Genomic DNA, 113,108 nt, shown 5'->3' with positions numbered 1-113,108 from the left:
AGTCGCAAGTTAATTCTGCCGTCGTTGGAGGGGAGGGGGGGGGGTGTTGCCAATCCCCCGCCAGACGCGGAGCAAGCCGCGCCCACCCGGAATCGGAAGGGCGGTGCTGCGCACCGTCGGCGGGTCGGGAGACCCGCCCTCCAGATTTATTCCAAGTGGAGGCGGAGGCCGTCGTGGGCGAGGGCGATGCCGGGGGGAAGGGTGGCGCTGACGGTGGGGTGGTCCACGGTGTGAGCCATGTGGGTGAGGTAGGTTTGCGGGGCGGCGATGGCGCGCGCGGCTTCGAGGGCTTCGGTGATGTTCATGTGCGTGGGGTGTTCTTGCGGGCGGAGGCCGTCGAGCACCACGGCATCGGAACCGGCAGCCAGGGCGACAGCGGCGGCGGGCACGCGCTTGCAGTCGGTGTAGTAGGTGAATTTGCATCCGGTGCTGCGCTCTTCAAAGACGAGGCCGAGGGTGTTGACGCCGCCGTGGGGGAGCAGGGTGGACGAGATCGTGCCTTGGGGGAACGTCAGGACGGGGGGCATGACGGTGAGTTGAAAGGCGGCGTAGCCCTGCGTGACGGGGCGTTCGATGATGGCGTAGGGGTAGATCGCCAGTACGCGGCTGAGGCCTTCGTCGGTCGAATAGACGGGGAGGGCGGTGCCTTCGCGGCGGTCGCAAAAGCGTCGGAGGTCATCCATGCCGACGATGTGATCGGCGTGGCCGTGGGTGAGGATGAAGAGGTCGATGTCGGTGATTTTTTCGCGCACGCATTGAAGGCGAAATTCGGGGGCGGCATCGATCTGGATGCGCAGGCCGTCCATAATGACATGAACGGAGGAGCGGGTGCGGTGATTGCGCGGGTCGGTCGAGGTGCACACCGGGCACTCGCAGGCAATCATGGGGATGCCATGAGAGGTGCCGGTGCCTAAAAAAATGATGTCCACGGGGAGTTCCGTCCTCCCTGCGGGTTACTTTTTGATCGAGGTAAAGGCTTTGATGATGGCCTTGTTTTTGGTGGCGTCGGGATCGGCGCGAACTTTGACCTCGGAGGAGCTCAGGGCGCCGTAGATGCCGTTGACGGTCTGTTTTTGGGCGAGCTCAACGAGTTTTTCGACGATCTCCTTCTGGTCGATGTCCTTGCCGGCGTCGCCGAGCGCGGAGACGATTTGCGAGAGGCGTTTGTCGAGCTTGGCAGCAGGAACGATTTGCTCGGCGAAGGGTTTTAGTTGGGCGTTGAGGCGTTCGGTGGTCGCTTCGCGGAAGGCGTCCGTGAGCGAGGTGTTTTTGCCGGCGAGGAGGGTGACGATGTCTTCGCCTTTGATCTCGTTGAGCATGCCTTTGAGGATGGCGACGGCGCGGGGAACAGAGGCGTCGGCGATTTGGGTGACGCTGTCGTTGAGTTGTTTGAGGGCGTCTTTCTGTCCGGCTTTTTCGAGGGCTTTCTGAAACTTGGTGAGATCGCCGGGGAGCTTGGTTTTGGGAGCAAAATCACGGCCTGCGGCATCGAGGCCGGTCGTGAAAAATTGGGTGACGCCTTCCATTAGTTCGACCTGGCCGAGTCCGCTGGAGGCGGTGCCGGCGGCTTTTTTGGCGGCTTGGAGCGCCTTGGCATAGACGCCTTGCGCGTGCGTGGTGGCGGCGAGGCTGAGCAGGGCGGCGAGATAGAGGGGGATGAGTCGTTTCATGATGGCGGGAGGGTGTCGGGGGGCGGGGAATTTAGGAAGTAGAAATTAGGGGTGGTTCTAAAAATCAGAAATTACACAGAGATCACAGAGAAGGCACAGAGTTTAGGGAGGACAAAACGACTTTACTCCTTTTTCCGTAAAAAATATTATTTTATTTATAATAAATGAATTACAGAGACATTCATTCGCGAGGAAAATGTCCTTCCACCGGACAGGCTTCCCCAAACTCTGTGCCTCCTCTGTGTAATTTTTAGGAGTTCCCTTAGGAATTAGAAAAACAAACCCGCGCCACGGATCGTTTCGCGTCCCATCAGTTTTTTTTAGTAGCCTTTTTGGCGGAGGGCTTCGTCGAGTTTTTGCATGAAGGCTTGCGCGTCTTCCTTGGTGGGGCGGTAGCCTTCGCGGCTGACTTGCGTGAAGCCGGGCCGGCCTTGCTGGTCCACGATCCATTTGCCGGTGACGCCGTCGCTAAAGGTGACGGAACCGCTGACGATGGCACCGGGAATGAGCGTCACGTTGTCCACGTCGATCCGGACGTTGCCAGCGGTGCCGTCGGGCGGAGTGGCGGGCAACGTTTCGTCGATGTCGTCGTCCTCGTCCGGCGAATTGGTGGCACCGGGGGGGGGGGGGGGGGACTTGGATACGTCGGAGGCGTCGGCCTTGGCCACGGGGTCCTTGAGCGTGAGGTCGAGGTCATCGACGAGGAAGCGCACGTCCATGTAGGTCATGGAAACTTGGAACTCCTCGTTGAGGCGTTTCTGGATGGCGGAGAGGTTGTCGCCAGCGGCCACCCAAGTGGCGACAGCGGCTTTTTGTTCGGGTGTGAGGGTCGTCATGATGATGCGTTTTCGGAAAATGAGTTAACGACAGAGACACAAAGGCACGGAGAATCACAGATTTTTCTGCCTACTAAAGAGTTCAGTCCGGGTCTTTTTTTAGACAGAATTAACAGAATTTTCAGAATAGATGGAATTGAGGACGAGTTACCTCAGAGCATTTGGGTAATTTTGAGAATTCTGTTAATTCTGTCTAAAAACATCTGGGCCATTTTTTTAGATATGGATGGCCTCGCCCATGGAGGAGGCGGCGGCTTCCATGATGGCTTCGCTGAGCGTCGGGTGGGCGTGGATGGTCTGGTGAATTTCTTCGACAGAGGCTTCCAGTTCGATGGCCAGGCCGTACTCGGCGATGAGTTCGGTGGCTTCGTTGCCGATGATGTGCGCGCCGTAAATCTCGCCGGTCTTGGCGTCGGTGACGACTTTCACAAATCCTTCGCTCTCGGCCGATGCGACGGCTTTGCCAGAGGCGGTGAAGGGGAATTTGCCGATCTTGATGTCGAGTTTTTTATCTCTGGCGGCTTTTTCGGTGAGGCCGATGGAGGCGACCTGGGGCTGGCAGTAGGTGCAGCCGGGGAAGTTTTTATCCCCGATCCGCTTGGGCGTGCCGTGGCCAAACAGGCCGTTGACGGCGTTGACGGCTTCGAAGGTGGCGATGTGCGCGAGCCAGGGCGGGCCGATGATGTCGCCGGCGGCATAGATGCCGGGCGTGGTGGTCTGGTAGTCGGGGCCGACTTTGAGGTAGTTGCGGTCGAGTTCGGCTTTGATCGATTTGCCGAGGACGCCGTCGATGTTGGCCACGACGCCGATGGCGGAGAGGAGCAACTCGGCTTCGACTTCCTGCTTTTTGTCGCCGGTAACGAGGTCGACTTTGACGGTGTTTTTGCCGACGCGGAAGTTTTCGCACTTGGTGTCCACGAGCGTGGTGATGCCTTGTTTGTCGAAGGCGCGGTGGAGGGTTTTGGCGATTTCCTGATCCTCCACGGGAAGAATTTGCGGGAGCATCTCGACGAGGGTGACTTTGGTGCCGAGGGCGTTGAAGAAGTAGGCAAACTCCACGCCAATGGCACCGGCGCCGACGATGATGATGGATTCGGGGAGCTTGGTGTTGGCGAGGGCTTCGCGCGAGGTCATGACGCGCACGCCGTCGTAATCGAGGCCGGGGATGCGGCGCATTTTGCAGCCGGTGGCGATGAGGATGTTTTTGGTTTTGAAGAACTTTCCTTTGTGTTCGCCTTCGGTGATTTCGACCATGCCGGCGGCGGGGACGTGGCCTTTGCCAACGAAGTAATCGACTTTGTTTTTCTTGAAGAGGAATTCGATGCCTTTGGCCATCTGCGCGGACACGTCGCGCGAGCGGCTCATGACTTTGGCGAAGTCGAAGGTGACGTCTTTGGCGGTGATGCCGTAAACGTCGCTCTTTTTCATTTTTTGGTAGAGTTCGGCGCTTTTGAGGAGGGCTTTTGTTGGGATGCAGCCCCAGTTGAGGCAGGTGCCGCCGGCGCGTTCGAGTTCGATGCAGGCGACTTTTTTGCCGAGTTGTCCGGCGCGGATCGCGCCTGCGTAGCCTGCGGGCCCGCCGCCAATGACAATAAGATCGTATTCCGTGGATGCAGCCATGTGTGGTGGTGTGTGGGAGAGAGTGTGAAGGTTGCCGGTCTGGTCAAAAGGGCAAACGCATGATCACAAAATCTATCGGAAGTTATGAGGCGGCGGAGCGGGGGGGGGGGGAGGGGTGGGTTTGCGGGCGAATTTCTTTTTCAGCCAGCGTTTGAATTTGCTGAGTGGATAGCCGCGCAGAATCCAGAGTTTTCTTATGCGATTGGCGCGCCGCAGGAAGGCTTCGCGTTCGGGGTCGAGGGGGTCGGTGCCGCGTCGCGCCCAGCTTTTGTAGATGCCGGAGCGGTCGGCGTTGCAAAGGACGCGGCGCAACCATTTGGGCGTCCAGCGGGGAAGGCGAAAGGCGGACTGAAAATCGATGAGGTGGGGATGTCCGTCGTCGCTGCACAGGATGTTGCCCAGGTTGCGCAGGTCGAGGTGCACCATGCCGCGCGCGTGCATGGCTTCCACAATGGTTTCCATTTCCAGAAAAAATGTCTTGGGCACGCTGTTCTTGGGCAGGCTGGCCAGAGAGGTGCCTTGGACGTAGGGGTAGATGACGGTGAGGGGGGAGAGGCGGTGGACTTCCGACGCGATGCCGGGGAGGCCCTGAAGGTGGGAGAGGGCGCGGTATTCTTGTTTGATGAAAAAACGGGCGAAGGTGAGGCGCATCCACCACGGGGAGTGGTGAAAGTCCTTGATGATCCAGTCAACGGCAGCGGCGGAGTCGCGGTAGCGGTAAACGACGGCGTTGCCAAAGCGCCCGCGTTTGAGGGCGACGAGGGCGGCGGGGGCGAAGGTGCGTCCGTCAAAGTAGGCGGCCAGCAGGTCTAGAATGTGAGTGCTGTGGGCCATGGGCGAAGATGGATAGTGGCAGGATCCGCGGGCATGCAGGTGGTCTGGTCTGATTAAATGGCGTGCTGGAAAATGGTGTGCGAGAAATTCAGGTTTGGCAGGGGGCGTCGATGGCAAAGCACTGGCGGTGTGACAAGGGGGGGGAATGGCAGGGCGGACGGATGATGTCTTCTCATCTGCACAAAACATGAGGCAGGATCAGTTTTGTGCTAAGGGAGGGGATTTTGGTTTTTGATTCACCCCGGGTTTCCTGTCCTTGATTCGGGAGCCTCAGGGCATGGGTTGGCGGCCGGGTCAGGTTGCCTCACCTTTGACGTTTCTTTCCGCAACACCCGACACCCTTTTTTCCCAAGACTATCACAACTCGTCCACTCCCCGTCATTCCATGAGCAACCCGTCCAATCCCCCCCCCCCCCCCCCCGCCGCCAACTCCACGCCCGCCTCTGCCGCCGCGCCTAGGCCGGGCAGTGAGGCGTCCTACATTCACGTGGATCCGGCCACGGGGAAAAAAAGTTGGACGGTGGGCACGCTGACTTACACGACCAGCGGCATCATCGTGCTTTTTCTATGGCTGCTGTGGGGGGATTTTTCGTGGTCGATGCGCGACCGCTCGGTGGGGACGATGGCGCAGTGGTATCTCACGCAGATGAATGTGTCGCAGTGGACGTTCGCGTTGCTGACGGCTTCGTTTCCGGCCGCGCTCCACTTCATTCTTGGTCCTATCATCAGCATGAAGTCCGACCGGCATCGTGGCAAATATGGGCGACGTATTCCTTTTTTGCTGGTCACAACGCCCTTCGCGGCTGTCGGCATGTTGGGGCTGGCGGCGACGCCGATTATTGCGCGCTGGCTCCACGCCGTGCTTGCCAAGGAGCATGTTTTCGGCGGCTGGCTCCACGGCTTGCTCGATGGCTCGGTGCCTGGCGCGTGGCTCATCGGACACCTCCAGGACCCGATTTCGGTTTCGATTGCCTGCTTCGGCGTTTTTTGGGCGGCTTTTGAGTTTGCAACCATCATCGGTGGCTCGGTCTTCGGCGGCCTTATCAACGATGTAGTTCCAAAACCACTACTCGGACGTTTTTACGGGCTGTTCCGTGCGATCAGCCTGATTGATGGCATCATTTTCAATTTCTGGCTCGTGGGCATGTTGGACAAGGACAAGGGGACGGGGACGTTTTTTTACTTTTCGCTGCTCCTGTCCGTGATCGGCGTCTTTTACGGCGTGGCCTTCATGTGGGTCTGTTACAAGGTGAAGGAGGGCAACTATCCCCCCCCCCCCCCCGTGCCGCCGCGCAAGATCAGGAATCCGATTGGAAATTGGTGCGTCAATTTTGCGCGCAATGTCTGGACGTATTGCCGTGAGTGTTACTTTAGCCGCTACTATTTTACCTTTTTCCTGTTCACGATGATGGCGGGTCTGTGTTTCAACCCGATCAATGTGTTCGCGATCCGTTATCGGGAATCGCTTGGGATTGATATGACGCGATACGGTCACGCATTGGCGCTCACGTATACGTGTTCGTTGTGTTTGTCGTGGTTTCTGGGTTGGATGGCGGATCGGTTTCACCCGCTGCGCATGGGCATGTGTTTCCTTTTTCTTTACGCTGTCGCCATGGCGTGGGGCGCTTGTTACGCGGACACTCCGAGCACATTCCTGACGGCGTGGGTATTTCACGGCATCATCAGCGGCTGTTACTTCACGAGCGCAGCGTCGCTCGGGATGAAGCTTTTGCCGCATCAGCGTTATGCGCAGTTTGCCTCGGCGGGCGGGCTGCTTGGCTCGATCGGCGGCATGGCGTTCGCGCCGGCAATGGGAATGATTATTGACGGCAACAATCGCGTGGGGGCGTTCGTCGCCGACATTTTTGAGCGCATCCCGTTCACGCGCGACTGGGGCATCACGGCCGGCGTGCAAAACTACCGGCTCACTTTTGTCACCGCCTGCATCCTTGCGCTAATCGCGCTCGCGTCGTCGTGGCTTCTATACCGCCAGTTCATGCGGCTGGGTGGCCCGCGCGACTACGTGGCACCGGAGAAGTGAGCGCACGGCGCGGCGGGGGGCGTGGTGCGGGGATGTGCGGGGGGCAAATGGTTGCGCGGTGTTAACGGCGGATGTTGCGCAGGAGGATCTCGAATGACGGCGGTGTGCCGTCGGCCAGCGTGGTTTTGGCGAGCGTGCGCATACTGCCGTCGGAGCGGCGGACCGTGCCGACAGTGGGGACGATAATGGCGGCAAGTATCCCAATTATCGCTACAACCGCATTATTGACGGGGTTCGAGATGAATCGTGACGAGTTTTACCGGTGGTTCGACCAGACCGGGCCGGACGCGATCATCGGCATGAGTCGTGATGTGTTACTCGACTGGCTTGGCTGTCGCGGCATCGCGGTGCCGACGCAGGTGAGCTACGCGTGCCTGGATGTGCTTAATGGCGGGGCGCGCCCAATGGCGGGCATCCGGCAGTCGTGGGGGGAGATTTTTTCGACGGCAGTGGAATTGCTGGCAGGCCAGCTTTCGCGCAACGAGACCGGATTGCCCGCCGTGCCCAAGGTGACGTTGATCGACGGTGTGTGGTGCGATGGTCCAACCGTGGCCGGAAAATGAATACGGAGTGAAGGCGCGCCGCGCCGGTTCGTGGTGGACGTTGCGTGGGCGCCGGTCAGAGGAATTTTACGGCATAATGATCGTGACGCTTTGCGGCGGGAAACTCATGGGGAAGCCGTCATCCAGATTTATTGTCGTTGTGGCAACGGGCACGGGGAAGCCGTCTGCATCCACCCTGGCGGCTTGTCTGGCGTAGGTGTAAACGGCGGTCTGTTGCGCGGTGACGCCGGGAACTCGCACGCGGATGCGCGAGTGTTTTTCGCCATTGTTCACAATCAGGATGGACCACGCGTTGTTGTCGGCGTTTGGCGCTTTGGTGGCGTCAGGTAGTTTGGCTGCAAGTATCCGTAGGTTGGCATAAACGGGAGGTGAATATACTTTCTGAAATTTACTGCCCGCTGGAAACGCACCGGTTAAGAGTGACCAAGTGTAAAACCACGGGCGCAGCTTCATGCCGTCCGCCTTCGAAGTCCACATGCCCCAGTTGAAACCATGGTGTGAATTGTCGTCGAGCATCCAGGCTAGCACGCTCCATGTGCCGACCTCGATCGACTGGATGGCGTATTCGGCCATGAATACACCATAGGCCCATGGATTCTCGCGGTCCCAGGCATTGTTGGCCGCGCCGGTCTTGGTTTCCTTCGTCGGTCCCCACTTCCACATGCCGGCTTCGCTGATGATAAGCGGTTTTGTCGGGATCACCCTGTCGGACCTGACGCCATGCTTCCTTGTAAAGATCTTTTAGTCCGCCTTGGCGCATGTCCTCCAAAACGATGTAGGTGTGAAATTGATACGCGCCGATATCTGTGGATGACTGCTTTTGCAGGGGAGGGAGCCAGGATTTTTGATCAAACGTGGACAGCAATGGCGAAAAACAGTGAAGCGGTTTCATCCCCATCGATTTTGGATTGGGCATCTTCAAACTTCAAATTCGGCAATGGAGCCGGAGAGAAACTTTTCAATCAGCAAGCTGGCGTCGTCGGCCAGTTTGCGTTCCAGCACGTCGGCCCGCGCGCGCTCGGCGGCGGATTCCTCAGCCAGGTCGGCGATGGCGTTTTCCTCACGGGAGGGGAGACGGACGATTTCGAGCAAAAGTAAATCGGCAGCGTCGATATGCGGAATACTTGAGCCATAGGCGAGAGACTTGACGAGCGGGCGACCAAGCAGCGGATGCGAAAGCGCGACGAACAGATAGCCGGCTCGCATTTTTGATTCTTTATTGGGGGCAATACGGAGCAAGTCATCGGAAACCGCTCGGTTTTCGTGCGCGACAGTCGCAAAGGCGACGTTGCCGTTAATGCCATAGGTCTGGCCTGAACGCGCCATCAAAAGCCAACCGGCCTTCACTCGTCCATTGAAGGCGTCACCAAAATCGCCGTCGGCAATGCGTTTGTTGTGGTCTGGATTGGTTTCAAAAACAGCGGAGCTGTCCACTAACTCAATTCCGTCCTCGGCTGGAATGCGTTTGAAACGGCTTGGCAACCAAACGTCGAAACCTGCGCGAGCTACGGTAAAAAGTCCCTTTCCGTTTTTCGCCAAATGGCGGCGGATGGTGGCGACGCCGGGGTTATGAGGAGTGGCTTCAAGACGGCGACGATCACCGAAGAGAAGGGACGCCCGAATGTCGAAACCAGCTTCGCCCCAGTCCTTCACTTTTAATGGGCCGAGTGTCTGCTCAAACCGTTCTTCCGCTTCGAGTGTGAGGCGATGGGCACGGTTGCGGGAGTCGAGAATGGCTTGCGTGCGTTTTTGGAAATCGGCGGCAATGCCCTTGCGCACGACGGGCACGGGCAGGGCGTTGAGGTGCTCGCATTCGAGATGCTTGATGATATGGCCGTATTGCGCGCCGGTCATCATCGCCCGTGCCTGCGGCGAGCGAAGATAGGCGTAAAGCCATCCCCATTGCTCCGGTTCCCGCGCTTCGACGCGAAGGAGGTCATCAGAACAAAGAATTTCTTTTATCGTATCAGTCGTCAAAGTTGATCGCCCGACATTACCCGAACGGGTAACAAGAATCGTTCCTTCTGATATAAAAAGAGACCGAGCATTATTAATCCTGTCGACCGCCAGCCATTTTCGAGGCACTGGGCGAATATCAAAAACCTGTGTTGCAGCAAGGAAGGGTGTTCCCTTCTCTGACGACACTAGAATTCCCTTTGTGCGTCCTGGCATTGTCACTCGGGCAAGTTGTTCAAATTTTTTCCAGCCCACGGCACGCTCCCGCAACGCGACGGCGAGGCCGTAACCGCTGGACAGCCACGTTTCTCCTTCCATGCGGCGGTCGCCTTGCCAAAGAAGATGCGCGGGGACCGCCGTCCACTTAGGCGCGATTTCGGGCAGCGGATCGGGCGCGGGGGGAGGCGGGGCGACTAGTCTTGCTCGGATAGCCATTGGCGGAATTGGTGCGCGATTTGTTGAGTGTTGTCATCCACTTCTTTCATCTGCACGCGCTGGGATTTATAGACCGGGATGCCATTTTCATATTCCAGCACGGAGCGAACGAGCTCCCGGACGAGTTCGCTGCCGTCCTTGTTGCGAACGTAGGTTTTGTTGCCGCGTTTATCGTGTCCGATGTGATTGGCGACGGCCATGAAGACGCAGTAGTCGTTGAGCTTTCCCGCCGCCTGCTCAATGGCGACAAGTTGCTGGTCTTTGCGCTCCAGCACGAGAACACTGGTCTGGATGCTGACAAGCGGTTGGAAGGTGTCGGGATGAAGGTCGATGCTGGCAAGAATTCTGGCATGGCGGAGAATCCATTCACGCACATAGCCGAGGCCGGGCGAGCCGAGAATACCATCGGGCAGGACAATTGCACAACGTCCGCCGGAGCGGAGAAATTTCACGCAGCGTTCGATGAAAAGGATTTCCGGAGGCTGGGATTTCACGGTGCCCGCCTGCATCATCCAGCGGTCGGAGGTCTTGTCGTAACTCCAAGCGTGGCCAAGGTCGTATTGTTCAAGAATGGCGGGATCGGTGATGGGAATTTTCGAGCCGAAGGGGGGATTGGTAAAGAGGAGGTCCACCTTGCCCATAAGGTTGCGAGCGCGGAGATCGGACGACCAGACGGCGGGATTTTCGAGGGAATTGGCCTGAAAGAGCCCGCCCGCGCCATCATTGTTCATCACCATGTTCATCTTGGAGGCTTTTACGAGTTCGGGGTTAAAATCGATGCCAGCGATAAATTTGGAGGCGAATTTCTGAATGCGGGCGCGGATAGGCTCAAGAGCGCGTTCGGGTTTGCCCTTCCACTTCTTTACCTCTGCGTCACGGATTTTTTCGATGACGTGGTTCATCGCCGTGATGAGGAATCCACCCGTGCCGCAGCAGGGGTCAAGGATGAGCTGGTGCTCGCCGGGATCAAGCATGGCAATGGCCATTTGGCAGATGTTGCGCGGGGTGAAAAATTCGCCGCGGTCACCTCGGAGATTGGAGCCGACGATTTCCTCATAGGCGCGGCCCTTCACATCCACGTCGCTTTCCAGCAGGGAATACATCTGGAGTTGGGAGACAAGATAGGCGAGGACACGCGGCTCCAAGCCGATGCCTTCGGCCGGGCTGAAGATGGCACCATAGTCGCTTTTGACTTCCGTCCACAGAGTCTCAATGCGCTCCTTGACCTTGAGGTGACCATTCACGCTCTGGCGTTCAGTGGCTCCGGCATAGAACTGCACTTCCTCGTTGTGGCGTTCATCATGGATTTTGCAGAAGATGAGTTTGAGCAGTTCCCAGAATGCCTGGGGTTTTTGCAGCCCTTGGTTGCCGGCGATGTAGTTGTGGCAACGGCGGAAGGCGAAGAGCAGGGCGTCGCTGGTGGCAGGCTTGAGCTGGTCGAAGAGCGGACGCTCGGCATCCTCTTCGTCGCGGCCAAACGTGGGCAGATCGGGAATCTCGGCGACGGTGCGTTCGCCTTTTCTCACGACGACACGGTAGCAGATGCGTTCCAGTCCATTCGTCCACATGCCAAATTTTGCGTTGGGGCAGGCGGCGAGGTAGCTTTCGAGTTGGGCCACACCATCCTTTTTGTCGGCGGGCTTCACATCCTGCCGTTTGCACTCGACGATCATGAGCGCGTTTTCCTGTGAGTGCCCACTTCCCGATGGGAATATCACGAGGTCGGCGCGTTTCGAGGAGCTGCCGAGCTTCACCTTGAATTCGACCGCAATATCCTGTTTGCCGTAGCCGTATTCGCGCACAAGCGACTTGGCGATTTCCTGCCGGACGTATTCCTCGGGAGTTTCGTCGCGCTGAGTGATGCCGTCGATGAAGTCGAGTAGCTTGCCCTGTGCGATGATGATGGCGGTTGGCGAGGCTTGAGACGATGACATGGGCGATGCTGCGCGAAATGGTTTATGATCTGGTTGTTAGTTCCCGAGTAATTGAGAAAACAAAGTGAGGTTGATGTGCATGGTTAAGGGCGAGAGCGAGAGTTTTTTGGTATAGGATATATGCAGGGGGCGAGGCTTAGCCGGAGGCCAGCAGGCGGCGGAGGGTTTTGTCCACTTCGGCGGGGTTGGCTTTGCCGCGGCTGGCTTTCATCACGGGGCCTTTGAGGCCGTTGATGGCGCTTTCTTTGCCAGCTCGGAATTCGGTCGCGGCCTTCTCGTTGGCGGCGATGGCGTCGCGGCACCATTGTTCAAGCTCGCCTGTGTCGGTAGGAACGGACTTCAGGCCGCGGCGGTCGGCGATGGTTTCGGGGGAGTCGCCGGTGGCGAACATTTCGGCAAAAACTTCCTTCGCGGTGTTGTTCGTGAGAAGGCCGTCGGCAATCAGGCGGACGAGGGCGACGAGGTTGGCCGGGGGGATTTTCGCGGCGGCTTCGTCAAAGGTGGCGTGCGTTGCGCCGAGTTCGCGGAGGAGGTCGTTGGTGATCCAGTTGCCGAGGGGTTGGGCGAGCGTGGCGGCGGCGGGGCCGGCGAGTTTTATGGCGGTGTCGTAGTAGTCGGCGAGGGGTTTGTCCCAGATGAGGACGGAGGTGATGGTGTAGGGGAGTTTGTAGTCGGCCATGAGGCGGCGCTGGCGGTCGAAGGGGCGTTCGGGAAGCGTGGCAGCGATGGATGATTTCCAGGTTTCATCGACGCGGACGGGCATGAGGTCGGGGTCGGGAAAATAACGGTAGTCGTGCGCGTCTTCCTTGGTGCGGAGGGATTGCGAGGCGCCGGTGAGGCCGTCGTAGTCACGGGTTTCCTGCACGACCTGGCCACCGGATTGGACGAGGGCGATCTGGCGTTTGATTTCGTGGGCAATGCCGTCGCGGACGTAGGAGATGGAGTTGAGGTTCTTCATCTCAACTTTGGTGCCGAGTGTGGTGCAGCCTACGGGTCGGATGGAGACGTTGGCGTCGCAGCGCATCTGGCCTTTTTCCATGTCGCAGTCGGAGACGCCGCCCTGGACCATGATGGCGCGGAGGGAGGTGAGGAAGGCGTAGGCTTCGTCGGCAGTGTGTAGTGCCGGTTCGGTGACAAGCTCCATGAGGGGGGTGCCGGCGCGGTTGTAATCGACAAGGGAGCCGGTGGCGTGGTGGTTGAGTTTGCCGACGTCTTCTTCGAGGTGGATGTGATTGAGGGGGATTTTTTTGTGTTCGCCCTGAATGTTGCGCGCGGGGCCGGGGAGTTCGATTTCGACTTCGCCGCCGAGGCAGATGGGGTGGGCTTGCTGGGTGAGCTGGTAGTTTTTGGGGGAGTCGGGATAGAAGTAGTTTTTGCGGTCCCAGCGGCATTCGTCAGCAATGCGGCAGCCTACGAGGAGACCGGCTTTGATGATTTGATCGATGGCGGCCTTGTTGAGGACAGGTAGCGCACCGGGCAGGGCGAGAACAACGGGGTCGGTAAGGGTGTTGGGTTCGTGTCCGTAGCCTGCAGGGGCGCGGGTGAACATTTTGGTCTGGGTCTTGAGCTGGATGTGGACCTCTAGTCCGATGACGGCTTCGTAGTTCATGGAGGAAGTAGTGAGTGGTGAGTGTTTTTCTGAAAGTTACACAGAGGGCACAGAGGAGGCACAGAGGTTGGGGGGGGCCGTCCGGCGAAAGGGGAGGTTCATTGGCGAGGTGTTTTTTTTGTTTTTGGAAACATTGATTTGTCGGAGTCGTTTGGGCCTCCCAAAACTCTGTGTTTTCTCCGTGTCCTCTGTGTAATTTTCAGAGATTTGGGCGGCGGGTGGACCAGTCGTGCGCCGCGTCGTAGTCGTGGGCGATGGTGAAGAGGTCGGTTTCTTTGAGGGGTTGGCCGAGGAGTTGCAGGCCAATGGGGAGGCCGGCTTTGCTGAATCCGCAGGGGATGCTGATGCCGGGGATGCCTGCGAGGTTGGCTCCGATAGTGTAGATGTCGGAGAGATACATGGCCATGAGGTTTTCGGAGCGTTCGCCTTTGCGGAAGGCGGGGGTGGGGCTCGTAGGGGTGACAATGGCATCGACTTGCTCGAAGGCTTTTTGGAAGTCCTGGCGGATCAGCGTGCGGACTTTTTGCGCGCGCAGGTAATAGGCGTCGTAAAAGCCGCTGCTGAGGACGTAGGTGCCGAGGATGACGCGGCGTTTGACCTCGGGGCCAAATCCCTCGGCGCGGGTTTTGCTGTAAATGTCAACGGCGTCGGTGGCGTTGGGCGAGCGGTAGCCGTAGCGGATGCCGTCGAGTCGGGCGAGGTTGGAGGAGCACTCGGCGGTGGAAATGATGTAATAAACGCTGAGGCAGTGTTCGGTGTGGGGCAGGGATACGTCGCGGATTTCGTAGCCGAGTTTTTTGTAGTGCGCGATGGCTTGTTCGACGGCGGCGCCGACTTCGGGGTCGAGGCCGTCACCGAAATATTCCTTGGGAATGCCCAGGCGACGGGGGGGGGGGGGGGGGACGGCGTGGAAATTGTGTTTGGCGTGGAGGGCGGCGCGGTAATCGGGGATGGCGACCTGGCAGGAGGTGGAGTCGTGCGGGTCGTGTCCGGCGATGGTTTGCAGGAGGATGGCGGCGTCTTCGACGGTGCGGGCAAAGGGGCCGATCTGATCGAGTGAACTGGCAAAGGCGGCGAGGCCGTAGCGGGAAACGAGGCCGTAGGTGGGTTTCATGCCGACGACGTTGCAGAGGGCGGCGGGCTGGCGGATGGAACCGCCGGTGTCGGAACCGAGCGTGGCAATGGCCTCGCCAGCGGCGACGGCGGCGGCGCTGCCTCCTGAGGAGCCGCCGGGGACGCAGTCGAGGTTGTAGGGGTTGCTGGTGGTCTTGAAGGCGGAGTTCTCCGTGGACGAGCCCATGGCGAGTTCGTCGAGGTTGAGGCGGCCCCAGATGACGGCTCCGGCGTGGCGAAGTTTTTGGATGACGGTGGCGTCGTAGGGGGAGATGTAGTTGGCGAGGATTTTGCTCGATGCGGTGAGGGGTTGGTCTTTGACGGCAATGACGTCTTTGATGGCGATGGGGATGCCGTCGAGGGGGCCGCGGGCGTGGCCGGAGGCGCGGCGGGCGTCGGAGGCGGCGGCTTGCGCGAGGGCGTCGGAGGGGTCGGTGGAGTTGAAGGCGTTGACTTTGGGTTCAACTGCGTTGGTGCGGTCGATCACGGCCTGGGTGAGTTCGACGGAGGAGATTTGCTTCGCGGCAAGGGCGGCGGAGAGTGCGGTGATGGTTTTGAAAATCATAAGGGTTGAAAATCGGAAGTGTTACACAGAGGACACAGAGGAGGCACAGAGGTTGGGGAGGTCTGTCTTGCTGAATGAGGCTTTTTTTCGCGAATGAATGTTTCTGTGAATCATTTACTTAAGTTAAATAGTTTTTACTAACGGAAGAAGACGCGAAGTCGTGTAGGCCTCCCCAAACTTTGTGTTTTCTCTGTGTTCTCTGTGTAATGATTTGGGAAAAGCACGGGGATTATTCCACGACTTTGGGGACGGAGATCATGTTGTCGCGTTGGGCGGGGGCGTTGCGGAGGGCTTCGGGGGGGGGAGGGTGGGGCCGGGTTCGTCGGCTTGCCAGACGTTGTAAATGGGGAAGCCGTGCGCAGTGGGTTCTACGTGCGTGACGTCAATTTGTTTGAGTTTGTCGATGTGCTTGAGGACGTCGCCGAGTTGGGCAGCAAAGGTGGTTTTTTCTTCGGGGGTGAGGTCGATGCGGGCTAGGCGGGCGACGTGTTCTATGTTGAGATCGGTGGCTGTTGGCATGGCAGTAGTGTGATTGTGGTATCGTTGAGGGGGGGGGGAGGGAGGGCGATTTTTTTTTGTGAAGATCAGGCGGGTTTTTGGAGGAGGACGATGCGGTTGGTGTTGGTGCCGGCAGTGTTGTTTTTAATGCCCCAGATGTTGGCGGTTTTGGTGAAGGTTTGGGTGTTGATGAGGATTTTTTCGCAGCGGAATCCGGCGGCGGCGGCGGCGGGGACGACGGTTTCTTCGAGGCGGATTTTGCCTTTGCGGATTTCGCCGACTTCAAAGGCAACGTGGCCGCCGGGACGTGTGACGCGGTGGAGTTCAACAAATACGTCGCGAATGAAATCGGCCCAGATGTGGAGGGTGCGGGTCATGGTGATGCGGGGGGTGATGGCCGCAGTGTCGATGTGGTTGAACCAGCAGCGGAGCCAGTTGTCGTCGTCGTATTGTACGATGTCGAGAAAGGGGGGGGAGGTGATGGTGAGGGCAACGCTGGCGTCGGGGAGGACAGGGGTGTGGGTCGCGGGGGTTTCGGAATAGAGGGCGTGGGGGGCAGCGGAGCGGAGGGCAGTGGTTTGCGCAGGGGTGAGGTCGGAGAGGAGTTGGCGGGTTTTTTTGGCGATGAGTTTTTTGACGTCGCGGTAGGGGGGGACTTGTTTGCGTTTTTGGTTGATGAGGATTTGGCGTTTGGCGCTGGTGGCTTGGTTGGGGGGGAGGGTGTAAACGGAGAAGAAGCCGGGGGAGTGGCCGGTGAGGCGGTTGGTGGCTACCATGCGGAGCCAGCGGTCAATGGGGTCTTCGGTGTGAGTGGTGCGGCGTTGGTGGAGGTAGTGGCGGAGGGCGCAGATTTCTTTCAGGGTCCGCGCTTCGTAAAACATGCTGAGGTCGGGTTCGGGTGTGGCTCCGGGGGGGGGGAGGGGAGGGGAGTTGAGATCGAGTGAGTCGAGGCGGGCTTGGATGGCGTCGGGGTCGGGGAGTTCGAGGCGGGGTTGGGTGAGGATGCGGGCGAGGGGGTTGATGTCGTTGGTGGCTACGCGGCGTCCGTGGAGCGCGGCTTCAATGGCGGTGGTGCCGCGTCCGGCAAAGGGGTCGTAAACGGTGTCGCCGGGTTGTGTGTATTTGGAAATAAAATACGCAGGGAGCTGGGGTTTGAAGCAGGCGCGGTAGGAGATTTCGTGAATGGAGGAGGCTTGGCGTTGGCGGGAGGTCCAGAGTTCGCCTGTCTCAATGGGGATGAGCGGGAAATCGGTCTGGACGGCGGGTGTGGTCATGGGTCAGCGGGTAGTAGCGAGTAGTGAGTAGCGGGTAGCGAGTAGGTTTTCAGTAGCGGCTACTCGCTACTCTCCATCCGCTACTTTCGGATTTGCCAGGCGGGGGTTTTGGCAATCTCGGCTTGGAGTTGGTTGAAGGCGGCGTTGACTTCGTCGTCGGTGAGGGTGCGGTCGGGTGCCCGGAAGGTGAGGGAGAGGGCGAGGCTTTTTTTGCCTTCGGGTAGGTTTTTTCCCGCGGAGCCGATGTATTGGTCGAAGACGTTGACGGTTTCGATGGCGAAGGTTTTGCCGACGATTTTGGCAGCAGTGGTTTTGAGTTTGTCAGCGATTTCGCCCGCCGGTGTCGCAACATCTACGATGAGGGCGAGGTCGCGGGTGGTGGGGGGAAATACGCTGAAGGGTTGGAAGCGGACGCGTTTGGCGTCGGTGGCAAAGACTTGGCGGGTGAGGAGGAGTTCGCCGGCAATAATGGTGTGGTTTTTGATGTCTCGGGCGCGGGCGGTCTTGGCGTCGATGAGGCCGCAGGTGAGTTCGACTTGGCGGGCGCGGTCCGTGGTCTGCGCGGAGTGGTTGCGTTGCCAGAGCGCAGCGGGCGGGGGGGGGGGGGGGGGGGGAGGATTTCGCTGTGGTCGCAGGGGCGTCGGTGATGAGGTGGAATTGGAGGCGGGGGCCTTGGACGTTGGCGAGCGTGGCGAGGTCGAGGGCGATTTTTTTCGCGTGATAGAAGTCGGCTGGGTCGCGTTTGAGCCAGGTGCGTATGGTGGGTTCGGCCAGGATGACGAAGGATATGGCGGTGAGTTCGCGGAGGGCGCCGTCGGGCGCGGGGCGGAAGACGCGTCCGATTTCAAAGAGGCGGCGGGGGGCGTTGTGCGCTGCGAGGTTGAGGGCGAGGGCGTCGAGGAGGCCGGGGATGAGGGAGGGGCGGATGTGACCGAGTTCGCTGGTGAGGGGGTTGGCTAGGGCGAGGGCGTCGGCAGTGGGTTGTCCGTAGTGGGCGGCAATGTCGCGTCCGTCGCAGAGGGTGTAGTGGACGCATTCGGCAAAACCTTGGCCGGTGAGGTGCGCGGTGGCGCGTCGGGTGTAGGTGGCGAGGGGGTCGTCGTTTTCGATGTCGCCGGGCGCGGGGGCAGGGATGGGGGCGGAGGGGATGGTAGTGGTGCCGTGAATACGAACGAATTCTTCAACGAGGTCGATGGGGCGGTCGATGTCGGAGCGGTAGCTGGGGACAGTGACGCGCCATGTCGTGGAGGGGGGGGGGGGGGGGGGGACGGGGCTTCGCCCCGAACGTCCAACATCCAACATCGAACATCCAACATCGAAGTGGGGCGCTGTCGCGCCAGTGGGAGGGAGGTGTGGCGGGAGGGCGGGCGGGACGCCCGCGCCACTTTGCGGGCGGGACGTCTGCGCCACTTCGTCAACGGTGAAGCCGAGGCGGCGGTAGGTGTTGGCAATGGTGTTGGCGTCGATTTCGAAGCCGCAGCGGGCGCGGACGTAGTTGGCGGTGAGTTCGATGGTGCGGTCTGTGCGCGGTGGTGCGCCGACAATGACGCGGGGGCCGACGAGGGTGCCGCCTGCGTGTTCGAGTATGAGGGCGGTGGCGCGGCGGGCAGCAAGGAGGACGGCGGCGGGGTCGGCGTCGCGGGTGTAGCGTTGGGCGCTGTCGGTCGGGAGGGCGAGGCGGCGGCTGGTTTTGCGGATGGGACCGGGGCGGAACCAGGCGGCTTCGAGGACGATGTTGGTGGTGGCGGGGGTGACGCCGCTGTTTTCTCCGCCCATGATGCCGCCGATAGCCATGGCTTTGGCGGCGTCGGCAATGACGCAGTCGGTGGTATCGAGTTCTACGATACGGCCTTGGTCGAGGAGGGTGATTTTTTCGCCGGGGGCGGCGGGGCGGATGTTTATCTGGTGTCCGCCGATGTTGGCGGCGTCGAAGGCGTGGAGGGGTTGGCCGGTTTCGAGCATGACCCAGTTGGTGATGTCCACGATGTTGTTGATGGGGCGCAGTCCAACGGCTTCGAGGTCGCGGGCTAGCCAGTCGGGCGAGGGGGCGACGCGGACGTTGCGGATGGCGGTGGCGGTGTAGTAGGGGCAGGTGTCGATGGTGGTCGTTACAGTGGTGAGGAGGTCAGCGGCGTCGGCGGAGGGGGCAGGCGCAGAGGGGGGGGGGGGGGGGAGGTCGGGGAGGCGGAGGGGGCGTTGGAACCAGGCTGCGAGGTCGCGGGCTACGCCGATGTGGCCGAGGCAGTCGCTGCGGTTGGCGGTGATGCTGAGGTCGAGGACGGTGTCGGGGGCGGGGAAGTGGTCGTTGATGGAGGTGCCGAGGGGGAGCTTGCGCGAGGTGAGGATGAGGAGTCCTTCGTGGTTCTGGCCGAGGCCGAGTTCGCGGGCGGAGCACATCATGCCTTGGGATTCGATGTCGCGGAGTTTGCTGATTTTGATTTCGAAGTTGCCGGGGAGGATGGCTCCGGGGAGGGCGACGGGAACGATGTCGTTGGCGACGAAATTTTTTGCGCCGCAGACGATTTGGTGCGGGCCGGTGGGGGCTCCGGTGTCAACGCGGCAGACTGAGAGTTTGTCGGCTTTGGGGTGTTTTTCGTAGGAGAGGATTTTGCCGATGACGACGTTTTTGAGGGGTTGGAGTCCGGCAGTGGTGACGTCTTCGACTTCGAGACCGAGCATGGGGAGCGCGTCAGTGATTTGCGCGAGGGTGAGGTCGGTGAGGTCAATGTAGCGGGAGAGCCAGGAGAGTGAGATTTTCATGAGTGGAAGTTTTGCACAGAAGTTAACGAAGATAACGAAGGTCGGAGGGAAGGCGGGCTAGAGGAGGTTGGCACCGGGGAGAATGAGGCGGTGCATGTCGTCTTTCAGGATGGTGGTGTTGTAGTTGAAAAGAATGCCGAGGGGGATGTTGAGGAGTTTCATGTAACTCATGAGTTGTGCCTTGTGGATGGGGAGGATTTTTTCGACGCACTTGCCCTCAAGGAGGAGGCATTCATCAACAAGGATGTCGAAGCGAAGATTGTCCTCAAAAGTGAAATCTTTATAGGTGATGCGGACGGAACCTTGGTTGCGCACCGGCAATTTTCGCAGGGAGAGTTCGTGAACCAGACAACGCTCGTAAATGGACTCGATGAGGCCGGGACCTTTGTCGCGATGAACCTCAATTGCCGCGCCAATGACAGTGTTGGAAATGGCGTCAGCCTTTTGGCAAAGCGGGTGCATGGTGTCTCGCGGTTTGGAGCTTCGTTCCCTTCGTTATCTTCTGTGCAAGATTTCTGTCCGGATTTTTTTAGGCGAATTGGCGGAGGAAGCGGAGGTCGTTGGCGTAGAAATGGCGGATGTCGTCGATGCCGTGGATCAGCATCGCAATGCGTTCGATGCCCATGCCGAAGGCGAGGCCGGTCCATTGGGCGGGGTCGATGTCCACGTTGGTGAAGACTTTGGGGTCAACGAGGCCGCAGCCCATGATTTCCAGCCAGCGGTCACTGAGGCGTCCGAGGTTGGGGGCTTTGATATCCATTTCAAAGCTGGGTTCGGTGAAGGGGAAGAAGCTGGGACGAAGGCGGGTTTGGGCAGTGGTGCCGAAGATTTCACGGACGAAGCTGTCGAGGATGCTTTTGAGGTCGCGGATGGTGACGTTGCGGTCAACCCAGAGGCCTTCGACTTGGTGGAAGTTGGCAGAGTGGGTGGCGTCAACGGTGTCGCGGCGGAAGCAGCGTCCGGGGGCAATGATGCGGATGGGGGGCTTGCGGGCGAGCATGGTCCTTATTTGCACGGAGCTAGTGTGGGTGCGCAGGACGTAGGCTTCGTCGGCTTTTTTGCTGGCGTCGGCGGCGCGGGTCGCGGGGGGGAAAAAGAGGGTGTCCTGCATGTCGCGGGCAGGGTGGTCGTCGGGGGTGTTGAGGGCGTCGAAGCAGAACCATTCGCTTTCGAGTTCGGGGCCTTCGGCGATGACGAAGCCGAGTTTGCGGAAGGTGGCGGCAATGAGGTCGCGGGCTTGGGTGAGGGGGTGGCGGAGTCCTTCGTTGTCGTCGGGGGGGGGGGGGGGGGGGTCCATGGGGGGGCCGAGTTGGGCGTCGAGTTCGGCGGTTTCGATGCGGGCAAGGGCGGCGTCGAGCGCAGCGGCGAGGGTGGTTTTGGCTTCGTTGATGAGTTTGCCGACGAGGGGTTTTTGGTCTTTGGGGAGCGCGCCCATTTGCTTCATGCAGGCGGTGAGGGCTCCGTTGGGGCCAACGTAGCGGGCCTTGGCGGCTTCAAACTCAGGGCGCGTTTTCAGCGCAGGGAGTTCGGCGCGGGCTTGGTCGAGAAGGGTGGCGAGTGTTTGTTGCATGTGCTTTTTGAGAAGGCGTTTTTTTTAGACAGAATTAACCGAATTTTCGGAATTAAACGGAATTTTCTGAGGACGGGATGAGGTGATTATTGGTGAGGGTGTTTGCGGTATTTTTTCTTAAACTCCAAGCTGTCGCCGCCGAAATTGAGGAGCAGACCTTCGTCAATGCGCGTGGCTGTCAGGTAGTTGACGAGTTGGACTTCATGGGCCGGGTTTAGTTTTGAAACTGCCTTGTTTTCAACGATTAGGGTTTTATCGACGATCATGTCTGCGTCGAAGGTGCCGATCACGATGGCATCGTAGAAAACATTAAGTCGCACTTCAGTTTCGACATGGAATCCGTTTTTACGGAGTTCGTGGGCGAGGGCGTTTTGATAGACCGATTCCAGAAAGCCTGCGCCGAGGGTGGAATGAACTTTCATGGCGCATCCGATGACTCGCCCAGCAAGGTCGTAGGGCGTTGGATTGTCGTTTTCCTGGTTCATTCCGTGAATTCCGAAAATTTTGTTAATTCTGTCTAAAAACAAAAAAGAGGACGGCACCTCGAACTTGGTCGAGGCCCGTCCTCCGTGAAAGGTGAACTGGAGGCGAGCCGCTCTGTGCGCAGGGGCTCGCGTTTGGGAGAGTTTAGGCTTTCGCAGCAGCGGCGGCCTTGGTCTTCAACGCGTCCTGGGCTTTTTTGACCAGGCCGTTAAAGGCAACTTCATCGCGGATGGCCAAGTCGGACAGAACCTTGCGGTCGAGTTCGATGTTGGCGGCCTTGAGGCCTTCAATGAAGCGGCTGTAGCTGATACCGGCGGCGCGGGTGGCGGCGTTGAGACGCACGATCCAGAGACCGCGGAATTCGCCCTTCTTTTTCTTGCGGTCGCGGTAGGCGTATTGCCACGCGTGATGGACAGCGTCCTTGGCGTAGCGGAAGAGCTTCGACTTGCTGGCGTAGTAGCCCTTCGCGTTGTTGAGCATCCGCTTGCGCCTGCGGCGGGAAGCGGGGGAGTTTGTTGCACGAGCCATGTTGGTTTATTCCTTTATGTTATGTCTCCGGCGGGTCGGTTCGTTGGTGCGGTCACCCGCCTGGAGAAGTTTTGGTTATTGCAGTGCGGCTTCTTTTGTCGGTTAGAGGCCGAACGGCAGACAGCGCTTCAGCGGCGCGGCGTGGCCTTCGGCAACGAGCTTGTCCTGCGAGGCACGGCGTTTCTGCTTGGTGCTCTTCGAGGCAAGCAAGTGACGGAAGCCGGGCGTGCGACGGACAAGCTTGCCCTTGGCGGTCAGCTTGAAGCGCTTGGCGACGGACTTTTTGGTCTTTTGCATGAGAAGAATGGACGAAAACAGGGAGCACACACCGGCTTGGCAAGGTTTGTTTTTAAAAATTTGGCAGTCGCTTCGAGAAACGCGCAAAAGATTTGGTTGCCAAGCCCGGTCCGGCCCGGTTCCATCCAACCTTTTTCCACTACGCCTGCCTCCAATCACGGAGAGACAGGGGGAACGAAAACCATGAGCACTACACAACATATCCTCAACGTTGCGCCCCGCGCGCAGACCGGCCGCTCGGCATCCCGCCGGGTCCGCAAGGCCAACCAGATCCCTGCGATCCTCTACGGAAAGCATACCAAGCCCGAAACGCTCGCCGTTGACGCGCCCGAATTCGCCAAGCTCCTCAAAGCCGTGGCCGGACGCTCCCTCATCATTGAGCTCCATCGCAAGGACAAGGCGACCGACAATAAAGCCCTTTCCTTCCTTCAGGAAGTCCAGCGCGACCCCATCACCGACCGCTTCCTCCACGTCGATCTCCAAGAAGTGAAGGCCGACGAAAAGATGGACATCAACGTCCCCGTCTCCCTCGTGGGCGAGTCGTTCGGCGTCAAGAACCAGAACGGCGTGCTCGATATCAACGCCCACACCCTGCGCATCCGCTGCTTGCCCAAGGATCTGCCGCCCCACATCGAAGTGGACGTCACCGAACTCAAGGCCGGCGAATCCATCAAAGTCGGCTCCATCAAGGCCCCCGCCGGCGTCGAACTGCGTGACCTCCCCGGCCACCCGATCGTCTCCTGCCAGATCGTCGAGGAAGAAGCCGTCGCCACGCCTGCCGCCGGTGCTGCCGCGCCCGCCGCTGGTGCCGCCGCGCCCGCCGCTGGTGCTGCTGCGCCCGCCGCCGGTGCCAAGCCCGCTGCCGCCGCCGCACCTGCCGCTGGTGCCAAGCCCGCCGCTGCTCCCGCTGCCGCGAAGCCCGCCGCCAAGAAATAAACAAAATCCCGCCGCGACGCGACCGGTGCTCAACCACCAGTCGCCCCGCGACGATGTTCTTTGAATCATGTCCATCACGCTCGTCGCCGGTCTGGGAAACCCAGGCCGGGAATACGAATACACCCGCCACAACATCGGGTGGATCGTCGTCGAAGCGCTCGCCCGCCAACTCGGCCTCTCGTGGGAGACGCGCCGCTCGGCCGCGGCGGATGTTGCCCGCTGGGACCCCGCGCCCGGCCAGACCATCCTCCTCGCCAAGCCGCTCACCTACATGAACGACAGCGGTCGCGCCGTGCAGGCGCTCACGGGATTTTACAAAATCCCCGCCAGCGCCGTCATCGCCGTGTATGACGACCTCACGATCGACCTCGGTCTGATCAAGGTCAGCATCACCGGCAGCGCCGGGGGCCACAACGGAGTGGCCAGCCTGATCCAGTGTCTCGGCGGCGGCTTCATCCGCTACCGCCTCGGCATCGGACCCAAGCAACCCCGCGAGATCGACCTGCGCGACTACGTCCTGGGCAGATTCACACCTGAACAATACACCCTCCTCGAACAAAATTTAGAACGCTACGTCTCCGGCCTCCGGCTCCTCATCAACGACGGACCCGACAAGGCCATGAACCTCTTAAACCGCAGAGCCACATGAGCACCACAAACCGCAACTACCGCGCGACCTTCATCATCGATAACAGCGGCAAGGAAGACACCATCGAGCAAATCCTCGAAGGCGTCAAAAACGACATCACCGCCGTCGAGGCCCAAGTCACCGCCGTCGAAGACGTCGGACGCAAGGACTTCGTCCGCGTGACCAATCCCAAACGCGTGGCCGGGCACTACGTCCACGTCACCTTCAGCGGCCCCGCCAGCGCCCCCGCCGCGCTCAAGGAACGCCTCCGTCTCAACCACAGCGTTTATCGCACTTTTGTAGAATCCATCTAAACCAGACGCGCTTTCGTTCGCGAACGCCGTCCCCGCACCACCATGGCCAACCTCAACAAAGTTTTTCTCATCGGCAACCTCACGCGCGATCCCGAACTCCGGGTCACGCCTCGGGGCACGCCCATCTGTCAATTTGGTCTGGCGATCAGCCGCCAGTTCAAGGACGAGTCCGGCCAGACCCGCGAAGAAGCAACCTTCGTCGATGTCGAAGCTTGGGGAAAACAAGGGGAAACCATCTCGAAGTACGTCACCAAAGGTCGTCCGCTCTTTGTTGAAGGCCGCCTCAAGTTTGACCAGTGGGAGGATAAAACCACCCAGCAAAAACGCAGCAAACTCAAGGTGGTGTTGGAAAACTTCCAGTTCCTCGGCGGCCGCGAAGGCGGCCCCGGTGGACCCGCTGGCGGTGCTCCCGGTGCCGGCGCCGGTGCGGAAGACTACGGAGTGGACCAAACGGTGGAGCGTCATTCGCCTCCGCCGCGCACGCCCACCCGCTCCGCCGCTCCCGCCACGCCGCTTCCGCCGGCTGACATCGCTGACGACGACGTTCCGTTCTAAACGAACCGCAAGATTCCGCATCGTTATTTCAAACCAAACAACATCCTAGAAAGACACACTCATCATGGCTTCCACAGAAGTATTGCTCCTCAAGCCCGTCGAAAACCTCGGCGCTGAAGGCGACCAGGTTAAAGTCCGCGCCGGCTACGCCCGCAATTTCCTGCTCCCGCAGAAATACGCCGTCGCCCTCAATCTCGCCAACCGCAAGCGCGTCGAGGCTCTCCGCAAACGCCGCGCCGAACGCGAGGCCAACGAACTCGCTGGCGCCAACGAACTCGCCAAGAAGCTCGAAAAGACCGCCATCGCCTTTGCCGTCAAGACCGGCGAAGGAGGCAAGATGTTCGGCGCCATCACGGCCGCCGACCTCCATGCCAAGATCACCGAGGCGGGCATCGAACTCGACCGCAAGAAGATCCACCTCTTCACCCCTGTGAAGACCCTCGGCAAGCACGAGGTGAAGATCAAACTGCACCACGACGTGACCGTCGAACTCGCTTTCGACGTCGTATCGGAAAACCCGATCGTCGAAGAACAGCCCGCCGAAGAAGCTCCCAAGCCCAAGCGCGTGAGCAAGGCCAAGAAAGCCGCTGGCGCAGAATAAAACACCAACACCGTCAGCATGGAGCCCTCCATTTTTACCGGAGGGTTCCCCCCCCCCCCCCCCGGGGCTGCTCAAAAAGCTAGGTCTTTTTTTTTTAGGATTTTGTGGTCCGCACAAAACCTCATGGGCCTCCTATTCCTGACGAAATGCCGCCTGTTGCCTGACCTGGTAGGGAGGCCTCTCCGAGGCCTCCGCCGTGCGTGGTTTTTGGATACCGAAACTCATAAGTAGTCGGAGCGTGGTTTCGGAGGCCTCGGAGAGGCCTCCCTACCAGGTCAAGCAAGCGAATGTCCTCCGCGTCTTCGCATGAGATGTTTCCGAATGAGAACGGGCTTATCACACACCGGCGTTTTTCAGCCAGGCGTCTGCGATGAGCGCGTGACCGGCTGTGCTGGGATGCACACCATCCGGCAGCCAGTAGGGGGCGGGGACGCGCGTCGCCACCGAAGCAAAAAGACCGTCGAGCGGGATCAAGTCGGCGCCAAACTCCACGGCAAGATTGCGCACGGCAGTGATGCGCGGATCAAGATCCTCGCGCCAGGCCCGGCGATCCTCAGGCGTGGGCAGCAGGAACGGCTCCATGACAACCAGACGAGGCGCGGGCGTGAGCTCGCTGGTAATGCGATCCAAGATACGATGGAAGGACGCGTAAAATTCGGGGGCGGGGGACATCAACTTGCTGTCGTAACGACGCCAGGTGTCGTTGATGCCGATGAGGAAGGTGACGACCGTGGGCTTGTGCGCCAGCAGGTCGGCTTCGAGGCGCTGCTCAAGGTCGTAGATGCGGTTGCCGCTGATGCCGGTGTTGATCACGCGGCGGGTGGCGGAAGGCTGGCGGTGGCCGAGCTGGGCGTTGATGTAGTTGACATAACCTCCTCCGAGATTGGCGAGGTTGGAGCGATCACGACCGCAGTCGGTGATGCTGTCCCCATAGAAGAGAAGGGTGTCGTTGGGTTGAAGGATGAGTGGCATGACGATGTTCACGCAAGGTCCGCTCCGGGCGTGAGGGCAACTGTTTTCCGTATCGAATATGTCACCCGGTCGCCTTGAAATCGTAACAAGTCCGGGCTAGAATCGGGGCAGCGTGGTTGATGAAAATGACAGCTCTATTCCCTACCTGCACAGTTACGCCTCGGGCGACACGGTGTGGATCACCCGTTTTTTCATTCCGCCCACGCTTCGCGGCCAGCATCTGGGCCGGATGATTGTCGAGAAATGGGAGAAAAGTCTGCCGGCTCACATCCGCGTGATCCGTCTCCGCGCACCGGATACAGACAGCGCGCGTCCCTGCCTGTTCTGGAGCAAGCTCGGGTTTCGCTACACGCAGTCCGACGAGACGCCCATTTACAGCGAGTTTGAAATCACGCGGCACACCGAGATGGAAAAAGTGCTGGCCGAACCGGTGGAAGCGCAGGCGTCGTGACGCAATCTGCGTCGGGCGTATTTTCACGCCCCCGGGATCGTCTTCTTGATGAATTCCAGCAGCGAGGGAATTGCCTCCACCATCTCGTCGCGGCAGGCTTCGTAGAGCGCCAGCGGTCCGCCAAAGGGGTCGCCAATCTCCTTGTCCACGTTGCCCGGCATGAACTCGCGGAAGAGATGCACGTTGTCCGGCGGTGGCGTGAACATGTGCCGGATCATGGCGCGGTGGCTTTCCGTCATGCAGATGATCAGTGTGGCCTTCTTGATGAGTTCCTTCGTGAGCGGCTGGCTGGTGTGGTTGCCAAGTTCGATGCCCGCTTTCTTGAGCGCCACGCGGGAGTTCTCCGAGACGTGGTCGCCTTTGGCCGCCGCGACTCCGGCGGAGACGACGCGGATGTTTTTCCACGGTTCGGGTTGCGCGGCCAGGGCATGGCGCAACAAGGCCTCCGCCATCGGACTGCGGCAGATGTTGGCAGTGCAAACAGTGAGAATGAGCGGTGTGTTGGGCATGTGGAAAAATTAAGGGTTAATTCTATGAAGCTGGCGGGCGCCGATGTCGCGGCGGTAATGCGCGCCGTCCCACTGGATCGTGGCGCAGGCGGCGTAGGCTTGCGCGGCGGCGGCGGGCAGGGTGTCGGCCACGGCGGTGACTCCGAGCACGCGGCCACCGGCGGTGACGATCTGGCCGGCGGCGTTGCGCGCGGTGCCGGCGTGGATGATTTGCACGCCGGGGGGGGGGGGGGAGGGTGATGACGTCGCCTTTGGGATATGTGTCGGGGTAGCCTTTGGCGGACATGACGACGCAGAGGGCGTGGTTGTTTTTGATGCCAATCCGACCTTTCACGTCCTTGAGCGTGCCGCAGGCGGCGGCCCAGAGGAGGGCGAGCACGTCGCCGTCCACGCGCGGGAGCACGACTTGCGTCTCGGGGTCGCCGAAGCGGGTGTTGTATTCGAGCACCTGCGGCACGGGTTCGGCGCTGCCGGGGGGGGGGGGCGTGAGCATGATGCCGATGAAGAGCGTGCCGCGAAACTCGATGCCTTCGTCCGCGATGGCGTTGACGGAGGGGCGGACGATCTCGCGGTCGATGCGTTCGAGGAGGGAGGGCGTCACCACGTCGGCGGGTGAGTAGGTGCCCATGCCGCCGGTGTTGGGACCGGTATCGCCGTCGCCAATACGCTTGTGGTCCTGCGAGGTGGGGAGGATGAAGTAGTCGCGCCCGGAGACGACGACGAGGATGGAGGTCTCTTCGCCGGTGAGGCAGTCTTCGACGAGGATCTGGCTGCCGGCGGCGCCAAATTTGCCGCCCGCAAGCATGTCGCGCACGGCGGTCTCGGCTTCGGGCAGGGTTTGGGCGACGATGACGCCTTTGCCGGCGGCAAGGCCGTCGGCTTTGATGACGATGGGCGCGCCGCGCTGGCGGACGTAGGCGAGGGCGGCGTCGAGTTGCGAGTTGTTCGACGTAAAAATGCCGGCGGGGGCGGTGGGGATTTTGTATTTTTGGAGGATTTGCTTGGTGAAGATTTTGGAGGCTTCGAGGCGGGCTCCGTCGGCCTTGGGGCCGTAGGCGGGGATGCCGGCGGCGGCGAGGGCGTCAACGAGGCCGAGCGAGAGCGGCACTTCGGGGCCGACGATGACGAAGTCAACGTGTTCGCGTTGCGCGAGGGCGACGAGGCCGGGAATGTCTTCGACGGCGACGGGGAAACAGGCGGCATCCTCGGCGATGCCGGCGTTGCCGGGAGCGCAGAGCACGCGGCGGGGCGCAGCAGGGGGGGGGGGGGGGGGGGCGGCGAGGATGGCTTTGACGAGCGCGTGTTCGCGTCCGCCGGAGCCTACGATGAGGATGGTGCGGGGGAGTGTGGGTGTCACGGTGTGGAAAATTAAGAATTAAGAATTGGTTTAGCGGACTTGCAGGGTGCTGCCGTCGTATTCGAGTTCCAATGACGGGATGAGGACGGCCTTGCGGTGGCCTTCCTTGCGCACGCGGCCGGCGAGCCAGGCATCGTAGCCGGAGGCCTTGGCTGCGGCGAGGGCGGCGGCGGCGTCTTCCGGGGCGACGTAAGCGGCAAATCCGATGCCTTGGTTAAACGTTGCGTAGGCTTCGCGCAGGTCGATGGGGCCGGCTTCGCGGAGGAACTTGAACAGGGCGGGTTCGACGCCGGGGTTGATGATTTCGTAAACGAAGGGTTCGTCGAGTCGCATCAGTTTGCGCCAGCCGTGGCCGGTGACGTGGGCAACGTAGTTGAGTTTGATGCCGCGTCGTTGGCATTCGCGCACGAAGGCTACGTAGATGACAGAGGGGGCGAGCAGGGCTTCGCCGTAAGTCCGCGTGTCGCCGTGGCCGATGGGCGTTTCGTAGCCTTGCGGCAGGCGGTCGGCGATCTGGCGGCAGAGGGTGAGGCCGTTGGTCTGAACGCCGGAGGAGGCGAGGAAGATGATCGAGTCGCCGTCGCGCACGTCACCGGTGATGCGGAGTTTTTTGGGCGAGATTTTGCCGATGGCGGAGCCTGCGAGGACGATGGTGTCGGGGTTGACGATGCCGCGGAGGGTGGGGGTTTCGCCGCCGCCCCACACGCCGCCGGCCAGGCGGCAGCCTTCCGCCCAGCCTTCGACGAGGGCGTTCATGCGTGTTTCGTTGGCGAACCATGCCGAGTCGCCCACGGCGGCGTGCATGGCGATGGAGATGGGCAGGGCGCCGCAGGTGGCGAGGTCGTTGACGATGGTGGCGACGGTGTCGATGGCGACTTCGCGGTAGAAGCATTTGCCGGTGCTTTTGAGGACGGCGTCGGCGACGAGGTTTTTGGTGCCCAGGCCTTCCTCGACGTGGGCAAGATAGTGGTCGGCAGCCTCGATCAGGTAGGCGCTTTCTCCGCGGGTGGAGGCGGGCTCGGTGTAGCCATGCGAGGCTAGGAGCGGAGCGGTGGTGCGCGCAGCCTTCTGGCAGGCGCGTTTGAAGGCGTCGAGCTGGTCGTAGTTTACTCCGGAAGATTCGTAGCTGAGTGACATGAAGCCTCTACTGAGCCTTAACCCTCGCCGGGATGAAAGCCGAATTTACACTGGCGCGCCCGGCGGGACTCGAACCCACGACCATCCGCTTAGAAGGCGGATGCTCTATCCAACTGAGCTACGAGCGCGTTGTGTGTGCCTGTGGAATTGCTACTACGCATGTCTTTCTTGCGTCGGCAAGCCCTGTGACGCTTCGCTCCGTCATTCGTGCGGACGGTCAAAGAAGCCGGGGGCGAGCGGCGGGTTGGCTTCGATGTGCTCGTTGACAACGGTGTAAATAACATTGCCGCCGTGTTTTTGCGTGATGCGGGTGGGGAGCATGACGCCGTTCACGGGTTTGTAGTCGGCAAAATAGTTCTCAACGGCAAGGTTGGTGCGCTTGGAAACGAGGTCGCGGCGGATGATGTGATAGGTGGCGCGGTCAACGTAGATGGTGGAAATCTCGGTGAGGTTCTGGGTGGCAAGGAGCCTGGCCACGGGACGGCCGTCCACGGTGCTTTCGCCCGCATAATCGAGAATGACGTTGTCGCGCCCAAGACTGGACACCAGAACGTCGTCAAACTCGGCGTCGGCGATGAAGGGGCGCACGGCATCGGGGGCCATGTCCACGGCTTTGTTGGTGGTGGAGTCGAGCATCCAAGGGGTGTCTTTACCGTTGTAGGCTTCGGTAAGCGTGCGGTCCTTGAGTTTGGTCTGGATGCGCACGCGGTTGGGCCGGGCGGACCACATCTGAAATTCGAGTTGGTGTTTGTCGGCGAGTTTGATGGTGCCTTTGACGAGGATTGACCGGAGGGCGAGGATGGAGTCGATGCCGCCGAGGGTGACGACGTGGCGGCGGACGATTTCAAGAACGTCGTCTTCGGTCGTTGGAGGAGGCAGGGCGGTGCGGGGAATGAAACGAATGGAAAGGTTGGGGGGGGAACTCGTGGTTGCGGCGGGGCTGGGGCTGGATGTGGAGGGCGTCGCCCCTGGGAAGGAGATGCCTGAGCTGCCGGTTGCGGGCGCGGGGGCCGGTTGCGGGGAGGCGTCGGAGGTATCGTAGGAGGGAAATGCCGGGAATGGGGGGAGCCCGGTTGTCGCTGGCCGGGGTTGGTCGGACGTGGTTTGCGCGGATGCATTCGCCCACCCGCCCAAGAGAGCGACAACCATCAGGCCGAGAGTAGAAAAGATCCGGATTGTAAACACAGCCGCCACTTGATGGCGTTTTTTGTCAAAGGACAAGCCTTGGCGCTTGCCGGCGAAAAGCCCACCGCGATGAGGGCGGGCTAATATCTAATATCGTAATTCCACCATGGCGTGGGCGGTAAATTCGGGGAGGGTGAAGGTTACCGTGCCGCCATCGCTGGTCTGTGTGGTGAGGGGCAGGTCAATGCCTTCGGGCACGAGGCGGGCGGTTTTGACTTTGCGCGGCAGGCGCAGGGTGACGCTGACATTGCGCAAAGGGATGAGGTCTTCGATGACTTCGACCTGACGCGATATGCCGCCGGTACCGGGACGGGAGAGTCCGCCGCGCACGGATTTGGGGGCATAGAGGAGGTGCGCGATGTAACGGCGTTCGCGGGTTTGTTCGAGGACGTTGACGCGGCCATCGGTCGGCAGCGTGGTGCGCACGGGGCGGCGGTCTTTGCCTTCCGCTCCGTCGCTGAGGAGGTGGTCGATGGCGGCGAGCACGAAGTCGCGGTAGAGGGGCTGTCCGTAGTGGCGGTAACGGGTAAAAATGTCGTGCGCGAACCAGGCGATGTTGCCGTCTTGGTTGACGATGGCGGCGGGGCTGGCGAGGGCGGGCGCGTCGGGGGCGTGCTGGTGCGAGCAGAAGTGGTCCCAGGTGCGGTTGAAGTAGGGTGTGCGGCGTTCGACGAGCGTGCGGGTGCCGCGGGCGGGTTTGATCTCCCAAGCGCCGCCGTGGATGACGATGGGCGTGGTGACGGGCACGCGGGGCGTGAGGGCGGTGGCGAGGAGGTAGTCGGGGTCGCTGGGGGAGCGTCCGACGAGCGTGGCGCCGGGGTCGATGGCAAATGCGGTGCGCCCGGTATCGAGCAGGGCACTACCAGCCGCCAGCACTTTGCCGCCGCGGGCGAGGTACTTCTTGATTTTGGCTTCGGTGGCGGGGGTGAGGAGGGTGGTGTCGGGAAGGATAACGAGGTCGAGATCGAGGCCGAGGGCGCGGTCGTCCCACCTGGCGTTTTCGTCGAGGACGACAAAGGGCAGGTGGGTTTCGAGGAGCATGCGCGCGGCACCTTCGTCGGCGTGGCTGGTGTCGGCGTGGCCGCGTGCGCGTGGCTGGTTGGTCTCGGCGCTGACAATGGCGATGCGGGCAACGGGGCGGACGTGGTCGCACCAGGGCTCGCAGGCTTCAACGCGGGCGTAGGCCTCGCCGATAAGGCGGTAGGTGTCGGGGTTCATCTCGCCGTTGGGATGGAGTTGGTCGCCGATGGAGCACTTGGCGCCGTAGGCGAGCATGCCGCCGCATTCATAGACGAGGGCGGCGGGGCGTTTGAAGCCGCCAAATTCACCCCAGGTGGTGTGGAATTTGCCGGTCATGCCGAGGTAGTCGCGGGGTTGCGTGGCGGCGTAGCGGGCGGAGAAAGCGAAGTGGTCGTAGCCCCAGCCACCGGTGGGCAGGGATTCGAGTTCGAAGTGGGAGTTGAAGAGGTTGAATCCTTTTGAGCCGACGGGGATGTGGCCGCCGTTGTGGAAGACGGGCGTATCGGCGCGCACACTACGGACGGCGGCGTTGGTGCGTTCGTAGTAGCGCAGGAGGACGAGTTGGGCGTGTTCTTCGACGTCGGCGGGGTTGGCGGGGTCGAGTTGGAGTGACTTCATTTCGCGGAGCGAATGCTCGGAGTAGTCGTGCGGGGCGCCGATGATGTCCAAAAAAATGCCGTCGTTGTCGGGCCAGCGTTGCACGACTTCCTCGATCTGGGCGCAGAGGTAGTCGAGGTAGGGGGAATTGAAGTTGAGCCGTTTGAATCCGACGTGGTCAATGGGGGCGTAGGTGACGCCGTCGCGGCGTTTGACGAGCCATTCGGGATGCGTGGTGGCAGCGACTTCGTCGAGGCCTGCGCTGATGTAGATGGGACAGCGGACGCCGATTTCGCGGCAGGCTTCGATTTGGCGGGCGAGGAGGTCGAATTTGAGGTTGGGGTGCAGGCGTCCGATTTTGGTCGGGTGGTAACTGTATCCGTGGTGGCACTTCGAGAAGAGGGTGATGGAGTCGATATGGCCGGTCTTGAGGGCGTCTTGGAATTGACGTTTGGAGAATTTTTCTCCGATGCCGGGGATGTCTCCGTGGGTGTGGAAATCGAGGTGAACTTGGCGGAAGCGCAGGTGATGCATGGCGGGTGTTGAGAGAGTGTGTGTATGGGAAAAAGAGGGAGGCTTGCGTGGCGGTGGCTTGCGGACCAGCCAGTTATCCTCGAATGTCCATAATACTCCATGCCACCCGTCGTCGCCAATGCATCGAAGTCGCCTGATTGTGTGCAAAAGTCACCCGCCGGGATGGCCGGGGCCGGCGTGTCTCCAGGGGGGGAGGGGGCGTCGCAGGTGTCGCAGGCGTTGCGAGTGCCGGATGTGCAGATGCGGCTGGAACACCACAATCCGGGGGACTTGCAACCGCGTCTGCTGCACTGCGTGACGGCGTGGTTGCAACGTTGGCGTTACGCGGACCTGACCGCGCCTTACTGGCGGCTCTACGTGCTCTCGGGTCGCGGAGCGGTGGTGCGCCATGGTGGGCGGACAATCGCGCTGGACCCGCGCAGCGCGTGGTTGATCGCGCCCGACACGCCGTTTGGCGCGGATTTGACGGGTTCGGGCGTGCGGCAGTGTTACGTACATTTTACGCTGGCACCGGGTTTCTCGGCGTCGCCGGGCGTGTATCCGGTGCGGCTGGACGCGACTTTGCGGGCGCTGCACCGCCGGGCGTCGGGTGCTGCGGCGCCGGGAGTTGCGGGAGGGGGGGGGGATGGCGGGGCGGCGCAGGTGGTGGCATGGCACGCGTTGGTGTTGCTGGCTCTGGCAGGGTTGCCGGCGGGCGTGCTGCGCGAGCATTCGGTGGACGCGCGGGTGCAGCGTGTGCTGGAGCACATCGAGCGCGATCCCGGAGGGCCGCACACACTGGCGGAACTGGCGCATGTGGCGGGGATGCACGCGCGGGCGTTGATCCGGTTGTTTCGTAGTGAAACGGGAACTACGCCGATGTCGTGTCTGCGGGTGCGGCGCATCGCGCTGGCGTGTGACTTGCTCCATCACAGCGATCGTTCGATTGACGATATCGCGGCGTTGTCCGGGTTTTGCGACCGCTATCATTTCACGAAAACGTTCACGCGCCTGCGCCGGGTGTCGCCGGGGGCGTTTCGTGTGCGGCAGAATGTCGTTGGGGTGGCGTAGCGGAGGGGCAATGGGATGGGGACAAAGGGCGGCAAGGAGGTTTCGACTTTTTATAGGAAGGCTGTAATCTTTGGGGCTTTGTTAGTTTCCTCTGTCTTCAAGATGATTTCGTTCCGCAGTTTTCGTTCTCGCGTGCTTATGCTTGTTGTTGGACTCGTCGCCTTGGTCCAAGGAGGGACTTATTGGGCGGTCGTTCACGCCAATCGCAAAAATGCCAGCGCGCGAATCGAACAGAATATGGATGATGGGGTGCTGCATTTTAAGGAGCTTATGGCAACGCGTCAGCGCACGCTTCTCGCAGGGGCGGGGTTGATCGGTGAGGATCTCGCGCTTCGCGATGCCATCGCACGTGATGACCGGCGCGCAATGCGTCACGTGCTCGATCACTACGTGCGGCGTCTCAATATCGCTGGCATGGCCTTGTTGTCGGCTGGCGGTGAATTCCTGTCTGCCTCGCCTGAACTTCCCAATGAGGCAGTTCGCACACTGCTCTCCTCGCTCGTTCGCAATTATTCGGAGGGGGGGGGGGGGGGGGAGGGAGGGGCGGCGGCGCCGGTTTGGGTGCTTGCGGGCAACGAACTGTTGGCCGTCCTTGTTGTATCCGTGGATTCACCACAGACGCAGGTTCCGAAAAACATCCGCCTTGTTGTCGCGCATCGCATTGACCGTTCCATCATCGGACAAGTGGAGCAGTTGACCCGCCTGACGCTCTCAATGCGTTTGCCCAACTCAACCTTGACCACTGGCGCGTACGAAAATGCTTCGTCCGGCCCGCTCCTTACCCGGACCTTGAGCATTCCGTTGCTCAACTCGCCCGCAGCCACGCTGCTCCTGCAACGTTCGCTTGATGAGGAACTCGAACCCGTGCGCTGGCTCGAACATCTGCTTGCCGTCACCTTCGCCACTTCGGTTGGCGCTGCGGTGTTGCTGGCGGTGTTGCTGGCCCGGTCCGTGAGTCGTCCGGTGCAGGCACTGGCCCGCCACACCCGCGTCATCGCAAGCGGCGACTACGCCACCCGCATTCCGTGGAAACGCGCCGACGAACTCGGCCACCTTGCCGACGCGCTCAATGCCATGAGCGACGGTCTTGCCGAACGCGACCAGGTGCGCGATCTGCTCAACAAAAACGTGTCGCCCGAAGTCGCCTCGCGTCTCCTCCGCGACGGAGCGGTGCTGCGCGGCGAGGAACGCACGGTCACAATCATGTTCGTGGACCTGCGCGGCTTCACGACGCTCAGCGAGAGCCTCGCCCCCGCCGCGCTCTTCGATCTGCTCAACCGTTTTCTCGACACCATGAGCGCCGAGATCGAGGTCCGGGGCGGCATCATCGACAAATACATCGGCGACGAAATCATGGCGCTTTTCGGCGCACCGCTCGACATGCCCGATGCGCCCGACCGTGCCGTGCAGGCCGCCCTGGCCATGCACGCCGCGCTCCCCGCACTCAATGCCGCGCTTGCCGCCGAGGGGCGTCCCACGCTCGATTTTGGCGTGGGCATCTGCACCGCGCGCGTTCTGGCCGGCAACGTTGGCACGCACCGGCGGCTCAACTACTCCGTCATCGGCGACGGCGTCAATCAGGCCGCCCGCCTCCAGTCGCTCACCCGCCGCGAGGACTGGCACGCATCGATTTTGATTAGCGAAGCCACCCGCGACGCCCTCGCCCAGAATGGTTCTGATGCGCCAATTGCTTACCGCCTGCGCGAACTCGGCGAAGTGCCGCTCAAGGGCAGGACGGAACCGGTGCACGTTTATGCGGTGGATGGGATAGGGCGATGAGGGAATTGTAGCCGCACCTTCCGGATGGGCGGTGCTTCGCACCGTCGGCGGGTCAGGAGACCCGCCCTCCACTCTTGTTGAGTGTTGAATGTTTGGCCCGAATCTTCTCCTTTTCCGACTCATGTTTCCGGACCGACTCCGCCTTCACCTTCGTCACATTACGTCGGCGTTCATCTCTGCCGCCGCCCTCCTCCTCACCGTCGTCCACACGGGCTGCCAGCCCCGCCAGACGCTGGTCGAAGCCGCCCGCGAAACCCAGACGCTCCACATCGGCAACGGCGCCGAACCCCAGGACCTCGATCCGCAGACCACCATCGTTTACACCGACTACAACATCCTCATCGCCCTCTTCGAAGGTCTCACCGTCATCGATGAAGCCACCTCGGAACCCATCCCCGGCACCGCCTCGCATTGGGATATTTCTGACGACGGACTGCGCTACACCTTTCACATTCGCCCCACCGCCCGCTGGTCCAATGGCGACCCCGTCACCGCGCAGGATTTTGTATTTTCTTTCCAACGCATTCTCAGTCCCGCCCTCGGCGCCGAATACGCTTACATGCTCTACGCGATCAAAAACGCTGAGGACTACAACACCGGCGCGCTCACCGATTTCGCGCAAGTCGGAGTGCGTGCCACCGCTCCGCTCGCGCTCGAAATCACGCTCTCCCAACCCACCCCCCAACTCCTCTCGCTCGCCGCGCATCAAGCCTGGTTTCCCGTCCATCCGCCCACGATTCTCGCCCACGGACGTATTGACCAACGCGATACACGCTGGACCGTCCCCGGCAAACTCACCTGCAACGGACCCTACACCCTCAAAGAGTGGCTCCCCAACCAGCGCATCGTCGTTACCCGCAATCCGCTCTACTGGGACGCTGCGCTCACCGAAAACGGGAACATCCGTGAAGTCGTTTTTTATCCGACCGACAACATTGCCGCCGACGAAGCCGCCTTCCGCACCGGACGCCTGCACCTCACCTATGACATCCTGCCCGACCGCATGGAGCACTACCGCCGCACCGCGCCCGGCCAGCTCCGTATCGACCCGCTCCTCGAAACCCTCTTCGTTCGCTTCAACACCAAACTAAAACCCCTCGACGACATCCGTGTGCGTCGCGCCCTTGCCCTCGCCATCGACCGCGAATCCATCGCGCAACAACTCCTCCTCGGCAGCCGCCTGCCCGCGCACCACTACACCCCGCCCAATACCGCGGGTTACACGGCGGACGCCCGCCAGCCCCACGATCCCGACGCGGCACGCCGCCTGCTTGCCGAGGCCGGTTTCCCCGATGGCAAAGGCTTCCCGAAATTCGAAATCCAGATGAACACCGACGCCCTCAACTCGCGCATTTTTGAGGCCATCCAGGCCATGTGGAAACGCGAACTCGGCATCGAAACCACGCTCGTCTCGCTCGATTTCCGCGCCTACCTCGAAAACCAACGCACCATCGCTTACCAGATCACCCGCTCCCGCTGGGTGGGCGATTACAACGATCCCAACACGTTCCTCGACATGTTCATCACCGGCGGCGGCAACAATCAGACCGCATGGAGCAATCCAGCCTACGACCGCGCCATTGCCGAGGCCGCTTCGGCCACTGAGCGCGCCCCCCGCTTCGCCGCCTTTCAGCGCGCCGAAAAAATCCTCCTCGACGACGCGCCCATTGCCCCCGTTGTTTTCGGAGCCCGCACCTACCTCATCTCGCCCGACGTGCAAGGCTGGCCTCCTTCGCTGCTTGGCATCCACCGCTACCAGACCGTGCGCCTTGCGAAGACAGTGAGCAGTGAACAATGAACAGTGAGCAGTGAACAATGCTGCCAACTGTTCACTGCCAACTGTTCACTGTTCACTGAAAGAGCCTTCCCATCTGGCCTATTATTTGCGTAGTTAACGCCTTTTTCCAGAATGTCCGAGCTCGATACCAACCCGCCACCCGCCAACAATTCCGCCTCCGCTGGCGACGACGACGCCAAGATTCGTGCCGACCTGCGGCGTTGTTCTCCAGCCACCATCGAAGCCGCCCTTGCCTGGCGCAACACCGCTGACGCCAGCCACTTGCCGGCCATTGTGATCGGTATCGTCCAGCGGTTTTCCGACCCCGACCTCCGCCCCAAGCTCGACGCCCCCGACGCCGACAATCTTCGCCTCATCGACGACCTCGGCATCGATTCCCTCACCATGATGGAGATCGTCATGCTCGTGGAGGAAGTCACCCGGATGTCGATCAGCAACGAAGAGCTTCGCTACCTGCGGAGCATCGGCGACATCAAGACCTTCATCGATTGCAAAGCCCGCGGCCTCCCCCCCCCCCCCCCCCCATGCGACACCTCGACGCAGACCAACTCCGGGCCTTGATGCCGATTCAGCCGCCGTTTCTCTTTCTCGACCAAGCCACTTTGCCTGACGACGCGCCAGTGACCGCGTCCGCCGCCACAACCGCCGCCGCCGCCACGGCGCGTTACCGGATCACGGGAGACGAATTTTTCCTGCGCGGACATTTTAAGGGCAATCCTGTGTTGCCCGCCTCCATCATGCTGGAAGCCTTGGGCCAGCTTGGCGTCCTTTACCTGCTCACCACGTTCACCGCGCCCGACGCCCCCCCCCCCCCACCCCGCGTGCGGACTGACTCGATCTATTTTGCATCGTCCGACGGCATCCGTTGCCACCGCGTCTGCCGGCCCGGCGACGAACTCCTGCTCACCCTGAAACCTCGTCGCGTCCGCGCGCCTCTGGCCACTTTTGGCGGGGCAATCCACGTCGGCACGGAGAAAGCCGTCACTGCCGAGGAAATCACGCTGACCTTTGCCCTTACTCCGTGACCCGCCGGTAGCGCACCAAAACGGCGAGCGAACCGCGCCCGGTGGCGAAGGTGGAGGGACGCCCCGCGTTTTCCTCCGCGTGGTAGCACAACTGGAGCAAGTTGCCCCGGCACCGCAGGATGGCGCGCAGTGTCCGGCCCGCGCCCGCCCCTGTTTCGCATACGATGTCCGCCTCGTGCGCCATGGTCCCTGCCATGATGTCGATCCGTCCCTCATCGCGCGACCCATCGGCATGCGTTACCGCGTAGCGCCCGGCGGCGATGTGCATCCGGTGCTCGGGCGCAGGCACGGCCTGACCGCTGAATTCTGCTCCCTGTGGTTCCCATACTCCATCAAACATACCCTCACATGCCCGCCCGGTTATGCGTCAGATTGCAATCCGTTTCCAAAATGCCAACGGCTTGCTCTTTCCCAAGAGACCTGCTCATTGTGCCCCTGCAACCACACCATCCTTATGGCTCAAAAATCCTCGTTTCTCAAAAAACTGATTATTGCGTTTTGCCTCCTCGTGGCGCTTGGCATCGTCGGCCTCGTCGTGCTCAGCATGTACCTCGGCCCGATCTTGAAGAAGGGCGTTAACACCATTGGTCCCAAGATCACTGGCACTCGGGTCGAACTCGCCTCGGCCTCCGTTTCACCTTTTGCGGGAGGGGCGACGCTCAAGGGCCTTTTTGTTGGCAATCCCTCCGGATGGAAGTCCGACAAGGCGTTTTATCTTGGTGAGATCAAGGTGAAGCTGAAATCCATGTCGTTGCTGGGCGACGCCATTGATGTGGAGGAAATCAGCATCAAGGAACCTCACTTCGTCTTCGAAAAAGGCCTCACCAGTTCCAATATTAACGACCTCCTCAAGCAGATCGATGCCAACATGGGCGGCGGCAAGACCGCGCAGTCCAAGCCAAACGAGCCGGCGTCGGACAAAACTTCAGCGCAAAAGATCATCGTAAGAAAATTCCAACTGAGCGACGCGCAGGTGACGCTTGGTCTTGGCGCAATGGCGAGCACGATTCCCATGCCGGCGATCACGATGACCGACATTGGCGTGGCGGAGGGCGGAGTGACGGCCGATCAACTGGCCACTGTTATCTTGAAGCGTGTGCTGGCCGATGTGACGGCCGCCGGAGTCAAGGGAGCGGCATCCGCGCTTCAAGGGGCGGGGCAGGGAGCGGGTGGCGCGGCCGGTGCAGTCAAGGACGCAGCCAAGGGCGCCGGAGATGCCGTGAAGGGGCTTTTTAAGTCGAACCAAGACAAGTAAACCAGCGGCGTGGCGGGGGGGGGGGGGATGATTTGGTTGCTGCTACGGTTGCTGCCACGCCCCGATTTTGTCGTAGCGGAATGTCATTTTGATGGGGTCGTAGTCTTTGAACGTCGCCACGTGACCGTCGGCAAAAAGGATGGCTTGGGTGCCGTCGGAGAGGAGGGTGCCATCGGCTGCGTTCACGCAGTTTTGGGTGTAGTCGTCCTTGTCGTAGTCTGGCTCGCTGAATCTGGGATAGTTGGTCTCGCCGGCGAGGACGAACTGGGAGGGAAACTCGATGCGGGAACGAACCACCGCCGACGCATTTGGCTTGCTCTCCATATACGCAGCGTTGGCTCCCAAAAAATATGCGCTGCCGTTGCGTTCAAAACGCGGAGTGATGAAAAACTCGCGGCTGTTGATATAAGGGGAGAGTTGCTGGGTCCAGCTCATGCCATCCGTCACGCTGGTGGCCTCATAGTCCCAGTCCACCTTGCCGCTCGCCGTCGGGAACTTTTCTTTGTTTTCGTCCGCGTGCATTGAGAGCGCGAGGAAGATCTGGCGGAGGTTGGAGATGCTGCTTGAGGCGCGAGCCTTGTTGCGCACGAGACCGACGACAGGGATCAGGATGCCGGCGAGCACGCCGATGATGGCAATGACGGTGAGCAATTCGATGAGCGTGAACGCTGCGGAGGGGGGGGAGGGGAGGGGGGCGGAACCGGAGCGGCGGGAATATCGCATGTGCATGACAAAACCCTCCAGACGCCCGAGCAGCAAGGCGGGTTTCATACCCTTTCCCTGTCAAAAATATCTTCGGGGAACTTCTAAAAATTACACAGAGGACACAGAGGAGGCACAGAGTTTGGGGAGGCCTGTCCGGTGGAAGGACATTTCCCTCGCGAATGAATGTCTCTGTAATTCATTTATTATAAATAAAATAATATTTTTTACGGAAAAAGGAGCAAAGTCGTTTTGTCCTCCCTAAACTCTGTGCCTTCTCTGTGATCTCTGTGTAATTTCTGATTTTTAGAACCACCCTCAACTGAAAATGCTCTAAAATGCCCTATCCGAGTCCGCAGTCGCGGTAGAGCGTGGCGAGGCGGGCGGCGTTTTGGCGGGCGTCGAAATGGAGTTCCACCCAAGCGCGGGCGTTGGCGCGGAGGGGGTGGGCAAGGGCGTCGTCCGTGGCGAGGCGGCGGAGCGCTGTCACCCAGGCGGCGGTGTCTTCGGGCGGGGCGACAAGCCCGGTTTGCTCGTGGGCGATGGCTTCGGTGGTTGCGGCTGCCGGGGAGGTTACGACGAGGACGCCGGCGGACATGGCCTCGGGTATGACGTTGGGCAGGCCATCGCGGTCACCATCAGCGGCAATGACGCCCGTGTGCAACATGACGTCCGCCCACTCAAGTAACGCGGCAATCCCGGCCTGCGGGAGATGTCCGAGCAAGGTCACGTGCGCGGTGAGTCCGAGCGCGGCGACCTGCCCGGTGAGCGAGGCGTGGAGCGGACCTTCGCCGGCAATGCGGGCTTCGAATGCGACTCCGGCGTCGCGCAAGGCGGCGTAGATGCGGAGTTGATGGTCGAGTCCTTTTTTGGGAACGAGCCGGGCAACGCAAAGCAGGCGCAGCGGCAGTCGGGGAGCGGGGCGGAGCGATTTGAGCGGCGGGAGTGTGGTGAGTCCGCGGCGGATGAGGTGAATGCGTTTTTGTTGGATGCCGCGGGCGAGGAGCGTCTGGCGGCCCATGTCGGTGGAGGTGTGGACGAAGAGAGCGGGTTGGAGTTTTTCGGCGAGCCACCAGTCGCCGCCGTCGCGGTAGAGGTCGTAGGCGTGGCCGGCTGCGCTGTAGGGGTGTCCGTCGAGCCGCCAGAGGAGCCAGGCCGCGGTGGAGGGGCCGCCGCCCCAGACGGCGTGGATGTGTGCGGGATGGAGTCGGCGGAAGTGGCGGGCGTGGACGACGGCGAAGGCGGCGCCGAGCATGTTTTCCCAGAAGTTGAGCCACGAGGGCGCGCGGCGGGTGAGCACTCCGCGTATCATCTGGGCGAATACGCCGGGACGGCGGAGCACGGCGGGCGGGAGCGTCCAGAGGAGCGCGAGCAATTTCCATTTGGGGAACGTGTTCACGGGCAGGCCTTCGAAGGTGCCGCCGCCGCCATGCATCGAGTAGAGGCGGGGGCGGAGTCCGTTGGCGAGGAGCCCGGAGACTTCGCGCTGGATGAAGGTCTCCGTGGACTTGGGAAACGTTGTGAAAATGTAGGCGAGGACGGGCTGTTCCGGTATGCTCAAGGTGAGAGGGATAAATTTAAGGGAGGTTCTAAAAATCAGAAATTACACAGAGATCACAGAGAAGGCACAGAGTTTAGGGAGGACAAAACGACTTTGCTCCTTTTTCCGTAAAAATATTATTTTATTTATAATAAATGAATTACAGAGACATTCATTCGCGAGGAAAATGTCCTTCCACCGGACAGGCCTCCCCAAACTCTGTGCCTCCTCTGTGTCCTCTGTGTAATTTTTAGGAGTTCCCTTAACCACAGGTTGGGTGCCTTTCAGCGTGGCGTCCGTTGCGCCGTGGCGGGAAACCAGATGCTTTTGCGCACGATTTTTCGGGATAGCTTTGCGAATGAAGACAGAGACAGTGGAGCCCTTGGGTTTTATTCGCGTTCATTCGCGTCCATTCGCGGTTGGCTTGTCTGCCTTCGTGTTTCAATTGAGATCGAAGTAGCGGGCTTGCACGGCGTGACGGATGCGCCACCAGCCGAGGCGGGCGAGGAGGGGGGCGAGGCGGGCTTGGAAAAAAGAGCCGCTGCGCACCATGCCACTGCGCCGCTTTTGCAGGGCGCGGCGCAGGTCGCGCGCGGCCACGGAGGGGAGGGGGGCGGTGGCGTGCATGGCCTCGAAGCGACGCCACACTCGCTGCCACGCGGGCGACAAACCGGCGGGATGCGCGGCGGCTTGATTGAAGGAGGTGCGGAAATCGCCGGGACGAAAATCGATGATGCGCACGCCGCCGCCGCTGCGGGCGGGGCGGGAGGCGCGCAGTTCGTAGGCAATGCTTTCGCTCCAGGCGGAGAGGCCGGCTTTGGCGGCGTTGTAGGCGCTCATGCCGGGGATGGGAAATTCGGCGGCGAGGGAACTGATGTTGACGATGGTGCCGTCGCCGCGTCCGTCGTTGCGCGCCAGCATGTCGCGGAGCGCGGCGTGGGCGAGGGCAAGGGTGTTGGTGAGGAGTGAATCGATCTGGGTGCGCCAAGGGGTGAAGTCGGTGGAGGTGCTTTCGCCAAAAACGCCATAGCCGGCGTTGTTGATGAGCAGATCGACAGGGGGGAGGGGGGGGGGGAGGTTGACGGTTTGCCAGGCGGAGGCGACGGAGGCCGGGTCGGCGAGGTCGAGGGCGAGGGGGAAAAAACGTCCGGGATGCGCGGCGGCGAGGTCGGCGAGGCGGGCGGGGTCGCGCGCGGTGCCCCAGACGACGAGCCCTTCCGACAAAAGCATTTCGGCAAAGGCGCGACCGAGTCCGCTGCTGGCTCCGGTGACGAGGGCGGCGCGGTGGTGTTGATTAAGCATAGAGCAGTTTCATTTAAGCTGTAGCCATTTGATACCTGGTAGGGAGGCCTCTCCGAGGCCTCCGCCGTGCGTAGTGTGGGAATGCGAAATCCATAGGTAGATGGAGCGTGGTTTCGGAGGCCTCGGAGAGGCCTCCCTACCGTTAAGATAGCGGCTACGGTTTTGAATAAAATGCTCTAGTAGCGAGTAGTCGGAGTTTCAGCGGATGTGGATTGGTGGTTCGGAATACTCGTTACCCACCTGCTCACTACTTCAGCGTTTCAGCACCACGCTGACGTTGGCGCCGCCGAATCCGCTGCTGTTGCTAATCACCGTGCGAGGTGCGTCGGGCTGGGTGGTGCGGGGGATGTTGAGGTCGGCGCAGGCCGGGTCGATCCGGCTGATATGGGCGGAGCCGGGGATGAATCCGCGGCGAATGGCGAGGGCGCAGAAACCGGTTTCCATGGCGCTGGCGAGCGAGAGGCCGTGGCCGGTGAGGGCTTTGGTGCTGCTGATCGGGATGCGGGTGGCGTCAGGCCCGAAGACGGCGCGGATGGCTTTGATTTCGGAGAGGTCGCCAATGGGCGTGGAGGTGGCGTGGGCGTTGATGTAGGTGACGTCACCGGGGGCGAGTCCGGCGGAGCGGAGCGCGTGGCGCATGGCGGTGGCGAGGCCTTCGCCTTCGGGGTGGGAAATGGCGACGTTGTGGCCGTCGGAGGCCTGACCCCAGCCCGCGACTTCGCAGTAGGGTGTGATGCCGCGGCGGGCGACTTCGTCCTCGCTTTCCAAGACGAGAACGGCGGCGCCTCCGGTGCCGACAAAGCCGTCGCGCGCGGCGTCGAAGGGACGCGAGGCGGTGTCGGGATCGGGGTTGGTGGAGAGGGCGCGCATGGCGGCGAAGGGCAGGATGGTCTCCAGGTTGCCGTCCTCGGCTCCGACGACGAACATGCGTTTCTGACGGCCGAGAGCGATCTCATCGCGCGCGAAGCCGAGGGCGTGGCCGGAACTGGCGCAGGCGGAGGAGAAACCGGTGGAGGCACCCTTGATCTTGAAGTTGGCAACGAGGTTAAACTGGACGGTGCCCGCGATGGCGGCGACGACGCCGAGCGGAGGGCAGCGCATCACGCCTTGTTGGTGGATGCGGTTGATTTGCCGGGTGAGGTAAGCGGGGGAGCCGGCGGAGGCTGCGTAGAGGCCGGTGTCGGGGTTGGAGATGTCGGCGGGGTTGTCAAGACGGGCATCGGCAATGGCTTGCTGGAGGGCGCAGGTGGCGAAGAGGGAGTTGGGGCTGAGGCTGCGCAAATGTTCGCGTCGCAGACGGTAGGGGGGGGGGAGGGTCCAGTCCTCCGGGTCTTCGGCGTCAGTGACGAAGCCGCGCACGGGGGCGGCAACTTTCACGGGGATGTTGGGCGCGTCGAAGGGCGGGTAACGCACCATGCCGTGGCGGAGTTCGCGGAGGCTGGCTTCGACGGTGGTAGAGTCGTTGCCGATGCTGGTGATGAAACCGAGGCCGGTGATGAAGACGCGCATAGAGGAAGAGGGTCTGGGTCTGGAAGACGAACGGGGGACAAGCTGAATGCAAAAACGAGAGGGGCGGAAAGACTTAATTAGGGCTTGTCCGGAGGTCTGGAGAGGCGGGGGGAGGGGGGGGAGCAAAGGCGGCGGCTTTGGGGCAACGTTTGGCGTTGAGCGTTTGGCGTTGAGCGTTGAGCGTTGTCCACGCGTCCATGCTCCACCACCGCCATCATCGCAAAGTTCTAGTCCTGTTCGCTGGCATCATCCTCGGTGGATGTTTTATCCTCGGCATCAGCGGCTGTCTGGCCTTGCGAACGCCGCTGCCACAGACGCGCCAGGAGGCCGCCACACTCGTTGCTCAAGGCCAGCAACTGGCGGCGCAGGACAACCACGCCGGGGCCATCGCCTCCTACGACCGTGCGCTCAAGCTCCTGCCCCGGGCTGCCGACGCCCTCTACGCACGCGGCCTTTCAAGACTCGCCCTCGGCGACACAGCGGGGGCGGAGGCGGATTTTACCAGCGTCATCACGCAGACCTCCGCTTCTGCCGGCAACAACGCTTCGCTGCTCACGGCATCCGCCGATGTTTCCACCGCCTCGCTCCTCGCCCACGCCTGCGTCTCGCGCGGCATGACCCGCGTGGCGTCGGGCCGGCTGGACGAGGCGCTGGCCGACTTTACCTCTGCCATCCGAACCGACGCGCAGATCACCGAAGCCTGGGCGGAACGCGGCCAGGTTTACCTTGCCCGTGGCAAGATGGACGAGGCACTGGCCGACTTTGATCAGGCCGTGATTCTCTCGCCCAAACTCGCCGCCGCCCACCTCGGACGCGGCCGGGTGCTGCAAGCGCGCAAGGACTGGCAGGGCGCCCTTGAGGCTTGGTCGCGGGCCATTGCGGCCGATCCCTTGCAAGCCGACGCCTTTCGCGGACGCATTACCGCGTTGCTGGAGTTAAAGCGTTTTGGCGACGCCGCGCGCGACATTGATTCCGCCCTCGTCCTTGCCCCTGACGACGCCGACCTCTGGCTGGCGCGGGGACGCATCTGGCGCGCCACGGGTTTCCCCGCCAACGCGCTTGGGGACATCAACCGCGCCATCGAACTCTCTGTCTCCGCCGGCTCTCCTCCCCCTGCCGCCGCCCTCATCGAGCAGGCTCTGGCCAAGGAGGAAACCGGCGACATCACCGGGGCTTTGGACACCCTCGCCGCCGCGCGTCAGGCCGCGCCCGACCGCAACATGGCCTGGCTGCAAACCGCGCGCATCCTCGGCAAACAGCAACGCATCGCCGAGATTCCCCCTCTGCTTACGCCCTTTATCGACGCCCACCCGCAGGATGCCGACGTCATCGCCACCCGGGGCAGCGCCGAACTCGATCTCGGACAACTGGAGCCCGCGATGCGTGATTTCCACGCCGCGCTTGCCATCAACCCTGACCTGCACTGGGCGCGTTATCTGCTCAGCTTCGGCTGGCTCAAGCAGCACCGCACGGGCGAGGCGCTGGTCGTCGCGGAGGACTTGATCCAGCGGGCTCCCGACCTCGCGCTTGGCTATCAGGCGCGGGCCTCGGTGGAAAAGGAACGCAAGGACCTCAATGCCGCCGTAGCGGACTTTGGCCGCGCCATCGAGCGCAATCCCGACGCACCCTTTCCCCGGATTGAGCGCGCCTACATCCTGCTCGCGCGCGGGGCGGCTGCCGAAGCCTTGGTCGATCTCGACGTGGCGGTCCGCACGTCCACCGACCCGGTGGTGCAACTCAACCGCGCCGACGCCTTGCACCGCCTCGGACGACTTGAAGAAGCGATCGCCGCCTGCCGTCAGGCCGTGCAACTCAACCCCGCGCTGCCCGATGCGCACAAGGACCTCGGCCTGGTTTTGTTGGAAAACGATCAACTGGATGAGGCCGACGCCGCCTTTGTCCGTGCCGGCGAACTCGCGCCGGGCAATGGCGACGCCGTCAACTTGCGCGGCATCGTCTGCCTTATCCGCGGGGACTACGCGGGTGCGATTGCCCGTTTTCAAGATGCGATTGAGTTATATGGGGGGGCGCAGAGTTACGCGCATCTCTCGTTGCATCTGGCGCACCGGCTCACGGGTTTGTCGGACCCGGGTTTCGCCGGTCAGATCGCTGCGTGGCAAAATCCCTGGTTGAAACAACTCGGCCAGCTTCTGTTGGGCCGCGTGACCGAGGAAGAGGTCTTGAAGACGGTGGTCGATGGACGACTTGGCGGCAACGATTTGCCCCCCGCGCCCCGCGAGCGATATCTGAGCGAGGCGCGTTTTTATCTAGGCATGGCGCAGCTGCTCCAAAACCGTCCCGACCGTGCCCGCGGGCAATTGGAGCAGGCGGCGAAGTCCACGGAGTTTCGTTTGTATTCCCGCGCCACCGCCGCCGCCTGGCTGCGTCACGGACTGCCCTCCGAGACCGTGCCCATCCCCTAAACTTTCGCCGTGGATTCGCGCACTACGCGCCTCGCGCGCCGCGCATGTTTGCGCCTGCGCTTGCACAGCGCCGATGAATCCGCTGTTTTCATGCCCGCATGATCATCAGCCCCGCCGAACTCAAATCGTTCCTCGACGCCACCAACGCACAGCCCCACTCGTTCTTGGGCATGCATCCGGCGAAAAAAGGCAGGACCGCGGGCCTTGTCGTCCGTGCCTTCATCAAAGATGCCGTCCGCTGCGAAGTCGTGGAACTGGACGCCGTCCCCTCTCCCCCCCCCCCCCCCCCGCCCGCCGCTGGCAAACCCGCCCGCGCCAAGTCCGCTGCAAAAGGCAAAACGGCGAAGTCTGCCGTTGCTGCTCCCATCTCCCCCGCCATCGCTCCGACCTCCGCCCAGCCCGTTGCGCACGACATGGAGCAGATCGCCAAGGAAGGTTTTTTTGAACTCTTCCTCCCTAAGCGCACCGACTTCTTCCGCTACCAACTCCGTGCCACCTACCCCGGCGGCCAGATCCTGCAAATTTTTGACCCCTATTCATTCGCTCCCACGCTCGGCGACCAGGACCTCTACCTCTTCAACGAAGGAACCGAACACCGCATTTACGAAAAACTCGGCGCACACCTTCGCGTCATCAACGGCGTGCCCGGCGTCGCCTTTGCGGTGTGGGCACCCTCGGCCCGGCGCGTCTCGGTCGTGGGCAACTTCAACCAGTGGGACGGTCGCATGTGTCCCATGCGCTCGCTCGGCGCCTCCGGCGTGTGGGAACTGTTCCTGCCCGGCCTCGGTGAAGGCGAACTCTACAAATTCGAAATCTTCGATCAGACCAGCCGCATCCGCATCAAGACCGACCCCTACGGCGCCTACTTCGAGGCCCCCCCCGGCAACGCCGCCATCGTTTGCAACCCGCGCAAACACGAGTGGCGCGACTCCGCCTGGATCGCCCGCCGCGCCGGACAAGCCGGGCAACCCGACCGCCCCGTATCCATCTACGAAGTCCACCTCGGCTCCTGGAAACGCAAAATCGAGGACGGCGGACGCGTCTTCACCTACCGCGAACTCGCCCCGCAACTCGCTGACTACGCCGTGGAAATGGGCTTCACCCACATCGAAGTCATGCCCGTGGCCGAGCACCCCTTCGACGGCTCGTGGGGCTATCAAGTCACCGGCTTCTACGCGCCCACGCAGCGCTTCGGCACTCCGCAGGACTTTGCCTTCTTCGTCGATCACCTGCACCAGCGCGGCCTCGGTGTCATTGTGGATTGGGTACCGGCCCATTTCCCGCGCGACAGCTTTGCGCTCGCCGAGTTCGACGGCACCCACCTCTACGAACACGCCGACCCGCGCCAGGGCGCGCACATGGACTGGGGCACGCTCATCTTCAACTACAGCCGCCACGAAGTCCGCTGCTTCCTCACGGCCAACGCCCTGTCATGGTTTGACCGATACCACATCGACGGCCTCCGCGTGGACGCCGTCGCCTCCATGCTCTACCTCGACTACTCGCGCAAGGACGGCGAATGGATCCCCAACAAATTTGGCGGGCGCGAAAACCTCGACGCCATCGACTTCCTCCGCGAGACCAACCGCCTCGTCCACGACTATTATCCCGGCGCGCTCATGATCGCCGAGGAATCCACCGCCTTTGCCGGCATCTCCAAGCCCGTGGCCGAGGGCGGCATCGGCTTCGATTTCAAGTGGAACATGGGCTGGATGCACGACACCCTGAGCTTTTTCCAAAAAGACCCGCTGTATCGGAAATGGCATCACAACGAGCTGACCTTCGGCGCGCTCTACCAGTATTCGGAAAAATTCGTCACCGTCTTTTCGCACGACGAAGTCGTCCACGGCAAAGGCTCGCTCCTCATGAAGATGGGCGCGGGACACATCCCGGAAAAAGCCGCCAATCTCCGCGCCCTCTACGGCCATATGTGGACCTGGCCCGGCAAAAAACTGCTCTTCATGGGCGGCGAGTTCGGCCAGAGCAGCGAGTGGGCCTATGCGCGCCAGCTTGACTGGCACCTGCTGCAATACCTCGACCACGAGGGAATCCGCCTGCTCGTGCGCGACCTCAACCGCCTCTACCAATCCGAACCCGCGCTCAGCTCCACTGATTTCACGCCGCAAGGTTTTCGCTGGATCGCCGGCGACGACGCCGCGGCGAGCGTCATCGCCTTCCTGCGCATCGCGCCCGACGAACGCACGCAATTTGCCGTGGTCGGCCACTTCACGCCGCTCACCCGCGAAGGCTACCGCATCGGCGTGCCGCGCGCCGGATGGTGGCAGGAAGTCGTCAACACCAACAGTGCCTACTACGGCGGCACCGGCACGGGCAACGACGGCGGACGCCAGACGGACCCCGTCCCGGCGCATGGTTTTGAGCAAAGCCTGCTGCTCAGACTTCCGCCCATGAGCACAACTGTCTTTCGCTGGCGGTCGTAGCAAGCCGGATGGATTGAAGTGGCGCGGGCGTCCCGCCCGCAACGTGCATCCCGTAGCGCAGGCGTCTCGCCTGCAATCCATAGGTTGCGCGAAGCGCGGTGCTCTCTTCTGCTTTTTGCTGATTCTGTTATTTGGGAAGGCGGCGCTTCGCGCAATAGACTGACTTGCAGGCGTCCCGCCTGCAATCGAGTCTATAGCGCGAAGCGCGGTGACTCTCATGGAGTGTGGCGCTTCGCGCAGTAGATTGGACGGCAGGCAAGATGCCTGCGCTACATCGGAATGCGGGCGTTTGGTTTGGCATAAAAAGCCCGCGCCACTCGCCGATCAACCCCGCCGCGATTCGGTCGCCAACTGTCCGCAACCGGCGCCGATGTCGATGCCGCGGCGCTGGCGAATCGTGCTTGGCAGACCGTGCTCCGCCAGCACCGCTTGGAACCGCTTCGCCGCATCCGCCCGTCCGGGTTCGCCGGCGTATCCGGAAGTTGGATTCAAAGGAATCAGGTTCACCTGCGCCTGCATCCCGCGCAGCAACCGGCCCACGGCGCGGGCCTGATCGGGACCATCGTTTTTGCCTTCGATGAGCGTCCACTCGAAAAAAATCCGCCGCTGCTGTTTCTGCACATAGTAGCGGCAGGCCTCCATGAGCGCGTCAAGTGGCCAGGCGCGGGCGGCGGGGACGAGCGCGGCGCGCTCCGCCTGCGTGGCTCCATGCAGGGAAACGGCGAGGTGGACGGGATTGTGCTCGTCGGCCAGCCGGATGATGCCCGGCACGACGCCAACGGTGGACAGGGTGATCTTGCGCGCGCCGAGGGCGAGGCCGTTGCCGTCGCGCAGGATGTCGATCGCGCGCATCACCGCGTCGTAATTGTGCAGGGGTTCGCCCATGCCCATGAGCACGATGTTGCGCAGGCGCTCGTGACGGTGGTGGGGCGAGGCGTTGCCGGGCTCGGCGAGAGCGGGGGCGTCGTCCGCAGTGCGGCGCAGCACGCGGTCCACGTGCAAGGCTTGCGCCACGATTTCGCCAGCCGTCAGGTGGCGGGTAAACCCCATCTGTCCGGTGGCGCAAAACACGCAGCCCATGGCACAACCGACCTGCGAACTCACGCAAGCGGTCACGCGGCCTTTGTAGCGCATGAGCACCGTCTCGATCTCGCGTCCATCGGAGAGGGCGAGCAGGTATTTGCGCGTAAAACCATCCGACGAATGCGTTTCGCACGCCACGGGCAGGCGTGCCGCGGAAGTCTCGGCGAGCAGCCGGTCGCGCATCCGCGCCGGGAGGTCAGACATGGCGCGGATGTCGTCGGTGTCCTCAAGATAAAGATACGCCCAGAGCCGCGCCGCATGAACGGGGCTCAATCCCCACGACGCAACGAGCGCGGTGAGATCGACGCGCGGGAGGTCATGGAGATGGATCGGCGAAGGCGTCATGCGGCACCGGGGATAGCGGGGGAGGGGAACGGGGAAAAGCTGAAAGGCCGGACTGCCCCTAAATGACGCAAAAAAGCGGGCCACGTGAGCGGCCCGCTATGAAGGTAATAACAACTCCCTTTGATTAGTAACGATTGCGTGACTGGAAGGGCTTGCGGTCCGGGCCGAAGTTGCGACTGCCGCCCCCTCCCGTCGCTTCTTTCGGCCTGGCTTCATTCACGGTGATCGCGCGTCCACCGAGATCGGTGCCGTTCAATTTTTCCGTGGCCAGTTGGCTTTCCTCGGCAGTGTCAAACGTCACAAAAGCGAAACCGCGCGGACGTCCGGTTTCACGATCGGTGGCGAGAAAAACATCAGTTAGCGTGCCGCAGGTGCTGAAAGCGGTGCGGAGATCCGCTTCGCTGGTATTGAAGGACAAATTTCCAACGTAGAGTTTGGAATTCATAGTGATTTTTTGCGTAGGCTTCGTGGCTGTCAGAGTGTTCCCGAAAATCGGATTTCGAATCGTCCACTTGAACCAAAAGCTCACCTGAAGACCCACCAATCACTGGCATCTAAACGTCGTATACGACGCGTTGAAGTTCTCCGCATGTGGAGAATACGCAAGCGTTGATTCTTTTTTGACAGACGGCCTCGTCGAAAAGGAACTGCTTTGACGTCTCCTATCCCCCCTTCGGCAGGAGGAAGAGCAATACGGCAAGAAAATGACAGGTGCTGCCGCCAAGCACGCAGGTATGCCAGACCGCATGGTGATAACGCAGTTGTCTCCAGAAGTAGAAAATCAGTCCGCCCGTGTAACACAGACCCCCGGCGAGCAGCAGCCAGAGACCACCGCCCGGCACGGCATCAAGCATAGGCTTGATCGCCAGCACGATCAGCCAGCCGAGAATCAGATAGGCGATCGTCGAGGCCCGGCGAAACCATCCGCCGAAGAAAAACTGAAACACCGCTCCGCCCACGCACAGGCCCCAGACCACGCCAAACAGCGACCATCCCCATGGCCCGCGCAGGCTCGTCAGCAGAAAGGGCGTGTAGGTGCCCGCAATGAGCAGAAAAATCGCCGCATGGTCCATGCGCATGAGCAGCGCCTTGCCGCGTCCTCCGGTCCGCCATGCGTGATAGAATGTCGAAGCCGTATAGAGCAGGAGTAATGTTAATCCGAATACGGTAAAACTTGTCACGTGCCACGCATCGCCGCGCAGGCTGGCGAAGATGATCAGCAGCGTCAGCCCCACGATGCTCAGCCCGAGGCCGATGCCGTGCGTGATCCAGTTGGCCAGTTCCTCGCCATGGCTGAAATCCGGCGACTTTGCCATGGAGGGTTTTGCAGCGGCTTGAACGCGCTCGCGGCGTCGCCGTCGCTGGACCGCGCGATCGGCAATCGCGTCCAGCCAGCGGATGAAGCCGACGGGGCGCGGACTCTCGAACTTGCCGGGCTGCCAGTCCTCGCCCTGCGCGTAAACGGTTTGCGGGATCACGCAGGTGCGAAACGTCCAGTCGGCCAGCGGCAGACCGAAGAAGCCGGAAATGGACTCGTTGCAATCCGTCACGGCGTGGTGCCGCAGATGGAATCCGTAAACCGGCATCCAGAACCGGCTCCAACGCGGATGACGGACAAGCGGTTCCCAACGTTCAAACGGCCAGTGGTTGATCGCGTGCAGCACCTCGTAAAGCGTCAGCGAGCTGGCAAGCGCGACGAAACCGGCTGCAAACCATGGGAACGAGGGAAACAGCATATGCAGCACCACGAGCACAGGCGTCATAATCACGGCAAAGATGGCGAAGGAATACCACGGGAAAAACGACGCTTCGTGCTGCTCCAGTTCCACGATGGGATACTTGTTTTCGATAAACAGCACGCCTGTTCCATCATGCGTGCGCCGCCGGGCGATGCGGGTGAGTCCGTGGTGCAGCGTGTGCTGCCGGTAAAAATAGCGAAGCAATGGCAGGGCGGGTTTGTGCAGGACGTAGCGATGAAAAAAATACTCCACAAAACAGTTCAGCAGACTGATGCCGAGGAATGCCGCCACCCCTTTCCAGAGCGGCGCGGCAAGCTGGGCGTCCCAGATTGATGGGAAGAAAAACCACAGGACGGCGAACAGGCCGCCGAGGGTGAGCGCAATCGTCAGGATGAACAATGGCAGCGAAAATTCTTCGTGCGCGTGGTGGTGATGAGTGTGCGCACCAGACGAATGATTGTGACTGTCATCCGAGGTGGGATCGGAATGGGAAGGCGGAGCGGACATAAAAGGCGGCGTTCTGAACAGGAGAGCTTCCACAGCGCGTCGCGCAGAGGTGCGGGCCGCTTTGAACCGAAGAATCTGACTTAAGGATGGCATCCTTGTCTCTCCGGCGCGAACGACATGCCCGGTTTGTTCCCGCGCAACCCTGCGGCTGCGCAGTTTCTGGCGTATTACAGCTCATACAACCTGACTGGCTGTATGAGTGCTTGGCTTTCTTTCTGGGGTTCGGTGGTCTCGCAGGTCATACAATTGCCATGAAGCGGACTGAACGTCCGCGCCACTTTTACGATCCGCATGTCCGACTTAATGCCACATTCACCGTTTGCCGTAACCGTTCGCCGGATTCATTGCCGGGACCGTGTGCTCATGCTCGATGGACGGGTCAAAATCATGGGCATCGTCAATGTGACGGCGGATTCGTTTTCTGACGGCGGCCGTTTTCTCGCGCCCGCCGATGCACTTGCCCATGCGCGGCGACTCGTGGCGGAGGGCGCTGATGTGCTCGATATTGGGGGCCAGTCAACGCGCCCGGGTTACATTGAAATCAGCGACGAGGAGGAAATCGCGCGGGTGACGCCGCTTATTCGCATGCTTGTATCCGAAACGCCGCTACCGCTGTCGGTTGACACCTACAAGCCGGCGGTGGCGCGTGCGGCGCTGGCGGCTGGGGCGCATGTGCTCAACGACATCCACGGCCTGCAACGCGCCCCGGAACTGGCCGCGCTGGCGGCGGAGCATGGGGCGGCGGTGGTGGCGATGCACAATGATCCGGCGTTTCGTGAATTGCCGGCGTCCTCCGGGCATGGGCGGGCGGGGGGGGGGGGGGGGACTGATGTGATTGCTGAGATGCTGCGTTATTTCGAAAAGAGCCTGACCATCGCGGAGCGGGCGGGGTTGGCGCGCGGGCAGGTGATTCTCGATCCGGGAATCGGTTTTGGAAAAACGCAGGAGCAAAACCTTGAATTGATCGCCCGCGTGGGTGAGTTGCGTGTATTGGGTTGCCCGGTACTGCTGGCGGCGTCGCGCAAGTCGGTTATCGACCATGTGCTGCATTTGCCGCCAAACGAACGCGAAGAAGGCACATTGACCACGACGGTGCTGGCGGCGTGGCAGCGGATCGACTTGGTACGCGTGCACGATGTCCGCGCCAACCTGCGCGCCGCCCGCATGACCGAGGCATTGCGCGAGGCGGGCGCGGGTCGGTGACGGAGTGTCGGGAAATCGACCCGATCAACCGAGTCCGAGGGCGGCGCGGAGTTTTACGCTGATCGGTGCGCGGCGCAGATAGGAAACGCGCCCGGCAATGCGAAGGATGGAGGACTTGCGAACAACGAGAACAATGCCGCAGTCAATCTCAGTGGGGAATTCGAGCCCATCCGCTCCGTTGAGAAGAACTTGATGGGATTTGGTTCGGGATGCCGGGACTTTTTTTGAGCCCATGAGCACGTTGATGCGAAGTTGTTTGGGGTCATTTCTTAAGCGTGAAGAGGTATACTTCGCGTGGTGCCAGGGTGAAGGAGTCTGAAGCGGTTTCCAGTGAATGAAGCGTTTCCGAATGGAGCTTCCAGCCATCGGGAAGTTCGAGACGCGTTTTCTGGGCACGATATGCCGTATTGATGGCAATGAGGTAGCGGATGTCCGGGTTTTTGTAGTCTTCGCGAAGTCCGGTGATGATGGCACTGAGGGTAATGCCCGTGGACTGACTGACAAAACGTGCTTCCTGACGCAGTCCAATGATTTCGCGTGTGATGCCTTCAACAAGGCTGCGCATGGCCGCGTTGTTCTCCGAGTTGAACGCTGAATAGATGACACGTCCGCCGATGGATGTTTGCAGGATGCTTGGATAACTGTCGGTGTTCCACGCGAGCACCTTGCCAGTCGTGGATGTCAGCACCTCGGCGCCGGGCAGGATGCTTCTGGCATCGCCGATCACAGTCGAAACCATTTCCACTCCGTTGATCGGAGTGTCGCCATCGAACCATGTTTCGAGTTGCGGGGCGACTTTGCTGATTTGCTGGGTGCGGCGGTTTCCAATCGGGTTTTTGCGATCTTTGATTCCGAGAAATTGTGGAGGAGGTTGTGCGGCCCACAGTTCATCGCGGGAAAGGCTTCCGGCAAAGGCCCAAATGTGACCGCCATCGTTCAAGTAGGCCGCCAAGGCATCTGTTTCGCGTGGTTTGAGAACGCAAGCGGTCGGGAGGACGACGAGATCGTAACGTTTCAGGTAGTCGGCGTTGCAGCGTTCTTCGGGAATAAAATCCGTCTGATAATGGCTGTTGCGAAAGAGGCCAAAGGCCGCGGATGCGTGGCGCGGAACAAGGTCTCCCGTGGACTGGAGGGCTGCTGTAGTTGAGTAAACAATACCGATGCGGCCTGCGACGCGCGGTGAACCGAGTTCGCGTTGATGCACGGATATCTGGCTGACAAGTTCGCTGTACGCCGCCCGGCCTTCATCGCTGCTGCCTTTGGCGCTTAGGATTCCGTGTTCGTGTGGTTTTGAAAGGAAGGCGAAGATGAACATCCCGCGCGCGCCGCCTGCAATGGGAGCCCACAGGGCGGTGCGGATGGTGTCGGGCGTGCGGGCTGCGGCACCGGGGGGCATTGAGTTGATTTCGAAAATCATGACTGGTTTGCCATCGGCATAACTGGCGGCGGCGTCGAGACGGTCGCGTGTGCCGAATGGCGAACCGGAATAGAGATTGATGCCGAAGATGTCTTCGCTGCGCCCGAGCAGATCCCAGTTGGTGCCGGAAGAGGCAGTGGAGCTATCCCAAGGGTTAGTCTGTTTCTTATTGGTCAGGAGGAGCGCAGGGGCGGTTTCCTTGATGATGCTGCGTTCCCATGTGAAGAAGTCGGCGAAGGATTGCTGGCCGAATTCCATCCAGTCGAGCCAGGCGCGGCGATTGAAACCGGAGTCATCGGGTTTGCGCGGGGGTTGCACGTCGTCCCATGTGGCGAATGCGGTGGCGTGGGCTTGGTTCACAGCGGAGAGCGTTTCGTAGCGGGTCCGCAGGTGTTCACGCCAGACGGCGACGGCCCATTGCGAATATTCGGCAAACTGGTCGCCTTTGTTCCATGTGCCTCCGTAACAGGGTTCGTTCCAGAAACAGATGGCAGGGACGTTGGGCTCGGCGGCGGCCATGCGTGCGGCGGCACGCCAGAAATGGGGGATGTGTTCGCGGAGCGCGGGTGAGTGCAGGCTGTAAGGTGTCCAACTGCCGGTGGGTTTCCCGTCGCTACCAATCGGTTGGTGCCCGGATTTTGGATACGTTTTGGAAAACCAGCCGGGGACGTAGTGACCGGTCAAAAGAGGGATCGCCGCCATGTCCCATTCCGCGGCGCGGCGGATTATGTCGCGCTGTTTTTCAAAGGCGGAATCCGGCACTTTGCCGGGAGCCGTGCTTACTCTCCAGCCTATGTCAAAATGAACGGCGTTGGCTCCCATCGCCCGGGCTTGTGCGAGTTCTGTGTCGCTGGTTCCGAATACGAATCCGATGGGGAAAAAGGGTTGTCCGTCCTTGAGCAGCGTGCCGTTGGCGCAAGAGATTTGGGCTCGCCACGGTGTCTTTTGCTCGGGGGTAAACGGTGCAGGTAGTCCACCGGCGAGAGGTTCAGGTTGCGGTGGCGTCGCTGTTGTTGGGATGGGGAAATGGCAGAGCGTGAGGGCAACTATCAGCGGCAAGATTGATGAGCGGCGGAGAGCGAAAAAACGTATCACGGTTTTATGGATACACTGGACTGATTGGCGCATGAATGAAGGTTGGTCGGGGGGGGGGGGGGGGGAGCGGTTTACTGCGCGATTTCTTTGGAGAGAGCTGCGACTTCGCTTGCGCTGAGGGACGTGTTGTAGATGCGCAGGCTCTCAATATATTGGGGGGTTTTGTTGTAGTTTTCGTAATGGAATCCACCTTCGCCGGTGTCCAATGCAGCGTCGGGAACGGGATGTTGCCCGCTGACAGCACCATCGGTGTAGATAGCGAGTTTTCCGCCGGGGGTGAAAGTGACCACGTAATCATGCCATTGGTCAGGCGTTCCCGGCGAGGCACTGACGGTTGTCCTTTTGCCGTCAATCATAACGATGACCGTGAGAATATCTTTGGGCGGCGTTGCTTTTTTATCGGTGAGGAAACGGATTTCCATGCTGTCTTTTCGTCCGATGCGGAGGTCTCCGCCCGATGTGTAAAAGAGACGGAGGAAAATCGTGAACGGGCCTTGAGTCAGCTTGAGGCGACCTTGTGCACCGGAACCAAAATCATGTCCATGCGACATACCCAGCATGATGGCTCGTCCATCGGCGGGCGCGCCCAGCTTGGGATTGTTGGGAACAGGAATGCCCGTCTGGGTTTGATTCGTCCAGCGAGGCCAGTTGATTCTTTTGATTGCGTCGGATGGTGGGTCGCCTGCCGTATCAAGAACCTGGCCCGCTTCGGCAGTTCCTTTGTCTGCATGGTTCAGGGGATAAGCGGCAATCGGATCGGCGGCGTGCGCTTGCCATGACGTGGCGAGGAGGGCGGCGATGACAAACAGCAAGGCCGCGGCGTTGAGGTGGCGTGTTTTCATGTGACAGGTGTTGGGGCGATCAGGGTTTTTTGTAGTCCTTATCCAATACATTCCATGCCCAGGCATTTTTGGGCCATGCCAGGGTTACTTTTTCCGGTGACATCACTTCGACGTGTCCGTCGAGAAAGAGGATGTTGGGGCGGTTGGCGTGGGCGGCGGGATTGCTGCAAGCGACCTGTGCTCTCATGGACGGAGATGCAATGTCGCTGATGCGCAGGGGCGTGGCGTTGGGGTTATCGGGAACGATCTGACCGTTTTCCTCCTTCATTCTATTGCTGCGTACATCAGTCATGAAAGTGGACTGATTTCCTCCCGCGATGTATTGGCTGGTGAGTTCCAGTCCGGGACACATGTAAATTCCCCGGTCAGTGGCTTTGCCAATGGGATAAGAGGTGAACATTTTGGGGACTGGAGGCAGATAGCCCCCTTCGATGACGACAGTGATGATGTTGGCGGGCTTTTGGCTCCAAGTGTAGAGTGCCCGCGAATCGTTGCCAATCATGCCAGGCAGAATGCCGGTTTTCGAGTCAACCATGTAGGCTGCGAGTCCAATGCCGATTTGGCGGAGGTTGCTTTTGCATTGGGCTGAGCGAGCACTTTGACGAACTTTGGCCACGGTTGGGATGAGGATGGCGGAGAGGATGCCAATGATGGCGACAACTGTGAGCAGTTCGATGAGCGTGAAGGCGGTACGCCGAGTTTTATGAGTTTGAAAAGGACGAGGTATGCGCGAGTTCATGAGCGGGATATTGCGGGCTACGGTGAAAGATTTTGGGATTAAGAACGGCAGGAAGAATGGAAAACAGAATAATGCGATGCGAGCCTCGTAAGAGTTATGATTTTCTGTGTTTGATGATGCTGGCGGCAACCACGCAGCCCGCCAGAATGAGGAGTGCGGCGTTTGCTGGTTCGGGAATGGGGGTGGTGGTGAGGATTACTGAAAAGGTGTTTGTGGCAGTCGGCGCCGAGCGGTTCCATTGGAAATTATTGGCCGAGAATGTGCTTCCGACGGCAGAGGTGAATTCCACTTTGTAAAAAATCTTCGTTGTGCTTGGGGCGATAGTGATTTCAGGGTCTGTATGCGATGCTACTTGTCGCTTGGTGGTGGTCGTGTTCAGCACAGTCCAATCTCCGCTGTCTCCCAAACGGTAGGAGGTCGTGATGGTTCCAGCATCGTTGAGATAGATCACATCTTGGATGTAGAGGCTGGTTGCTGAGTGGGCGGTCAGGCCGGAGAGGTCGAATTCGTAGATGAACCATGCGCTTTCCTTGCCGCCTGTCGCTCGCAGAAAATGACGCTCGCCTGAGCCTGAACCAGTCACGCCAGCTTCGATGTTTGAGTAATCGGCCATGTCATGTAACAGGCTGGAGAGATTTGCCGGAGTTGTTTCGGAAAATGTGACATCGTAGATATATTTCCCGTCGATATTAAGACCGTCATCGGTGATGGCGATAGCCGCCGCTGAAGCTGCGCAGAGCGAAAGAAGGCTCGTCGCAGCAAGAACGAAAGCAGTTCGGAGTGTTTTGGATGTGTTCATGATGTGTTGAATTTGTATCGGGTTGTATTGGTTTTTTGATTACGGACGGGAGAGCTGAGCAAGGCGGGGCTTGTGGGCATGGGTGGCAGCGGAGGGGACGCACACGTAAACGCCTTTGCCTTGGACGCCGTGGAGGAGTCCTTCGTCGATGAGGGTTTTGATGGCGCGGCGGACGGTGGGTTCGCTGATGTCGTTGCAGAGGCGGGCGATGTCGCGTGTGGTGGGGATGAGGTCGCCGGGGGCGTATTCGCCAGTGCGCAGCCAAGTGCGCAAGAGCGCGTCCACTTGCTGGCGGGGCGAGAGGGCCGGGAGTGTGTCAGTGATGGCAACGTCGGCGGGCATTGGAGTTGCCGGCACGCTGCTCAGGGACGTGGAAAAAGAAAAGCATCGTGATGCTAGACACGTCCAGCAATCGTGCAGGACACAGAGGAAACCTAGCGTGTGCTTTTGGTGTTCATCCGCGCCGGGGCGCGGTGGCACCTTCGCTCCATGCGGCGTCCATGAGGAGGAGTTGGGGGTTTTGTGGGATGCCGTGTTCGTTGCGGTTGAGGCCGGCAACGACGAGATCAACAGCAGCGGCTCCAACAGCGGCGACGTTTTGTAGTGCTCCGGCCACTTCACCGGTTTTTGTGGCATCGAGGTCAAGGCTGGCGTAGCTGGTGCGGGCAGGCACGCGCACGCCTTCCTCACGCATCCAGAGCAAGGGGTTGTCGGGCAGGATGCCAAGGACGGCGTCGGGTTTGTTGGCGCGATACCATTTCATGAAACGCTTTTTCTCAGCGGGGCAATCGTGCCAGTCGTCGTGCCAGAGGACGGGCAGGGGGTCGCCGCCGTGGATTTGTTGACTGGTGTAGTAGCCGGCCATCCAGAAGTGATGCACGCGATCGTCGGATTCGCGGGGGATGGCCAGGCCGATGCGGCGGTGGCCGAGTCGGCGGAGGTTTTCGTAGCAGGCGAGGATGATGTTAAATTGGTTGTGGTTGACGCGGTGCAGCGTCTGCTGACCGAAGGAGTACCCGATGGCGACGGTGAACTGGCGGTCCCAGTCGAGTTGGAGGACTTCGAGGTCGAGGGGGACGGGGGCAATGATGGCGCCGCGCACGGCTCGGGCGCGGAGGATGCGGGCAATGCGGCGGGAGTCGCAGCCGAGGTGGCCTAGCCAGTAGTGCTCCAGCCGATACCCGAGGCGTTCGGCCTGCGCGCTCGCACCTTCGAAGGTGCCGACGAAGGGGGTGCGTTTGCGCCACTCGTCCTTGGTCTGGTAGGCGGTGAGAAAGGCGATGGTCTCGCCGCTGCGTTTCACGCGACGGGTGCGGATTTGCGCCATGAGGGCGGTGACCATGGCGTTGGGACGGTAGCCGAGGCGGGCTGCCTCGGTCTGCACGCGTTGTCGTGTGGCGGCGGATACACGGGGATGGTTGCGCAGGGCCATCGAGACAGCGGAACGGCTGATGCCAAGCCGGGCTGCAAGGTCGCGGATGGAAAGGGTGGGGGAGGGCTTGGCAGCGGTGTTGCTCATTTGCTCAGCGTCGAAGGTCTGAAGGTCGAAGGTCTGAAGGTCGAGTCTGTGCTTCGCGCTCTTTTTAACCGATGGGATTCGGAGCGTCGTGGCGCGGGCGTCTCGCCCGCTGTAGGGGCGTCGCTTGCGACGCCCGCGCCCGCCATTCGATGCCACGTCCTGCATACGCGGGCTTCGCAAGCGAAGCCCCTACAACGGAGTGGCGCGGGCGTCTCGCCCGCATCTGGGGGGCGGAGCTTCTCATCCCTTGTTTCAGGGCGGCGCTTCGCGCCGTCTGCAGGCGGGACGCCTGCGCCACTTTCCGAGCGACGGACAAATGTGACGCAGGCTTGGCAAATGGTTGGCGTTGTTCATGGTCTCGGCACTCCATGATTACCAATGCTTCACCCGCCACCTCTTCTTCGTTAACCGCCAGTGTGACTCCGCTTCGTTGGGGCATTCTCGGCGCCGGTCGTATTTCGGGTATTTTTGCCCGGGGTGTGACGGCATCACGGCTGGGCCGACTGGCGGCGGTGGGGAGCCGGTCGGTGGAGACGGCGGCGCGGTTTGCGGCGGGACATGCGATCCCGGCGGAACATGCGCATGGGAGTTACGAGGCGTTGCTGGCGGACGCGGAGGTGGATGCCATCTACATCGGCACGCCGCATCCGCAGCACGCCGAGTGGGCGATTCGCGCAGCGGAGGCGGGCAAGCATGTGCTGTGCGAAAAACCGCTGGGACTCAATCACGCCGAGGGAATGGCAATGGTGCAGGCGGCACGCGAAAACGGGGTCGTGCTCATGGAGGCGTTTATGTACCGCTGCCATCCGCAGACGGCGCGCATTGTGGAATTGATCCGCGAAGGCGTGCTGGGGGATGTGCGCGTGGTGCAGGCAACGTTTAGCTTCAGGAAGCCGTTTGATGCCGACTCGCGTTTGTGGTCCAACGCGGCGGGTGGCGGCGGCATTCTCGACGTGGGATGTTATCCGGTGTCGTTTGCCCGGCTCATCGCGGGAGCCGTTTGTGGAAAGCCGTTTCTCAATCCGGTGAAAATCACGGGTGGCGCGCGTCTGCATCCGCAAACCGGGGTGGACGAATACGCGGCGGCAACGCTTGAGTTTCCCAATGGGGTCCTTGCTCAAGTCGCGTCGGGCGTGGGCGTGGCTCAGGACAACGCCGCGCGCATCTACGGCAGCGCCGGCTGGCTTCATGTGCCCGCGCCGTGGGGCGGGGTGCGCGAGGGCGGTGTATCCAAGATGTATCTACACCGGGCAGGCGCGGCGGAGGCGGAGGAACTGGCCGTCGAGGCCGGGCCGGCCTATGCGCTGGAGGCGGATGCGTTTGCCGAGGCGGTGCGGGCAACGGCTTCAACGGGCGTGCGGGACGGGCGGGAGGTGCCGGCGATGACTCTGGATGACTCGCTGGGAAACTTGGAGGCGCTCGACCAGTGGCGCGCTGCCATCGGGCTGGTTTACGAACAGGAGAAGCCGGAGAACCTTTCGCACACGGTCGCACGGCGTCCGCTCCAAGTGCGTGCGGCGGAACCCATCCCGCGCGCGCCGTTGCCGGGCGTGGACAAACCGGTGTCGCTGATCGTGATGTGCGGTGACCAGCGTCGTGCCATGCCCCATGCGGCTGCGATGTGGGACGATTTTTTCGAGCGTGGCGGCAACGCCTTCGACACGGCGCATCTTCATGCGGACGGCGTCACGGAACGGCTCCTCGGCCAGTGGATTCGCCATCGGGGCGTGCGTGATCAGGTGGTGGTCGTTGGCAAAAGCGGCCATTCGGCGGCTTGCACGCCGGAGGATGTCTCGCGCAATTTGTTCCAATCGCTCGACCGGCTGGGCACCAATCGCATCGACGTGTATTTGATCCATCGTGACAATCCGGCGGTGCCGGTGGGCGAATTTGTTGACGTGCTCAACCAGCACATCCGCGCCGGGCACATCCGGGTGTTTGGTGGTTTTAACTGGCGACGCGAACGGATCGAGGCGGCCAACGAATACGCCCGCACGCGGCGTCTTCAGGGCATAGGCGTGTGGAGCAATCAGTTTTCGCTGGCCCGCATGATGGAGCCGCTTTGGGAGGGTTGCCTGAGTGTGAGCGACCGGGCTTCGCGCCAGTGGCTGACGAGCACGCCGATCCCGTTGTTTGCGTGGTCGAGCCAGGCGCGCGGGTTTTTCACCGACAGGGCCGGGCGCGAGAAACGCACCGATGCGGACTTGGTGCGCTGCTGGTATTCGGATGACAACTTCGCACGCCGCGAGCGTGCCGCGGAATTGGCGAAGAAAAAGGGCGTGTCGTTGCTTGCCATCGCGGGCGCATACGTGCTGGAGCAGCCGTTCCCGAGTTTTACGTTTATCCGTCCGCAGACGATTGCCGAGACGGCTGCCGCGCTGGAGTGCCTGAAAGTGAAGCTTTCGGCAGATGAGCTTGCGTGGCTCAACTTGGAACAGGACTGATGGCTCTACCTTTGCGCAAGCAGAAGTATCTCACGCAGAGACGCAGAGGAAGCTCAGGCATCTGGCGCGGGGGGGATGAGGAAGGCGACCGGGTCTTTGATGCCGGTGTCAAAGGTCGCCAGTTGCAGGCCGTGGGCGGTGGCGAGCTGGCAGAGGTAGGCGTCGGTGGTTCTGGCCGCTGTCGTGGCCCAGAGGGGGAGGGCAGGGGAGGGGCAGTCAGCGATGTAGCCGCCAGTCAGTTTGCGAATGTCGGCAAGGGCTTTGCGGGCGTCGGCGAGGGTGAGCTGGTAGTGGCTCATCGAAATTCTCAAAAATCCCAATTCAACGATGGCGCATGTTCCCATGTGCTTGAAACCAGTCCGCACGGCCCATGCATGGAGGGAAACATGTTTGGGATGCTGGGTGTGACGCCAGGCAATAAGGCCGTTTACGTCGAGGAGGTATTTCACGGGAAGTCGGCGAGCGCGGCTTTGATTTGTTCTTCTGTCACGATGGGGCCTGGTGTGTAATCACAGAGTGCGCCGCTGATCGGGTTTTTTTTGATGATGCGTTTCACGGGGCGTGCAGGCGCGGGGAAGGCGGAGCGTCGCAGGTAATCGGATACAGTCATTTTTTTGAGGCGGGCTTTGCGACGGAGTTCCTGGGCCTCTTCGTCGGTTACTTTGAAGGTGATCGTTGGCATGATGTAATACAGGTAATACGCAGTCCATTTGAGTCAAGCGGACTGCCGGGGGGGGGGGGGGGAGGGACGAGGACGGATGGAGGATCTTGCTCGCGTGCCGGTTCAGTGAAGTGCCGGGAAGGGCGCAGGTTTGAGGCTGGCGGCGAGTTCAAGGGGGATGCCACTTGCCGTGCTATGGAGGTGGACGGTGCGTTTGTCTTCGGAGAGCGTGGCGTGGAGAGAGGGAATTGCAGGCGCGTGCGTGGCCGCGGTGCCGGTGTGCAGCAACTCAAGATGGAATCCGATGGCGGCGGCATTGAGCGCAGACGGGGTGAGTTTGAAACGATCACCGTGGTTGATGAGCGCGCGGGCGGAAACAGTGACATCACCGCCGGGAACGGGAGCGGAGGTGGCAGTTTCCCACTTTATAGGGAGATCGCCAAACAGGGCGAAGGCGGGGCGCACGCGAACGCTGCCGTCGCCAGCGGCGAGGGTGAAGGTGGAATTATCGGAACTGCTTTCGGTTACGGTTGCGCCGGGTGCGGTGACTTCGATGGAGAGGGCGAGTTGTCCGACTTCGAAGGTGCCGTTGGCGGGACGGTCGAGGTGGTCGTGGTAATCACCTTTGTTGGTGGTGAGCGTGGCGAGGCAGAGGAGTTGGTTGTCGTGCTGGCGCGTTTGCAACATGCCGGAGGCAAAGTCGCGTCCGTCGTGGGTGAAGCGGACGCGCACCACGGCGACGGCGCCGTCCACTGGCTGCGTGAGCCAGTAGCCGAGGACGGGGCGTTGCTGCACCCAGAATGTCCCGGTATTCATTGATCCGATACAGGCGGATGGCGCATGCCAGACGGTCGAGATGCGGCACTCTTCTTCGCGGGGCGAACGTATGAAGTGTTGGCGGCGCAGCACGGGTTCGCAGGCGGCTTGGGCGATGGTGTCGCGGACATCGGGCGGGGCGGGATGGCGCGGGATGAGGAGTTCGGCGACGGGGTCACCCGCGGCGAAGTCGCGTTTTTGCGCGACGGGGTGGTTGGCCGGATGGAAGACGGCGAGACCGGTTTCGGCTTCGAGAATGCGGGCGAAGGCGGTGGGTAGCAGGTCTTGGTAGGCGCGGCTTTGCGGGCCGCAGAGTTGTCCGGTGCCGGGATGGAAGGTGCGGGCGAATTGCCGCCAGGTGAAGGCGTGGAGTTCGCTGATGTGCGCGCGTGCGTCGGCGTCGCGGATGAGGAGCAGGCCGCGTTCGAGTTCGGTGAGAACGAGATGCCCGTAGTTGGGGCTGTTGTACTCGTTAAAACCTTCGTGATGGAGCGAGTAGGCGATGATGCGTTCGAACCGGGTGCGCCCGTAGTGAATGAGAAAGGGGTCGTCCAACAACTCGCCTGCCGCCACGCAAACGACCGCGCCTTTGATGGCGATGTTGGTGTAACCGGGGCCGACGTTGCGGCGGAAGATTGAGCGCGCGGCGTGGGCGAGCGCAGCCTCCATTTGAGGCACCAACGAGGGCGCATGCGCAGCGAGCGGCGCGTGATAGCACGCGAGGATGTGGGCGAGGCGCACGCCGCAAAAGTCGGCCCAATTCCAGTCGGGCGGACGCATTTCGGAGAGCGGCTCTTCCTGCAACCACGGCCAGATGCCATAGGTGGGTGCGCAGGGATCGGTTTCCTGCAAGGGTAGTGTCGCTGCAACTACAGCAGCGGCGCGGGCGACGGAGGTGGCGGAGCCTTCAGCGAGGAGGAGCAGGGCGTAACTGAGTGTTTTGCGAGTTTCGTGGACGAGGGTGCCGTTGGGCACGCGCGAGTGGTAGCCGGGCCCGGCCCACACGGAGCGGAGCATGCAGATGGCGGGCGTGTAGTTGGTTTCCTCGGCATCAAGATGGGCGCGGAGCTTTTCGAGCGCGGCGGGGGAGAGTGCAGGTGTGGTCATGGAGCGTTAAACAGGATCGCTAGTCCCGCCCATAGTTCACCAGGGCTTGTGTTTTTCAACAGTGCCGTTGCCCGTTTCGTCGATTTAAGGGAGGGGCCGGGGGGGGGGGGGGGCGTTTACTTGGACGCAGCTTTGATTTCGAGCCAGGCGGCGCGGGCGGTCACATGTAATGGGATTCGCAATACGTTTTCTTTTTGCGTCCATCCCGTGCTGCGCGGGCGGTCTTCATGCAAGTCGTGCAGTTGCACGTTCGCTACCGAGAGTCCGGCTGGCAGCGTCAGGCGGAGTTCGCTGTCGAAATCGGCATCTTTTTTCATGAGCTGATTCATCCGCCAAAATGGAACGATGAGCGCGCCGTCGCTCGTTCGCCGCCAGATGTAGTTTTTGATGAGATCGGGTCCGTTGCTGAATTGCGGAGGAGTTGCGTCCGCAGGCTGGTTGAAGTCGGCGGTGTTGGCGAAAAATTCGTTGACCCGGCGCATCGCAAGCCATGCGGGACGCGGACGGCTCGTATTGGGAGCCACAATACCAAAATTACTTTCGTAGTGGCTGTCCGGCATCTCGTCCTGTTTGAGGTCGTACCAGAATACGGCTTCGAGTGGCACGCCATCGAGTTTTACGCCGAGAAGGACAAGCATGAGGCGGCTTATGTAGTCGGCCTGACGGGACTCGGTCGGGACGTTGGTGTAACCTTGGGCAGATACGGAATAGCCGATTTCGGTGATGTAAAAGGGGAGGCGTTTGCCGCCGGGTGTGTGCTTGGCGGCGAGGTCGAGCCAGTTACGGATTTCCTTGGCAAAACCGTCGGGGTCGGTGGGCGATTCGAGGACTTCGCCTCCTTCGGGCGCGGAGTGTCCGCGATAGGGGTGCGCGCTGATGGCGTCGGCAAATTCGAGTAGTCCTAGTTTGAATACTTCCTCGGCGTAACGGGTGGCAATTTCACGCGGGCCGGGCAGGAGTTCCTTCAGGTCGTCGTGTTGCCAGGCACCGCCCCAGCCAGCAAAGGAACCTGCGATGATGGGGACTTGTGGGGCCGTTGCTTTGACTCTGGCGGTGAAGGCGCGGGCTGTATCCACAAAGTCCTGCGGAGTGCTTTTCCAAAATCCTTTTAGATTGGGTTCGTTGTGGAGTTCCACGGCGCGCACGGCAGGGAAGCGGCGGGCGAGTTGGGCGATCCAATCGGCGGTGTCCTCAAAGCCTTCGATTTGTCCGCCGCCAAACATGGGGCAGAGGAGCACTTTGAGGCCGCGGTCTTGATAGCGTTGCAGGTAGTTTTCAACGCGTGCGCGGTTGGCGGTTCCGGTTGCGTGCGAGGCTCCTTTGCCGGTGGTGCGAAACATGCTCAGGTAGAGGGCTTCGCGAATCCAGTTGAAGTTTCCTTCAACGAGCCAGGGCAGGGTGTGGGAGGGACGCCAGTGGTTGTTGAAGCGCGGGTTGTTGCCCGGATAAAAGGCGTTGGTGTGCAGGAAGTGACCGCATACGCCGAAAATGGAGTCGCCCGATACTCGGGCGTCGGGGGCGAGTGGGCGGGGGAGCCAGACAACAGGGGAAAATGTTTCGGGTTGTGTGGCGATGCGGGCTTGTTGGGCTCGGGCGGCAACTTCAGGCGTGACGGGTTCGGTTTCAAAAGAGACTTCCGAGAGGACGACTTGGTGGCGTCCGGCAATAAAGGTGGTGCGCAGGCGGTCGGCCACGATTCCGCTGTCGGGGAACGTGATTCGCACTTCTTGAAGCGCTCCGGTTTCGAATGGGATGTCGCGGGAGAAATCCGGTTCGGTCAAAAAATCACCCGGGCCTGCGAGTGCGTGTATCCGTACTGCGGATGCGTGGGAATTGTCGCTTTGGGGGCTGGGGTGGACGATGACGGCTCGCATCGTCTTGACGCGGACGGGAGTCGCGAATGTCCAGTCGATGAGCATTTCGCGTCCTCCCCATTTTCCCCAGACAGCGGAGGGGCCGCTGGTGCCTGTTCTTCTGTCAGTGAGGAGGCTGCGTTGCGGGTCGGTTTTGGTAATGTGTTCGAGACCGGATTGGGGTGGGTAATCGTAGGCGACGTGGAGGTGTTGGGTGTCCTCAGCAGCGATTGTCAGGGAGATTGCCGCAAGAAATGAAAAAATGAATACAAGATATTGGCGTTGGTTGGGCATGGTGAGGATGGGAGAAAAAGGCGGGCGGGGGGGGGGGGGCAATGGGTCACCATTGCGCACCGGTAGTCCAAGCCAACCAGCCCCAAGTGTAGCCGGGTGGGTTCACGGGATTAACGTAGGTTTCGACCGTTTGTCGTGAAAAAATGGTTACATGGCCGTCGCAGAGCAGGATGTTGCTGGTGTCGCCGGGATGCCAGTAGGGGCGGGCGCGGTTGTTGGGTTCGCCGTTTCGCACGGTTTCATCAAAGGCAAGGATGGTGCGTGAGGGTTGGTCGAGTTGGGAGTAAATGCCGGGGATGGCGAGTTTCCCTCCACTGGCTTCGCGGGGAAGCACGCCGCGTTCTCCAGAGTTGGCGGTGCAATAGCTGTTGCCGGAATCGAGGTGAAACACGCCTTTGGAGCCGAAGCCTTTGTCGGCAGGGCATTGGAAGATTTTGGTGTCCGGAGACAGATAGGGATAAAGCGGACGGCTTTCTTTTGAGGGGCCGCCCCATGCACCGGGTTTGCCTCCCCATTTATACATTGTGAGGGCGCTTGTGTTATCAGGCGCGTAGAAGGGCGGGAATACTCCTTTGTTGTCGTTGAGGTAGAGGTGAAACGCTGTGCCTATTTGCCGCAGGTTGCTGGTGCAGGTGGACTGGCGGGCCTTGGCTCGCACGATTCCAGTGACGGGGATGATGATGGCTGCAAGGATGCCGATGATGGCAATGACGGTGAGGAGTTCGATGAGCGTGAAGGCCCGGTGGCATGAAGCGGGGCAGGGATGCATGGTGGCGCGAGGGGGGGGGGGGGGGGGGGGAGGGAAATCAAGAACGTGAGCGGTGGCGCAGAAACGCCAGACCGAGGAATGTCGCTCCGATGAGGAGTGCGCAGGCGGCGGGTTCGGGGACCGATGGCGCGGGGACATTGTCGCCCCAAATGGCGACTTCGCCGATGGCTAGTTGATTGTAGAGGCGCGAGGTGAGCGCGGGGTTCCAGTTGGTGAGGAAAATCTTTACGTAACGGGCCTCGGCAAGCGTAGTGGCGGTGATGCTGAGTTCCGTGTTGCGGCCTGGGTTCGTGCTTTCGGCTCCATCAATCATGTTCTTGGAGCCGTCCCATATGCCAAGCGCGGTGAAGGTGTTGTTGTCAGTGCTGACGAAAACCTGGTAGTCGCCGACACCTTGGTTGCCATTGTGCCCGACCGAGACGGCAACTTTGCTGATGAGGTAGTTTTGATTGAGGTCAAAGAGGATGGTCGCGCCCACGCTGTTCTGCCAGCTTGAGTTGGAAGCATTGTTGCCGCCGCCACGTTCAGAATAGCCGTCGAGGAGTTCACGTTTTATTCCGGCATAGTAGTTGTCGGTGCTGATGATGCTGGCATCGGTGTCGCCGACGCCTTTGTTGGCGGAGTTGGCTGCGTCGGTCAGGTAGGAGTAGGTCACGCCTGTGACGATGCGGTTTGCGGCGGTGACGGGACCCGGATAGGCGGCGACGCTAGCACTGCGGTCGGTATTGTCCGAGAGCAGGAACTCTGCGGCGTGCGCGGCGGTGGCGGCGGTCATGGCGATGGTGGCGATCGCGAAGTTGCGGAGGAGGTTTTTGGTTTTCATCGGATGTGTGTAGTTGGATTTTGGTGACAGATGGGAAAGGGATGCTCCTCCGGAAAAAAAAAGGGGGGGGGGGACGGAGGCTCAGGTTTTGCGCGGGAGGGCGCAGGAGCGGCGGACAATGAGGTCGCCGTGGATAACTTTTTGCGGGAGGAGCTTGAGTTTATTTTTGAGTTTCAGGTCCACCCACTGCGCGGCTTCCGCGCCCATGTCGCGAAGGGACTGGCGGGTGGTGGTGAGGGGGGGATTGTAAAACTTGCTCGTGGGGTTGTCGTCGTAACCAACCACGGAAATGTCCTCGGGCACACGCAGGCCGAGTTCGGCGCAGGCACTGATCGCGCCGTAGGCCATCGAGTCGTTGTTGGCAAAGATGGCCGTGATTTCGGGGTGTTTTTCGAGGAGCTGGCGCGTCTGGTCGTAACCGGCTTGCTCGGTGACAGGGGTGGGTGTGTGCGAGATAATCCAGCCGGGCTTCGGGACAATGCCGGCGGAGTCCATCGCCTGCTTGTAGGCGGCGAGGCGTTCCTGATGGTCGATCACACCTTCGAGATGGCCGCAGAGAAAGCCGATGTTGCGGTGCCCGAGACGGAGCAGGTATTCGGTTTGCTCAAGCGCGCCGCGGTGACAGTCGCAATCGATGTAGCCGATGCCGGCGAGCGGGGTGCGGTTGGCGACGAGAACGGTCGGGATGCGCGCGGCGAGCAGGGCGCGGCCTTCGTCGGGATCAAGCGGCGAGAGGATGATGGCGCCGTTACAGCGTTTCTTTCGTAACAATTCGGTGAGAGTTTGCGCCTCGTCGCCGCGTTCGAAGTCGCGTCCGCCTGGGGTGTGGTAAAGGAGCGTGGTCTCGACACCGTGCTCCAAGGCGTAGGTTGAAACGCCAGTGAAGACTTGCGCGAAGAAGTTTTCAAAGGAGGGCGCATCGGCCTGCACGACCATCGCAATGCGCGTGCCGCGACGGATGTTTTCGCGAGGACGGTAGCCTTTGCCCTCGATGACTGCCAGCGTCTTGCGTCGCAGTTCCTCACTCACACCACTCTCGTTGTTGATGACGCGGGAGACGGTGGCGACGGAAACGCCGGAGGCTTTGGCTATGGATGAGATGTTCATCGCGGCAGTGAAGAGAGGCAGGCGGGCGCGGGCTATTTCAGAATGAGCGGGTGTGGGGAAAAATGATGATTCGCTATAAAAGTTACGAAACTTTCATCGACATATTTTGAAAACATGCAATAAAAATCTCCTAAATTTATTGCTCATTTTTCCAACACTTTGTCTTTCAACGAAAATCAACGGAGAAAATCATCATGAATCCCGCCTCACATCATGTTTCCCTGAAACTCGCCGCCGCGCCGTCGCACCAGATGCGGAGCGGCGTCGGTGCCTCGTGGCACTCGATCCTTAATGCGCCCGTCGGCCACGGCGGGAGCGCGTTTGGCGGGCAGCCGCCGGTGCTGGCGGTTCACGAACCGCTCTGGAAATCCATCGAGGCGCACGCCACTCGGCTGCGGTTGCGCTTCATCCGGCTGGAGTTCGAGTGGCGGCAGTTTGAGCCGCGTCGAGGTGAGTTTACCTGGGACTCGCCGGAGATGCGGATTCTCGACCGCATCTGCGCGTGGGCGGAGCAGGCGGGCGCGGATGTGATGTTGCAGCAACAGTGGGGAGGGGCGGCGTGGAATTGTTTTCCGGAGTTTCGCGGTGATCCGGCGATGGAGACTTACTCGGCTCCGGCGGACTTGAACGCGTTTGCCGACGGGTGGATGAGCTTGCTGGACGAGTTGTATGTGAAGCGCGGATACCGGTGCATCAAGTGGATCAACCCGATCAACGAGCCGGGTTATTGGTGGTGGCACTTGCCGGAGTCATACCGGTTGTTGCGCGTGGAGGGCGACCGCGAGGGGTCGCGACGTTTGCAGCTTAACTATCTGGCGGAGGCGTGCGCGATTTTGCGGCGGCGGTTGCGGGCCGGGCATCCGGGTGTGCGGTTGATGGGACCGGATGAGACGGACATGCCGGCTTACGAGCGGCTGGCGGCGGAGCCGTGGTTCGCGGCGGTGGATGACGTGGATTTTCACAGTTACAATTCGGTGTTCGATCACGAGTTGCTGCCGAAGGCTTGGAGCTATCACATCGGCGACCGGATCGATTCGCTGGTGCGGCGTTACAGCGCGGAGTCGCACGCGGCGGGCAAGGGTTTTTATCTCACGGAGGTCGGCAGCATGGTTTACGGTTACGGGGCGGATAATCCGGCTCCGGGCTGCCATCTATCGTCATTGAAGGACGTGGAGGTTTTGGTGCGTTCGCTGGCGGCGGGCGTGGATGGTTTCAGCCACTGGAGTTTCACGAACCGGGGCGACATCGACGGGCAGTGGCAGTTGATCGACACATGGAACATTGAACACAAAAACTGGCTGCTGGAGGCGCGCCCGCATCGTCCGGCGTATGATATATTGGGTCGCGCGACACGGCATGTGCCGAAGTGTGCACAGATTTTCCCAGTCGAGGTGACGGACGGCGGATGCATCGGTGAGGTGCGCGAGCAGTCGCGTCAGGGCCGGGCGTCATTGAATGAACACTACCAGCGGGTATGGGCGGTGGGTGTTCAGAATCCGGATACAAACGAAATGAGAATCCTGGCGGTGAACAATTCGGAGGAACCGTTTGAGTTCACGCTGGAGTTGCCGGAGTGCGGAGGTGGGGAGTGGTCGGTGCTCGATCCGTGGACAGACGCGCCTGTGGCGTTGGAGCGGAGTTTGCGCGGCTCCCATTGCCTGAATGGGGTATTGCCTCCGCAACAATTGACGGTTCTGACCACGTGAGCGGAGAGTGGGCCGCCTTACGAAAACCTTATGCCTTCGAGGTGATCGGGATGGATTTTCACGAGGTCGGCATTTTCCAAGAGCAGTTCGATTTTGGGCCATGTTTCCATCAGAAATCGCTCCAAGTTTCGTCGTCCCATGTTGCCCAGGCCATAGAGCGTTTTCAGTTGAATTGTGTCCGTTGTCTTGCGGTAGGGAGGCCTCTCCGAGGCCTCCGTTGTGCGTGGTGAGAGGATGCGAAACTCATAGGTGGTTGGAGCGTGATTTCGGAGGCCTCGGAGAGGCCTCCCTACCAGGTATCAAATGGCTACAGTTTAAATGAAAATGCTCTAGAGCGTGTAGTCACGAGATTGAAGCCCAGAGGATGGCACACCTGAATTGGACGGCAGCGAGGAAAGAGGAGGCTCGTTTTGCGTATCGGGTTGCGATGCCGCGCCATTGCTTGAGTCGTAGGAATGCATTTTCTACCAGATGCCTGATCCGATAAAGATAAGGGTCATATTCGCGTTGTTCTATGCGATTGGTCTTTGGAGGAATCTGCGGGCAGATGCCTGCGGCCTGCGCCATTTCGATGATGGCGTTGGTGTCATATCCCTTGTCGGCGATCAGATGGTCTGCGGCAATGCCTTCAATCAACCTGCCAGCCTGTGTGCAATCAGCCGTGGAACCCGCTGTAACAATGACTCGCACCGGCATACCATGCGCATCCACGGCCAAATGTAGTTTGGTGTTTCGCCCCCTTTTGTCAGACCGATCGCCTCGTTTCCACCTCTGGCTCCCGCCGCATGCGGATGGATTTTGACATGACTGGCATCAATCATCAGCCACTCGAAATCGGGCTCGTTCATCAGTTCCGACAACAGGCGCTCCCAATGCCCCTTGTCTCTCCAGCGACAAAAACGCCTGTGCGTGTTGCTCCACCCTCCGTAATCCTCTGGAAGATCCCTCCAAGGCGCACCAGTGCGTAAAATCCACAGAACCGCGTTGAGGAACTTGCGGTTGTCCTCCGCCACCCCTCCCCACGCTCCTTTCCTTCCAGGTAGCAGCGGCTCCAGAACGCTCCAAACTCGGTCCGAAATGTCGTGACGGTGTTGATCTTTCGCCATGCTGACATTCTCCATCACAAAAAAACTCAGTCAATCTTATCTCGTGACTACACGCTCTAGTCCAAAGTTCGTCATCGGTGGGGCGAATACCCAGAGCGGATGCATGGGTGCGCTGACAGGGCAGACTGCGTTTGAGTCCGTGGGGTAGGTTCTCGTCGATGAGGAGCCGGAGCATGGCTCAGGCGACGAGTTCGACCGTCGTGTGGAGTTCGCTCAGACGATGTGCATAGGCGAGGCAGGCCAGCACGTCTTCTCGGGTAAGCCGGGGATGGGCTTCCAGCACATCTTCAATCGTGTCACCGGCGCTCAAATACGACAAGACCGTGTCAACCGATATTCTGGTTCCTTGGACGACAGGTTTTCCGTTGCAGACATCACGATTGATTTCGATGCGGTTCATCTTGGTACGGGACGAAACAGAATGCGAATTGGGTCAAAGGGCAAGGCTGCCGTGGGCGGAAAACAGTCGCGGTGCCGTTCAGCGCGGTCGCGCCTGGCCCGCGCCGGGACTTGTCAACATGGCAGGGGCTGGCAGGCTTGCGATTCATCATGAACGACGCCAGCCACTCCGAATCATCCGCAGTCTCCTCCATTTCCGCCGCTCCTGGCACGGGTGCCGCGGTGTATGTCCCCGAGCACACGGAGCAAATCGTGTCTCATATCGAGAAACATGCCGGCGTGCCGGCGCGGGTGCTGCACGCGGTCGATTCAGCGGATCAGGCGGCGGTGGACATCCATGTGGTGGAGCCGAGCGAGGCACGTCCGTTTCGCACATTCGTCACGGCGGGCATGAGCGACTTTGCCATGGTGCCGCCCAAGATGTATTCGGATTGGAAATACGCGGAGCTTTTCCTGTGTCTGCCGACGTCGTGGCGGATTGACTACGACAACTGGCAGAAGGACGAGAACGCATGGCCGTTGCGCATTCTGGCCAACATTGCCCGTCTGCCGCACCGCCATGCGACGTGGATTTGGTACGGGCAGACGCTGCCCAACGGCAATCCGCCCACACCGCTCGCGCCGTCGGTTGGTTTCACATCGCTGGTGTTGCTGACGCCGGTGCGGCTGCCGGAGGATTTTCTGGAGTTGCCGATCGACGGGAAGACCGACGCCGACAAAAAGACTCTCCACTTTTTCTCGCTGGTTCCGATTTACGCTGATGAAGAGAAGCTGAAAACGCAGCAGGGCATCGAGGCGCTGGAGAAGGCGTTGCAGGCGGGCGGATGCACGGAATTGCTCAAGGCCGACCGGGCGAGCGTGGTCGTGAAGACGCCGAAAAAAAGTTTCTGGGGCAGGCTGTTTGGGTGACTCTAAAATTTAAACTGTAGCCATTTGATACCTGGTAGGGAGGCCTTTGTGCCCTCTGCCGAGGGCAGCCCTTTGGGCCATCGCCTTCGGCGATGCCATCTCCACGCTGCTGCGCTCCGTCCGAGGCCTCCGCCGTGCGTAGTGTGAAGGAGGATACGAAGCTCATAGGTGGATGGAGCGTGGTTGCGGAGGCCTCGGAGAGGCCTCCCTACCGTTAAGACGACGGCTACCTCTCAACTGTAAATGCTCTAATTTTTCAGAACCGCCCTTCATTGGATGCGGACGAAGGCGCGGCGGACAAGGGCGCGCGGGTCGTGACGGAAGGGCGCGGCGGCAGCGTGGATGGGCTGGCCAATCGCGCGGCGGGCGCGGGCCACGACAAGGTGGAGTTGCCAGGTGTGGTCTTGCAATGTGTCGGCTCCGCGGTCGTTGCCGAGTTTTTGCTGGGGTTCGCCGTGAACGGCGGGCCAGTTGGACCGCCACATGGGCTGAATGCCGTCGGTGATCTCGTGCGTGACAAGGGCGTCGAGCGCCTGGCGGAGTTCGGGCGAGTCGCCGAGTCGGAGGGCGAGGCGTTCGAGCGTGCAGGCGATGATGGTGCGCAGGCAGAGCGGCACGCTCGGTCGGTCGGCGGCGTCGCGGAGGGCGGGCAGGCAACGCGAGGTGCCGACGCGGCGTAGCGAGGTGATGGCGAGCGCCCAGAAGGGAAGGTCGATTATTTGTCCAAACGCGCCGGGCACGCGGTGCTCGTCGGGTGTGGGACCGGTTTCGCGGTCGGTGAGGGCGCGGATGAGACGGGCTTCGACGGCAGCGGCGACTTGCGGGGGGAGGGGGGGGGGGGGGATGTCGGACGCGGCGAGGATGGCGGCGGCGTAGAAGGAAACGCGTGTATTGGAGGATTCAATACGGCGGACAATTTCGTCACGGTGTTGCGCGATGTTTTTTGCGAGTTGCCAGAGGTGCTTGCCGGGCAGTCCGGTGTCGAGGGCGGCAAGGAGGACGGAGGCGTCGGTGTCGGAGGGGGGGGGGGGGGGAGTGTTGGTTTTGGCTCCTGTGGCTTCGAGCGCGGTTTGCAGGGCGCGGATGTCGATGGCGCGGGCGTCGGCGGGCGTCGGGCGTTTTTGATTATTGCCAACGGCGAGGGCGGCGGCGAGTCCGGCGGCTTCGGCGAGGCGTTGCAGATCGCGTTGCATGCGCATGCCGTAGGCGGCTTCGATCGTGACGCCGGTGGCGCGACTGGGCACCCAGACGTTGGCGAGATCGCGGGGCAGGAGCATGCCGTAGGGGAGTTCGCAGCGTTGCTGGGTGCGGAAGAGACGGCAGACCCAATAATAGAATACGCAGTCGTCGTTCTCGAATTCGAAGTTGACGGAGTGGGTGTCGCCGACGGTGTCCGTCTCGCCGATTGAGTCGTCGAAACGAGCGTGGTGAATCATGTCGGACTGGGTGAGCTGGCGGTCGGCGACGATGTGGCGCGATTGGCGCAGGCCAAGGAGTGGCGCGAAAGCCACGGGGTTGACCTTGCCAGCGAGGACGGGGGCAAGGTGTTGCGAGATGCCGAGAAGGCGGGCGCGGGTGATGTCCTCGGGGTCAACGGGGTCGCACCATCCGGCGTCGAAATTGCATGAAACAACCTGGGCGCGGCCCTCAGCACTGAGGTTGGCGCTGAAAATGGACTGGCTGTAAGCGAGGGTGCGTCCGTCGCCGGGGCGGCCTTCGATGAACCGGGCTCCGGCGCGGATGGCGAGATCGGCGTCACCCGTGCCGTCGATGAAGGCGGCGGCAGGGATGCGCTCGGGGCGTCCGTTAATGACGGCGAGAGCGGCGGTGACGGCTTTGCGAGGGCTGGTCGGGGCGGCAGCGGGAGAGGAGGCGGCGTCCGTGGTTTCGACGGACCAGAGGAGGGCGTCGCCGATGAAGGTAACGCCAGACTCGGCAAACATTTCGAGGAGCACGTATCTTTTCGCCTCGTAGTTCCAGCCACGTATTTTTTCCACGGGTACACCGGTGAGGAGCGAGGTCATTTCCGCGGTGCGGCGGTTGATCTCCTCCTGGAGTCCGCCGGGGTGGCCGTGGAAGTAGCCGCAGATGCCGCCGCCGGTGCCGATGCCGCCGGGATAGGTGGTGTGGTCGAGGGCGAGCGTGCGGGCTCCGCCGCGCGCGGCGGCGATGGCGGCGTGTGCGCCGGCAGTGCCGGTGCCGGCGACAACGACATCGTAACCGGTGTGCGTGGCGGCGGCAGGGGGGGGGGGGAGAGGGGGCGGCGCTTCGCGCCGAACGTCCAACGTCCAACGTCCAACGTCCAACGTCGAGGTGGCGCAGGTGGCGGCGAGGGGGGGGGGGAGGGAGGTTGTATCGGGAATTGTGATACTGTTGCCAATGGCAGCGCGGTCGGCGGGCGTGGCGATGGCGTCGTGGCGGAAGGCGGGGCTGAGAAGGGTGAGGTTGGCGGGGGCGTTGCCTAAGCTTTGAGCTGACGCCGTTGTCGCGTCGTAAACAGGGTAGTCGATCAACGAGGTGTGACTGAGGGTGAAGTGGACGTCGGCTGGGACGCTGGCGCGGAGGTCGCGGATGAGGGCAACGTAATCCGTGTGCGCGGGGGTGTCGCCGGAGACAGCCCAGCGGAGGCGGCGTTCGGTGGCGAGGTAGGTGGCGCTCCAGGTGATTTCCGGGTGGCGCTGGCGGAAGGTGGCGGCGGCTTCGTCGAGCCGGGCGGCGTCGGCGGATTGGAGGAAGAGGTTGCGGTAGCGGCGGGCGGGCGCGCGCATGGCGGATTGCAGAGCCGGGGCGGCGAGGCGGGCGAGCGCACCGTTTTCGGTGGCGTCGATCCAGTGGGCGGCGCGGACGGTGCGCGGTCCGCTTTTGGTGGCAAGGGTGAGGGCGGCGATACGTCCGTCGGCGGCAAGGGCGACGGAGAGCGGGGCGGAATAGAGGAGGGGGCGGAGTTGGGGAAGTTCGTTGTGGACGAGGGCGTGGGCGGCGGTGATCTCAAGTCCGGCGGCGCCGGGGAGCCTGGAGTCGCTGGCGGCGGAGCCGGCGTCCTCGAAGGCGCGGGTGGTCTCCCAGAGCAGGTCGCCGGAGGTTTCGACGAGGAGCACGCTGCGTCCGGCGGCGGCGAGTTTGCGGGCGGCGGTATGGCCGATGAAACCGGCGCCGGTTACGACGACGTCGAAGGTGCACTCAAAAACGGAGGTGAAAGCAGGGGCGGCAGATGCGGTGGATGCGGTGTTTGGCATGGTGCGATGAGTGTAGCTGAGGGACGGGAGTGTGGCTAGTGGGGGAAACGGTCAAAAAAATGTAGTTTTCGGCTGTTTTTAGTGTTTAATGACAAGGCAATGAGAGCGAAATGGCAGACAGCGGACGGAATTGGAGGGAGGGTCTCACGACCCGCCAAACGCGACAACACCTCGTTTTCCGACGCCAGAAGTGCGAGCCTCGCGCCCGCTCGTCTCGTCGGCGGGTCGGAAGACCCTTCCTCCAGTGAAATCGTCGAGGCGTTGGAGGCGTTTCAAAAGGCGACGGGGCTGTCGGTTTGCGTCAAGCTGCTGCCGGTGTCACATGCTCAGGGGACGGTGCTGGGTGAGGTGGTTGCACAGCCGAGGTTTTGTCTGCATTTGTCGCGGTTTTGCCTGCACGTGAAAGAGGTCTTGAAGCATAACCTGCGGTGCCGGGATTGCGACTTGCGGGAGGTGCCGGAGCGGTGCGATCGCGAGCGTAAGATTTTTGTGAATACATGCCACGCGGGCGCTGACGAGGTCATTGTGCCGTTGTTCACGGACGAGGGACTGGCGGGGGTGGCGTTCGTGGGGCAATTTCGCACGCGGGCGGATCAGCCGGAGGGGCTGCCGTTTTTGCATGCGCCGGCGCGGCGGCGCGCGGTGGGGCTGGCGCGGATGCTGGGGGCGTTTTTGGGTGAACATTTGCGGAGGCCGCGTTTCAGCAGCGAGACGTCACGCGGGTTTCGACGCGGGGCGATTCAGGCGTTTTTGGAAAAAAATGCGCGGACGAATCCATCGCTTGGCGACTTGGCGAAGCATTTGGGGTTGTCGCCTACGCGGACAACGCACGCGGTGCGGGAGGCGACGGGGATGTCGTTCGTGGAGTTGCGCGACGCGTTGCGGTTGGAGCGGGCGCGGGGGTTGTTGCAGGGGACGTATTACAAGGTGTCGCACATCGCGGCGGAGTGCGGGTTCAGTTCGCCGCAGTATTTTCACCGTTTTTTCCAGCAAAAGGCGGGCATGACACCGCTCGCCTGGCGCAGACGGCACCGAACGGAGGTGTGAGTGGGAGGGAAAAATACGGACTCAGGTGTCGCTTTGGCTTTGCGGCCATGAGGCGATGTCACCGCGTCACGAGGCGGAGGGGGTATCCATTACTGCATGACGTACCAAAGTTTCATGTTGGGGTCGGATACAGAATTCACAACGACTTCGTCACGGGAGAGGCGGCGAACGTGGGCGTCCCAGTAAGCGACGTTGAGTTTGCTGCTGTGTCGGTAGGCAACGGCTTTGGTTTTTTTGGTAGTGGGATCAGATTCGTCATAATAGCTGGTGTGAGGTGGTTCCCAGTCGATCAACCAGTCCACGGCATCGGCCCAAGCAAGACTGGTGCTGGGGCGCACGACTTCGCTGATAGTGAATCCGCGGACACCAGTGGGGGGTTTCTGGGTAACATTATAGCCATAGGAATAGCCGGGATAATTGTCAGGACTGGCTTCAGGCGTGTTGCCTGCCGCCACACTGGTCGGACATAAAAATTGAACGGGCCATTTGCTCGTCCCCGTTGTTTTTACCTTTGTTAAATAGCCTTGTAGTTCTTTATTTAGCAGCCACTTGCGTTCTGGGTCGTCGCCAGTGCCGTCACCGATGGCAGCGGGAGCATATTTGCCGTTATTATCCTGAGCGTAGAGGATGTTGGCGAGTTGGATTTGGCGGAGGTTGCTGGCGCATTGGGCGGCGCGGGCGGACTCGCGGACTTTGCCAACGGTGGGGATGATGATCGCAGCAAGGATGCCGATGATGGCGATGACCGTAAGAAGTTCGATCAAGGTGAATGCCCGGGGACTGCAAAAGTGATGTTTCATTGGCGCGGGGGGGGGGGATTGGGATTATGGCGTGGCGGTTTTTTGGATACGATGGCGGAGTTGCGCTTCGTAGAGGTTTTCTGGATACGGGACGCGTCCTATGTCTTCGATGCGGCAGGCGGATTGATCGCCTGCGGGAACTTGGTCGGATTTCTCACCGGGTTTGCGAGTCCATGTGGGTTGCGAGCCTTGCAGGCCGACAATGGCTCCGGCGGGTGTGAGGTCGGCCCAGCCTACCATGTAGTTGTTGTCGGCAGGGGTGCGGATGTTCCAGTTGACGAAGCGGGCTCCCATGATGGGGCCGCCGTTGCCGCCGTGCGTGCCGTCGTTGGCAAGGAGGGTGACGTCGGAGCGGAGGTTTTCAAAGGGTTCGCGTCGGTGGGAATCGAATACGCCGTGTTCAAGGATGCCGCGGGTCCAGACGTTGCCGGTGCTTTGGGACTCGATGTTGAGGCCGTGGAGCGGACGGCTTTCGATGCGAAAATCGCTGATGAGGTTGTCGTGGCTGCTGGAGCGGGTGAGGGTGCCGTGGTGGTGGTCAAGGGTTTCAGGGCGGCTGGCTTTGAGGGTGAAGCGGGTGAGGGTGTTGTTTTTTGAGCAGGTGAGGTTGGGGCCGTTGTCGGCGTCGATCATGGTGACGTCGCGCAGCCAGCAGTGGATGGCGTTGTTGAAGTAGGGAGCATTCCAGCCTTCCTCGCTGTGGTGCATTTTTTTGTCCCACGTGTAGGCGCGGTTGTAGCGGAGGGTGAGGTTTTCGATGCCGCTTTCGCGCAGGAGCGGACCCATGCGTTGGAGGGTGGCTTGCCATTCGGGGCGGATGTCAAAGCGGAGGGGTTGACGAAGTGTAACGGTGTTGGTTGTCGAATCGTAGGCAGTGATTTCGACGGGCCAGCGGAGAGGTTCGGGTTTTTTCCACGCCATGCCCCAGCGTGCGTTGGGAGCGCCGTTCCATGGGTAGGATTCTGCCCAAGGGCCGTCACCGGCGAGGTGTTTGGCGAGGGAATGGTCGGTGGGGTGCGTTAACAGGAGGAGGAGCATGTCGCCGGGGTGGAGCGGGGCATCAGGCGAGGGGGCGGGAGCGAAGGTGAGGGTGCGGTCGCCGCGTCGTGCTGGTTTGGATACGTTGAAGGTGTCGCCTGTCACGAGCCAGTGAAAACGGTAGTTTTTGCGGTCAACGGGGGAATCGAGTGCGGTGCCGGCGGGACGCCAGGTGGTGCCGCGTTCTTTGGGCGCAAACCAGATGAGGCCGCCTTCGTAGCTCCAGCGGGTGATGGGTGTTCCATTGGTGACGAGGTCAAAGGTGCCGTAGGCGCGGTTGAGGGGTTGGGTGAAGATGATTTCGGTGCCGTTCTGGCTTTCGCCGCGAAGGACGGTGCGGTTGGTGTGTACGAAGAGGGCTTGGCTGACGCTGTATTTGCCTTTGGGGAAATACACGATGCCGCCGGTGGCAGGATCGACGGACTGGAGGGCGGCGCGGATGGCTGCGGTGTCGTCGGTGTGGCCGTCGCCTTTGGCTCCGTGGCGGGTGACGTCGTGGCGGGGGAGTGCGTCCAGTTCGGCGGGGGAGGGGAGTTTCTTCTCGCCGTAGTGGTATCCTGAATACGAGCAGTTGGGGATATTGGGATGGGTGTCGGGGGATTGGGTGTATTCGGTCCAGAGCGTGGCGGGCGTGGGCGTGGCCGCGAGTGCGAGTGTCGCGGGGAGGAGGAGTAGGAGGCTGGACAGGCGGCGCTTCATGATCGGCAGGAGAGGCGGGGGGGGGGGGGGGGGGGAGGCGACTTAGACCGATGTTAATGGGTCCAAGTCGTTTTTTACTGGGAGGAGGTCAATGGCGGCGGCGGTGCAGGAGGGCGAGCGTCAGAACGAGGCTACCGATGATTGCGGTCCAGGTGGAGGGTTCGGGAATGGTGTTGGCAACAAAGGAGAGGACGCCGTTGTTGCCAAGGCTGGCGGTGTAGTTGGCTGTGTCGTAATTGATGATCTGGAGGTTGGCGACGGAACCGGAGTCGAAGTCTTTGAAGAGGGTGTACGTCACGCTGTAGTCGGCGATACTGTTGTTGAGGTCAAGGATGCCGCCGGTGATGTTGAAGGTGGAGCCTGTGCCGGCGTCGGTGGTGATCTGGTCGTGGCTGGTGGCGTTGGCGAAGGAGAAGCTGAGGGTGCCCGCGCTCATGGTGAAGGTTTTGCCTGCTTTGACTGAGAGGGTGCCGGTGCTGCCTTCCTTGATGGTGAGCACGCCGCCTTCGAGTGCGACGTTGCCCGCGCCGAGTGCGCCGCCGTGGTTGGCGTTTACGGTGCCGGCGGCGATGGTAAAGGTTTTGCTGGCTCCGAAGCTTCCCCAGGATGTGCCAATGGTGAGCGTGCCGAGTCCGGTTTTGGTGAGTGCAAAATCACCCTGATAAGAGTCGGCGCTTATGACGAGTGTCGCGTTTGCGTTTTTGACGTTGATGTTACCGTCGCGACCGATGCTCAGGCGCAGGTGATAGGAGCCGTTGTTTTCGCCGGAGATGGTGAGTGTGCCGTTTGTGACATTGTCGCCGAGCACGATCAAGTCACCTGCAGCCCCGCCCGCAGCAATCGCCGCCGTGCTGCCGGATGTTCCGCTGCCAATGGAGAGGACTCTGTTGGAGCTTTGGCCCGATGCAATGGCCAGCGTGCCTGATGTGTTCGTGTTCCAAACGAGGTCGCCCCAATTCAGGTTATTGCCTGTCGTCAAAATGGGATTGGGAACTGTCGCAAAGAGAACTTCATCCGCCGATGTCGGAGTGCTGGCCCCCGTCCAATTATTGGCTCCACCGAGGTTGACCGAACTGGGGGCGATCCACTCTTTCGTCGCGGCTTGAGCTGTCGGCTGTAATGCCAGGCAGATTATGCCGATCAGGGCTGTAGTTGTGATTTTGATGATGTGCGGAAAACCCGAGGCAGGCGTGGTGGATACGGGGAGTGATGAATTGGGTGATTTCATGGTGACCAACCGTATGCCCCGGGAATTCTGTCGGGCAATGTCCACGCAATTCAAATTGTTGAGCAAAGCGTGAGATTTTACAGATGAGTCGGCTATTTTGTTTTTCGAGGTGTTTTGCGGAGGGTTTCTCCTTCGTGAAATTCGCCGGAAATCATGTAGTGGCGCGGGGTGTCGAGGATGCCGCAGGCTTGTTCGTGAATGAGGGAGACAAGGAAGTGAATGGTGTTGGCGGCAAGGACTTCGGCCTTGGTGTTGAATCCGGAAAATTGCACGTGGGGCTCGGCGTGGTAGCTTTTGCGCGTGAGCAGGGAGAAACCGATGTCGCGGGGGAAACGCCAGCCGCGCGCAGTGAGAATGTCGTATTGTTCCAGATACGCGACGATGATGTCGATGTGGTTGGATCGTATCCATTTTTCCAAGACGTCCGGGTTTTCGAGGTCGTGGTTGAGGACGAGCGGGGTGGGAATGGAGTCGGTGGGGTGCAGGGCGTAGTGATCGTAGAGCCAGGCGGCGTGGATGCGGCCGGCGGTGTGCCGTTCGATGCTCGGAAGGAGGCAGAAACCAATGCGCGAATAACCCTTGGAACGCAGGACGTTGAGGTGGCTCAGGGTGTTTTGAAAATGATCCAGCACGGCGCGGTTGAAGGCAGGTTCGGGCACGGAGTGGCCGTAGGCGACGACGGGCCATTTCTCCCAAGTGACTTCGGTGAGCGGGTCGGGATTGAGAAAGGGGCCAATCATGATGCCGCGCACACCGCGATTCCACCAGATGGATTGCAGGCGGCGGAGGTCGGGCGTGCCGCCGGTAAGGAGATATTTTTGGAGATTGTAGCCAAGGAGCGTGGCTTGGTTGCGGGCGTATTGGTAGGTGATGTTGGCAAAGGTGTCGTCGGGGTCGTCGCGGTCGGTGAGATAGGCGAGTTCGCTGTGGACGGGGTGGGGACGGCGGGAATTGCGGTAGGCGGCCAGGGCGCTGAGGGCGGCGTCGGGAATGTAGCCCATCTTGGCGGCGAGCGTTTTGATTTTTTTGCGCGTGGCGACGGGGAGGCGCGGGTCGTCGCGAAGGGCGAGCGAGACGGAGGAGTAGTGCAGGCCGGCGCGGGCGGCGATTTCCCGGATGGTGATCCGTTTTTCCATGTTCAACTTGTTGAGCGTGGCGGCGTGTGGCGTCAAGGTGCCGCGGGGCGCAGGGTGCTGCCTTCGCGCCATTCGCCGTTGATGAGGGTCAGGCGGGGACGGCGGGGGAGGCCGTATTCGTTGCGGTGCATCTGCGCAACAAGCAGCTCGATTGTGGTTGAACCGATCATTGCGTGGTCTTCTTCGATGCCCGAGACGCGGGTCTTGCCGGGGCGGTTGACGCAGGCATGGCCGATGTCGGATGGGGTGCGCAGTCCGAGGCGGCGCAACCAGGTTTCTTCCCAACCGGTGAGCGTTACGAGCGCGTCGGGTTTGTGTTTTTCAAGCCAGCGGGCAAAGGAGGGAAGTGTGGCCGCGTTCTGCTGGCCGACGAAGAGGGAAATGCGGCGGCGGGCGGGGAGTCGTTGGTTCATGACGAGTACGCTGGAGAGCCAGTTTTGGTCAACGGCTTCGACTTCGTGGGGTTGCAGGCTCAGGCCGATGCGCCGGTAGCCGCGTGCGTGCAGTTGGTGCAGCACGGTGTCCATGTTGTGCCGGTGGTGCGACGAAATGCGGTCCACCGGGGGCCAGTCCCAGGTGTAGGAAATGGTGGCGCAGGCGTAGTCTTGCCAGCGCATGGCGGAGAGGTCGATGGGGCTGCGTTTTGGTCCGGCGAGCACGAGGCTGCGAATGCCGCGGGCGTGCAGGATGTTGTCGAGTCGCGCGACGGTCATGCCTTGGGCGCGCAAGAAAAAGGGTTCGGCGCGAAAGCCGAGTTCGGCGGCGCGGGCAGTCATGCCGTCGTATTGGCGTTGGCAATACTCGCGGTCGAGCCAGCCAGCTTGGTTTGCCGCATCGACGACGAGGGCAATGCAATCGCCGATGGTTTCGGAGCGACGGTTGCGGCGGATTTGCGCCATGAGGCTGGCGACGTTGGGGTTGGTCCGGTAACCTTGCGACTCGGCGAGTTGTTGGATGCGCTGGCGCGTGGCGGCGGGGATCGATGGGTGGTTGCGCAGCGCGAGCGAAACCGCCGTCTGGCTGACGCCAGCGTGGCGGGCTAGGGTGCGTTGATTGAGCGGCATCGTTACTAATCATGAAAAGTAAGGGGCTCGTTGCAAGGATGGGATGCGGGCGGTTTGGGTGGACGGGTAATCACATCCCTCCCCCCCCCCCCTTCTTTTTATGAATCCGATCATCTCAAAAAACGTATCCGAAAAGACGATTCTCTCGCTGCCGCTGGCCAAGAAAGTGGGTCAGGTTTGCAGTCCGATTTTTCAGGCCAGCGCAGTGCCGGATTATCTGCGGGATTTTGTGTGCGAGTATGGCATTGGTTTTGTCCGCTATTGCATCAACGCGTCCTACGACAACCAGAGCAAGCTGGTGGACCGGCCCAATCCTTACCTGACGCCTGAGAGTAACGCGGCATTGCTCAATGAGCTGCAAATGTTGTCGATTGAACGAGGCAGTGGTTTGCCGCTCGTCATCGGCGTCGATCAAGAGGGCGGCACGCGCAACGATCTCAACCGCTACGGCGCGCTCGTGTTTGGCAGTCACATGAGTTTCGGATGCGCGGATGATGTGGCGCTCACGGAGGAGGCGGCGTTCTTGACGGGACGCCAGATGCGCGCAATCGGGATCAATTTGGTGCAGGCTCCGATCACGGATGTGTTTTCCTACGAGGGACGCACGACGATGAAGGCGGCTTCGTTTGGTGAAGATCCGGCGCTGGTCACGCGTCATGCGTTGGCGATGATGCGCGGTTATCATCGCGCAGGGCTTGCGGTGATGATCAAGCATTTCCCCGGTTACGGCGCCACGGCGGTCGATGCGCACAAGAGCATGGCCGAGGTTGTCAAGTCGCTGGAGGCGCTCGAAGCGCACGACAATATTCCGATCCGCGAATTGCTGGCGGCGGGCGCGGACGCGGTGATGACGGGTCACGTGATCGTGGGAGCAATGGACCCGGGGCGTGCGCCCGCAACGGTATCCAGAGCGATAATACACGGGTATCTGCGCAAGCGGCTTGGTTTTGAAGGGATCGTGGAGACGGATGCGATGCGGATGAACGCGATCCAGGAAAAATATGGCACCGCCCGGGCGAGCGTGATGGCGCTTCAGGCGGGTTGCGATGTGCTATTGTTGCGCGGCGACGCGAATCATTTTTTGGACGGATATCGCGCGGTTTACGACGCGGTGAAGTCGGGCGCGCTGGCGGAGTCGGCGCTTGATGTCGCGGTGTTGCGCATTCACCGCCTGCGCCAGCGGATCAAACTTTACGAGAATGCTCTCGTGCCCGAGCAGGGCGCGGGCGAGGCGTTTGCGGCGGGAGCAGCGCGGCGTTGCGTGCAGGCAATCGCGGATCGTTCGGTGGTCGTGTTGCGCGACGAGGCGAAGCGTTTGCCCTTGCGTCTGGCGGCGGGCGCGAGGCTGGCCGTGATTAGTCCGAAGCCACAAAAACTCGACGGTGCGGACGACCCGATCCAGAGCGAGGACATGTTGGTGCAGGCGGTGCGCGAACGGTTCCCGGATGCGGTGGCTTTGCTCACCGAGTTGACGCCGACGGATGCCAATTTGGCGGATGCGCGGGCGGTTTGCGAAGGGGCGGATTGCGTGATCGTGGGGAGCATCAATGCGATCAATTTTGCGCGTCAGCCGGAGTTGGTCGCGGCCTGTCTCGAATCGGGCAAGCCGGTGATCGTGGTGGCGATGGAGTCGCCTTACGATTTGGGAGTTTATCCGCAGGCGCAGACTTGCATTTGCACGCTCGGGGCGGGTCGCGACGCGATGCGCAGTGCAGTCAAAATCATCACGGGCGAGTTGCAGCCGAGCGGCAGGTTGCCGATTACGCTGAAGCTCTGAGAGAGAGGATTTGAACAGGGGATGACGAATGTAATTTTTACCTGGTAGGGAGGCCTCTCCGAGGCCTCCGAAACCACGCTTCAATACCTATGAGTTCAGCAACCTAATGCTACGCACGGCGGAGGCCTCGGAGAGGCCTCCCTACCAGGTAAGACAAGAAGCATGGGAAAATGGATACAGTTTTTAAAAAATATGAATAACAGAGAGATTTCCTACACCAGTCGTCATGCGCGCATGGTTGCGTGCGATAGCGATGGCTGCGTTTTCGATGTGATGGACTTGAAACACAAAGAGTGTTTTTGCCCGGCATTCATCAAACATTTCCGGCTGCAACGTTGCGCACGGCAGGCGCGTGAGGTTTGGGAATTCGTTAATCTCTACAGTCGCACGCGGGGCAGCAATCGCTTCAAGGCTGCGGGTCTGGCGCTTGAGTTGCTGGCTGCGCATCCCGATGTGGTCGCGCTCGGAATTGGTGGCGCGCAGGGGGGGGGGGGGGGAGGAGGGGGCGGCTTCGCCGCAACGTCCAACATCCAACGTCGAACGTCCAACATCCAATGTGGATTACGGAGTGGGGGAGGCATGGAATTTGGGAAATTGCAGGATTTTCTGGCAACGACCGATGCGTTGGGTGAACCGGCGTTGGCTCGGGCGGTTGAGGAATCGGGTGATCCTGCTTTGCAGGCGATGTTGGCGTGGACGCGCGAGGTGAATGTCGCTGTTGCCGCGATGTGTCATGGGTTGGGGCCGTTTGTCGGCGTGGCCGAGGGATTGCGTCTTGCGTCTCAAAATGCGGACGTGGTCGTGGTCAGTCAGGCACCGCGCGAGACCTTGGTCAGCGAGTGGGGTCATGCGGGGTTGAGCGGCGAAACGGCGTTTATTGCCGGGCAGGAATTTGGCGGCAAGGCGTCGCAGATCCGGCAGGCGATGGAGGGACGTTATGCGGCGGATCAGGTTTTGGTTTTGGGCGATGCGCCCGGCGATCAGGAGGCGGCGGAAGAGGTCGGCGCGAAGTTTTTTCCGATCACTCCGGGCAATGAAATGGCGAGTTGGCGGCGTTTTGTTGAGGAGGGTTTTGTTCGATTCATGCGCGGTGAATTTGATGACGCTTATCAGGCCGGGTTGAATGCGGGGTTCAACGCTGCGTTGCCGTCAACACCACCGTGGTCGCGGTGAGTTTTGTCATGCGGCGGGGGGGGAAGGGAGGGCTGAGTGAGATTTGCTCAACTTGTTGAATGTGGCGTTGCGTGACGCAGACTTGCGAGTTTGCGAGAGATTGGAGCGCGGCGTCGTGCGGTTGCTTGTGCGGCTCGCTTTTGCTCAACATGAATTTCTCCAAACCTCACGCTTCAGGTGTTTCGTCCACAGTCGCTTCACGTTTAGTGGCGAATGATGTTTCCGATTCCGTGTTCGGGCGGGTGTTTGATGTCGTTGTGTTCGGTGCCGGTTACATCGGCGCGGGAGCGGTGCGGCGGTTTCTGGCGCGGGGGCTGAGCGTGTTGGTAGTGGAACCGTCAGGACAATTGTTGTGGGAATCGAGTAGGGCTTTGGAAAATCGTGTTGGCGTATCGGCGGCGGGGGGAGGGGGGGGAAGGGAATGGGAGCGTTGGGTGGCCGAAATGGCAGAGCATGGAGCGGTGAGTAATGGTTGTGTGGATACTGCGTTTGCGGAGATCGCGCTGGCTCGTGAGTGGTTGGCGGCTGTCCGTGATGGGCGCTTGGGAGTATTGTTTTATGCGTTGCCGGTGGCGGTGTCAGGGGGAAAGGAGGGCGGCTTCGCCGCAACGTCGAACATCCAACGTCGAACATCCAACATCCAATGCGGAATGCGGGATGTTGCTGGAGAGGGGGAGGATGGTGAGCAAGAAATGGAAGTGGTGATGTTGGCGACGAAGAGTGGGGTGCGGGAGGTGCGTGCGCGGTGGTGTTTGGATGCGTCGGAGGAGGGTGTGTTGGCTGCGAGGTGTGGTGTGCAGGGGGGGGGGAGGGGATGCGTCGGGAGTTGTTTTATGGCGTGGCGTTGCAGTCGTCGGCATGGGCGCAGCATGAGGGGGCGGTGAGGGCATTTTGCGCAGCGCGAGGTGGGGAGTTGCGGGCGGCGGCTCGTGAAAGTGAGCGGCGCGTGTTTTGGCGAACAGGCGTTGGGGGAGGGGCGGGAGGATGGCATCGGGAGGTGCTTGAGTGGATGACGGCGTTGCGCGGGGAGTTGGAGATCGGGACTGATTTGGTGGTGAGTCATTGCGCGATGGAGGCGTTTCCTGTGTGGCGCGCGGATGCGGGTGAAACGACGGTGATGGGGGGGGAGAGAGGAAATTTTTGCGTGGCGAGTCCGGCAGTGTGTGGGGTGGGGCTGGCGTCGATTGGGGAACGGTTCGCGTGGGGAGTCGCGTGTGCAGAGGTTGTGTGTGAGCGGTTTTTTGGGGGGAATGGGCGACGCTGCGCGTCGTCTGCCGGCAGGATGCCGGCGGTCCCAGGCGCTGGCGCGTTTTCGGAGCGCACTCATGTGTGCGATGTGCTTGTGGCCGGAGCTGGGACGGCTGGGGCCTTGGCAGCAATTGCGGCGGCGAAAGAGGGGGCGAGGGTTTGTGTGGTGGATTTGGCGACGTTTCCTGGTGGCGTGGGGACGGGTGCGGCAATCAGTGGGTATTTTCACGGTGCGGAGGGCGGCGGGTTGTTGGCGGAGACGGATGCGCGTGTGGCGGAATTGAATGCGCTATTGGAGGGCGAACGGGGGGCGGCGCGGCGTTGGCATCATGATGGGAAAAAGATCGCGTTGCTGGAGTTTTTTGAGCGGGAGGGCGTGGAGTTTTTAGGCGGGGCTTTGGTGTGCGGCGTGGAGCGGGAGGGGACGGGGCGTGTTGTGGCTGTCATGGTGGCAACACTACACGGTGTGGAGCGGATCGAGGCGCGGGCGTTCATCGATAGCACGGGGGATGGTGATTTGTGCGCGTTGGCGGGTGCGGAGTTTTTTTGCGGGAGGCCGGGGGATGGGCGTTCGCTGGCGTTTTCTCAGTCGGCGTTGGTGTTGAAAGGTGGTTCAGGCGGGGACGAAAAGCTGGAGGTGTTTGCGCGGAATTTTGACGCGGGTTGGGTTGATGCGAGCGATGCGGAGGATTTGTCTCAGGCGCGTTTGCTTGGCGTGGCGCAGCATTGGCAGCCGGAGTGGTCGGCGGCGGATCGTCCGCTGGCAGTGGCGGCGTTGCCGGGGATCAGGCAATCGCGGTCGGTGGTCACGGACTACATGCTGACGCTGGCGGATTTGGTGGAGCGGAGGGGTTTTGAGGACGGTGTTTGCAGGGTGCAGTCAATCGCGGATACGCATTCGGTGGACTTTGAATTCGAGACGGACGAGGCGGCGTTTTATTTTTGGGCGTGTCGGTTGGCGCGGCATCCGCTGGTCACGTCGTTGCCTTACCGGGTGATGTTGCCGCGTGGTTTGTCCAATGTGTGGGTTGCGTGCCGGGCGGCAGGCATGGACGCGACGGCGTCTTATGCGGCGCGGATGCAGCGTGACATGCAGCGGCTTGGTGAGGTGGCGGGCGTGGCAGCGGCGATGGCCGCGCGGATGGGTTGTGATTCGCGTTGTGTATCGGTTGTTCAACTACGCGAGAAGCTGGGGGCGGGGGTGACTGGCGGAGAAATGCAGGGGGGAGGGATGGGCGGTGAAATTGAGGTGTCTGAGGCGGCGCGTTTGCTGGCGGCGGGGCGGCCAGGGGCGCATTTGTGGCGGATTTTCAGCAGGCCGGATTGTTATCGTGGTTTGGTGGAGGCGGCGTTGCAGGCGGGGGATGCGGCGGTGTCTTTTTACGCGGCGGCGGTGTTGGCGATGTGGGGTGAGGAGGCGGCGGAGTCGCGTTTGATTGAGGCGGTGGAGGGGCGCGAGGTGGGGTGGGCGGCGTCTCAGGAAAATGCGGGGGCTTACGGACAGGAGATTGATGTTCCGTTTTGGTTGCTGGCGGTGGTGTTGCTGCGGCGTTGCGGGACGGTGCGTTGCGTGGAGGCGCTGAGGCGGCTGGCTGACGGGGAGGAGGCGGGGCGGGTGTTGAATGTGCGGACGGCAGTGGCGTTGACGGTGGAGCGGTTGGCTGGGGAGGGGGCAATTGGGGCGGGGGATGCTGTGGTGATCATGGAGCGGCTTTTGCGTCGGGCCTTGCCGGATGAGTCACGATGGCTGGCGCCGTCGCGTTCGATCTGGCGGGCGATTCGCGGCGAGCCACAGTTGCGGTTGCGCAATGATTGCGGGGTGGATACGCGGGTGGATCACGCGTGGCAGTTGGGAATGGTGGCGGGACGGATTGGAGCGGTTGTGCCGCCTTCGCCACATTCGACTTGGCGGCGGTGAGTGGCGTTGGGCGGGAGGGCGGGCCGTTGAAACGGCCCGTCAAAGGCGGCGATGAATCGCCGCACTCCATAAGGACGGGCGAGTCAACTAATCGGTATCCGTTCTGAAAGGACAGGCAGGGAATCCGGCGGCGTTGTAGAGGTTGCAGGTGGGGTTGGAGAACCACGCGTAGCGGACGGCTTGCGGCTTGGGGACTTCGGGCGAGGATACGAGGACGGTGTTGGTGGCCGGGTCAATGGTGGCGCTGGCCCAGTGCCATTTTGCTCCCGATCCCGATCCGGTGGCGCCGCGAATGATGAAGCCTTCGAGTTGGCTGTCAGGGATGGGGCGCATGATGGGTTTGGTGACGCGGTTCGGGACGGATTGCCAGAGGTGTTCGGATGGGACTGGTTTTGCAACGAGCGCGGTGGCGGCGGTGTTGGTATTTTTGAAGTGGATACGGATGGCGGAGCCTTCGTTGCTCATGCGGTCGTAGGCGGGGCCGGTGGCGATGGTGGCGGTTTTTCCGTAGTCGTTGGCGAGCGCAAGTGCGGCGAGGCGGGCTCCGGCTTCGCGTTTGCTCTTGGGGTGAACGTCGCCGCCTTCACCGACGTCGATGAGCACGGCCTGGCCGGTGCGGGGAAGGGAGAGGGTACGTGTCTGGGATTCGCGGATACCAGCCCAGCCGGGTGAGGCGTTGGGGGTCTCGGGTTTGGCTTGGTAGTTGGGGAGTTGGCACCAGTAGAAGGAGAGTGGCGTGGCGGTGGTTGCCAGTCCCGAGTTGTTCCAGCGGGCGCGCCAGTCGTTGATGAGTTGGGGGAAGGATTCGGCGTAACGGATCGGGTTGCCAGCGTCGTTCTCGCCTTGATACCAGATGAAGCCGCGCAGGGCGTAGGGAACAAGGGCGTCGATCATGCCGTTGTAGAGCGAGGCAGGGACGTTCCAGGGGCGGAGCGGAGCCTTGAGCGATCCGGGGTTGGTGGCGCGGGCGGCGGCGGTGAGGGCCGGGAAGGCGTGTTCGGTTTTGAGGAGCCAGTTGCCGGAGAGGGGTTGCGAGCCAGCGGTGAAGTATCCGGCGTTGATGGCGGATTCGCCGAGGGGGGCGTAGATGCGGATGGCTAGGGTGTGTGTGCCAGCAGTGACGTCGGCGGAGGGCACGCGGTATTGGCGGCGGGCGTTGAGGCGTCCGCGTCCGTCGCCGTCATAGGTGTCGAGGGTGCGACCGCCGATTTTTTTGCCGTCGAGGTAAACGGTGTCGATGCCGACGATTTCGTCGATGTCGATGGTGAGGGGTTTGCCTGCGGCGGATTGCGGGACGGTGATGTCGCGGCGGATCCAGAGGATGCGTTCACCGGGGAGTTTGCCGGGGAGGCGGACAGTGGTCCATCCGTCGGTGCCTGCAGTGGCGGGGGCTGTGGTGTAGGGGGCAAGTGTGGCGGGGGGAGGGGGGGGGAGGTCTTCGCGTTGGTTGGCGGCGAGCCAGGGTTTTAGTTTGGCGAGCCATGCGGTTTTTTCGGCAGGGAAAGCGGCGAAGGCTTCGATGTTTTTGAGCGCTTGGGGTGCGAGTGTGGGGTTGTTGGCAAGGGCGGTTTGGCTGGTCCAGGCTTCGACGGGGGTGCCGCCCCAGCTTGAGTGGATGATGCCAAAGGGGGTGTTGAGTTCGGCTTGGAGTTGGCGGGCAAAGTAGTAGGCAACGGCAGAGAAGGCGGGGGTGGTGTCGGGCGCGGCGATAGTCCATTTTCCGGATACGTCAGCAAGAGGGGTGGGCGAGGCTTTGCGGGCGGCGGTGAAGAAGCGAATTTGGGTGTTGGTGGAGGCGGCGATTTCGTCCTTGGAGGCGCTGGCACTCATGGTGCGGGCCATGTTGGACTGACCGGAGGCGAGCCAGACTTCGCCGATCAGGACGTCGGGGATGGTGAGGGTGTTGTTGGCGCGGAGGGTGAGTTGGTGGGGACCAGCGGGGAGGCGGGTGGTGTCGGAGAGGTCGAGGTCGATGCGCCAGCGTCCGTTGGCGTCGGCAGTGGTGGTGCGGGTGAGTTGGGGTGTGAGGGTGAGGGTGATTTTCTCGCCGGGTTCGGCGCGTCCCCAAATGGGTGTGGCGGCGGAGCGTTGGAGCACCATGTGTTCGGAAAACACGGAGGGGAGGACGACGTCGGCGCGTGTAGCGGTGGTGCTGAGGCCGATGGCCGCGAGTGTGGCGATGGCGATTAGGAGGAAGACTGGGGAGGCGAGGCGGTGTGGGAGGCGCATGGGTGAGAGGTTAGGCAGAGATGCGGCGAGAGGGGGAGTAGAAAACGGGTGGGAACGATTTCAGGTGTGTGTTATATCGCCCGAGTACCGGGGCTGCGGCTCTATAGTTTGCCGCGGCGTTCCTCAAGGATGCGGCGGATTTCGCGGGCGCGTGCCTCGGTGATGGGGAACCACCAGAGTAGTGCCAGGGCAATGACAGCGGAGGCGGAGGGGATGATGTAAAACCACCAGCGCATGGCATCGATCACTCCGGCGGACTGTTCCGCTCCGGATGCAGACTGATAGCCAGTGACGGCAAGCACGAAGCCGGCGAGCACAGCCGTGGCGGAGATTGAAAGTTTGCTGATCCAGGAGAAGACGGCGCTGATGGCGCCTTCGCGGCGAAGTCCGGTCGTGAGTTCATCGTGGTCGCAGATGTCGGCATTGATGGAGGTGATAAGGAGCCAGAAGCCGGTGACGGAGGGGACGGTGAAGAGCAGGACGATGAGACTGAGCCAGGGATTGCCAGGGACGTAAAAGAGCCACTTCGCAAGGCCGCTGAGAATGAGCAGAATGAGGCAGACTGCGAGTGTCTTGCGTTTTCCGATACGGAGAGAAAGGCGGTTGAGGAGAAAAACCGAACAGAGGCCGATAACGAAAGCGACGTTGCCGCCGACTCCGGCGAGGATGCCTTGTTTCATCTTGTCGCCTCCGAAGAGGTAATAGAGGCCGATGTAAAAGCCGAGGTGGTTGACGGTGCGGCCTCCGAGCGTGTTGAAAAAGGTGATGGCCACCATCATCATGAAGGGGCCGTTTTTGAGCGTCATGCCGATGGAACGTAGAATGGAGATTTTCTGTTGCTGCCCGGCTTTTTTGTAAAAGCGCTCGGCCAGGAAAATGACAGGGAGGAGGCCGGAAATAATGAGGATGATGCCGATAATAACTCCCATCCAGCGCGCGCCAACCATGGTGTTGCCTCCCCAGATCGGGAGTTGGGTGAAGGCGTAGGTCCAGGGGCAGATGAGGCCGACGGCTTTGCCCATGTAGGCCCGCATTTCCATGAGGCGGGTGCGTTCATTGTAGTCGGGCGTAAGTTCGGAGCCGAGTGCGTGCCAGGGAACCGTGAAGAAGGTCTGGCAGGTGAAGAAGAGAATAGCGAAAATGGTGAACCAGAGAAAGACATTGAAGGAGGAGAGTCCGCCGGGGACGAACCAGATCAAGGGGAAGGTGAGCCCGGCGCTGATGGCTCCAAAAAACATGAAGGGGCGGCGGCGTCCCCAGCGGGTGCGGGCGTTGTCGGAGAGGGCGCCAATGATGGGGTCAGTGATGGCGTCCCACAGGCGTATGATGGCAAGGGCCACGCCGAGCAGGCGCGGGTCCATGTGGAGCGTGATGTTGAAGATGGGGTTCGCATTACCCATCAACGTGTCCGTTCCCATGTGGTCGGTGAAGTTGCCTATGCCGAAGGCAAAACGTTTGGGCACGCTTACCTTATCTTCGGGGGCGGTGGGCTGGACCTTGTGGAAGAGTTTTTTGCTCACGAAGTATAAAGGATTGAGGAGTGGCGGAGCCGAGGGACGGGAACGCGGACGATGGGCGAAGGGACAGGTACAATAAGATTCAAGGAGGCTGCACGCTGATGGTTTTCAGCCTTCAGTCCTTCTGGTCGTTGAAATTTTAGGGCGTTTCGGCGCGAGGTTGGGGGCCGACTGCAAGGGTGAACGGCTCGGCTCCGGGAGTCGGACGCAAGGGAAGTTCGTTCGGCGGAGGAGGGGGAAGCGGCGCGGCGGCAACAGCAAGGGTGGCGCGGTCGATGCCGATGCCGCGCAGCGAGCTGTCGGGCGCGAGAGGAGTGAACGCGTTGCTTTCGTCGAGCGGGAGGCGCAGCCCGGAGGTGTCATCGTCTGTGGCGAGGGCGCGTCCGTGCGGGCCGGCGGCGGTGGCCGCAAGGGCGGGAACGGTGGTGACGGCAAGGACGGAGGGGAAGCCTCCCTCGAAACGGGCGATGTTGCCATCGTAATGAATGCCGCTGGCGTTGGCGCGCGGCGCGAGGGTATGGGCAATGAGGATGTTGTTGATGAGATAAAAATCGCGAAGCAGGTGCTGCGGTGAATTGAGTTGGGAGAGAATGCGTCCTGAAGGAATGAATACAGTGTTGTGCGCGGCCCAGAAACCGCCGGGGGCGGGGGCCTCATTCTGTGTCTTATGCTCCCCATTTTTCCACCAAGGGTCGTCCTTGTTGATGCCGAGTTTGAAGGCGGCGCCCGTGTTGGCCGTGAGCATGGCGCGGGTGCGCGGAGTCTGCAAAATGACGTTGTCGTAAATGAGGATGGGACCGGGGAGCCCCGCTGCTCCCGCTCGTCCTTGGGGTTGCCAGGAAATGGGTTCGAAGGTGTCGATGATGAGGTTGTGGTGGATGTGGAGGTTGCGAGCGCGGGGTTCGGCTTCGATGGCGTTGTCGCAGATGCGCTCGAAGCGGTTGTGATGGATGACGGTGTTGGTGCTGTGACCGACGCCACCGAGGGCCTCGAACATGTCGTAAAAGTGGTTGTGGCGGATTTCCCAGGCGTCGCCGACGCCGCGGAGGGCGCCGACTTCGTAGCTGTAAGGATAGCCGACGGTCTGATTGGGATGGGGGCGGGTGCCTTTGCGTTGCCAGTGAATGATCCGGTGCCAGCGTTCGGGGCGGGAGCGCTGGTCGGCGGCCTCGGCGGGCGTGATGTCTTCGATGTCGGTGAAAGCGGGGAATTGGGTGAAATAATTGTTTTCAACCAGAACGCGGTCGGCACGGGGTTTGTTGCGGTTGCCGGGTTCGTCGTCGCGAGGAGCGGCAATGCCGACGCGGCAGCCGTAAAACCAGTTGTTGCGGAGAACAAGGTCGGAGGCATCGGTACGGATGCCGGCAATGCCCGGGGTCTCGAAGGTGAAGCCGTCGATCACGATATGCGCGGGGCCGGAGAAACGGAGGGCTAGGTTGTAGTTGTCGGGGCGTTTTGTCGGGTCGGTGCCGAAGCGTCCCGCGCCGGTGGGCGGGGAAACAGCCAAGGTGATGTCGGCGGCGTTGGGATCGGTGGGACCGTAACGTCCGTCGGAGCGAAGGCGGACATAGAGGTGGTTGGTTGCCGGGTCGTGGGCGAAACCGTGTTTGTGGCCGAGGTAGTCGTCGGCGAGAAAACGGAAGGCGCGCAGGTCGGCGAGCGTGGGATAGGCGAGGAGATCGGCGCGGTTGGCTAGGACGCGGGCGGGACGGTAGTCGAGTGGCACACGATACAGCCTGAGTTCGCGGTCAACGAGTTCCCAGGTGACGTCCTTCTGGCGGATGTTGCGTTGCGCGCCGGAAATGATCACGCGATCGCGTTCGACGCGGTCGGCCATGATACGAATGGGAGCGTCCGCTGTGCCGCCTCGGCGGATGTTGATATATTCGTAGTAGATTCCTGGATACGCGACGACGATGTCGCCGGGCTGCGCGGCATCGATGGCGCGCTGGAGGGTGGCGAAGGCGGCGGCGCGGCTGGCTCCCGTATTGGCATCGTTACCTGTTTGGACGTCAGCGTGCCAGGTGGCTGCGCCAAGGTTGGTTGCGTGAATGGAGGCAACCATTGCAACAATGGAAAACAATTTGATCGGATTCATAATAAAAGCAGGAGGGAGGGGGGAGGGGGGGGGAGACGCTGGCGACTCAGGGAGTGCGATTGCTCTCGGCGAGGGAGAAGGAGCGCACGTGTCCGTCGAAGTAGGCCACATGGCGGCGGTTGCCGTGAAGAGGTTTGGGCGGACAGCGTTTGTAGGCGTCACTGGTGATGGATACCCATTGGGCCTCTTTATCGGCTTCGCGGATCATATCGGCGCGGGTCGGGTTTTCCACGGTGTGCAGAGGTTTGGGCTGGGTGGGCGGAGTGTCACCGCTGTAGCCGAATGGTTTGGCGCCGCTGACAACGACGGTAAAGTAATAGGCCTGACCGTTGGCATGCGCCTCCGGGGTCTGGTCGTAGGCGCGCTGGGCGGAGGTTTGAAATTGCTTGGCCTGTAAATAACCTTGCGGACTGGAGGGGGCGGCGAGGCTGAGGTAAGGGCCGATGTAGGAGAGAATCTGACTTTGGCGGTTATTACCGGATTTGGAAGGATCGAAACCGGGGCCGTTGTAGTCGAAGTTCTGTCCTGTAGTCAGGGGGCCGGGGAGGGTGCCGTTTCGCTGGTCGGCACAGTAGTTCATGACGGCAACACTGAGCTGCCGCATCTGGCTGAGCGCCTCGGCGGCCTTGGCTTTGCCGCGGACGGCGCCGACGACCGGGATGAGGATGCCGGCCAGAATTCCAATGATGGCAATGACGGTGAGTAATTCGATCAGGGTAAACGCAACAGTGCGGGCGGGGCGGCAGGCTTCATATGAAGCCTTTGCCGGAGTCTCCGTTTCGTTCCGGCTCCAGCAAACAAAAGATGGTTGTGGCATTTTGTTCGTCATGGGGAGAGGGAGGCGCGTGAGGGGGCGCAATTGATTGGGTGTAATGTTGGGAAACATGGCCAAACTATTTCCATGCGGGCGGCGGGGTGCAATCAGGGCCAGTTTTAACTCGTTAAAAAGCAGGGTGTCCTTTTATCTTTCTCCTCAGCATTCTGATGCCACCACCCGACACACCTATCACCCTGCAAACCATCGCCGACCGCGCGGGTGTGACGCGCGCGCTGGTGTCGATGGCGCTGCGCGATTCGCCCAAGGTCGCGGCGGCGACACGCGAGCGATTGCAGCGTATGGCGCGTGAACTCGGCTACCGGCCCAACCCGATGGTGCGGGCGCTCATGACCAGCCTGCGCGCACGGCGCGAGGCGACATGCAGCGCGGCACTCGGATTCATCACCGCTTTTCGCACGCGCGATCATTGGAAAACCCTCCGGACGTATCCTGAGTATTTTGAGGGGGCGGCAAAGCGGGGGATGGAGTTGGGTTACCGGTTGGAGCATTTCTGGCTGGGCGATTACGCGAGCCATCCCAGTCGGCTGGAGCAGGTGTTGCTGGCGCGCGGCATCCGGGGCGTGCTTGTGCCGCCGTTGTCGCAAGACCGGACGGTGACGTGGGCGCAGGTGTTGAATAACATGAGCTTCAAGGATTTTAGTGTAGTGGCTTTTGGATACTCGCTGGCGAAGCCGAATCTGCCGCGCGTCTGCAACTATCACATCCAGACGGTGGAGACAGCCATGCGCCAGCTCTCGCAACGCGGTTACCGCCGGATCGGGGCCGTCATCAGCGAAAACGAAACACGGCAGGTCAACATGCTCTGGTCGGCGGGGCTGGAAGTGGCTCGGAGGCAGATGCCGGAACTGAAGATCATGGAATTCTCGAAGCAGGCGGAAGGCGGGTGGTCGGAGAAAGCGTTTCGTGCTTGGTTAGTCCGCCGAAAGCCCGAGGTGATCGTCGGATTGACGGAAGTCTGGAATTGGGTGAGGAACTTGGACAAACGCATGCCGGACGAACTGGGCTTTTTGCACTTGGACCGCCCGCGCGACGCGATTTTTTCCGGTATGTACCAGAACACGACAAAGCTCGGCATCGCCGCGGTGGAGTGGCTGGCGAATCTGGTGGAGGGTAATGTGCAGTGCGAGAAGGCGGAGCCCCGTGTGCTCCTAATCGCGAGCGATTTCGTGGAGGGCGCGACGTTGCGAAAAATTCCAAACGAGGAATAAGGCTGGACGAGGGACGGGTGGTGCTGGCGATTGCCGGGATTTGATTTTAACGAGTTAAAAGCCGGGTAGCTTGTGCCGGATACACCGGGGGTTGAGAGACTGCGGGCAAACAACGGCGTCTTCGCTGCTTCGTTCATGCAAACACCAGCCCTAAATCTTCTCATTACCATGAATTCATCATCCATTCCGTCACCCATCCGGTCTGTTATCCATCCCCTCATTTCTACGTCCGCCCGTTGCGGTGCGGTTGGGCTCGCCGCGCTGCTGCTGGCGGCGTCCACGCAAGCGGCGTTGATATGGGAGGCGGATTTCGAGAGTTACAACACGTCGTCGGGCGCGGTGGCGCTCACTATCGCCAGCACGGGCGCAAATGATACGTTCACGGCGGCACTACCCAATGCGAATCTTGGTTCGGCGGTGAGCGAAGTGCGCAACGTCGGCGTGCCCTCGTTCATGTCGGGCAACGCGCTCTACATTGGAGGCACCAGCTTGGCCTCCTCCGGCGTCAGCTTCGCCCTGCAGCAAAACAAGATCGCCTCGGTTGGGGCTTCCGGAGTCTTGGTGGCGAGCTTCGATCTTTACAACGTCAGCGTCTCAGGGGTGAACACGACCGGCGAGGCCCGCACCAGCGCCGGACGTTCCGGCAGCACGATGCTCAGCACGAGCACGCCGGTGGACACGGCCATCCGCGTCACCATCGTGATCAACAAGACTGGATCTGACGTCACCTTGCCCGGCACGCTCGGGTCGCTTGCTTCCGGCTCGGCCACGATTTACCGTTTCGATGGCACGACCTTCGAAGGCCGTGCCACCACCACGAGCATCGGGGACAACGTGACGGGCTTCGCCACTGGTTTTTCGCTCAGCTCTTCGGTTGTAGGCTCCTCCACCTATGGCCTGTGGCTCGATAACTTTAGCGTTTGGAATTCGCTGACGGACACGGTCAATGGCACGAGCATCCTCTCCCTCCCGCCTTCGAACATTCCCGAGCCCTCCACGGTGGCCTTGCTGGCGGGGCTCGCAGCGCTCGCAGGCGCGGCCGGTATCCGTCGGCTGCGCGTCTAGGTGAGCGCGGCCGCGTCGCAAAAATGCGGCTGACAAAACAGTGGCGGTGGAGCACATGATGGCTGCGATGCATCTCTCTCAAATTCTCCTCCCACGTTCATTTTTGCGAATGATCCCCGCCCTTTGCGCTGCGGTTGCGGCGGCCTTGCCCGCGTCCGCCCAAGAACAAACGCCCCCCCCCCCCCCCTCCGCGCCCCCCGCGCCCGCGCCTTCCGTGACCCCGCCGGCGGCGGACCGTTTTGATCTCTATCTGCTCGTCGGCCAGTCCAACATGGCTGGTCGCGGCAAGCTCACGCCTGCCGACCGCGCGCCCGATCCGCGCGTGCTCGTCCTCGGCAAAGACGACCAGTGGGTGCGTCAGGGGGAACCCCTTCATTTCGACAAAAAGGAGGCCGGCGTGGGGCTCGGTTTCACGTTTGCCAAACGGATGGCCGACCGCTCGCCCGGCGTCGTGATCGGGCTGATACCGTGCGCCGTCGGCGGCACGCCGCAGAGTCGCTGGATGCCGGGCACAGACGGGAAAGCTGGCGGCGACTTGTATGAGGCGGCGGTGCGCCGTGCGAAAATCGCGCAGCAGGCGGGTCGGCTTAAAGGGATTCTCTGGCATCAGGGCGAGAGCGAGTGTGGGAGCCTCACGAAGGCTCAAGCGTATGCGGAAGGTCTGGCATTGATCGTGGCGGGTTTCCGGCGCGATTTGAACGTGCCGGATGCGCCGTTTGTGGCAGGTGAATTGGGCGAGTTTCTTTACACGCGCTCAGGCGGAAAATCGCCTTATGCAAAGATCGTGAATGAGCAGATCGACCGTTTGCCCACGCTTGTGCCGGGAACCGCGGTTGTGTCGTCGGCGGGTCTGGCGCACAAGGGCGACGAACTCCATTTTGACGCCGACGCGCAACGCGAATTTGGCCGGCGTTATTTTGAGGCGATGGCGGAGTTGCAGAAGAAGGCGGGCAAATAACCTGTGCGCGCGCCCGGCGGGACTGGGCGGATTGTCCTGCTGGTGCCCGCGCCCGATCCGCCTTCGCCCGGATTTGCAATCGGTGCGTTTCCGGAGTTAGTAATCATGCTGATCCACGCCCGTTCTTTCGCGCACACGTCAGTCAGCCAGTCAAACGTTCGCCAATGTCCGATCTCACCGAACTCTACCAAGCCGTCATTCTCGACCACAACAAGCGTCCTCGAAACCGCGGCAAACTCCCTTCCGCCAACCGCGTCGCCACCGGTGACAATCCGACTTGTGGTGACAACTGCACGGTTTACCTGCGCGTTGAAACGTCCGCCCCGGTGGACGCGCGGGGGGGGGGGGGGGGAGGGGCGGAAGCGGAACGCATTGCGGAAATCAGCTTCGAGGGCGCGGGCTGCGCCATCTCGCAGGCCAGCGCCTCGCTCATGACCACGCAGCTCAAGGGGCGCACGACGGCGGAGGCGGAGGCCTTGTATCAACAATTTCACGACATCGTATCCACCGGGCGCGCACCCGGCGATGACGATCCGCTGGCGTTCAACGAACTCGCGGCCTTTGCCGGCGTCCACGCCTATCCGGCCCGCATCAAGTGCGCCACGCTCGCCTGGCACGCCGCGCTTGAGGCGATCAAACGCGGCGCGCCGCCCGCCGCCTGATTCCACCACCATAATAATCGTCACCTTCATTCCGGCTCTCAGCGTTTTAGCGTTTCAGCTTTTCCATCTCATGTCCGCACTCTCGACCAACCTTCGCATTGATTTTCCCACGCTCGACCAGCACGTCGGCGGCAAGCCGCTTGTCTATCTCGACAACGCCGCCACCACGCAAAAACCCCGCTCCGTCATCGACGCGCTCGCCCGCTACTACGAACGCGACAACTCCAACGTTCACCGCGGCCTGCACGCCCTCTCCATGCGCGCGACCGACGGCTACGAAGCCGCCCGCGCCCGCGCCGCCCGCTTCATCAACGCCGCCGACCCCGCCGAAATCGTCTTCACGCGCGGCACTACCGAATCCATCAACCTCGTCGCGCAGACCTGGGCCATCGCAAATCTCAAACCCGGCGACGTCGTCCTCACGACCGAGATGGAGCACCACTCCAACCTCGTGCCCTGGCAACTCGCCGCACAGCGCACCGGCGCCACGCTCCGCTACGTGCCCGTGGCGGGCGCCGACGCCGAGCACGGCCTTGACCTCGACGCGCTCGACCGCCTCCTTACGCCGCAGGTCAAGCTCTTCGCCTTCACGCATCTCTCCAACACCCTCGGCACGATCAACCCGATCTCCGACCTCTGCGCCAAGGCCCGCGCCGTCGGAGCCGTCACGGTGATCGACGCCGCGCAATCCATCGGACACGAACCCATCGACGTGCGTGCGCTCGACTGCGACTTTCTGGCCTTCAGCGGCCACAAAATGGCGGGCCCCACCGGCATCGGTGTGCTCTACGGCAAGCGAGCCCTCCTCGACGCGATGCCCCCCTGGCAGACCGGCGGCGGCATGGTGGACAGCGTCACCTACGAAGGCGCGAAATGGAAACCTGCTCCCGAGCGCTTCGAAGCCGGCACGCCCAACGTTGCCGACGCCATCGCGTTGCATGCCGCCTTCGACTACCTCGACGCGCTCGACCGCGCGCGCATCGCCGCGCACGACTACGCGCTCGGAGCCCGCGCCGCCGCCGCGCTTGCGGAACTGCCCGGCCTGCGCCTGCTCGGTCCGCGCGCCGGACAACCGCGCGGCGGCGTGGTGAGCTTCGCGCTTGCCGACGTGCACGCGCACGACGTGGTGACCTTCGCCGACCAGGACGGCGTCGCGTTGCGCGGCGGACATCATTGCAACCAGCCGCTCATGAAAAAGCTCGGTTTGCCCAGCAGCGCGCGCGCCAGTTTTTACGTATACAACACCGAGGCCGAGATCGACGTGCTCGTCGCCTCACTGCGCCGGACGATCAAATTTTTCAGCATGTAACTTGCAACTCCAGGCTGGAGAACCCTCCCCCCCCCCCCTCCCGCCACCAAACCAACGTCGAACATTTAACGCTTAACATTTAACACCCAACCCACGTTGACGCCACATCATCGCCACATCCATTTAATGTTAAATGTTAAGCGTTAAACGTTAAATGTTCGACGGCGCAGCCGCCCCCCCCCCGCCCGTCCGCCTTCCTCTCGCCGTCTCCCTTTCCCATTCCGATGCCCTCTTCATTCTTCCGAAAACCCGCCGCGCCCGCCGTCCTCGTCCTGTCGTTGGCCGGCCTGATGCTGGCGTTGCTCTCCGGTTGCGCCTCCATCGGTCCGTCAACGATCCCGCGTGACCGCTTTGGCTACAGTTCGGCCGTCACGGAGTCGTGGAAACGCCAGACACTGCTCAACATCGTCAAGCTGCGTTACCTCGACCCGCCGATTTACGTGGACGTTGGGCAGATCGTGGCCGGTTACCAGATCGAGATGTTTGGCGGACTCGGCACGGAAATCCACGGACCCGGCGGCAGTGGCGACAGCTTTGGCAGCGCCCAGTTGCAGGGCCGTTACATCGACCGGCCCACGATCACCTACACTCCCATGACGGGCAGCAAGTTCATGGCGGGTTTCGTGGCGCCGTTTTCGCCGGCGGCGCTTTTTTCCACGATCCAGATCGGCTGGCCGGCGGATGCCATGCTGCTGCTCGGTGTCAGTGCCATCAACGGCCTGCGCAACGAGGAGGCAACGCGTCGCGCTGACGACGATTTCATACGCGTGGCCACGCTCATGCACCAGTTGCAGGTATCGGGCGACATGACGATTCGCATCATTTCCAAAAAGGACTCAACCCACGACACCTTGATCACGCTGCGTTCGCGCAAGGTCTCCGAGGAAACGCTTGCGCGGGCCGCCGAACTTCGCCGCCTGCTTGGGCTCAATCCCACCGCCGTCGAATTTCACCTCGTGCATGGCATCCATGCGGCCTCCGACACCGAGATCGCGATTCAAACACGTTCGCTGCTTCATATCACCGGTGCGCTCGCCCTGCATGCCGACATTCCAGGCGAGGACATCAAATCCGGGCGTGCCACACGCGGCGTGGAATACGACCCTGCTCCAGTTCCCGATTTCGCGTCCACGCCTGTTGACTCCGGCGGCGCGGAGGCGGAGACGGCGCAGCTTTCGCGCAAGGGCTTTCACATTCTCAGCGGCCCGCGCGAACCCAGTCCGCGCGACGTGCTCGTGGCCGTGCCTTATCGCGGGCACTGGTTTTGGGTGGCCGACAACGACCTGCGCACCAAGCGCGCCTTCTCCCTGTTGATGTTGCTCTTTACCATGTCCGACACGAGCGGCGACGGACGCCCGCCGATCCTCACGATTTCGACCAATTGAGCCGCCTGCCATTTCTCCACGCTTGCCCGTCCCGCCTGCGGGGAGTTTGCTGGCCGCTTTCATTTTTCCCATGAAGCCGACGACCGCCAAGACCAAGCCTGCCACAGCCGCCAAGACCGCCAACGCCACGCGCCAGTTCTCCTCCATCGTGCACGACGGAGCCGACCGCGCCCCCAATCGCTCCATGCTCCGCGCCGTCGGATTCGGCGATGCGGATTTCAAGAAAACCGTCGTCGGCGTCGCCTCCACCTGGTCGATGCTCACCCCGTGCAACATGCACATCAACAAGCTCGCCGAATACGCCGAGCAGGGCGCCAACGAAGCCGGCGGCAAGGGCATCATCTTCGGCACCATCACCATCGCCGACGGCATCAGCATGGGAACGCCCGGCATGCGCTACTCGCTCGTGTCCCGCGAAGTCATTGCCGACTCCATCGAAACCGTGGTTGGCGGCGAAGGTTTTGACGGCCTTGTCGCCATCGGCGGCTGCGACAAAAACATGCCCGGCTGCGTTATGGCCATGGCCCGTCTCAACCGCCCCAGCGTTTTCGTTTACGGCGGCACCATTCTTCCCGGCATCCACCCGGAAACCAAAAAGGACCTCGACATCGTTTCCGTCTTCGAAGCCGTCGGCCAGCACGCCGCGGGCAAGATCAACGACGCTGCGCTCAAGGTTGTTGAGGAATGCTCCATCCCCGGTCCCGGTTCCTGCGGCGGTATGTATACCGCCAATACAATGGCCAACGCCATCGAAGCCCTCGGCCTCTCGCTGCCCAATTCCTCCGCGCAAATCGCCATCTCCAAGGAAAAACAAGAAGACTGTCGCCGCGCCGGAGCCGCTGTCGTTGAACTCGCAAAAAAGGGGATTCGTCCGCGTGACATTTTAACCAAAAAAGCCTTTGAAAACGCCATCACTGTAGTGATCGCCCTCGGTGGCTCAACCAATGCCGTCCTGCACCTCCTCGCCATCGCGCACACTGCCGGCGTGAAGCTCACCATCGACGACTTCACCCGCATCGGCAAACGCGTGCCCGTGCTCGCCGATCTCAAACCTTCGGGCAAATACGGCATGGTGCATCTCTCTCGCATCGGCGGCGTGCCTCCGCTCATGAAGACCTTGCTCGACCGCGGTCTCATCCACGGCGACTGCCTCACCGTCACCGGCAAGACCGTGGCGGAAAACCTCAAGGACGTGCAGCCGTATCCAGAAAATCAGGACGTGATCCGTCCCTTTGACCAACCGATCAAGCCCGACAGCCACCTGCGCATTCTCTACGGCAACCTCGCCGCCGAGGGTTCCGTGGCCAAGATCTCCGGCAAGGAAGGCTTAAAGTTTTCCGGCAAAGCCATCGTGTTCGAGGGAGAGGAGGCCGCGTTGTCTGCCATCCTCGACGGACGCGTGAAGTCCGGCCACGTCGTCGTGATCCGCAATGAGGGTCCCGTGGGCGGCCCCGGCATGAGGGAGATGCTCGCCCCCACCAGCGCCATCATGGGCAAGGGACTCGGCAAGGAAGTCGCGCTCATCACCGACGGACGTTTTTCGGGCGGTTCGCACGGATTTGTGGTCGGCCACATCACACCCGAGGCGGCGATTGGCGGCACCATCGGCGTCGTGAAAAACGGCGACCCGATCACCATCGACGCCGTAAAAAACCAGATCACGCTCGACATTCCCGCGAAGGAAATCGCCGCGCGCAAAAAGACCTGGAAGCCACGCAAGCCCTACACCAATCGCGGTGTGTTGGCGAAGTATGCCAAACTCGTCAGCACCGCCAGCGAAGGCGCGGTGACGGACAAGTATTTGTAATACATGATGTTCGCGGAACGTCGTGGTGCGGGCGTCCCGCCTGCTGTAGGGGCGTCGCTTGCGACGCCCGCGTATGCAGGACGTGGCATCGAATGGCGTGCGCGCATGGTGCGGGCGTGTCCCGCCCGCTGACGCGGCGTAGCCGCGCCTCATTCCGGATGGGCGGCGCTTCGCGCCGTCGGCGGGTCAGGAGACCCGCCCTCCCGGTGGCTGTACGCGCTCACGGCAGCAGACGGTCGGCCCACTCCGGCGGCGGCCGGGGCAACGGTCTGGGCGCTCCCCGGATTTTTTTGCGAAGGCGCGCTACGACCCGATAACCCGCGTCGCGCCAAGGCGCGGGCAACCAGGCCAGCATCGTGCTGGCTATCCGCCAGCCGGGACCGAACAGACGCGTCAGAGCCACCACGCCGTCGGTGCGCAAGGCGTGGCCCGCCTCTGGATGGTGCAGGTCGCGGATGAAGACCAGAGAATCGAAATTCTCGGTCGGCAACCCGGCGCGTAGGCACAAGGCCTGTGCCGATGGCCCCTGCAACGGAGCGGCATGCAAGCGTGCACCGCCGGACGTTTGTGCCAGGGCAAATCGGGCCAGCGTCGTGCATAGCCCGCATTCGCCGTCAAATAACAGAACCGGTTCAGGCTCGCCGTGCGTATGTTGCGTCCCGGGAATCCGGCTGGCGGGCGATTCATGAGGCGGGCGTGTCATCGCCATCAACGTGCACCAAGACATGATGCAGGCAAACGCGGCACCGTGGTCGGACGCGATGATATGGGGCCAGTTCGGGTGGGGATGGCGTACCGAACGGAGAAAGGCGTTTCTCCCTTCCATGCGTAACAACAAAACAAAACGCCCGGTCCGTTTTTAGGCGGACCGGGCGTTGTCATTGAAAAGAACTACAAACGCGGCGGGCGTCAGTCTTTCTTGTCGTGGGCGGCGTCGAGGATGTCGCCGAGGTTCATCATGTCGCCGCTGCTGTCGCGGTTGAGAGCCTCGTAGGCGGCGGTCTCGGACGCGAGTTGCTCAGGCGAGTAGTTGGCGGCCTTGATCGAGAGACCGAGGCGGCGCTCGTCGCGGTCGATCTTGATGACGCGGGCGGTGACTTCCTGGCCGGGCTTGAGCACGTCCTTCACCTTCTCGATGCGCTCCTCGCTGATCTGCGAGATGTGCACGAGGCCGTCGATGCCGTCCTTGAGGTCCACGAACGCGCCGAAGGAGGTGATCTTGGTCACGGTGCCTTTGACGACGTCGCCGATCTTGAAGAAGCTGTCGATGTCGCTCCAAGGATCGACGGCGAGCTGCTTCATGCCGAGGCTGATGCGCTGCTGGCTGGGATCCACGTCGAGCACGATGGCGTCCACTTCGTCGCCCTTCTTGAGGACTTCGGAGGGGTGGTTGACCTTGCGGGTCCAGCTCATGTCGGAGACATGCACCATGCCGTCGATGCCTTCTTCGAGTTCGATGAAGGCGCCGTAGGTGGTCATGTTGCGAACCTTGCCGTGAACGCGGGCACCGATCGGGTAGTTGTGGCGAACCATGTCCCAAGGGTTAGGCTCGAGTTGGCGGAGGCCGAGGGAGATTTTTTGGTCTTCCTTCTGGATGCCGAGGACAACGGCGTCGAGTTCCTGGCCGACGCGGAGCATTTCGGAGGGCTTGTTGATGCGCTTGGTCCAAGACATCTCGGTGATGTGGACAAGGCCTTCGACGCCGGGCTCGATCTCGATGAACGCGCCGTAGGGGACGAGGTTGACAACTTTGCCGTGAATCTTGGTGCCGACGGGGAACTTTTGTTCGATCTCGTCCCACGGATTCTTGGTGGTTTGCTTGAGGCCGAGGGAGACGCGTTCTTTGTCGCGGTTGACCTCGATGATCATGACCTGGATTTCTTCGCCCTGTTTGAGCATTTCGCTCGGGTGGGCAATGCGTCCCCAGGACATGTCGGTGATGTGGAGGAGGCCGTCCATGCCGTCGAGGTCAATGAAGGCACCGAAGTCGGTGATGTTCTTGACCACGCCCTTGCGCACCTGGCCGGGCTGGATGGATTCGAGGAGGTTGCGGCGCTTCTCGCTGCGCTGCTGCTCGATGAGTTCGCGGCGGGAGAGAACGATGTTTTTGCGCTCCTGGTTGATCTTGAGAACCTTGAAGTCGTAGGTCTGGCCGACGTACTGGTCGAGGTTCTTGGGGGGCTGGATGTCGATGTGCGAGGCGGGCATGAAGGCATCGACTCCGATGGAGATGATGAGGCCGCCCTTGACCTTGGCTTTGACGCGTCCGACGGCAACAGAGCCTTCGGGGAACTTGGTGAGGATGTTCTCCCAGTTTTTCTTCTGCTCGGCCTTGTCGAAGGAGAGGACGGGGAGTCCGTTTTTGTCTTCGAGCTTCTCGACGTAGACTTCGATGGTGGAACCGATTTGCAGTTCGCCGATGTCGATGAATTCGTTGGCGGGGATGACGCCTTCGGATTTGCCGCCGATATCGACGACAACTTCGTTTTGGCGGATTTCGGTGATGACGCCCGAGACGATCTGGCCTTCCTTCAGTTTGTCGAAGGCGGCGGGTTCCTGGGCGAGCAGTTCTTGCATTACAGAACTCATGGTATGTGACGGCTGGTCTGCATCCGCTCCGTGGATACCGGCCTGCCGGGGATAACCACCCGGTGAGGGGCGGTTTTGGTTGAAGGTTGTGACTGACAATGAACCCGGCCGCGGGAGCATTGCGACGTGCGCCGGCCGGACGTTAGAAAGTGTCGCAAGTGGCCGAAAACACCGGAGTCGTCGGTGCTCTGCAAGTGCAAACTAAGCTGATGCCAATTAGGCCACGTAGGGGCTTCGCTTGCGAAGCCCGCGTCTGCCGGACGGAGCACACTTACCAAGGCATGGGCTTCGCAAGCGAAGCCCCTACATCGAACTGCATCGGAAGGACTTGTATGCTCATTGGAGGTTCTTCGATGTTTTTGGTGGCGCGGAAGCGCCCGTAGCGCAGGCATCTTGCCTGCAAACTAAATTGATTGCGCGAAGCGCGGTGACTTTTGCTGCGTTTATTTTTGGGAAGCGGCGCTTCGCGCTATTGACTGGACGGCAGGCAAGATGCCTGCGCTACAGGCGCTGCCGCGCCACCTCTTGCCAATCCACTGAAAACGTCGGAGAACATCATTGGACTAAGTGAAGGGGGGGGCGTGTGATTTGAGCGTTGAGCATGGGGCAGCGGGGGGTGAGCGTTGGGGACTCGTGTCTTTTTCAACTGATCTTTTTGATTACGAATTGCCTGCCCGGCTGATTGCACAAACGCCTGCGACACGGCGGGATTCGTCGCGTCTGATGGTTGTGAATCGCGCCACGCGGGAGGTGGTTCATGCGCGGTTTTCCGATCTGCCGCGCTGGCTGCGGGCGGGCGACACGCTTTTTCGCAACAATGCCGCCGTGCTCCCGGCCCGCCTGCATGCATGGCGTCCGACGGGGGGCGCGGTGGAGTGTTTCCTGCTGCGGCCCGATCCGGCGCGGGGCGAGGGTGAAAATGGCATAAGCGGCGGCGTCGGGGAGGGCAGGGGAGCGGGAGATGTTTGGTGGTGCCTGGTGCGCCCCGGAAAAAAACTGCCTGTTGGGGCGACATTTGCGCATGGAAGGGAGTTTTGCGGCATGGTGCTGGAAAAGGATGGCGAGGGCGCGGCCTTGGTGCGCTTTACGATGCCGGGCGGCGGCGGTTCCATCACGGAGATCGCCAACCGCTTGGGCGACGTGCCGTTGCCGCCGTACATTGCAAGGGGAGGGGATGCGGAGGGACGGGCGGAGGAGAGGGCGCGTGACATCGAGCGCTACCAGACGGTTTATGCGGACCGTACCCGCCAGGTGGCCGTTGCCGCTCCGACGGCGGGGCTGCATTTCACGCCGGAACTGCTCGCACAACTGGCGGGGCAGGGCGTGGGAACGGCGGACATCACGCTGCATGTGGGCTTGGGGACGTTCAAGCCGATCGCCACGGCAACCATCGAAGAGCATCCGATCCACCGGGAGATTTACGAAATCCCGCCCGCCACGCAGCGCGCGCTGCTGGCCCCCGCCGGACGGCGTATCGCGGTGGGCACTACGACCGTGCGGACGGTGGAGGATTTTCTGGCGCGGCGCGCAGCGGTGCCGGTTACGGAGAGGGCAGGGGAGGGGACTGGAGCGGAAGAGAGGGCGGGGGGGGGGGGGGGGGGACTTGCATATATCGCAGAGGCGGGGATTTATATTTATCCGCCGCGGACGTTTCGCGGAGTGGACGCGCTCGTCACCAATTTCCACCAGCCGCGCTCCACGTTGATGTGCCTGGTATCCGCATTTTTGACACCGGGGAGCACGGATGGCATCGCCTGGCTGCGCGAACTGTATGCGGAGGCGATTGCGCGTGAATATCGATTTTTCAGCTACGGCGACGCGATGCTGATCTTGTGATCTCCAGCCTTTCCCTCCCTCCGCGGGGGTCAGCGCACATCCTGCTGGATGCTGATGACTTTGCCGTCCTTGAAGGTAACGCGGAAGTATTCGCTCGGGGCGCGTCCGGTGTAAATGGGGGCGGCGTAGTAGGGGTAGAGGTTGCCGTAGTAGGAGTGATAGAGACCGCAGTAAAGAGGCGTGCCGTCGGCGGCGGTGTAGCTGGTGTAGCTCCACGATTCGCTGGTGCCGGTCTCGTCGGTGCGCAGCCATTTTTTGTCGGGATTGCCGACGGCGAGGCGGACCATGTCGGGCGTGAAGCCGAGGCCGACTTTGCCCTGTTTGATGAGGTCCTGTTGCTCGACGGTGAGCGTGTTGAAGAGCGCAAGGTTTTGTTCGATGCGGTGGTCGGGGGTGGAGCAACCGACGAAAAAAGTGCAGGCTGCGGCCAGGAGGAGGAGGGGGTGCAAATAGAGGGAAATGCGTGGCGTCATGATGCGGACAATGTTGGCCGCATCCCGGCACTTCGCAAGCGTGGCTTCAATCCCGTTCGTGCCTCCTGCGGAAGGCGCGCGGTGACTCATTCATGTTTTTGGCGAACCAGAACGAAAACTGGCTCAGATGGCGAAAACCCATTTCGAACGCGATTTCCTTGATCGAATGAGCGTCGCCCTGAAGCAGCGCGCATGCGGCTTGCAAGCGTCGCGCGTTCCAGAATTGCGCGGGTGTCGTCGCCAGTTCCTCGCGCCACAACCGGTCAAGCTGCGCAGCGCTCAAACCACACTCCGCCGCCAGCCGCTCGCGTGAAAATCTCTCGCGCAACCCCGCCGCTGCCAGTCGTTGCCGGCTCTCGCGCACACGCCTGTCGCGGATCAATGGCGCGGCGTAACGCATTCCCAGCGGCTCCAGTATGCTCATCAAGCGCCGGAAAAACGCCGCCACGACCTCCTGCAACTCCAGCGCCTCGGCAAACGTCTCCGGCACCCCAAGCGGACAAATCTTCCCGCTTGCTTCCAGCCGACGCAGCACCGCCGAACGTCGCATCCGCCGCACGCAGGCGTCGAGCCCGCTGCTGCGCGTCCTCCCCCCCCCCCCCCCCCCCGCAGTGGCCGCTGCCTCCGCGCCAAACGCCAGCACCGGGCCGCCTTGCCACGACGCCGCATTCCCCGGACTTTCCACCAGCAGGTGGATGGAGATGATGCGCGCGGAATCCGAAAAATCCTGAAACCGTTCCCCCGGATGACAGACCATCCAATCGCCCTTTCGCGCCCGAGCCGTCACGCCGTCTTTTATCAACGTCACCTCGCCCTCCAGGAATTTAAAAACCGTGAAAACCACCCCTTGAAAAACCCCATGTTTCCCGATTGGCGGTCCCTCAAAGAACCGGATCAACGACACCCGCAGCCCATCCCAATACGTCCCCTCCCCCCCCCCCCCCGCCGCAACTGATTCCGTAGTCGTTATTTTTTCCATGCGCACATCTGTTAACTTTTTTCCCACGGATATGAAGCCTTTAGCAATGCCCCTGACGGCCATGAGCACCAGCCTTGCCTCATCAAACCATCCGCCATGTCCACCGCCACTCCTGTCCTCCCCCCCCCCCCCCCCCCCGTTCCTGACGACTCCGTAATCGAAAACCAGGACATCCCCGCCCTCTGCCGCCAGCAACTCCTCGCTCACCCGCTTCCCGGCCTCCCTGAGATCGGCCGCCTCGTCACCCCGCGCACCACCTCCGAGATCCCCAGCTCCCGCATCGGCATCGGCTTCGAAACCCTC

The 113,108-nt window shown here is 61.5% G+C and carries 98 protein-coding genes, 1 tRNA gene and 2 pseudogenes (1 of these 101 running past the window's edge); 33 read left to right on the top strand and 68 right to left on the bottom strand.

Annotated elements, in window-relative coordinates; translation table 11 throughout:
• Positions 1-146: 146 nt before the first annotated feature.
• From OBACDRAFT_RS05550 to OBACDRAFT_RS05530, 5 genes are all read right to left on the bottom strand, one after another.
• Positions 147-884: an MBL fold metallo-hydrolase gene (locus OBACDRAFT_RS05550; protein WP_232766690.1), complete on the bottom strand. Its 738-nt coding sequence runs from the start codon at positions 882-884 to the stop codon at positions 147-149.
• Between the two features lie 69 nt (positions 885-953).
• Positions 954-1,670: a DUF4197 family protein gene (locus OBACDRAFT_RS05545; RefSeq protein ID WP_043583430.1), complete on the bottom strand. Its 717-nt coding sequence runs from the start codon at positions 1,668-1,670 to the stop codon at positions 954-956.
• Between the two features lie 320 nt (positions 1,671-1,990).
• On the bottom strand, positions 1,991-2,506 hold the full coding sequence (locus tag OBACDRAFT_RS05540; RefSeq protein ID WP_043583427.1) for a hypothetical protein: 516 nt from the start codon (positions 2,504-2,506) through the stop codon (positions 1,991-1,993).
• A gap of 216 nt (positions 2,507-2,722) precedes the next feature.
• Complete coding sequence (lpdA, locus tag OBACDRAFT_RS05535) at positions 2,723-4,126, bottom strand: dihydrolipoyl dehydrogenase (RefSeq protein ID WP_043583425.1); 1,404 nt, start codon at positions 4,124-4,126, stop codon at positions 2,723-2,725.
• Positions 4,127-4,198: 72 nt separating this feature from the next.
• Entirely contained in the window at positions 4,199-4,960 is a 762-nt protein-coding gene (locus OBACDRAFT_RS05530; RefSeq protein WP_052361243.1) for an RIO2 family protein, read from the bottom strand.
• A 385-nt stretch (positions 4,961-5,345) separates the two neighbouring features.
• On the opposite strand from OBACDRAFT_RS05530, the gene OBACDRAFT_RS05525 reads away from it, so the two are divergent.
• Together OBACDRAFT_RS05525 and OBACDRAFT_RS05520 are read left to right on the top strand one after the other, a co-directional pair.
• Positions 5,346-7,001, top strand: a complete 1,656-nt coding sequence (locus OBACDRAFT_RS05525) for an MFS transporter (protein WP_081721828.1) — start codon at positions 5,346-5,348, stop codon at positions 6,999-7,001.
• A 239-nt stretch (positions 7,002-7,240) separates the two neighbouring features.
• Positions 7,241-7,564 carry a hypothetical protein gene (locus OBACDRAFT_RS05520; protein ID WP_232766688.1) on the top strand — a complete coding sequence of 108 codons (324 nt, stop codon included), beginning with the start codon at positions 7,241-7,243 and terminating at the stop codon, positions 7,562-7,564.
• A gap of 66 nt (positions 7,565-7,630) precedes the next feature.
• Here the strand turns inward: OBACDRAFT_RS05520 and OBACDRAFT_RS05515 are convergent, their stop codons facing one another.
• The 14 genes from OBACDRAFT_RS05515 to rpmI all read right to left on the bottom strand — a co-directional run bounded on the left by OBACDRAFT_RS05515 (position 7,631) and on the right by rpmI (position 22,586).
• Positions 7,631-8,266: a hypothetical protein gene (locus OBACDRAFT_RS05515; RefSeq protein WP_232766686.1), complete on the bottom strand. Its 636-nt coding sequence runs from the start codon at positions 8,264-8,266 to the stop codon at positions 7,631-7,633.
• A 216-nt stretch (positions 8,267-8,482) separates the two neighbouring features.
• Positions 8,483-9,955: a restriction endonuclease subunit S domain-containing protein gene (locus tag OBACDRAFT_RS27930; RefSeq protein WP_157836925.1), complete on the bottom strand. Its 1,473-nt coding sequence runs from the start codon at positions 9,953-9,955 to the stop codon at positions 8,483-8,485.
• Positions 9,934-11,889: a type I restriction-modification system subunit M gene (locus OBACDRAFT_RS05500; RefSeq protein ID WP_043583417.1), complete on the bottom strand. Its 1,956-nt coding sequence runs from the start codon at positions 11,887-11,889 to the stop codon at positions 9,934-9,936. The genes OBACDRAFT_RS27930 and OBACDRAFT_RS05500 overlap by 22 nt, the downstream gene beginning before the upstream one ends.
• A 136-nt stretch (positions 11,890-12,025) precedes the next feature.
• Positions 12,026-13,498 carry an Asp-tRNA(Asn)/Glu-tRNA(Gln) amidotransferase subunit GatB gene (gatB, locus tag OBACDRAFT_RS05495; protein ID WP_043583415.1) on the bottom strand — a complete coding sequence of 491 codons (1,473 nt, stop codon included), beginning with the start codon at positions 13,496-13,498 and terminating at the stop codon, positions 12,026-12,028.
• A gap of 199 nt (positions 13,499-13,697) precedes the next feature.
• Complete coding sequence (gene gatA, locus OBACDRAFT_RS05490) at positions 13,698-15,176, bottom strand: Asp-tRNA(Asn)/Glu-tRNA(Gln) amidotransferase subunit GatA (protein WP_043583414.1); 1,479 nt, start codon at positions 15,174-15,176, stop codon at positions 13,698-13,700.
• Between the two features lie 255 nt (positions 15,177-15,431).
• Positions 15,432-15,695 (bottom strand): Asp-tRNA(Asn)/Glu-tRNA(Gln) amidotransferase subunit GatC, encoded by a 264-nt coding sequence (gatC, locus tag OBACDRAFT_RS05485; protein ID WP_232766676.1) that lies wholly within the window; start codon positions 15,693-15,695, stop codon positions 15,432-15,434.
• A gap of 65 nt (positions 15,696-15,760) precedes the next feature.
• Complete coding sequence (locus OBACDRAFT_RS05480; protein WP_052361239.1) at positions 15,761-16,948, bottom strand: DNA methyltransferase; 1,188 nt, start codon at positions 16,946-16,948, stop codon at positions 15,761-15,763.
• An 80-nt stretch (positions 16,949-17,028) separates the two neighbouring features.
• Positions 17,029-17,307, bottom strand: coding sequence for a phenylalanine--tRNA ligase subunit beta-related protein (locus OBACDRAFT_RS29395; RefSeq protein WP_232766700.1), 279 nt, complete (start codon positions 17,305-17,307; stop codon positions 17,029-17,031).
• On the bottom strand, positions 17,270-19,708 hold the full coding sequence (gene pheT / locus OBACDRAFT_RS29390; protein WP_232766674.1) for a phenylalanine--tRNA ligase subunit beta: 2,439 nt from the start codon (positions 19,706-19,708) through the stop codon (positions 17,270-17,272). The genes OBACDRAFT_RS29395 and pheT overlap by 38 nt, the downstream gene beginning before the upstream one ends.
• A 57-nt stretch (positions 19,709-19,765) precedes the next feature.
• Positions 19,766-20,170, bottom strand: coding sequence for a GxxExxY protein (locus OBACDRAFT_RS05470; protein ID WP_043583412.1), 405 nt, complete (start codon positions 20,168-20,170; stop codon positions 19,766-19,768).
• A 67-nt stretch (positions 20,171-20,237) separates the two neighbouring features.
• Positions 20,238-21,278, bottom strand: a complete 1,041-nt coding sequence (gene pheS / locus OBACDRAFT_RS05465) for a phenylalanine--tRNA ligase subunit alpha (protein ID WP_043583410.1) — start codon at positions 21,276-21,278, stop codon at positions 20,238-20,240.
• A gap of 86 nt (positions 21,279-21,364) precedes the next feature.
• Positions 21,365-21,763, bottom strand: a complete 399-nt coding sequence (locus OBACDRAFT_RS05460; RefSeq protein ID WP_052361236.1) for a GxxExxY protein — start codon at positions 21,761-21,763, stop codon at positions 21,365-21,367.
• 142 nt (positions 21,764-21,905) lie between these two features.
• On the bottom strand, positions 21,906-22,289 hold the full coding sequence (rplT, locus tag OBACDRAFT_RS05455; protein ID WP_043583408.1) for a 50S ribosomal protein L20: 384 nt from the start codon (positions 22,287-22,289) through the stop codon (positions 21,906-21,908).
• Positions 22,290-22,391: 102 nt separating this feature from the next.
• Positions 22,392-22,586, bottom strand: coding sequence for a 50S ribosomal protein L35 (rpmI, locus tag OBACDRAFT_RS05450; RefSeq protein WP_043583556.1), 195 nt, complete (start codon positions 22,584-22,586; stop codon positions 22,392-22,394).
• A gap of 183 nt (positions 22,587-22,769) precedes the next feature.
• On the opposite strand from rpmI, the gene OBACDRAFT_RS05445 reads away from it, so the two are divergent.
• The 5 genes from OBACDRAFT_RS05445 to rplI all read left to right on the top strand — a co-directional run bounded on the left by OBACDRAFT_RS05445 (position 22,770) and on the right by rplI (position 25,620).
• Positions 22,770-23,522: a 50S ribosomal protein L25 gene (locus tag OBACDRAFT_RS05445; protein WP_043583407.1), complete on the top strand. Its 753-nt coding sequence runs from the start codon at positions 22,770-22,772 to the stop codon at positions 23,520-23,522.
• 67 nt (positions 23,523-23,589) lie between these two features.
• Positions 23,590-24,171, top strand: a complete 582-nt coding sequence (gene pth / locus OBACDRAFT_RS05440; protein ID WP_043583405.1) for an aminoacyl-tRNA hydrolase — start codon at positions 23,590-23,592, stop codon at positions 24,169-24,171.
• Positions 24,168-24,464 carry a 30S ribosomal protein S6 gene (locus OBACDRAFT_RS05435; protein ID WP_043583403.1) on the top strand — a complete coding sequence of 99 codons (297 nt, stop codon included), beginning with the start codon at positions 24,168-24,170 and terminating at the stop codon, positions 24,462-24,464. Before pth ends, OBACDRAFT_RS05435 begins: the two co-directional genes overlap by 4 nt.
• Positions 24,465-24,506: 42 nt before the next feature.
• On the top strand, positions 24,507-25,019 hold the full coding sequence (locus tag OBACDRAFT_RS05430) for a single-stranded DNA-binding protein (protein WP_043583401.1): 513 nt from the start codon (positions 24,507-24,509) through the stop codon (positions 25,017-25,019).
• A 64-nt stretch (positions 25,020-25,083) separates the two neighbouring features.
• A complete protein-coding gene (rplI, locus tag OBACDRAFT_RS05425; RefSeq protein WP_043583399.1) occupies positions 25,084-25,620 on the top strand; it encodes a 50S ribosomal protein L9 in 537 nt (178 codons plus the stop codon).
• Between the two features lie 336 nt (positions 25,621-25,956).
• Here the strand turns inward: rplI and OBACDRAFT_RS05420 are convergent, their stop codons facing one another.
• Positions 25,957-26,592: an SGNH/GDSL hydrolase family protein gene (locus OBACDRAFT_RS05420; RefSeq protein ID WP_043583396.1), complete on the bottom strand. Its 636-nt coding sequence runs from the start codon at positions 26,590-26,592 to the stop codon at positions 25,957-25,959.
• 112 nt (positions 26,593-26,704) lie between these two features.
• Between OBACDRAFT_RS05420 and OBACDRAFT_RS05415 the strand changes: the two genes are divergently transcribed.
• The gene (locus OBACDRAFT_RS05415) at positions 26,705-27,043 is read left to right on the top strand and encodes a GNAT family N-acetyltransferase (RefSeq protein ID WP_043583394.1); all 339 of its coding nucleotides are present in this window, start codon (positions 26,705-26,707) and stop codon (positions 27,041-27,043) included.
• A gap of 23 nt (positions 27,044-27,066) precedes the next feature.
• Here OBACDRAFT_RS05415 and OBACDRAFT_RS05410 read toward each other — a convergent pair whose 3' ends face one another.
• From OBACDRAFT_RS05410 to OBACDRAFT_RS05385, 6 genes and pseudogenes are all read right to left on the bottom strand, one after another.
• The gene (locus OBACDRAFT_RS05410) at positions 27,067-27,552 is read right to left on the bottom strand and encodes a low molecular weight protein arginine phosphatase (RefSeq protein ID WP_043583392.1); all 486 of its coding nucleotides are present in this window, start codon (positions 27,550-27,552) and stop codon (positions 27,067-27,069) included.
• Between the two features lie 9 nt (positions 27,553-27,561).
• A pseudogene (gene purD / locus OBACDRAFT_RS05405) lies at positions 27,562-28,885 on the bottom strand (phosphoribosylamine--glycine ligase).
• A 54-nt stretch (positions 28,886-28,939) separates the two neighbouring features.
• Positions 28,940-30,046 (bottom strand): AIR synthase-related protein, encoded by a 1,107-nt coding sequence (locus tag OBACDRAFT_RS05400; protein WP_043583391.1) that lies wholly within the window; start codon positions 30,044-30,046, stop codon positions 28,940-28,942.
• 51 nt (positions 30,047-30,097) lie between these two features.
• Positions 30,098-30,174 (bottom strand) — tRNA-Arg (locus OBACDRAFT_RS05395).
• A gap of 73 nt (positions 30,175-30,247) precedes the next feature.
• A complete protein-coding gene (locus OBACDRAFT_RS25020) occupies positions 30,248-31,195 on the bottom strand; it encodes a LolA-like protein (protein ID WP_157836924.1) in 948 nt (315 codons plus the stop codon).
• A gap of 123 nt (positions 31,196-31,318) precedes the next feature.
• Entirely contained in the window at positions 31,319-33,382 is a 2,064-nt protein-coding gene (locus OBACDRAFT_RS05385; protein ID WP_052361231.1) for an alpha-amylase family protein, read from the bottom strand.
• A 99-nt stretch (positions 33,383-33,481) separates the two neighbouring features.
• Here OBACDRAFT_RS05385 and OBACDRAFT_RS05380 point away from each other — a divergent pair, with 99 nt between their 5' ends.
• From OBACDRAFT_RS05380 to OBACDRAFT_RS05355, 5 genes are all read left to right on the top strand, one after another.
• On the top strand, positions 33,482-34,432 hold the full coding sequence (locus OBACDRAFT_RS05380) for an AraC family transcriptional regulator (RefSeq protein WP_232766670.1): 951 nt from the start codon (positions 33,482-33,484) through the stop codon (positions 34,430-34,432).
• A gap of 138 nt (positions 34,433-34,570) precedes the next feature.
• Positions 34,571-36,211 (top strand): adenylate/guanylate cyclase domain-containing protein, encoded by a 1,641-nt coding sequence (locus OBACDRAFT_RS05370; RefSeq protein ID WP_157836923.1) that lies wholly within the window; start codon positions 34,571-34,573, stop codon positions 36,209-36,211.
• 121 nt (positions 36,212-36,332) lie between these two features.
• The gene (locus tag OBACDRAFT_RS05365; protein WP_052361227.1) at positions 36,333-38,009 is read left to right on the top strand and encodes a peptide ABC transporter substrate-binding protein; all 1,677 of its coding nucleotides are present in this window, start codon (positions 36,333-36,335) and stop codon (positions 38,007-38,009) included.
• 111 nt (positions 38,010-38,120) lie between these two features.
• Positions 38,121-38,570: a phosphopantetheine-binding protein gene (locus tag OBACDRAFT_RS05360; protein WP_052361225.1), complete on the top strand. Its 450-nt coding sequence runs from the start codon at positions 38,121-38,123 to the stop codon at positions 38,568-38,570.
• Complete coding sequence (locus OBACDRAFT_RS05355) at positions 38,534-39,034, top strand: 3-hydroxyacyl-ACP dehydratase FabZ family protein (RefSeq protein WP_043583387.1); 501 nt, start codon at positions 38,534-38,536, stop codon at positions 39,032-39,034. Before OBACDRAFT_RS05360 ends, OBACDRAFT_RS05355 begins: the two co-directional genes overlap by 37 nt.
• Here OBACDRAFT_RS05355 and OBACDRAFT_RS05350 read toward each other — a convergent pair.
• Positions 39,024-39,323, bottom strand: a complete 300-nt coding sequence (locus tag OBACDRAFT_RS05350; protein WP_232766668.1) for a hypothetical protein — start codon at positions 39,321-39,323, stop codon at positions 39,024-39,026. The two genes, OBACDRAFT_RS05355 and OBACDRAFT_RS05350, sit on opposite strands and share 11 nt — an antisense overlap.
• Before the next feature lie 165 nt (positions 39,324-39,488).
• On the opposite strand from OBACDRAFT_RS05350, the gene OBACDRAFT_RS05345 reads away from it, so the two are divergent.
• Entirely contained in the window at positions 39,489-40,289 is an 801-nt protein-coding gene (locus OBACDRAFT_RS05345; protein ID WP_052361223.1) for an AsmA family protein, read from the top strand.
• A gap of 42 nt (positions 40,290-40,331) precedes the next feature.
• Here the strand turns inward: OBACDRAFT_RS05345 and OBACDRAFT_RS25015 are convergent, their stop codons facing one another.
• The 4 genes from OBACDRAFT_RS25015 to OBACDRAFT_RS05325 all read right to left on the bottom strand — a co-directional run bounded on the left by OBACDRAFT_RS25015 (position 40,332) and on the right by OBACDRAFT_RS05325 (position 45,342).
• Complete coding sequence (locus OBACDRAFT_RS25015) at positions 40,332-41,060, bottom strand: DUF1559 family PulG-like putative transporter (RefSeq protein WP_425601734.1); 729 nt, start codon at positions 41,058-41,060, stop codon at positions 40,332-40,334.
• Between the two features lie 274 nt (positions 41,061-41,334).
• On the bottom strand, positions 41,335-42,552 hold the full coding sequence (locus OBACDRAFT_RS05335) for a glycosyltransferase family 4 protein (RefSeq protein ID WP_232766667.1): 1,218 nt from the start codon (positions 42,550-42,552) through the stop codon (positions 41,335-41,337).
• Positions 42,553-42,972: 420 nt separating this feature from the next.
• Positions 42,973-43,833, bottom strand: a complete 861-nt coding sequence (locus OBACDRAFT_RS05330; RefSeq protein WP_043583381.1) for an SDR family NAD(P)-dependent oxidoreductase — start codon at positions 43,831-43,833, stop codon at positions 42,973-42,975.
• A gap of 252 nt (positions 43,834-44,085) precedes the next feature.
• A complete protein-coding gene (locus OBACDRAFT_RS05325) occupies positions 44,086-45,342 on the bottom strand; it encodes a beta-ketoacyl-[acyl-carrier-protein] synthase family protein (protein WP_043583379.1) in 1,257 nt (418 codons plus the stop codon).
• A gap of 197 nt (positions 45,343-45,539) precedes the next feature.
• On the opposite strand from OBACDRAFT_RS05325, the gene OBACDRAFT_RS05320 reads away from it, so the two are divergent.
• On the top strand, positions 45,540-47,765 hold the full coding sequence (locus OBACDRAFT_RS05320; protein WP_043583377.1) for a tetratricopeptide repeat protein: 2,226 nt from the start codon (positions 45,540-45,542) through the stop codon (positions 47,763-47,765).
• A gap of 98 nt (positions 47,766-47,863) precedes the next feature.
• Positions 47,864-50,206 (top strand): 1,4-alpha-glucan branching protein GlgB, encoded by a 2,343-nt coding sequence (gene glgB / locus OBACDRAFT_RS05315; protein WP_043583375.1) that lies wholly within the window; start codon positions 47,864-47,866, stop codon positions 50,204-50,206.
• 324 nt (positions 50,207-50,530) lie between these two features.
• Here the strand turns inward: glgB and rlmN are convergent, their stop codons facing one another.
• The 3 genes from rlmN to trhA form a co-directional block, all read right to left on the bottom strand.
• Positions 50,531-51,634 carry a dual-specificity RNA methyltransferase RlmN gene (gene rlmN, locus OBACDRAFT_RS05310; RefSeq protein ID WP_043583373.1) on the bottom strand — a complete coding sequence of 368 codons (1,104 nt, stop codon included), beginning with the start codon at positions 51,632-51,634 and terminating at the stop codon, positions 50,531-50,533.
• A gap of 124 nt (positions 51,635-51,758) precedes the next feature.
• Entirely contained in the window at positions 51,759-52,079 is a 321-nt protein-coding gene (locus OBACDRAFT_RS05305; protein WP_043583371.1) for an RNA recognition motif domain-containing protein, read from the bottom strand.
• Between the two features lie 217 nt (positions 52,080-52,296).
• Positions 52,297-53,880, bottom strand: a complete 1,584-nt coding sequence (trhA, locus tag OBACDRAFT_RS05300) for a PAQR family membrane homeostasis protein TrhA (RefSeq protein ID WP_043583370.1) — start codon at positions 53,878-53,880, stop codon at positions 52,297-52,299.
• Between the two features lie 303 nt (positions 53,881-54,183).
• Here trhA and folP point away from each other — a divergent pair, with 303 nt between their 5' ends.
• Positions 54,184-55,083, top strand: coding sequence for a dihydropteroate synthase (folP, locus tag OBACDRAFT_RS05295; protein ID WP_081721833.1), 900 nt, complete (start codon positions 54,184-54,186; stop codon positions 55,081-55,083).
• A 24-nt stretch (positions 55,084-55,107) separates the two neighbouring features.
• Here folP and OBACDRAFT_RS05290 read toward each other — a convergent pair whose 3' ends face one another.
• The 7 genes from OBACDRAFT_RS05290 to OBACDRAFT_RS05260 form a co-directional block, all read right to left on the bottom strand.
• Complete coding sequence (locus tag OBACDRAFT_RS05290) at positions 55,108-55,317, bottom strand: hypothetical protein (protein ID WP_043583369.1); 210 nt, start codon at positions 55,315-55,317, stop codon at positions 55,108-55,110.
• A gap of 28 nt (positions 55,318-55,345) precedes the next feature.
• A complete protein-coding gene (locus tag OBACDRAFT_RS05285; RefSeq protein ID WP_232766666.1) occupies positions 55,346-57,595 on the bottom strand; it encodes an alpha-amylase family protein in 2,250 nt (749 codons plus the stop codon).
• A 71-nt stretch (positions 57,596-57,666) separates the two neighbouring features.
• Complete coding sequence (locus OBACDRAFT_RS05280; protein WP_043583368.1) at positions 57,667-58,437, bottom strand: LamG-like jellyroll fold domain-containing protein; 771 nt, start codon at positions 58,435-58,437, stop codon at positions 57,667-57,669.
• A gap of 19 nt (positions 58,438-58,456) precedes the next feature.
• Entirely contained in the window at positions 58,457-59,176 is a 720-nt protein-coding gene (locus OBACDRAFT_RS25010) for a prepilin-type N-terminal cleavage/methylation domain-containing protein (protein ID WP_052361208.1), read from the bottom strand.
• A gap of 94 nt (positions 59,177-59,270) precedes the next feature.
• The gene (locus OBACDRAFT_RS05270) at positions 59,271-59,975 is read right to left on the bottom strand and encodes a hypothetical protein (RefSeq protein ID WP_043583366.1); all 705 of its coding nucleotides are present in this window, start codon (positions 59,973-59,975) and stop codon (positions 59,271-59,273) included.
• A gap of 39 nt (positions 59,976-60,014) precedes the next feature.
• The gene (locus OBACDRAFT_RS05265) at positions 60,015-60,317 is read right to left on the bottom strand and encodes a winged helix-turn-helix domain-containing protein (protein WP_052361206.1); all 303 of its coding nucleotides are present in this window, start codon (positions 60,315-60,317) and stop codon (positions 60,015-60,017) included.
• Between the two features lie 112 nt (positions 60,318-60,429).
• Positions 60,430-61,674: a LacI family DNA-binding transcriptional regulator gene (locus OBACDRAFT_RS05260; protein ID WP_232766665.1), complete on the bottom strand. Its 1,245-nt coding sequence runs from the start codon at positions 61,672-61,674 to the stop codon at positions 60,430-60,432.
• Positions 61,675-61,862: 188 nt separating this feature from the next.
• Between OBACDRAFT_RS05260 and OBACDRAFT_RS05255 the strand changes: the two genes are divergently transcribed.
• Entirely contained in the window at positions 61,863-63,938 is a 2,076-nt protein-coding gene (locus OBACDRAFT_RS05255) for an aldo/keto reductase (RefSeq protein ID WP_052361204.1), read from the top strand.
• Between the two features lie 53 nt (positions 63,939-63,991).
• On the opposite strand, the gene OBACDRAFT_RS05250 is transcribed toward OBACDRAFT_RS05255, so the two are convergent.
• The 7 genes from OBACDRAFT_RS05250 to OBACDRAFT_RS05220 form a co-directional block, all read right to left on the bottom strand.
• On the bottom strand, positions 63,992-64,387 hold the full coding sequence (locus tag OBACDRAFT_RS05250; RefSeq protein ID WP_043583360.1) for a PIN domain-containing protein: 396 nt from the start codon (positions 64,385-64,387) through the stop codon (positions 63,992-63,994).
• The gene (locus tag OBACDRAFT_RS05245; protein ID WP_043583358.1) at positions 64,384-64,620 is read right to left on the bottom strand and encodes a plasmid mobilization protein; all 237 of its coding nucleotides are present in this window, start codon (positions 64,618-64,620) and stop codon (positions 64,384-64,386) included. Before OBACDRAFT_RS05245 ends, OBACDRAFT_RS05250 begins: the two co-directional genes overlap by 4 nt.
• Before the next feature lie 102 nt (positions 64,621-64,722).
• Complete coding sequence (locus OBACDRAFT_RS05240; RefSeq protein WP_043583355.1) at positions 64,723-66,522, bottom strand: hypothetical protein; 1,800 nt, start codon at positions 66,520-66,522, stop codon at positions 64,723-64,725.
• 116 nt (positions 66,523-66,638) lie between these two features.
• Complete coding sequence (locus OBACDRAFT_RS05235) at positions 66,639-68,669, bottom strand: cellulase family glycosylhydrolase (protein ID WP_112787762.1); 2,031 nt, start codon at positions 68,667-68,669, stop codon at positions 66,639-66,641.
• Between the two features lie 46 nt (positions 68,670-68,715).
• Entirely contained in the window at positions 68,716-69,438 is a 723-nt protein-coding gene (locus OBACDRAFT_RS27450) for a type II secretion system protein (protein ID WP_052361196.1), read from the bottom strand.
• Between the two features lie 37 nt (positions 69,439-69,475).
• A complete protein-coding gene (locus OBACDRAFT_RS05225) occupies positions 69,476-70,261 on the bottom strand; it encodes a discoidin domain-containing protein (protein ID WP_043583353.1) in 786 nt (261 codons plus the stop codon).
• 81 nt (positions 70,262-70,342) lie between these two features.
• Complete coding sequence (locus tag OBACDRAFT_RS05220; protein ID WP_043583350.1) at positions 70,343-71,368, bottom strand: LacI family DNA-binding transcriptional regulator; 1,026 nt, start codon at positions 71,366-71,368, stop codon at positions 70,343-70,345.
• Positions 71,369-71,562: 194 nt separating this feature from the next.
• Here OBACDRAFT_RS05220 and OBACDRAFT_RS05215 point away from each other — a divergent pair, with 194 nt between their 5' ends.
• Positions 71,563-73,074 (top strand): hypothetical protein, encoded by a 1,512-nt coding sequence (locus OBACDRAFT_RS05215; RefSeq protein WP_043583349.1) that lies wholly within the window; start codon positions 71,563-71,565, stop codon positions 73,072-73,074.
• 17 nt (positions 73,075-73,091) lie between these two features.
• Here OBACDRAFT_RS05215 and OBACDRAFT_RS30565 read toward each other — a convergent pair whose 3' ends face one another.
• The 3 genes and pseudogenes from OBACDRAFT_RS30565 to OBACDRAFT_RS05200 all read right to left on the bottom strand — a co-directional run bounded on the left by OBACDRAFT_RS30565 (position 73,092) and on the right by OBACDRAFT_RS05200 (position 74,580).
• Positions 73,092-73,214, bottom strand: coding sequence for a hypothetical protein (locus OBACDRAFT_RS30565; RefSeq protein ID WP_269799055.1), 123 nt, complete (start codon positions 73,212-73,214; stop codon positions 73,092-73,094).
• Positions 73,215-73,416: 202 nt separating this feature from the next.
• Positions 73,417-74,180: pseudogene (locus OBACDRAFT_RS26240) on the bottom strand (IS5 family transposase).
• Between the two features lie 178 nt (positions 74,181-74,358).
• Positions 74,359-74,580, bottom strand: coding sequence for a DUF433 domain-containing protein (locus OBACDRAFT_RS05200; protein ID WP_043583347.1), 222 nt, complete (start codon positions 74,578-74,580; stop codon positions 74,359-74,361).
• A gap of 149 nt (positions 74,581-74,729) precedes the next feature.
• Here OBACDRAFT_RS05200 and OBACDRAFT_RS05195 point away from each other — a divergent pair, with 149 nt between their 5' ends.
• Entirely contained in the window at positions 74,730-75,488 is a 759-nt protein-coding gene (locus OBACDRAFT_RS05195) for a suppressor of fused domain protein (protein WP_043583345.1), read from the top strand.
• Positions 75,489-75,757: 269 nt separating this feature from the next.
• Here the strand turns inward: OBACDRAFT_RS05195 and OBACDRAFT_RS30560 are convergent, their stop codons facing one another.
• Positions 75,758-78,724, bottom strand: a complete 2,967-nt coding sequence (locus OBACDRAFT_RS30560) for an FAD-dependent oxidoreductase (RefSeq protein ID WP_043583343.1) — start codon at positions 78,722-78,724, stop codon at positions 75,758-75,760.
• A gap of 99 nt (positions 78,725-78,823) precedes the next feature.
• Between OBACDRAFT_RS30560 and OBACDRAFT_RS05185 the strand changes: the two genes are divergently transcribed.
• The gene (locus OBACDRAFT_RS05185) at positions 78,824-79,771 is read left to right on the top strand and encodes a helix-turn-helix domain-containing protein (RefSeq protein WP_081721826.1); all 948 of its coding nucleotides are present in this window, start codon (positions 78,824-78,826) and stop codon (positions 79,769-79,771) included.
• 89 nt (positions 79,772-79,860) lie between these two features.
• Here OBACDRAFT_RS05185 and OBACDRAFT_RS05180 read toward each other — a convergent pair whose 3' ends face one another.
• The 5 genes from OBACDRAFT_RS05180 to OBACDRAFT_RS05160 all read right to left on the bottom strand — a co-directional run bounded on the left by OBACDRAFT_RS05180 (position 79,861) and on the right by OBACDRAFT_RS05160 (position 85,736).
• A complete protein-coding gene (locus tag OBACDRAFT_RS05180; RefSeq protein ID WP_052361195.1) occupies positions 79,861-80,571 on the bottom strand; it encodes a type II secretion system protein in 711 nt (236 codons plus the stop codon).
• 24 nt (positions 80,572-80,595) lie between these two features.
• Entirely contained in the window at positions 80,596-82,308 is a 1,713-nt protein-coding gene (locus OBACDRAFT_RS05175; protein ID WP_043583341.1) for a glycosyl hydrolase family 28-related protein, read from the bottom strand.
• 88 nt (positions 82,309-82,396) lie between these two features.
• A complete protein-coding gene (locus OBACDRAFT_RS05170) occupies positions 82,397-83,536 on the bottom strand; it encodes a hypothetical protein (RefSeq protein ID WP_043583339.1) in 1,140 nt (379 codons plus the stop codon).
• Between the two features lie 92 nt (positions 83,537-83,628).
• Positions 83,629-84,708 (bottom strand): LacI family DNA-binding transcriptional regulator, encoded by a 1,080-nt coding sequence (locus tag OBACDRAFT_RS05165; protein ID WP_064499977.1) that lies wholly within the window; start codon positions 84,706-84,708, stop codon positions 83,629-83,631.
• On the bottom strand, positions 84,705-85,736 hold the full coding sequence (locus tag OBACDRAFT_RS05160) for a LacI family DNA-binding transcriptional regulator (protein WP_052361192.1): 1,032 nt from the start codon (positions 85,734-85,736) through the stop codon (positions 84,705-84,707). Before OBACDRAFT_RS05160 ends, OBACDRAFT_RS05165 begins: the two co-directional genes overlap by 4 nt.
• Before the next feature lie 100 nt (positions 85,737-85,836).
• Between OBACDRAFT_RS05160 and OBACDRAFT_RS05155 the strand changes: the two genes are divergently transcribed.
• A complete protein-coding gene (locus tag OBACDRAFT_RS05155) occupies positions 85,837-87,513 on the top strand; it encodes a glycoside hydrolase family 3 protein (protein WP_043583335.1) in 1,677 nt (558 codons plus the stop codon).
• Positions 87,514-87,696: 183 nt separating this feature from the next.
• On the opposite strand, the gene OBACDRAFT_RS27925 is transcribed toward OBACDRAFT_RS05155, so the two are convergent.
• Entirely contained in the window at positions 87,697-88,068 is a 372-nt protein-coding gene (locus tag OBACDRAFT_RS27925; RefSeq protein WP_043583333.1) for a hypothetical protein, read from the bottom strand.
• A 24-nt stretch (positions 88,069-88,092) separates the two neighbouring features.
• On the opposite strand from OBACDRAFT_RS27925, the gene OBACDRAFT_RS27920 reads away from it, so the two are divergent.
• The gene (locus OBACDRAFT_RS27920) at positions 88,093-88,686 is read left to right on the top strand and encodes an HAD family hydrolase (protein WP_157836922.1); all 594 of its coding nucleotides are present in this window, start codon (positions 88,093-88,095) and stop codon (positions 88,684-88,686) included.
• On the opposite strand, the gene OBACDRAFT_RS05140 is transcribed toward OBACDRAFT_RS27920, so the two are convergent.
• Both OBACDRAFT_RS05140 and OBACDRAFT_RS28840 read right to left on the bottom strand, forming a co-directional pair.
• The gene (locus OBACDRAFT_RS05140; protein ID WP_043583329.1) at positions 88,646-88,837 is read right to left on the bottom strand and encodes a hypothetical protein; all 192 of its coding nucleotides are present in this window, start codon (positions 88,835-88,837) and stop codon (positions 88,646-88,648) included. The two genes, OBACDRAFT_RS27920 and OBACDRAFT_RS05140, sit on opposite strands and share 41 nt — an antisense overlap.
• Positions 88,838-89,242: 405 nt before the next feature.
• Positions 89,243-90,013: a hypothetical protein gene (locus OBACDRAFT_RS28840; protein WP_198529848.1), complete on the bottom strand. Its 771-nt coding sequence runs from the start codon at positions 90,011-90,013 to the stop codon at positions 89,243-89,245.
• On the opposite strand from OBACDRAFT_RS28840, the gene OBACDRAFT_RS05125 reads away from it, so the two are divergent.
• Positions 89,969-91,852 carry an FAD-dependent oxidoreductase gene (locus OBACDRAFT_RS05125; RefSeq protein ID WP_232766664.1) on the top strand — a complete coding sequence of 628 codons (1,884 nt, stop codon included), beginning with the start codon at positions 89,969-89,971 and terminating at the stop codon, positions 91,850-91,852. The two genes, OBACDRAFT_RS28840 and OBACDRAFT_RS05125, sit on opposite strands and share 45 nt — an antisense overlap.
• Positions 91,853-91,939: 87 nt before the next feature.
• On the opposite strand, the gene OBACDRAFT_RS05120 is transcribed toward OBACDRAFT_RS05125, so the two are convergent.
• The 4 genes from OBACDRAFT_RS05120 to OBACDRAFT_RS05105 all read right to left on the bottom strand — a co-directional run bounded on the left by OBACDRAFT_RS05120 (position 91,940) and on the right by OBACDRAFT_RS05105 (position 98,513).
• Complete coding sequence (locus OBACDRAFT_RS05120; RefSeq protein WP_052361187.1) at positions 91,940-94,081, bottom strand: sialate O-acetylesterase family protein; 2,142 nt, start codon at positions 94,079-94,081, stop codon at positions 91,940-91,942.
• 101 nt (positions 94,082-94,182) lie between these two features.
• Positions 94,183-95,601, bottom strand: coding sequence for an MFS transporter (locus tag OBACDRAFT_RS05115; RefSeq protein WP_043583323.1), 1,419 nt, complete (start codon positions 95,599-95,601; stop codon positions 94,183-94,185).
• 136 nt (positions 95,602-95,737) lie between these two features.
• Positions 95,738-97,696, bottom strand: coding sequence for a right-handed parallel beta-helix repeat-containing protein (locus OBACDRAFT_RS05110; protein WP_043583321.1), 1,959 nt, complete (start codon positions 97,694-97,696; stop codon positions 95,738-95,740).
• A 46-nt stretch (positions 97,697-97,742) separates the two neighbouring features.
• Complete coding sequence (locus OBACDRAFT_RS05105; protein ID WP_088179281.1) at positions 97,743-98,513, bottom strand: prepilin-type N-terminal cleavage/methylation domain-containing protein; 771 nt, start codon at positions 98,511-98,513, stop codon at positions 97,743-97,745.
• A 167-nt stretch (positions 98,514-98,680) separates the two neighbouring features.
• Here OBACDRAFT_RS05105 and OBACDRAFT_RS05100 point away from each other — a divergent pair, with 167 nt between their 5' ends.
• The 7 genes from OBACDRAFT_RS05100 to ilvD all read left to right on the top strand — a co-directional run bounded on the left by OBACDRAFT_RS05100 (position 98,681) and on the right by ilvD (position 106,928).
• A complete protein-coding gene (locus tag OBACDRAFT_RS05100) occupies positions 98,681-99,742 on the top strand; it encodes a LacI family DNA-binding transcriptional regulator (protein ID WP_043583319.1) in 1,062 nt (353 codons plus the stop codon).
• A 168-nt stretch (positions 99,743-99,910) separates the two neighbouring features.
• Positions 99,911-100,807, top strand: a complete 897-nt coding sequence (locus OBACDRAFT_RS05095) for a PEP-CTERM sorting domain-containing protein (RefSeq protein WP_052361177.1) — start codon at positions 99,911-99,913, stop codon at positions 100,805-100,807.
• Positions 100,808-100,916: 109 nt separating this feature from the next.
• Positions 100,917-101,765, top strand: a complete 849-nt coding sequence (locus tag OBACDRAFT_RS05090; protein WP_232766663.1) for a sialate O-acetylesterase — start codon at positions 100,917-100,919, stop codon at positions 101,763-101,765.
• 164 nt (positions 101,766-101,929) lie between these two features.
• On the top strand, positions 101,930-102,427 hold the full coding sequence (gene sufU / locus OBACDRAFT_RS05085; RefSeq protein WP_043583317.1) for a Fe-S cluster assembly sulfur transfer protein SufU: 498 nt from the start codon (positions 101,930-101,932) through the stop codon (positions 102,425-102,427).
• A gap of 70 nt (positions 102,428-102,497) precedes the next feature.
• Entirely contained in the window at positions 102,498-103,736 is a 1,239-nt protein-coding gene (locus tag OBACDRAFT_RS05080; RefSeq protein WP_043583315.1) for a SufS family cysteine desulfurase, read from the top strand.
• Positions 103,737-103,960: 224 nt separating this feature from the next.
• Positions 103,961-105,121: a hypothetical protein gene (locus OBACDRAFT_RS05075; RefSeq protein WP_043583313.1), complete on the top strand. Its 1,161-nt coding sequence runs from the start codon at positions 103,961-103,963 to the stop codon at positions 105,119-105,121.
• A gap of 70 nt (positions 105,122-105,191) precedes the next feature.
• Positions 105,192-106,928 carry a dihydroxy-acid dehydratase gene (gene ilvD, locus OBACDRAFT_RS05070; protein ID WP_043583521.1) on the top strand — a complete coding sequence of 579 codons (1,737 nt, stop codon included), beginning with the start codon at positions 105,192-105,194 and terminating at the stop codon, positions 106,926-106,928.
• Between the two features lie 220 nt (positions 106,929-107,148).
• Here ilvD and OBACDRAFT_RS05065 read toward each other — a convergent pair whose 3' ends face one another.
• Together OBACDRAFT_RS05065 and rpsA are read right to left on the bottom strand one after the other, a co-directional pair.
• Complete coding sequence (locus OBACDRAFT_RS05065) at positions 107,149-107,631, bottom strand: thiol-disulfide oxidoreductase DCC family protein (protein WP_081721830.1); 483 nt, start codon at positions 107,629-107,631, stop codon at positions 107,149-107,151.
• A 206-nt stretch (positions 107,632-107,837) separates the two neighbouring features.
• The gene (gene rpsA / locus OBACDRAFT_RS05060) at positions 107,838-109,517 is read right to left on the bottom strand and encodes a 30S ribosomal protein S1 (protein ID WP_232766662.1); all 1,680 of its coding nucleotides are present in this window, start codon (positions 109,515-109,517) and stop codon (positions 107,838-107,840) included.
• A gap of 633 nt (positions 109,518-110,150) precedes the next feature.
• Here rpsA and queA point away from each other — a divergent pair.
• On the top strand, positions 110,151-111,353 hold the full coding sequence (gene queA, locus OBACDRAFT_RS05055) for a tRNA preQ1(34) S-adenosylmethionine ribosyltransferase-isomerase QueA (protein WP_043583516.1): 1,203 nt from the start codon (positions 110,151-110,153) through the stop codon (positions 111,351-111,353).
• 29 nt (positions 111,354-111,382) lie between these two features.
• Here queA and OBACDRAFT_RS05050 read toward each other — a convergent pair whose 3' ends face one another.
• Positions 111,383-111,826: a hypothetical protein gene (locus tag OBACDRAFT_RS05050; protein WP_157836920.1), complete on the bottom strand. Its 444-nt coding sequence runs from the start codon at positions 111,824-111,826 to the stop codon at positions 111,383-111,385.
• Positions 111,827-111,872: 46 nt separating this feature from the next.
• On the bottom strand, positions 111,873-112,832 hold the full coding sequence (locus OBACDRAFT_RS05045) for a helix-turn-helix domain-containing protein (protein ID WP_232766661.1): 960 nt from the start codon (positions 112,830-112,832) through the stop codon (positions 111,873-111,875).
• Positions 112,833-112,901: 69 nt separating this feature from the next.
• Between OBACDRAFT_RS05045 and OBACDRAFT_RS05040 the strand changes: the two genes are divergently transcribed.
• On the top strand, positions 112,902-113,108 hold the beginning of the coding sequence (locus OBACDRAFT_RS05040) for a GH39 family glycosyl hydrolase (protein WP_043583307.1). The gene runs 1,323 nt beyond the window's last position; the window shows 207 of its 1,530 coding nt (coding positions 1-207); it begins with the start codon at positions 112,902-112,904; the stop codon falls past the right edge of the window.

It is taken from the genome of Geminisphaera colitermitum TAV2 (assembly GCF_000171235.2).
In the GTDB taxonomy this organism is placed as follows: domain Bacteria; phylum Verrucomicrobiota; class Verrucomicrobiia; order Opitutales; family Opitutaceae; genus Geminisphaera; species Geminisphaera colitermitum.
Note: the sequence above shows the minus strand (reverse complement) of the source record. Positions and strands in the feature narration are given on the sequence as shown.

Excerpts from the sequence above, each read along its gene's own strand:
- gatA (WP_043583414.1), bottom strand. The coding sequence starts at position 15,176 with ATGATTTTCAAAACCATCACCGCACTCTCCGCCGCCCTTGCCGCGAAG.
- pheT (WP_232766674.1), bottom strand. The coding sequence starts at position 19,708 with ATGAAAATCTCACTCTCCTGGCTCTCCCGCTACATTGACCTCACCGAC.
- OBACDRAFT_RS27450 (WP_052361196.1), bottom strand. The coding sequence starts at position 69,438 with ATGCATCCCTGCCCCGCTTCATGCCACCGGGCCTTCACGCTCATCGAA.
- OBACDRAFT_RS05385 (WP_052361231.1), bottom strand. The coding sequence starts at position 33,382 with ATGCATCACCTGCGCTTCCGCCAAGTTCACCTCGATTTCCACACCCAC.
- OBACDRAFT_RS05245 (WP_043583358.1), bottom strand. The coding sequence starts at position 64,620 with ATGCCAACGATCACCTTCAAAGTAACCGACGAAGAGGCCCAGGAACTC.
- OBACDRAFT_RS05445 (WP_043583407.1), top strand. The coding sequence starts at position 22,770 with ATGAGCACTACACAACATATCCTCAACGTTGCGCCCCGCGCGCAGACC.
- OBACDRAFT_RS05525 (WP_081721828.1), top strand. The coding sequence starts at position 5,346 with ATGAGCAACCCGTCCAATCCCCCCCCCCCCCCCCCCGCCGCCAACTCC.
- rpmI (WP_043583556.1), bottom strand. The coding sequence starts at position 22,586 with ATGCAAAAGACCAAAAAGTCCGTCGCCAAGCGCTTCAAGCTGACCGCC.
- OBACDRAFT_RS25010 (WP_052361208.1), bottom strand. The coding sequence starts at position 59,176 with ATGAACTCGCGCATACCTCGTCCTTTTCAAACTCATAAAACTCGGCGT.
- OBACDRAFT_RS05545 (WP_043583430.1), bottom strand. The coding sequence starts at position 1,670 with ATGAAACGACTCATCCCCCTCTATCTCGCCGCCCTGCTCAGCCTCGCC.
- OBACDRAFT_RS05530 (WP_052361243.1), bottom strand. The coding sequence starts at position 4,960 with ATGGCCCACAGCACTCACATTCTAGACCTGCTGGCCGCCTACTTTGAC.
- OBACDRAFT_RS05220 (WP_043583350.1), bottom strand. The coding sequence starts at position 71,368 with ATGAACATCTCATCCATAGCCAAAGCCTCCGGCGTTTCCGTCGCCACC.
- OBACDRAFT_RS05290 (WP_043583369.1), bottom strand. The coding sequence starts at position 55,317 with ATGGGCTCAAAAAAAGTCCCGGCATCCCGAACCAAATCCCATCAAGTT.
- OBACDRAFT_RS05050 (WP_157836920.1), bottom strand. The coding sequence starts at position 111,826 with ATGACGCCACGCATTTCCCTCTATTTGCACCCCCTCCTCCTCCTGGCC.
- rlmN (WP_043583373.1), bottom strand. The coding sequence starts at position 51,634 with ATGACGCCTTCGCCGATCCATCTCCATGACCTCCCGCGCGTCGATCTC.
- OBACDRAFT_RS05435 (WP_043583403.1), top strand. The coding sequence starts at position 24,168 with ATGAGCACCACAAACCGCAACTACCGCGCGACCTTCATCATCGATAAC.
- rplT (WP_043583408.1), bottom strand. The coding sequence starts at position 22,289 with ATGGCTCGTGCAACAAACTCCCCCGCTTCCCGCCGCAGGCGCAAGCGG.
- OBACDRAFT_RS05345 (WP_052361223.1), top strand. The coding sequence starts at position 39,489 with ATGGCTCAAAAATCCTCGTTTCTCAAAAAACTGATTATTGCGTTTTGC.
- OBACDRAFT_RS05095 (WP_052361177.1), top strand. The coding sequence starts at position 99,911 with ATGAATTCATCATCCATTCCGTCACCCATCCGGTCTGTTATCCATCCC.
- OBACDRAFT_RS05325 (WP_043583379.1), bottom strand. The coding sequence starts at position 45,342 with ATGCGCGTCTTCATCACCGGCCTCGGTTTCATCACCAGCATCGGCAAC.
- OBACDRAFT_RS05500 (WP_043583417.1), bottom strand. The coding sequence starts at position 11,889 with ATGTCATCGTCTCAAGCCTCGCCAACCGCCATCATCATCGCACAGGGC.
- OBACDRAFT_RS05355 (WP_043583387.1), top strand. The coding sequence starts at position 38,534 with ATGCGACACCTCGACGCAGACCAACTCCGGGCCTTGATGCCGATTCAG.
- OBACDRAFT_RS05320 (WP_043583377.1), top strand. The coding sequence starts at position 45,540 with ATGCTCCACCACCGCCATCATCGCAAAGTTCTAGTCCTGTTCGCTGGC.
- glgB (WP_043583375.1), top strand. The coding sequence starts at position 47,864 with ATGATCATCAGCCCCGCCGAACTCAAATCGTTCCTCGACGCCACCAAC.
- OBACDRAFT_RS05235 (WP_112787762.1), bottom strand. The coding sequence starts at position 68,669 with ATGCCCAACCAACGCCAATATCTTGTATTCATTTTTTCATTTCTTGCG.
- OBACDRAFT_RS05195 (WP_043583345.1), top strand. The coding sequence starts at position 74,730 with ATGAACGACGCCAGCCACTCCGAATCATCCGCAGTCTCCTCCATTTCC.
- OBACDRAFT_RS27930 (WP_157836925.1), bottom strand. The coding sequence starts at position 9,955 with ATGGCTATCCGAGCAAGACTAGTCGCCCCGCCTCCCCCCGCGCCCGAT.
- OBACDRAFT_RS05365 (WP_052361227.1), top strand. The coding sequence starts at position 36,333 with ATGTTTCCGGACCGACTCCGCCTTCACCTTCGTCACATTACGTCGGCG.
- OBACDRAFT_RS05430 (WP_043583401.1), top strand. The coding sequence starts at position 24,507 with ATGGCCAACCTCAACAAAGTTTTTCTCATCGGCAACCTCACGCGCGAT.
- OBACDRAFT_RS05080 (WP_043583315.1), top strand. The coding sequence starts at position 102,498 with ATGTCCGCACTCTCGACCAACCTTCGCATTGATTTTCCCACGCTCGAC.
- OBACDRAFT_RS05270 (WP_043583366.1), bottom strand. The coding sequence starts at position 59,975 with ATGAACACATCCAAAACACTCCGAACTGCTTTCGTTCTTGCTGCGACG.
- gatC (WP_232766676.1), bottom strand. The coding sequence starts at position 15,695 with ATGCCAACAGCCACCGATCTCAACATAGAACACGTCGCCCGCCTAGCC.
- OBACDRAFT_RS05305 (WP_043583371.1), bottom strand. The coding sequence starts at position 52,079 with ATGAATTCCAAACTCTACGTTGGAAATTTGTCCTTCAATACCAGCGAA.
- OBACDRAFT_RS05540 (WP_043583427.1), bottom strand. The coding sequence starts at position 2,506 with ATGACGACCCTCACACCCGAACAAAAAGCCGCTGTCGCCACTTGGGTG.
- OBACDRAFT_RS05550 (WP_232766690.1), bottom strand. The coding sequence starts at position 884 with ATGATTGCCTGCGAGTGCCCGGTGTGCACCTCGACCGACCCGCGCAAT.
- OBACDRAFT_RS05255 (WP_052361204.1), top strand. The coding sequence starts at position 61,863 with ATGATTACCAATGCTTCACCCGCCACCTCTTCTTCGTTAACCGCCAGT.
- OBACDRAFT_RS05155 (WP_043583335.1), top strand. The coding sequence starts at position 85,837 with ATGAATCCGATCATCTCAAAAAACGTATCCGAAAAGACGATTCTCTCG.
- OBACDRAFT_RS05280 (WP_043583368.1), bottom strand. The coding sequence starts at position 58,437 with ATGAAAACACGCCACCTCAACGCCGCGGCCTTGCTGTTTGTCATCGCC.
- OBACDRAFT_RS05160 (WP_052361192.1), bottom strand. The coding sequence starts at position 85,736 with ATGCCGCTCAATCAACGCACCCTAGCCCGCCACGCTGGCGTCAGCCAG.
- OBACDRAFT_RS30560 (WP_043583343.1), bottom strand. The coding sequence starts at position 78,724 with ATGCCAAACACCGCATCCACCGCATCTGCCGCCCCTGCTTTCACCTCC.
- OBACDRAFT_RS05420 (WP_043583396.1), bottom strand. The coding sequence starts at position 26,592 with ATGCCACTCATCCTTCAACCCAACGACACCCTTCTCTTCTATGGGGAC.
- rpsA (WP_232766662.1), bottom strand. The coding sequence starts at position 109,517 with ATGAGTTCTGTAATGCAAGAACTGCTCGCCCAGGAACCCGCCGCCTTC.
- OBACDRAFT_RS05520 (WP_232766688.1), top strand. The coding sequence starts at position 7,241 with ATGAATCGTGACGAGTTTTACCGGTGGTTCGACCAGACCGGGCCGGAC.
- OBACDRAFT_RS28840 (WP_198529848.1), bottom strand. The coding sequence starts at position 90,013 with ATGAGTGCGCTCCGAAAACGCGCCAGCGCCTGGGACCGCCGGCATCCT.
- OBACDRAFT_RS05400 (WP_043583391.1), bottom strand. The coding sequence starts at position 30,046 with ATGTCACTCAGCTACGAATCTTCCGGAGTAAACTACGACCAGCTCGAC.
- OBACDRAFT_RS05225 (WP_043583353.1), bottom strand. The coding sequence starts at position 70,261 with ATGAAAACCAAAAACCTCCTCCGCAACTTCGCGATCGCCACCATCGCC.
- OBACDRAFT_RS05370 (WP_157836923.1), top strand. The coding sequence starts at position 34,571 with ATGCTTGTTGTTGGACTCGTCGCCTTGGTCCAAGGAGGGACTTATTGG.
- OBACDRAFT_RS30565 (WP_269799055.1), bottom strand. The coding sequence starts at position 73,214 with ATGGGACGACGAAACTTGGAGCGATTTCTGATGGAAACATGGCCCAAA.
- pth (WP_043583405.1), top strand. The coding sequence starts at position 23,590 with ATGTCCATCACGCTCGTCGCCGGTCTGGGAAACCCAGGCCGGGAATAC.
- OBACDRAFT_RS05140 (WP_043583329.1), bottom strand. The coding sequence starts at position 88,837 with ATGTTGAGCAAAAGCGAGCCGCACAAGCAACCGCACGACGCCGCGCTC.
- lpdA (WP_043583425.1), bottom strand. The coding sequence starts at position 4,126 with ATGGCTGCATCCACGGAATACGATCTTATTGTCATTGGCGGCGGGCCC.
- sufU (WP_043583317.1), top strand. The coding sequence starts at position 101,930 with ATGTCCGATCTCACCGAACTCTACCAAGCCGTCATTCTCGACCACAAC.
- OBACDRAFT_RS05480 (WP_052361239.1), bottom strand. The coding sequence starts at position 16,948 with ATGACCACACCCGCCGTCCAGACCGATTTCCCGCTCATCCCCATTGAG.
- OBACDRAFT_RS05265 (WP_052361206.1), bottom strand. The coding sequence starts at position 60,317 with ATGCCCGCCGACGTTGCCATCACTGACACACTCCCGGCCCTCTCGCCC.
- trhA (WP_043583370.1), bottom strand. The coding sequence starts at position 53,880 with ATGTCCGCTCCGCCTTCCCATTCCGATCCCACCTCGGATGACAGTCAC.
- pheS (WP_043583410.1), bottom strand. The coding sequence starts at position 21,278 with ATGCAACAAACACTCGCCACCCTTCTCGACCAAGCCCGCGCCGAACTC.
- OBACDRAFT_RS05105 (WP_088179281.1), bottom strand. The coding sequence starts at position 98,513 with ATGCCACAACCATCTTTTGTTTGCTGGAGCCGGAACGAAACGGAGACT.
- folP (WP_081721833.1), top strand. The coding sequence starts at position 54,184 with ATGCCACATTCACCGTTTGCCGTAACCGTTCGCCGGATTCATTGCCGG.
- OBACDRAFT_RS05360 (WP_052361225.1), top strand. The coding sequence starts at position 38,121 with ATGTCCGAGCTCGATACCAACCCGCCACCCGCCAACAATTCCGCCTCC.
- OBACDRAFT_RS05380 (WP_232766670.1), top strand. The coding sequence starts at position 33,482 with ATGCCACCCGTCGTCGCCAATGCATCGAAGTCGCCTGATTGTGTGCAA.
- OBACDRAFT_RS05200 (WP_043583347.1), bottom strand. The coding sequence starts at position 74,580 with ATGAACCGCATCGAAATCAATCGTGATGTCTGCAACGGAAAACCTGTC.
- OBACDRAFT_RS25020 (WP_157836924.1), bottom strand. The coding sequence starts at position 31,195 with ATGGTTGTCGCTCTCTTGGGCGGGTGGGCGAATGCATCCGCGCAAACC.
- OBACDRAFT_RS05215 (WP_043583349.1), top strand. The coding sequence starts at position 71,563 with ATGAATCCCGCCTCACATCATGTTTCCCTGAAACTCGCCGCCGCGCCG.
- OBACDRAFT_RS05170 (WP_043583339.1), bottom strand. The coding sequence starts at position 83,536 with ATGAAATCACCCAATTCATCACTCCCCGTATCCACCACGCCTGCCTCG.
- OBACDRAFT_RS05175 (WP_043583341.1), bottom strand. The coding sequence starts at position 82,308 with ATGAAGCGCCGCCTGTCCAGCCTCCTACTCCTCCTCCCCGCGACACTC.
- OBACDRAFT_RS27920 (WP_157836922.1), top strand. The coding sequence starts at position 88,093 with ATGGAATTTGGGAAATTGCAGGATTTTCTGGCAACGACCGATGCGTTG.
- ilvD (WP_043583521.1), top strand. The coding sequence starts at position 105,192 with ATGAAGCCGACGACCGCCAAGACCAAGCCTGCCACAGCCGCCAAGACC.
- OBACDRAFT_RS05065 (WP_081721830.1), bottom strand. The coding sequence starts at position 107,631 with ATGACACGCCCGCCTCATGAATCGCCCGCCAGCCGGATTCCCGGGACG.
- OBACDRAFT_RS05240 (WP_043583355.1), bottom strand. The coding sequence starts at position 66,522 with ATGACCACACCTGCACTCTCCCCCGCCGCGCTCGAAAAGCTCCGCGCC.
- OBACDRAFT_RS05185 (WP_081721826.1), top strand. The coding sequence starts at position 78,824 with ATGAGAGCGAAATGGCAGACAGCGGACGGAATTGGAGGGAGGGTCTCA.
- OBACDRAFT_RS05120 (WP_052361187.1), bottom strand. The coding sequence starts at position 94,081 with ATGCGCCTCCCACACCGCCTCGCCTCCCCAGTCTTCCTCCTAATCGCC.
- gatB (WP_043583415.1), bottom strand. The coding sequence starts at position 13,498 with ATGAACTACGAAGCCGTCATCGGACTAGAGGTCCACATCCAGCTCAAG.
- OBACDRAFT_RS05180 (WP_052361195.1), bottom strand. The coding sequence starts at position 80,571 with ATGAAACATCACTTTTGCAGTCCCCGGGCATTCACCTTGATCGAACTT.
- OBACDRAFT_RS05100 (WP_043583319.1), top strand. The coding sequence starts at position 98,681 with ATGCCACCACCCGACACACCTATCACCCTGCAAACCATCGCCGACCGC.
- OBACDRAFT_RS25015 (WP_425601734.1), bottom strand. The coding sequence starts at position 41,060 with ATGAAACCCGCCTTGCTGCTCGGGCGTCTGGAGGGTTTTGTCATGCAC.
- OBACDRAFT_RS05110 (WP_043583321.1), bottom strand. The coding sequence starts at position 97,696 with ATGAATCCGATCAAATTGTTTTCCATTGTTGCAATGGTTGCCTCCATT.
- OBACDRAFT_RS05470 (WP_043583412.1), bottom strand. The coding sequence starts at position 20,170 with ATGCACCCGCTTTGCCAAAAGGCTGACGCCATTTCCAACACTGTCATT.
- OBACDRAFT_RS05330 (WP_043583381.1), bottom strand. The coding sequence starts at position 43,833 with ATGCTTAATCAACACCACCGCGCCGCCCTCGTCACCGGAGCCAGCAGC.
- rplI (WP_043583399.1), top strand. The coding sequence starts at position 25,084 with ATGGCTTCCACAGAAGTATTGCTCCTCAAGCCCGTCGAAAACCTCGGC.
- OBACDRAFT_RS05125 (WP_232766664.1), top strand. The coding sequence starts at position 89,969 with ATGCCGGCGGTCCCAGGCGCTGGCGCGTTTTCGGAGCGCACTCATGTG.
- OBACDRAFT_RS05075 (WP_043583313.1), top strand. The coding sequence starts at position 103,961 with ATGCCCTCTTCATTCTTCCGAAAACCCGCCGCGCCCGCCGTCCTCGTC.
- OBACDRAFT_RS05090 (WP_232766663.1), top strand. The coding sequence starts at position 100,917 with ATGATCCCCGCCCTTTGCGCTGCGGTTGCGGCGGCCTTGCCCGCGTCC.
- OBACDRAFT_RS05460 (WP_052361236.1), bottom strand. The coding sequence starts at position 21,763 with ATGAACCAGGAAAACGACAATCCAACGCCCTACGACCTTGCTGGGCGA.
- OBACDRAFT_RS05410 (WP_043583392.1), bottom strand. The coding sequence starts at position 27,552 with ATGCCCAACACACCGCTCATTCTCACTGTTTGCACTGCCAACATCTGC.